Origin of the sequence: Microcoleus sp. PH2017_35_SFW_U_B (assembly GCF_020737865.1) — a bacterium.
In the GTDB taxonomy this organism is placed as follows: domain Bacteria; phylum Cyanobacteriota; class Cyanobacteriia; order Cyanobacteriales; family Microcoleaceae; genus Microcoleus.
On sequence record NZ_JAEQDE010000039.1, the window covers coordinates 54,898 to 147,795 of the forward strand.

Here is a 92,898-nt window from a genome sequence, read left to right on the forward strand (position 1 = left end):
TATTTTTATGGGAGGCTAGAAACCGGGTTTCTACGAAATTTTGTGTTTAGTGGCGAGAAATCTACGCAGAAACCCGGTTTCTGAGGACACAATTATTTTGCTCGAAAAGTCGCTCTTTTAGGCATTTATCGCAGGCGACACACCCTACGACTGGCATATCTTTGGGAATTTCGCTGTACCAGCGGCCAAATGTGCTAACGTAGCGATCGCAAATCCCCAAATTTCAACTATCGGGAGATAGATAACCGTGTTCGCTCAAGCACCTCCAACTCCCAATTACAAATGGTTTAGCTGCATTTCTAGCACTGTTTTCACCGCATTGTGCCTGTTGCCCCTTTCCAACGCTGCTGGATACGCCCAAACTCCCCAAAATAGACTCATCAAAATCGGCGTGGTGCAGCGGTTTGGCGCCAAACCCACCGATAAACTAACGCTGAAAGCTTTACCTGGCGATCGCTTAACATTAAGTTACAAAACTCCCCAAGGCATAGAAACTAAAACTACCGCCAGCATCCAGCTAGAAATAGCGAATAAACCTCTGGAAGCGCCATTAGTAGAAGAACGAGTTGTTCTGAGCTCCCACCGCAGTTTTGAGAGTGCAGAAGATAGCGCCAATCAGTGGCGCGCCAAGGGTATTGATGTGGAAATTGCTCAACCTTTGCGCTGGCAAGTTTGGGCAAAAAGAGATACTTATAATTCTCCTATAGTGCGGCGCTGGCTGTTGCAAAGTTTGCAAGCTCAAGGTAACAAAACTGCTTTTTTAGATACGAAAGTTTTTAAACAAATACCTCAAACGTTTTGGCTTTTAAATGGCTTTCGTTTCAACCGCAATGAGTTGGATGTCACGGCGGGAAAAAATGTAATTGAGGTATTTGAACAAACTACCCAAGAGGCGACAGCTATCGATCCAGAAAAAGCTATTCAACAAACTCGCCGTTACGGTGGCAGTTTGCACTTACAAAAAAATTCTTACGGTACTTATACTTTAGTCAATAATGTGCCGACGGAAACTTATTTGCGCGGTGTTGTTCCTCACGAAATAGGGGCTTTTTCGCCCTACGCTTCGATTGTCGCTCAAACTATTTTGGCGAGAACTTACGCGCTGAGAAATTTGCGCCGGTTTGCTGTGGATAATTACGAGTTGTGCGCTGATGTTAACTGTCAAGTTTATAAAGGTTTGACCGAAGTTTTCCCGCAGAGCGATCGCGCGATCGCCCAAACAGCAGGTTTAGTCCTAACTTACGAAAATCAGCTCGTAGACGCGCTCTATTCAGCGTCTAGCGGCGGCGTAACGGCGACTTTTGGCGATGTGTGGCACGGCCCGGAACGTCCATATTTGCGATCGATCGTCGATTCCCCCAAAAACCTCTGGGACTTGACAAAGCAGAGCTTGTCTGACGAAACCAACTTCCGCCGCTTTATGACTCTCAAAGCAGGCTTTAATGAGGAAAAAGAAGAAACCTTCCGCTGGCGCGAAGAAGTCTCACTGACATCAATTGGTGGATTTCTGCGGCAGTATCTTCAGAAGAAAAAGCACCCGCTAGCTAATTTTAAAACTCTCACCAAAGTTGAAGTGGTGGAAAGGTCGGCGGCTGGTCGAGTTTTGCAAATGAAGGTACAAACTGATTTGGGCCCCATCGATATTGACAAAGATGAGATTCGCAATGCTTTTTATCCGCCGATTAGCACGCTGTTTTATCTAGATCCAATTTACAATCCTGACAAAACTCTTAACGGCTATGCTTTTGTCGGAGGCGGTTTCGGACACGGCGTGGGAATGAGTCAAACTGGTTCTTACAATTTAGCTAATTTGGGCTGGAATGGCGATCGTATTCTGAGTTTTTATTTTCCCGGCGCTCAAGTTGTGCCCCTCAACGATTCCATTACATTTTGGCGGGAATAGCATCAGATTCGGCATAAGATTCGGCGGTTGAAACCGCGTCTAGACAAACAAAACCCGGATGGTGCGTGGGTTGAAGAGTGGCCGGTTAAAATTACGTTATCTTCTTTCTTCAGTCCGCGGAGGCGGACATCGTTTGTATAGACGCGGTTTCTAACCGTACGTCTGCTGCGGACATCGTTTGTATAGACACGGTTTCTAACCGTACGTCTGCTGCGGACATTTTTTGTATAGACGCGGTTTCTAACCGCACGTCGGATCTTTGTCGCCATCTTTCCATACAAAAACCCAGTTTCTTAACGTAATTAAGCTGAAACAGCTCAATTACGCAAACAAGAAACCGGGTTAATTAGCGCACCGCGCCTGTGAATCCTTTCTTAGTAGAGGGATTCTTCTTGGTGAGTTTCGATCGTACAATCAGACTTAGGATAAGCGACGCAGGTCAGAACAAATCCGGCCTCGATTTGGTCATCATCCAAGAAAGATTGGTCAGATTGGTCAATTTCGCCAGCAGTAATTTTGCCAGCGCAGGTGGAGCAAGCTCCAGCGCGGCAAGAATACGGGAGGTCGAGTCCTGCTTCTTCGGCAGCATCAAGAATGTAAGTATCGTCATCAACGTCAATGGTCTGGTTGATTCCTTCGGCTTCGCTGATGAGGGTAACTTTGTAAGTTGCCATGCACTAATCCTCTCAAAAATTCAACAATATTGATAAGTTTTCCTAATGCAAACTTCAAGGCTCTATCAGCTTTGAGGTGAGCTCTTAGGTTCGTTCCCTTTATGATAGTAGGGGAAAGAAGTAAGGTTGCAACACTTATTTACAAAAGATTTGAATGGGATTAGTTATAACTTTTTCTAATTTCATCTTGATTACTTATACCTATGTTGCGCTCAGCCTTGTGATACTGTTGCCGCAAGACTTACGCCAAATAACCCGGTTGCAGAAAAAAATCCTATTTTGAACCCGACAACCAAAAAATCCGATTTTTGCTATGGGGTGTGTCATCGACTTTCAGCCAGACTTGCTGGAATTTGTCCCCGCAGCCATGGACAGTTGACAGTTGACAGTTGACAGTTGACAGTTGACAGTTGACAGTTGACAGTTGGTAGGGGCGGTGCCCCGCCGTGCCCGCCCTCAGTGGACAGTTGCACAGTGGACAGTGGACAGTTGCACAGTGGACAGTTGCACACTACGGGAATCAAACCATTTATGCTTAAAGGGTATCGGCTCTATTCATGAGATTATTTATGTCCTCACCGATGTGGCGGTTGCGATATATCGCACCAGACTTGGGTGCTCAAAGCCCGCCTAAATCGCACCACAGCCTAAAATCTGCACGATGGAACTCTGGGCTCCTGCACTGCAAGTCTTTAACTATACTAAAATCTAAAATCTAAAATCTAAAATCCTATGACTCAAATCAATACTGGCATTGGTTTTAAAGTAAATTCTCCTATTCGCGTGGGGATTGTGGGTACTGGTTTTGCGGCTAAGTTGAGGGCCGAGACGTTGGTAGCTGACGCCCGATCGCACTTAGTAACAGTCGCGGGCCGCAACCCGGATAAAACCGCAGCATTTTGTCAAACATTCGGCGCCGAGGCTGAGGTTTCTTGGCGCAAGTTGGTAGAAAGAGATGATTTAGATTTGGTAATTGTCTGTACAGTGAACCGCGATCATGGGGCGATCGTCCTGGCGGCGTTGGAAAATGACAAGCACGTTGTGGTCGAATATCCTCTATCTTTAGATGTGTCTGAGGCCGAAAGGGCGATCGCCCTTGCCGCCCAAAAGCAAAAACTCCTCCACATCGAACACATCGAACTGTTAGGCGGTTTGCATCAAGCAATCAAAGAATCCTTACCATTAATCGGTAAAGTTTTTTATGCCCGCTACATTACTATTACCCCTCAGCGTACCGTACCGCAGCGCTGGACTTTTCAGCATTCCCTATTTGGCTTTCCCTTAATCGGGGCAATTTCTCGACTTCACCGATTTACTGATTTGTTCGGAGAAGTCGGAACCGTTAACTGTCAAACTCAATTTTGGGACACTCAGCCGGATTTCTACAAAGCTTGTTTGTGCAACGCACAGTTACGCTTTACCAATGGCGTTGTCGCTGAAGCTGTTTATGGAAAAGGAGAGACTTTTTGGCAGTCGGAAAACATTTTTACCATCTACGGAGAAGCAGGAACGCTGATTTTTACTCCCGAATCCGGTCAATTGATTCAGGGAGAAACTCGGCAGGCGATCGCAGTAGGAACGCGGCGCGGTTTGTTTGCTAAGGATACGGATATGGTGTTAGACTGTTTGTTAAACGGTACGCCGTTGTACGTCAAGAATACCAGTAGTTTGTACGCTTTGAAATTAGCGGATGCTGCGAGGCGTTCGAGCGAGACTAGGCAAAAATTGGCGATCGACAATTCATATAGCAGTTCGATCGAAATATGAGGTACGATTCGCTAATCGCTAATCGCTAATCGCTAATCGCTACTCAGATAAAAAGGTAATCGGCAATCACCGAAAAACTTGTGGTTCAAAACCTTTCCTCCCCATTAGCAATTAGCAATTGCCAGACATACCTTAATACTTCGGACAATTTTTTAAAGCCTCTGTAATCTTTACAGCACAAGCCTTGGCATTTTTAATCTTTTTTTCTTGCCTGAAGGCTAAACTTAAAGTTTGAAAAAATAGTCCAAGCAATAGCTAGTATGGGTTTTAAATATTCAATCGTGCCTAAAACTGTCCGAAGTATTGATATCTCATCTATCTAAAAAAGGCTATAGCGGTTCTCAAAAAAGTGAGGTATGCCCGATGCCCGATGCCCAATGCCCAATGCCCAATGCCCAATGCCGCATAGTACCTCATCAATCTAAAAAAGGCTATATATTTTTGCAATAAAATGGCAGTAACTACACATCAACTGATTCAGTGGAAACAGCAAGGGCGTCGAATTGTGGCGCTGACCGGTTATGATTATGCGATCGCCCAACTACTCGACCAAGCAGGCACTGACATCATCCTAGTCGGCGATTCCCTCGCCATGCCAATATTGGGCTACGAAACTACGCTACCGCTAACCCTCGATGAAATGCTGCACCACGCTAAAGCAGTCCGTCGCGCAGTCAAGCAAGCATTAGTTGTTGTGGATTTGCCGTTTTTGACTTACCAGGAAAGTCCCCAGCAAGCCATGCACTCGGCCGGGAGAGTTTTGAAAGAAACTGGCGCTCAAGCTGTAAAATTGGAGGGCGGATATCCAGCAATGGCGGCTACCGTTTTGCAGCTAACATCCGCCGGGATTCCGGTGATGGGTCACGTTGGTTTAACTCCCCAGTCGGTACACCAACTCGGTTACAAAAAACAAGGCAAAACAGCCGAATCTGCCGATCGCATCAAAGCCGAGTCGATCGCACTTCAAGAAGCCGGTGCCTTTGCGATCGTCCTAGAACACATTCCCCCAGACTTAGCTGCTCAAATTACCCAAAAATTAACTATTCCCACCATTGGTATCGGTGCGGGGGCACACTGCGACGGACAAGTTTTGGTTACTTCCGATTTGTTGGGACTTTCCGAAAAACAACCGCCTTTTGCGAAAGCTTACGTCAATTTGCGATCGACAATTACCCAAGCCGTCCAAGATTATTCCCTAGAAGTTAGAGAACGAAAATTTCCCGAATTGTAAACCATAAATCGAACTGACTCGCTCGCCAGCAGATTGAATACTACTTAGCGGGTTGTTGACTCGCCTTGTACGAGTTCGCACCCCTAGCAGCATCTGTTTTGCCGATCGCGATCGCCCGCAATTACCGCTAAAATTGGAAAATCTCAACTTCAATTATCCCTTGACCAAAAAAGCGGGTAACAAGCCCCGTCCTTCTAGGACGGCTTTAATTTTCTTTGAATCTTCCTAATTCTATCAGTAAAACCTAGTATAATACAATACGGTTTACTTAAGATGGTCATTGCGAGGAACGAAGCAATCTCCGTATCTATTTCTCATAGGGTTTTACCCCCATGGCGCTCTTAAGTAAACGGTATTGTAGTATAATAGAACAAAGTAAAGAACCGAAAACAATGAAAGCAAGGTATCAATACAGATTCTATCCAACCGACCAACAACGACAGAAATTGGCTCAATTGTTTGGTTGTGTTCGGGTAGTTTGGAATGATGCTCTTGCCCTTTCTAAACAGTCTGAAAAGAAACCCAAATCTGCCGAACTTCAAAAAGTAGTAATTACTCAGGCAAAACAGACTGAAAAAAGAGCTTGGTTAAGTGAAGTATCAAACATCCCGTTGCAACAATCTGTAGCGGATTTAGAAACGGCTTTCAAGAACTTTTTCAACTCCGGTAAAGGAAAGCGGAAAGGTCGTAAAATTGGCTATCCTAAATTCAAAAAGAGGACGAATAGTCAATCGGCAAGACTCACTCGCTATGGATTCTCGCTCAAAGGTGATGGTGTCTATCTAGCCAAGATTGGTATTGTCAAACCCGTTTGGTCACGAGAATTACCATCAGAACCTAGTTCTGTTACAGTCATCAAAGACTGTGCTAATCGGTATTTTCTGAGCTTTGTAGTAGAGATTCAACCAACTCAGATTGAGGCGAAAAATCCTAGTATTGGGATAGACTTAGGGGTTAAGACCTTTGCGGTGATGAGCAATGGCGAAAAAGCCCAAAGCCCTAGCTATAAAAAGCTAGACCGAAGAGTTCGCAAACTACAGCGTAAGTTAGCCCGTCAACCCAAAGATTCTAGGAGGAGAAATATAACTCGAATCAAAATCGCCAAGCTGCACAACCGAATTGCTGATACCCGTAAAGATTTTCTGCACAAATTATCAACCAAAATAGTCAACGAAAACCAAGTGATTGTTTTGGAAGATTTGAACGTGTCGGGAATGGTCAAGAATCGGAGGCTTTCCAGAGCGATTAGCTTGCAAGGGTGGAGGGAGTTTAGGACTCTCTGTGAGGCCAAGTCTGAGAAGTTTGGCAGGGAGTTTAAAGTAGTTAGTAGATGGGAACCGACTAGCCAAGTTTGTTCAGACTGTGGCTTCAAATGGGGCAAAATAGATTTATCTATTCGTTCAGTGCTTTGTCTGAGTTGTGGCACTGAGCAAGATAGAGACGAAAATGCTGCTAAAAATATAGAGCAAGTCGGGATGGGGAATCGCCACGACTCTAAATGGGCGCAGAGACAGAGTAAGACTACTCCGGTAGCATCAGTCGGTGAAGCGTCAAGAATCACCGTCCGCGACGGTCGGTGAGTATTTCAATCGATCTCAAATGTCAAATCTCCAATCAAAAATCAAAAATCTACAATCCAGATACCAAAATGTGATAAAAATCACTGACAGCAAGCATCACCTAAATGTAAAAAATGGTGGCGACCAACAACTAGCTTCAAAACGGGCAGCGAAGTGGCGGTTAAGCTAAAAAAATTGTAGTTCCGTTCAAAACAAATTGAAGTCATCGCTCGAACGTGTTAAGGAGGCTAATTGATGGTATATGCAGAAAATTGGTCGCAGCCGTCTATCTTGGAGCTAGCGCGATCGGGCAACTTTCAGGCCCTGAATTACTGGATTGACAGCTTGCTGCGACCCGAAGGGATTTATGCCCGCGTCGAACAGGCTCAAGCCGGCTGCGTCCAAATCCTAGTAGAATTCCAACGCGGATTTGCACCAGAGAATACATTACTGGGGAGCACTCTCCGCGAAGGCTTAGTTAAATTTATTTGTCACCAACTCTGGAGACTCAACTCGCCAGCAGTAGAAGGAGTGCGAATTCACGCGCGCTTGGCTGGGGAACCAGAGATTCTCTGGAAACAGTCAGTCCGAATAGTGACTCCGGCAAACCGCAACCAGCGGCGTTACCGTTCCCTATTAGTCGTCGATTGGGTTAAATTTAAAACATATCGTTCTCTGCTGCTAGTGGGCTCGGCACTGGCATCATTTATTTTAGGGTGTTGGCTGAGCTACCACGAGGCTGTAGCCCTACGGCTAATGTCTCCAGCCTCCCCTTACCAGCAAGCTGCGGTAATGTCGGGGCCGCCTCCCAAACGTCCGGATGCGGTGCAAGCGGCCTTAGAATTAGTACCTGTAGTGCAACAAAAGCAGGTTGCTAATCCCTACGACCCCACCGTAACGCTGATGTTCGGAGGAAATGTGAATCTATCGGATGCGATCGCCGCATCTGCTGGCAACGATTACCATTGGGCTTTTGCCAATATGGACGAGTACCGGCAAGCAGATGTATCGATGGTTAATCTAGAAAACCCCCTGACTCGCTCTACCTTGGGTTCTGGCAAAAAACAATTAAATTTTAAAGCCGATCCAGAATCGGTGAAAGTATTAACAGCAGGAGGAGTGGATATTGTCAATCTGGCAAACAGCCACGCTATGGATTACGAGGAACCGGGGCTGGTGGAAACTATAAATACTCTAAATAATGCTGGTATAGGGCATCTGGGAGCCGGTAGAGATATCAAAGAAGCAAGGCGTCCAGATATTATTGAGGTTAAGGGTCAGCGGATCGCGTACCTCGGTTATTACGATGCTGACCTTCATGCTGCCGACCAAGGTAAGGCTGGCACCAACCCCCGGCGTAACAATCGCGTGGCAGAGGATATTCGAGCTCTCAAAGGTCAGGTAGACTGGATTATTGTTAATTACCACTGGGGAGTCGAATTGGCAGATTATCCCGGGGACTGGCAGATAGATTTGGCTCGGTTCACGATCGATCAAGGTGCAGATTTGGTAGTGGGACACCACCCCCATGTCCTACAAGGTGCCGAAGTTTACAAGGGTCGCCCGATTGTTTACTCGTTGGGTAATTTTATATTCGGCGCGAATGCTCGCAGCGATTACGATACCGCAGTCCTGAAAGTATCGCTCAAAGACAGGAATATGAAGGTAGAATTTTTGCCTGTGGAGGTGAAAAAGTTTCAGCCGAAAGTGGTGAATGGAGCAGCGGGCGATCGCATCCTCAAACGCGTCGAACAAATTTCTAGTATATTCGATCGACCGATGCGCTCTTCTGTGGTTCTAGAGGCCCCAATCAACCCAGGATTGGCACCAAAAACTCCAAATTCGACCTTGCCAGGAGCACCAAAAAGCGGTACCTACGAGCCCGGGTCGGCTTCCCCAGTCCCCCTGACAGGAGAAACCAATCTGCCAGGCCCAGGACAACCCAAACCTACTCCGATTTTGCCCGCTGTACCGGCTTTGCCCAAACAGCCGGACAACTCCTCAGTTTTCCAGAACGGGGCAGGGCCTGCTAGGTCGTCGAACCCGCCTCCGAGTCAAGATTTGCCATCGCGCGTCTATCGCACTAAACCTGAAAATCCCAGCCGGGAACCAGATCCGTTTACCAAAGAACCATTCATCAAAGAACCGTTTATTTCGCCCCCATCTCCGAGTTCGGGAGGGGTACTCAGTCCCCAAAGCTATATTCCCCCAACTGGCGATGTATCTTTCAAAGTCGCACTCAAAGAGCAGCCGACAAACAGAGTCGTTCCCGGCAAAAGCAGCGATCGCGGCTCGCTGCGGCTCGCCCTGCCTCCTATAGCTGCGAACGTGGGGACGGCCAGTGGGAGTCCGAGTGAGGAGACAGGGGCAGCAAAAGGGTGTTCAACAGTTGACAGTTGACAGTTTGAGAGCGACCTCTACCCTTAAGTCCGAGGATTGGAGTAATGAATAGTCTGATTTTAATTTCTCCCGATCGGGCGGGCGGGCTTTCAACCAATTCTTTCTGGTAATGGGCGAAAATCAACTACCAGCGACCAATTAATAACGACCGATTTACTAACAACCAATGATCGACGACCTACTAACAATGACAAATGTGTTTGCGATCGCGCTGAAGCAAAAGCAGTACAAAACCTATATCCTCTCCGACGAAACCGCAAACTCTACCCTAGAAGTTGTGCCGGAACGGGGCGGTATTGCCACTAGCTGGCTGGTTGAAGGCAAAGAAATGTTTTACTTGGACGCGGAACGGTTCGCCAATCCCGATCGGACTGTACGCGGCGGGATTCCCATCTTGTTTCCCATCTGTGGCAATCTCCCCGACGACACTTACACCCACAAGGGAGTGGAGCGGCAGCTCAAACAGCACGGCTTTGCTCGCGACTTGCCTTGGACGGCGACGGAACAATTTACCGAGGGTTGCGCGGCTCTTACCCTAGTGCTCAAAAGCAGCGAGAAAACCCAGACTGTTTATCCCTTTGATTTCCAATTAGCTTTTACTTATCAAATTAAAGGCAATTCTTTGGAAATTGTGCAGGAATACACCAATCTTGGTGACGAACCAATGCCCTTTGCTAGCGGCTTGCATCCTTACTTTTTAGCACCCGACAAGACAAATCTGCGCTTTGAGATTCCCGGGATGCAGTACAGAGATCACCACACTCACCAGAAAGGTTATTTCACAGGGGTTTTTGACCCGACTCTCGACGAAATAGATGTTTCCTTTGACGAACTGACAGGTCTTGCTGCTACTGTAACTGACGAGGCCCGCGGCTTGCGGCTCACCGTCAGTTACAACTCCAGCTATGGGAAGTTGGTTTTCTGGACTTTGAAAGGCAAGGATTTTTACTGTTTGGAACCTTGGACGGCTCCTAGAAATGCCCTCAATACTGGCGAACACTTGATTTATTTGCAGCCGGGAGCGACTTGCGAGATGCTGGTTCGCATGACTGCAACTTTTTTTTGAAAAACACTTGCTATTTGAAATGATGGGTGCTACTATTAGAAATTGTGTGCGGTAACAATGTTTTCGCGGGTCGCTAGCTCAGCGGTAGAGCATTCGGCTTTTAACCGATTGGTCTCGGGTTCAAATCCCGGGCGACCCATTTTTTCAGGCACAAGGTAGAAACTAAAAGGCAGAATGAATTCTAGCTTTAACAAGGAATTCGGGGCAATCCCAGCGGGATTGCCCCGAATTTAGTTTTGGGCAATGTGGATTTTTTAAGCCTAAATTGAAATCTGGAAACATAATGCGCGATCGGCAACAAATTGTCTTAAGATTATCGTAAGAATTCAGCTTGTTCAAAATCCACTGTCCAGAAACACAAATAATTAGGAGGAATATCTATGGCGCTTGTACCTATGCGACTGCTGCTCGACCACGCGGCTGAAAATGGTTACGGCCTACCGGCTTACAACGTCAACAACATGGAGCAAATCCAAGCGATCATGCGCGCTGCTGACGAAACCAACAGCCCTGTGATCCTGCAAGCTTCTCGCGGCGCTCGTTCCTACGCTGGCGAAAATTTCCTGCGCCACTTGATTTTGGCAGCAGTTGAAACCTATCCTCACATCCCCATCTCCATGCACCAAGACCACGGCAATGCCCCCGGCACTTGCTATTCTGCCATGCGCCAAGGTTTCACCAGCGTAATGATGGACGGTTCTTTGGAAGCGGATGCTAAGACTCCCGCCAGCTACGAGTACAACGTTGAAGTTACTCGCGAAGTGGTGAAAGTTGCTCATTCGATCGGCGTTAGCGTTGAAGGCGAACTGGGTTGCTTGGGTTCTCTGGAAACAGGGATGGGCGAAGCAGAAGACGGCCACGGCTTTGAAGGCGCGCTTTCCCACGATCAATTGCTGACAGATCCTGAAGAAGCTGTTAATTTCGTCGAGCAAACCGGCGTTGATGCTCTCGCAGTGGCGATCGGCACTTCCCACGGCGCTTACAAATTCACCCGCAAACCGACTGGCGAAATTTTGGCAATCAGTCGCATCGAAGAAATTCACCGCCGCCTGCCAAATACTCACTTGGTAATGCACGGTTCATCTTCTGTACCCCAAGAATTGCTGGAAATCATCAACAGCAACGGCGGCACTATCCGCGAAACCTACGGCGTACCTGTCGAAGAAATTCAAAAAGGCATCAAGTGCGGCGTTCGCAAGATCAACATCGACACTGACAACCGTTTGGCGATTACCGCTGCGGTGCGCGAAGCTTTGTTTGCTAAGCCAGATGAATTCGATCCGCGCCACTTCTTGAAGCCGTCGATCAAGTATATGCAGAAGGTTTGTAGCGATCGCTACAACTCTTTCGGTTGCGCCGGTCACGGTACAAAGATCAAGCAAATGTCTTTGGACGATTTTGCAGCTAAGTATGCAAAGGGCGAATTGAGCTCTTCTGCTAAGAAGACTGTCGCTGTTTAATAATTTTAGGTTGAAGATTTTAGATTTATCTGAAGTCTAAAGTTTAGATTGCCGGGTAGCTGTGAAGTTGCCCGGTTTTTGTGTGTGGAGAGATGAGAAAGATAGATAAATCGCCCTTAAAGACTAATCCGGCGATAGACTTCAGACATCGGAAGTTCTATATTTAAGGTGTGCAGGACGATCGCCCTTTCAATCCCATCGTACACTTGCCATTGCCAGCGATCGCCCGACGGGCGATCGAGATTGTGATATTGTTCAATATATGGTTCAGCTTGACTGACCAGCAGATATTCACATTCACCTCGATCGTAGGCTTCGGTAGAGGGCGAAAGAACCTCGACAATCAGTAAAGGATTGAGAATTTCATCCGTGCGAGATCCATTGAATTCCGGTTCGCCATCAATTACCATAACATCGGGATAAGTTCCGTGATTGAAGCTAGGAATCCAAATTCGCAAGTCGCCGTTATAGGTTTGAAAATTGGTGTCTCGGAGAGCCACATTGAGAAAAGTCGTAGTGTCTACGGCAATACGGCTGTGAGCGGGGGAACCTCCGGGCATAGCAATAATCTCTCCGTTACAATATTCGTGACGTTCTTCGGCGGTTTCCTCCATCGCCCGGTATTCATCTGGAGTGCAGCGAGTTGTGGTATCTGAAGCAAGGTTTGGCGGATTGGTTGAAGCAATGACCACGATCGCACCTCCTAAATAATTAGACCTTAAATAATTATGACTTACAGCTAGATAATTGTCCTAACCCAGAGGCGATCGCTTTTTCGGGATTTTAAGAATCTGAGCGATCGCACAATCTCCTGACATCGCGTCATAAAAGTTTAGTTTCTTCGTGATTTGACTGCTGGCGCTGTGCAATCTGGATTAGCATCTCAATTTTGCAAAAAGCATTTTTTTTATTATAGTGCTGTCCCCGCTCGCGATTGGTAGCAGACGCGAGCGGGGACAGCACTATAAATGCAAAACAGAGATGCTACCATCTCGATTAACATCCTCAATGCCTCATTCACTGATGCATCATTGGGAAAAGCTTGCACAATATCTGGATCTAAAAGCACTAAGTTTGTCCCTGCACGATATCGCTCAACATACTTACCTCTAACACCTCCTTTCATCTGAGTAAAGTCATACTCAGCAAGTAATTCGTCTTCCATTTCGTTCTCAATATCCTTCTTCATAAAACTTCTGCTGCTAACCTATGACAGATAAGAAAGCTAGATAAATCGCCCTTAAAGACTAATCCGGCGGTAAATTTCAGCCATCGGCAGTTCTATATTTAAGCTGTGCAGGACGATCGCCCCTTCAACCCGATCGTACACTTGCCATTGCCAGCGATCGCCCGACGGGCGATCGAGATTGTGATATTGTTCAATATATGGTTCAGCTTGACTGACCAGCAGATATTCACAAGAGGGCGAAAGAACCTCGACAATCAGTAAAGGATTGAGAATTTCATCCGTGCGAGATCCATGGAATTCCGGTTCCCCATTGACAACCATCAAATCAGTGTAGGTTCCGCAGTTATATTCGGGAATCCAAACCCGCAAATCGCTGTTATACAAGCGAAAATCGGTGTCTCTGAGCAAAAATCCCAAGTGAATTAACAAGTTACAGGCGATCGCGCTGTGGACTTCTGAACCTCCGGGCATAGCAATAATCTCTCCGTTACAATATTCGTGACGTTCTTCGGCGGTTTCCTCCATGGCCCGGTATTCATCAGGAGTGAAGCTAGTCTTTGTTGCATCTGAAGCAAGGTTTGGCGGGTTGGTTTGAGCAATGACCACGATCGCACCTCCTAAATAATTAGACCTACAATAATTATGATTTACAGCAGCTAGATAATTGTCCTAACCTAGAGGCGTTTTTCTGATTCCATTCAAATTATATCAAGAACTCTCCAGGGAGCATCTCATTTTGGTAAAAAGCTTTTTTTCTAGTGCTGTCCAAGCTCGCGATCTATATAAAACTCGCGATTTCCCGACAGCAATACAAATCAAAAAATGAGATGCTCCCGCTCTCCATGCCTTTATCCGCTGCTGCTTCACAACCGCTAAATTCTAGCTTTCCTTTTACTTTTCACATTCAACTGCTTAGTGATTGATGTGTAATAATGCAAAGCAAACACCATATTGATTCCAAAGAATACCAAGGTTAAAACAAACACAAAAAAAGACGTAAACGACAGCCCGTAAATCATCGTAAACATCGCCAAAATGATTGAGCAAAAACCAAAACCGGAAGCAAAAGAACTTAAAACCAGTAACCGCACCTTAGACATAGTTTAATGTAAAAATTTTCAGTAAAATGCACTCTTGGCACCTCAAGATGAGTGCCAAATGATACTTATTACTATATAGCCAAATTACTCAGTTCCGCTAAGGGCAGAACGGCTATTTTCCTAAAAAGGTTTGAATTCTACGAAAAAATACAGCCCGCGCTCTTGCCAACTCCTCTCGCCCGATTTGATGCCAATCAAAGGAATGCCCCAGCCGAACCGAGAATTCTACCTCTCGCCGTACTGCCACCGCAAGCCCTATCCCGCTGATAGCAGAGTATTTGCTTCCAGAGCCACCCTTCCCCCGCTATTCCAAACATTGCCAGCATCCACAAACGGCGTCACCTGCAAAATACCTTTTTTGTCCCCGGTACGCAAAATCGGATACCGCAACTCGGCGGAAGCAAAAAGTCCGTTATCCGCAAGCATTGCATCCTGACGGTAGCCCCGCACTGTATCCGGGCCGCCCAAACCAAATTGTTCGATCGGCAAAAGCTCAGCGATTGCCAACTGCGCCTGGGAGCGCACAACCAGCAGCGTCTGGGGAGCCAACAACCGCACGTACTGCAATTGACCGCGCCACGTCAAAAATTGACCGTCAGGCTCCCTGTTGCTCGCGGTAGCGCCAAATGCTGAGACTCCCAGATTGAACTGCGATCGCGCCGCCAAGACATCCCTCTCTCCCCGCTGAGTAAAATCCTGAAACAGTCTCAGCGCCGAAACCCGAGTTCTACCGCGAGCATCCGCCCCGGGCGACAGTGGAAAACCGCAAGGGTTTGTGGGGGAATCAGGGCATCCGAAGTGATAAAACCTTTGCTGATGTAGAGTTGGCTCACCACAGAACGAGCTTCCAGCAGTGCACCCGAAGTGATAAAACCTTTGCTGATGTAGAGTTGGCTCACCACAGAACGAGCTTCCAGCAGTTCGGCGAAAGTCAGCGGGCGGCCTACAAAGTTTTTGAGTGCAGCATCTAATTCTTGTTTGCTAAAGACGGTACTGCCAACTACTTCACATCGATCGACCGTTATTGTACCGGAATATTCGGCAATTCTTCAGTCCGTCTCGGTACGGGGACGGGTGGCAAAAGCTGTTCTATCGGAGGTAGGGGCTTTCTTGGCGCGGGTTCTGGGAGGGGAGCCGGATTTGGCAGTACAGGATTGGGAATGGGAATTTCTTGTCGGTTGTCTCCTCGGTTGGGCAATTGGGCGAGAGTTTCAGGTTCCTGACTTGGCGCTGCTGCTGCAAATTCCGGGATGTCGGTTTCTGGCTCTTTACTGTATCTATCTAATTCTGAGCCTGAGTATAAATCGCCAGAAAGTCGATCGCGATCGTCTGCTGTTTCTGGATTAAGTTTTAATTGAGACTGTAAATTGTTATTAACAAAAGGCGATCGCCCGCCTGATTCACCAGCAACGATCGGATCGCCAACACTTTGAGCTGCTGACGATGCGAAGCAAATAGCTGTAATTGAACAACCAAGTGCTATTGCGCTAAAAAACTTGATTTTACAAAACCCTCTGGAATGTGGCAGGGGCATCATTGATTAATAATAATTGATAGTTATTTACACTTACGAGCAGGGGTTCCTGGCGCAATTACAAAGATTAAAGTAACTTTATCACTTTTGTTTAAGACTTAAGTCATTAAATTCAACATAAATATACTTGACAAAAAATATTTTTTGTGATTTGCTAAAAAATCCAGAAAAAAGCTCCGACTTACCCAAGCTAGCGCTGTAGGTAGGCGGAGCGTTCTATCAAAGTTATCAGTCGATTTTAGATTTTGGATTTTAGATTTTAGATTTTAGATTTACTCTCTCATGCAATTTGGGAGCTTGAACCTTAGTCTAAAATTTTGAACTCGACCCTAAACGAGGGTCGGGGGCTGGTACCCATTGTTGGGCGGGGTTATCTGAGAAATCGGTGAATTTTGATAGAAATTACTACATTTTATTGAGCTGCGATCGCAATTCTTCCAACTCCGCGTCAATCACCGGACTCGACTCCGAGCTACTAGGAGCCGCAGCAGTTTTACCCGCAGCCGGCAATTGACCTTGAGACACAGAACCTCCGCTCAGTTGAGCCTTCATCTGAGCTAACTCGTCGTCAACATCGCCACCACTTTCAAGCAAGCGGAACTGTTCCTCTAAATTGCTCCCGCCAGCCGCCAGCTCTGCGGAAGCTCCCGCGCGGGCTTCTATCTGCAAAACTTTTTCTTCCATGCGCTCGAAAGCTGCCATTGAACTGCCAGTATTCAAGGTGCCAATGGTATTGTTGAGCTGTTCCTGAGCCTTAGCAGCAGAAATCCTCGCCTTGAGCATATCCTTCTTCGTCTTGGCTTCGGAAATCTTGCTTTCCAAACCGATCAAGTTGCGTTTGAGGCTTTCCACTTGACCCGATTGCTGTTCCAGACTCGCTTTCAGCGTAGCAGCCGTTTCAGCGTGAGACTTTTTGCGTACTAGAGCTTCGCGGGCTAAAGTCTCGTCTCCTTTTTGCAGGGCGAGTTGAGCGCGCTGCTGCCACTGGTTAGACTGGGATTCAGCTTGATTGTACTGAGTCTGGGTGCGTTTTTGAGTGGCGATCGCGCTGGCAACGGCTTGACGCAACTGCACCAAGTCTTCCTGCATATCCGTAACGGATTGTTCTAAAATCTTTTCCGGGTCTTCAGCTTTGTTGACCATATCGTTAAGATTGGCTCTGACGACTCGGCTAATGCGGTCAAATAATCCCATAATGCTATTTTTCCTGGGTGAGGTGTACGAAGTAGGCCCAAAGCAGGCTTGATAGCGTTAGCCCGCGATGGTGAGACTCAGTTGGTCAGATTTTTAGTGCGATCGAGCATGAAGCAATTTTGCAAACATAGTAAATACAGTTTAAAGCGATCGAGTCAGTGGTGCAGCCAAGCTAATTGATGCACCTATCTATTGAGTTTAACTTCGATCCGGGAATTCCCCAATACGCTGATGGGCCATCTGTTGAGAAGTTTGGCCAATTATCCCAACTATTGTTGTGTTGAGTGGGGTTTAGGATGTGGGTGGCTCGCCCGACGGCAATTTTGGTGTATTCTTGCTCGGAAGCATTTGTGTTTTCATCGCCGCCAACTCGGCATCGACATCGCCGGCAGCTTCGAGAGAGAGAAACTTCTTTTCTAAATCGTTTGTTCCAAGTTCTGCGATGGCTTCGGAACGAGCTTCTAGCTGCATAACTTTCTCTTCCATTTTTTCAAAGGCGCTCAAAGCACTGCCGGTACTGAGATTTCCCATCATTTCTTGGAGCCTTTCTGACGCTTTGGCCGATCGAGCTCGGGCAATGTACATATCTTTTTTTGATTTTGCCTCAGAAATTTTACTTTCGAGCGATCGCATATTTTCTTTAAGTTGAGCAACCACAGCGTTTTGCTGTCCGAGACTGGCTTTCATCGCCGTTGCCGTTTCTTGATAGGATTTCTTGCGCGTCAGAGCTTCCCGCGCTAAATTTTCCTCGCCTTTTTGCAAAGCTAGCTGCGCCCGCTGGTACCATTCTGCGGCTGTGGACTCAGCTTGGGAACACTGGCGTTCGGTGCGTTTTTGAGCGGCAATCGCTCCTGCTACGGCTTGTCTGAGCTGGATTAAATCTTCCTGCATATCCATTACAGCTTGTTCCAGAATTTTTTCTGGATCTTCGGCTGCTCCGACCAAACTGTTAATATTGGCTCGAATCACTCGCCACAGGCGATCGAATAATCCCATTTTACCTATCTCCCGATTTATTAAATTTTCGATTTAGGATTTGAAATTAATACTATTTGCGATTTTCGATTGACCAGCCCAAAAATAGGTACAAGCCCCCAACGCGAGCGTCAGGGTCGATTCCCAAATTTTAGACTAAGAGTTCAATCTCCCAGATTCACTGCGCTGTCAGCAAATCTAAAATCTAAAATTTAAAATCTCAAATCGATTGACTGGTCAGCGTAAGGTTTGGATCGGGCGTCTACATTTGCATTCTGTGTGGGAACTTGTCTGACTTAAAAAACCAATTTTGTGTTAGACAAAACATTCATCATTGTCTAGCTTTGTCTAACAATTTAGTTAAAGTTTTTGAACCTTTACCAGAAATAATTGGTTGAAAGCCCGCCCGCCTGCTCGGGAGAAATTAAAATCAGACTATTCATTACTCCAATCCTCGGACTTAAGGGTAGAAGTCGCTCTCAAACTGTCAAACTGTCAAGCGGTCAACTGTCAACTGTTGAACGAGTTTACGGCTGATAGTATTGCGGCTTCATCCCTTTGGCTTGGAGTTCCTTTGCCAAACGTTCTGCTGAGGCAGCATCGTTCAAAGCCCCCATTTGAATTTTGACACCCTTTGAGAAGTTCCGCACGTAGGCATCGGGAACTGCGGTTCTGGCTTGTTGCAGCGCTTTTTCATTGGTGTAATCGGTGACAACGTAGTAAAAGCCGTCGCTAGCCCGTGTCGGTCTTCCTAGCGGGGCTGCTGCGGCCGGGGCTGCTGTGGCTGTCGGGGCTGCTGTGGCAGGGGATGCGGCGGCTGGCTGGGCTGGGGAGGGTGTGGGAGGCAGTGTCGGCAGTGTCGGGACTGTCTGGGTGGCGCTGGGGCTGGGACTGGGAAGCAAAGCGGTACTAATATTGTTGAGTCCTTGTTCCCTACCTCTGGCCGGGTTGCCGTCTTCTGTCGGAATTGGGACAGCGCCGATGGGGGCAGGAGGTGCTGGCGGATTGGGGGGGATTGATGCTTTGGGCGACGGGGAAGCAATGGGGCTGGTTGTGGGATTGACGTTGCTGAGAGTGTTCAAATCTAGCTCGACAAATTCTTTGGATGCCAGATTTGGAGCTTTCGGCAGTTCCTTGCTGCTGCTACTGCTATCTATGGTTGTAGCTGCCGGACTTTCGTTAGTAGAGGGGGTTGTGCGATCGAGAAAACGGTTCAGGCCTGCCATTTTAACCAGACTTGACGGGTGCATCACTGCATAACCCAAAGCTGTGCACGACAACAGAAACAGCAACATCGAACTCAGTCCCAAGGGAGTTAACAGACTCGCGGCCAAACTGCGTTCTTGGGCAGGCTCAGCTTTTGCTTCGTCCAAACTTTCGATCAGTTTTTCGCTGGATTCGAGATAATTGTTGGGTGCAAAGGTATTGCTAGATATTTTTGTCCCACCCACGGTAGTTGCTAGCGGGGAATCGCCCTGGACGCCGCCAAGGGATAGGGGCAGCGACAGCGGTTGCTGGGCTTCCTCCGCAGCCTGCGGTAGGTTTTGGCTTTTTTGTGGCTCGGTTGTGGCTGTTGGCTGGCCGCTGCGAACTGATGGCGACACCCACTGTTCGGCGCGCCGCCTGTGTCTTCTGTATGTTGTCAGTTCTGCTTCTAGGTTGACATCCAAACACCCGAGGACTGCTTGCAAAGCAGGTTTGATTGGGGTTGATGAGGATTGACTTGGGGATTCCACTGAAGAACGCTTACTCATTAGCAAAACTCCTACCGCCTCTGAATTGATTTTAATGTTTTGATTCTAAAGTTGACACTCTCAGCGCTCTTGGCGACTGAGATTCTTAAGAAATTTCGTTCTTAATATCCCTATTACTAGGGTTCTTGGGCGCAATCCTCTTGCCAAAAAATGGTGGGCTGCTATCCTTGCCTTTCAGCAAGCTCCTCAAGCGTTTAAGGGGCTTAGCCCTTGGTTCCGTGGAGTCCCCGCGTACCTTGAATATATGGTAGGCATTTGCTTCCCAGGTTTACACCTGTGTATTCATCCCAACAATAGAGTGTAACGGCAAAAGCCCTTTTTACACTGCTAAAAATTTTAAAAATCAAGAAAGATTCACGGCGGTTTGAACCGCCCGTGCCGCTTTCATGGAAGGTCTAAAGACTCGCTCGTTTTCCGCTTGCCGAACTTTTTTTATCAACAAGAAGCTTTAAAACTTGCTTATTCTAGGATTAGCTGCTTTTGGTGTCAAGGCAACTGCTGCCTTTGGGCCCGAAGTGTCGATCGCCATTTGCTCTGTTTTCATTTTCGTTTGACCATAAAGAATTGGTTTAAAGCCCCAAGCCCGATCGCCCTTGATAAATTAAAAGAAGACGATTCATTACTCTAATCCTCTTCCTTCCAGGTAGAGGTCGCTGTTAATTGTCAACTGTCCCTGGTCAACTGTCAACTGAAACCTTAATTCTTACTGTGTCCCGGAGGCTGCTTACCCGACTCTCAGCAGATTTTGGCATCGGAGCAACCGTTTATTTAGAAGATCTCATAGTCGTTCCGTATTTGTCCTTTTGCTTGATCCCTGACCCTTTATAAACTTTTAACCTGTCTTTTTCGCTACAAAATGAGGAAGGACTGAGGTGATTGTTTCTATATATAACAAGATTATAAATAAATCATTAAGGTTTATTATGCTTCGGGGATCGCTATAACCCAGACAGGATAAGGGCTGGGATGCTCTAAAACCTCCTAGCTCTACACAGGAGAATTAGAGATGAAACTGATTTCCGCCAACACTTTTATGAAAACCCCATTAATTTCTGCTTGTCGTCACTGCCGCCACTATACCCCTGAGGGGAGACGCGGAGGAATTTGTGCTCTGTTGACCGTGCCGGTGCAAAGTCAGTGGAAAGCTTGTTCTTTGGCAGTTTCGCCTTTTGGGGGATCTTGGGAAAACATCACAGAAATTGAACTGTGGCAAGAACAGACTGCGACTCCGCATGAGACCGCTGTTCCTGTTTCTGAACGCAACGCCTGCCAGTTAACAGGCACAACATTAACCGAAAAATCAGCAGCAGTCTCGGTTTAGTCCGTCGGCAACAGGACAGATTGTATCATTTTCGATTGGCGATTGGGAAATCACTGATAACTATTATCTATTATGATTTGGATCTGGCAAAGCAGTTTCATTCTTTTTGGCAATTGGTATCCATACTGATACTTTTGGACGATCGACTAAACTCGGGTCATTCAACTCACAGCAATCAATAATATCTGTAGCTTGAATGAGGGAATCCCAAAACTTATTTCTCGATCGAGCTACGGCAGCCAAGGATATTGACTAAAATCGGGTTCCCGTTTTTCCAAAAAGGCTTGTTTGCCTTCGGCGCCTTCCTGGGTCATATAATACAGCAAAGTGGCATTTCCAGCCAGTTCTTGGAGACCGGCTTGACCGTCACAGTCGGCATTAAAAGCGGATTTTAAACAGCGGATCGCGATCGGACTTTTTTCCAGAATTTCCTGGGCCCACTGCATCCCTTCAAGTTCGAGTTGTTCGACGGGTACGACGCAGTTGACTAAACCCATTTCTAGAGCTTGCTGGGCGCTGTACTGACGGCACAAAAACCAAATTTCTCGGGCTTTTTTCTGGCCGACAACTCTGGCGAGATAGCTGGCCCCGAAACCGCCGTCGAAACTGCCGACTTTGGGGCCAGTTTGCCCGAAAATAGCATTGTCAGCAGCGATCGTCAAGTCGCAAATTAAGTGTAAAACGTGACCGCCGCCGATCGCATATCCTGCAACTAAAGCAATCACAACTTTGGGCATCGATCGAATCAACTTCTGCAAGTCGAGCACGTTCAACCGGGGTATGCCACCTTCGTCTACATATCCCGCAGAACCTCGCACGCTTTGGTCGCCGCCGGCACAAAAGGCGTATTTGCCGTCTGTATGAGGCCCCGCACCGGTGAAGAGGACAACGCCGATTTTTGTGTCTTCACGGGCATCAGTAAAGGCATCGCACAATTCCTGCACGGTTTTGGGACGGAAAGCGTTCCGTTTGTGAGGTCGATTGATGGTAATTTTGGCGGTACCGCCACTTTTTTGATAGAGAATGTCTTCGTAGGTTTTGGCGGTTTGCCATTCAATTTGCATAATCAATCAGTCGATTTTAGATTTTAGATTTTAGATTTTAGATTTACTCGGCAGATGAATCACCGGAGTAGGAACTTTGGTCTAAATTTGGGGGAGCATCCACTCGCTCAACAGCGTCGGGGGCAAGGTACCCGTTGATGCGGGGTTAAGTTGAGATTTGAGAGCGAGCTGGGGCGATCGATGCAGGAATAATTCGCTTTTAGGATCGCGAATTAAATAATTTACACTCTTAAAAGTGGGATGGGCGTCCCGCCCGTCTATAAAGGACGGGCGGGACGCCCATCCCACAATAATTAAAATTGTAAGTTATTTAATTCTCATTCCTTAGATTTTAGACGGATTCGGTTCAATGGGATACGAAGGTCGATCGACTCTTGGGAAAAAAAATTAAGCGGGACTCGTGGCCCAAACCGACTTCCCCAAATCAACTGTGAAGCGCTCTTGTTGCCGGTTAAACAACCCGGTTTTTAATACAAGAGCGCGCAATTCCCGTCTCCCATCCCAACAGTCTCAAATTTTGACGCAGCAAATAATTTGCGTTGCATTATTTGCGCGTTAACAGAGACAGCAGGTGCTTTGCTGCTTTGGCAAATACCGGATCGCGGGACTCAAATTCGCTGGGAGCTAGTAAAGCTTTAACTTCGGCAAAGTCTTCTTGGTTGAGGGTTCCTTCTTTGGTAAATAAAGTGTCTACGACTGCAATGTGTCTGGAGTCGAGGCCGAGCCGATTGCCGATCGACTGTAAGTACATTTGCTCCCTCAAATCGATGTGTCCGTCTACCGCTGACATTTCGTAGCCGGAACCGATGAGCAACAGCTTTTCTGATTCTGAGAAGAAAGCTGTCAGGGTTAGCAGTTCCGTGGGGTTGAAGTAAACCTGCTGTTTGGAGACTCCTTTGACAAGGCGCTGAATTAGTTCTATCCGATGTGGATCGCCGCTGGCAAAGGCTTTGAGAGTCTTTTGCAGCCGTTCTTCTTCTTCAACTGCGATCGTCCTGTCGATAATCATCACTCCCCGCAGGATGGAAATCAGAGCAGTCACAAACACTACCAAAGGAGTGATATCTTGTTCGCGGAGCTTTTGGCGGCTAATCCGGGACAACAGCTCAACAACTTCAGTGCTAATCAGGGTGGTGTCCATAATTCAAAATTACTCTGGATGGGGCTGTAGTGTAACTTTATTTCTCGATCTTAAGTGTTTTCAGCTAGGTAAGTATGCCATGAATTCCGTAAAAAACTTGTTTTCTTAGCGATCGCACTTACTTCTCTCCACAGCAAGTGGATAAATAAGATTATATTAAGTGTTTTCAGATACTTAGGTATACCGTGAATTTGCCAACAGAGCCGTTGTGTAGTAGTGATTCTAATTATGCTATTCACCGACACTGGATGAGTAGGGCTGTGGAACTGGCACGAGCAGCCGGTGATGCGGGCGAAGTGCCAGTGGGTGCTGTCATTGTTGACGGTGCTGGCAAATTGATTGCCGAAGCGCAAAATCGGCGAGAGCGAGACTGCGATCCGACTGCTCATGCTGAAGTCTTGGCGCTGCGGGCGGCGGGCAAGGTTTTGCAAGACTGGCATCTCAATCAATGCACGCTTTACGTGACGCTGGAGCCGTGCCCGATGTGCGCTGGTGCGATCGTACAAGCTCGGATCGGTTTGCTGGTATACGGAGCAGATGACCCGAAAACTGGCACAATTCGGACGGTGGCTAATCTTCCAGATAGCGCGCCTTCGTGTCACCGCTTACAGGTGCTCGGCGGTATTATGGAGTCTGTTTGTCGAGATCAGTTGCTTGCTTGGTTTGAAGCCCGCCGGCAAATTTAACAGGTAAAGTTTTTTACTCTCCCATAGCCGATGTTTAGTCTAACTTGGCTCTTTAACTGAAATAATAGATCGGTAATTGCCCGATCGAGCTTTCTCGGCGGTTGACCCCGCCTAAAAACGGATACTTGCTTGCCGACACTCGTCGCGGTGAACTCCAGATTTTAGACCAAAGCTCCAATTCCCAGATTAATCTGTGGCATAAATCTAAAGTCTAAAATCTAAAATCCCTTGACGGCTGTGCGGTAGTGCTGTCGGCTGGGATCGTATTTTACCTGCTTACAGATTATCTGTTTTGGGTGCGATCGCTTGCGGAGGCAAAGGCCAATAGCAAAAGTGTCCCCATCGAAAGACTAAAGATTTGCCAAGCAACATATCTTTAGCTAGAACAGACGGGAATCCATCGCGCGAAACGGAGTACCGTTATCCCGCGATGGATGAAAGGCGAGCTTTGCGACGATTTCACCCCACCGGAATCTGACTCTTCGTCGCTCGGTGGCGGGCGGTTGGGTGGATGAGGAGATGAGCAAATCTTCACCCTTTTCTTTGTGCCTGTATTATCATAGGTATGCCGATTGTGATAAATAATATCGTGTTAAAAGCAGTCAAAGTCAGAATCTATCCAAGCGTTGAACAACAGAGCCATCTAGCGCAAGCTTTTGGTTGTGTCCGTTGGGTATGGAATCAGTCATTGGCTACCATGTCCCAAACCTACAAAGAGACTGGGAAAGGTATTTCTGCTTTCACGATGAAGAAACAGATTCCCGTCTGGAAAACTGAGTTTGAATGGCTCAAAGATTGTTATTCTCAATGCCTTCAGTCTTCGGTTTTGAATTTGTCTCAAGCGTTTATCAACTTCTTTGATGGTCGAGCAGCATACCCAACTTTCAAAAAACGTCACGGAAAACAATCGATTCAGTTCCCACAGAACGTTAAAGTTTTGGGAAATGACGAGATTAAATTTCCGGGTAATCTTGGAGTGGTTAAAGCTAAAATTCATCGCGAATTAGTGGGTAGTTTGAAGACGGTTACGGTGTCTAAGATGCCTGATGGTCGTTACTACGCATCATTGCTGATGGAGGATGGTATTGACAAGCCCGCTACAAACAAAGACGGCAAAGCCATTGGTATCGACCTCGGATTGCTTGACTTTGTTGTTACATCTGATGGCTCTAAATACCAAAATCCTCGACATCTGAGAAAACACGAGCGCAACCTGAAGCGCAAACAGCGTAAGTTATGTCGTAAACGGGACAAAACTACCAACAAGCGGCGCAAGGCTAAATTGGCTGTTGCCAAAGTCCACGCCAGAATCTCTAGAGTTCGAGAAGATTTCCGGCATAAACTATCCCGTAAGATAGTCGATAAAAACCAAGTCATTGTCGTAGAAAATCTGGCAGTAAAGAACATGGTAAAGAATCATAACCTTGCCTTATCCATCAGTGATGCTGGCTGGGGAATGTTCTGTACGATGCTCAAATACAAAGCAGAGGCAGAGGGCAAAGTCTACCTAGAAGTCGGTCGATTTTTTCCGTCATCGCACCTTTGTTCTGAGACTTTACTGTTGTTGCCGAAAATGGATCTGTCTGTTCGTGAATTTAATTGTCCCCACTGCTCTAAGCGGCACGATAGAGACATTAATGCGGCAGTCAATATCAGAAATGAGGGCTTACGGATATTGACGTTGGGAACCAGCGTTACTGCCCTTGGAGGCAATGTAAGACCAAAGCGGTATGGGCAAAAATCCACTGTCGCCGAGGCTGTTGCCATTGAATTGGGAAGCCCCCAGCATATCGGTACTCCGATTGCTGGCGGGTAGTTCACACTCTATATATCGATATAGCAGGGTAATTGCCATGCATCATACTGCCGCGATCGCCGTTGAGTTCAGTAAATCCTCTCTAGTGAAGCCAATGCCTGCCAAGGTAGCATCTAATACCTCTCGCGTTTCTCCTTGGTTAACCTCCTTGTTCTATCCGCTAGGTCACTATATTGTCCTACCGTTTTATTTTGGCAAGATTGAGATAACCGGACAGGAACACTTGCCGAAAGACGGGCCTGTAATCTTAGCCCCGACGCATCGTTCCCGGTGGGATGCGCTGATGATGCCCTATTCAACGGGACAGAAGGTGACTGGACGCGATTTGCGGTTCATGGTAACTGCTGATGAAGTCAAAGGAGTGCAAGGTTGGTTTATCAGACATTTGGGAGGCTTTCCTGTCGATATCCGGCATCCGGCAATTAGCAGTCTCCGTTACGGGGTGGAATTGCTCCTCGACAAGCAAATGTTGGTAATTTTTCCCGAAGGTGGAATTTTTCAAGATGGTGAAGTTCACCCTGCGAAGTCTGGATTGGCTCGTTTGGCCATGCAAGCGGAGTTGAACACACCGGGTTTGGGGGTGAAGATTGTACCGATGAGTATTCGCTATCGCCCGCGCATTCCTCGATGGCGTTCGAGGGTTAAAATTGCGATCGGTTCTCCGATTTCTGTGGCAGATTATGCTAATGGTGGTAGTGGTAAAAAAGAAGCAAAATTGTTGACGGCCCAACTCGAAATGGCTCTTAAAACTCTTGATGACAGTTGACAGTTGGCAGTTGGCAGTTGGCAGTTGGCAGTTGGCAGTTGACAGTTGATAGTTGATAGTTGGCAGTTGATAGTTGGCAGTTGGCAGTTGGTAGTTGGCAGTTGGTAGTTGATGGTTGACCGAAGGAAGAAGGAAGAATTAATTAATTGTGATATAATATTTTTTGGTGCTGTTGAGAGTTGCGGCACTTATTTTGCTTGGTTGTGTCTGTATTAAGAGTCAGCATTAATGGATTGTGGTTTGAACTTTAAGCCTGGTCAAATTGTTAGTTTGGAATGTGGAGATGCGTGCCTGCATTCAGAGGTAATTCAAGTGGTTGAAGCACGTCAAATTTGTTGGGTGCGCCCTTTGATGTTGGTTGGATTGGTTTCGGGGAAGGATTTCCCCCAAAGGTGGCCGGAAGAATACACTTTATCAGATTTGCGGGATGGTGCGGATTTGCTGTGGCCACTGAGTTTGTTTCGGGCGGCGCTGGATACGGAGGTGATTTCGCTGTTAACCCAGTTGCAGTCTCTGGACTCCGATCGCAAGGATAGCACGATCGCCTCTCGGCAACTTAGAGATTTTGTCGATCGAGTTTGGGCAGCTTTTCCGAGCGCTTTTCATTAAAAAGACGGGGCGATTGAAACCGCAAAAAGACACGGCGATTGAAACCGTAAAAAGACACGGCGGTTGAAACCGTAAAAAGACACGGCGGTTGAAACCGCAAAAATACCGGGCGGTTGAAACCGCGTCTATACAAACAAAACCTGCCTCCGCAGGTTGAAGAAAACACGGCGGTTGAAACCGCGTCGAGACAAACAAAACCTGCCTCCGCAGGTTTGAATAAGACACGGCGGTTGAAACCGCGTCGAGACAAACAAAACCTGCCTCCGCAGGTTGAAGAAGACTATTATTTTAGTTTAAAATACTTAAAACACCGCGTGCGAAAGTTCTGCCGGATTCAGATTATTATGAATAACTTCACCGTCGCGGAACCAGACAACCCGGCGAGTTTGTCGCGCAACTTCCGGTTCGTGAGTTACCATCACAACAGTCATGCCGGCTTCATTAAATTCTGTAAAAATATCCATTACTTCTTGAGTAGTTTTTGTATCCAATGCACCAGTCGGTTCATCTGCAAGCAACAACACGGGACGGTTAACAATTGCGCGGGCGATGGCTACGCGCTGCTGCTGTCCTCCTGATAGTTGATTTGGTTTGTTTTTCATGCGACTTTCTAGACCAACTTTGGTTAAAGCTTCCTCTGCGCGTTCGCGTCTTTCTGATGAGGGAATGCCTGCATAAACCATCGGTAACATGACATTTTCTAATGCTGTTAGTTGAGCCAATAGGTGAAATTGTTGGAACACAAACCCTAATTTTAAGTTGCGAATTCCGGCTAATTCTGATTCGGGCATTTGGGCGACATCTACGCCGTCTAGGTAGTAACTGCCGCTCGTAGGTCGATCGAGACAACCGATAATATTCATAGCTGTAGATTTGCCTGAACCGGATGCGCCCATAATTGAGCAATACTCTCCTTGCATTACCGTCAAGCTGATCCCGTTGAGGGCGCGCACTTCGAGGTCGCCGATGCCGTAGACTTTGGTTACGTCTTTGAGACCGAGGATGACGGGTTTTGAGGTGGTTTGCAGGTCGAGGTCTTGGTGGGTCTCGGTTTGTAGTTCAGGCATTTGTTTTTATGTGCGATCGACACAACTTACTACTAAGTTAACACTTCTGAGCGGTTTTCGGGGGTGGAAGGGCGATGTTTGGACGGTTGCGGGACTTACGCACGGGTAGTCAGAAACCGGGTTTTTTGACGAAAATAATTCGTTAGAGCGCGCAGAAACGATAAAAACCCGGTTGCTGTGGTGTTGGTGAGTAAGTCCTAAATTAAACAATTTGTGGCTTAAATGCGATCGGGATCGATGTTCAATTCGCGCATTTTTGCCGCTAAACGTTCTGCTCTTTGAACTGCTTTTTCGGCTCTTTGACGTTCTTGTTCAGCTCTTTGAGATTCTTGTTCGGCTCTTTGAATTGCTTCTTCGGCTCTTTGAGCTTCTTGTTCGGCACGCTGACGGTTTAATTCACCCTGCTCCTCCAATTCCGCATAAGAAAGAAACCTTTGTCCATCTGGCCGATAAATTTCTAGCCCATCCTCGCCCAACTCAAATCGTACTCCCAATCTAGGACTGATCCATCCCTCCATCGGCTCAATAACTTCTAAGTTTCCCTCAATTCTTTGCCAACCTTCCAACTCATTTCTTTCTGGATCGTAAAGGTAATATTCCTCAACTCCATGACGCTGGTAAAATGAAAGTTTTTTATTCATTTTAGTTTGGCGATCGTTGTGGGAGCGAATCTCAAATACGACTTGGGGAGCAATATTCTCTTCTAGAAATTGCATATAGGAAGGCCGCTCGCCCTTTGGTCTACCAAATATTACCATCGTATCCGGTGCTTGAGAAATGTCTGGTCTACCTTCAACTGGATACCAGAGTAAATCGGCGGCCACAAAAACGTTTGGGTCATTCTTAAACAGCGATTCGCAGCCTTCTTTGATTTTGACAATTAATTTGTATTGAATTGTGCTTTCTGCCATTGGTTGACCGTCGCTGGATGGATAAATGATTTCTGCGGTTGTGACTTGCATTGTGGTTGTCTCCGAGAACTATATAGGTTTAATTATACTAGATTGGGTGATATTTATTGAGTTACTGAGTCATCCGTTGTTGCGCGGCTGGTGACGGATATGCACCAACTTCTATCAAAACTTGTCGCTCTCTAATCCGCTCATTATGATTAAATTCTAAAATTCTTGCTGTCACTTCTCCAATATCTGTTCTTGGTTGAATTGCAGCTTCATCTAAGCGAAAATGTTCTCCCCAAAAATCTCTGCGCGGGTTGAAAAAACGCACTAATTCTCCAGTGCGCCAAACAATTGAGCCTAAATCGGTTCCTTTCTGGAGGTTGCAGAAAATACAAGCATAGGCGAGGTTATCGGCTGTTGTTTCTCCACCATGTTTGACGCTGATGATGTGGTCAACTTGACAGCCTGATGCTCTGTTTGTCTCTGCAATGAGGCAGTATTCGCAAATGCGATCGGCACGGAGAGCAACTAAACGCCTAAGTTCGACGCTAATGTAAGGACGAGGCATAAAAAACTTACTCTTTGACGACGTGTTTGTGAGCGACTGCTTTGATGAGAGTCAACAGATGTTCTATTACCAGAAAATTGTCTAATTCTGTTTTTTCATCGGTGCTCAAATCTTGGTTGTTGTGTGCGTAAATTAGGTCGGCGATATGCTCTTTTGCTTCTTCGGATAGTTGAAAGTTGACAATGCTTTCGGGAGTGGCACCAGCAGCAAAAAACTCAACTATTTCTGCATAAGCTTGGGGGATTTTAGTGGCTACGGTCATAACTTGTTTCTCCTTTTTTTGTTTATATCACAGCTTGTCTAGTTTTGCCAATTGTTTCTCGGCAAATTCGCGGACTTGTTCATATTGTTTGAGGAGAGGTAAGGTTTCTGGGTCATCTTTCCACCCCCGTGCTAATTCTTGGACTGCTGCATATCGCACCATGAAATTATCGTCAGATTGAGCGTGTTGTTTGATCCAAGGTAAGGTTTCCGGGTCATCTTTCCACCCCCGTGCTATTTCTTGGACTGCTGCACATCGCACATACGAATCATCGTCAGATTGAGCGCGTTGTTTGATCCAAGGTAAGGTTTCCGGGTCATCTTTCCACCCCCGTGCTATTTCTTGGACTGCTGCAAGTCGCACAATCGAATCATCGTCAGATTGAGCGCGTTGTTTGAGGATAGGTAAGGTTTCCGGGTCATCTTTCCACCCCCGTGCTAATTCTTGGACTGCTGCAAGTCGCACAGTAAAACTATCATCAGATTGAGCGCGTTGTTTGAGGATAGGTAAGGTTTCCGGGTCATCTTTCCACCCCCGTGCTAATTCTTGGACTGCTGCAAGTCGCACAGTCAAACTATCACCAGATTGAGCCCATTGTTTGAGGATAGGTAAGGTTTCCGGGTCATTTTTCCACCCCCGTGCTATTTCTTGGACTGCTGCTTGTTGCAGATTCCAATTATAGTTAGAGTGAGTCCATTGTTTGAGGATAGGTAAGGTTTCCAGGTCATCTTTCCAAGTAAAAGCGATCGCACTTACTGCTTTACTGCGAATTTTACTAACTAAATCTGCCTTTTCTCCATAAAAATCATAATAGTAATTGAGGTCGTACTTCGTTAACTCTTTCAATCGCTCCAGCAATTGACTATCAACAGCAGCAATCACCTTTCTATCCCTCACCTCATCCAAACACTTCGCCGCCAAAAACAGATTTGTAAACTTTTGCGCTTCCCCATCTTGCTCAATCAAAAATTGAATCAATTCCCCTGTCAACTTTCCCGCAATCAATCCCGCAATCAAACACAAAACTTCCTGCCAAGATTCATCATCCCAGTGCGGGCCAAAAACTTCTGCTTTCAACTCATCCAGCGATAGTTATAAAGCCTGAACCCTATTCACAACTTGCGATGCACAGAAATATTCCAAAAAAGTCCGGTGTATAAATCCGTAACTATCCGCACCCAAATAACATAAAATAAAGTTGCGAGTTCGCAGTTGATTAATGATTAACTTCGCCCGATTTCTCGGTTGGTCAAAATCTTTATTCTTCAGATATGCTGTCAGAATATCTTCCAAATCTCCCGCACTAATAATATTGCCAGCCAACCCTTCAGGTGCTGCTTGCATTTCCCAAGCAACTCGCCGCAGCATTTCTTGCTTGTCTTTAGCATCAATCGTTTTTGGATCGAGCCTGCTATCCTCTACTAAAGACCTTTCCACATCCCATTGATACAGCAATATCCGCGAAGCTTGATTGTAAAGTTCTGCCCTGTCTCTTGGCAATTCTTGACTGCGATTCAAAATTGCCATAATCGTTAACAATAACGGATTTCCGGCTAAATCTTGAATTGTTGATGAATACTCTAGCGCTCTTTTCATCCGATCGCAAATTCGCACTTTTTCCCTAGCATCAGCAAAAGTCAACTCATGCCAGCGGTGCACAAAATCCTGAATCTGTGCCGGATTCAAGTCTTGCAGGATAAAGTGATGAAACTGGGCATCTTGCAACCGTTGAGGTTTGTAACCAATAATCCGAGACGTGACAATCACTCGCACGCGCGGATACTCGTTGGTAAACCGATGAATCGCGGTAATTACATCTTCTCGTTTCCCCGAATCGAAAATTTCATCTAATCCGTCGAACATCACTACAGCGTCGCCGGCTTTAAGCTGTTCGTGCAATTGATGCTGATTCAAGTCACAAATAAAACCGGAATCTTTATGGCAAAATTCCAGGAAATTCTGGCAATGTTTTGATTCCACGTTGCGAATGTAAATCCGCAATTCTATTAGCAGCGGAATCGGGAGAGATGTTACGCTATTTAAAGGCGATCGCGCCCAGGTTAATGCTAAATATTGTAACAGAGTAGATTTGCCCGCACCCGGATCGCCTAAAATCACAATGTAGGGATAATTTGACTTGTCATTGATGACATCTACCACGGATACGATCGGCTGTGAAAAATAACCGCGTCGATATTTCTCTAAATTTTCAAGTGCGATCGCCTCTAATCGATCGCTATCTTCCAACCGCCGTTGATGTTCCTTGGGAATTTCGTAAGCTTGGGGCAGAAATGACTCGTAAATTAAGCGCACATCTTGGAAAATAAAGATTTGCCAAACTTTCAGCTTTTCGCGATAATCGTAGGTATTGCTATCGACGCTGCTTAAATCCAGATTGCTGTAACGTTCGCACAAAGCCTCTTGATATTGCCTCAAATCAAAATCGGGGATTATCCCAGCAATTTGTTGAGTGTTTTTCTGAATGCTATCCAGATTTTGGGCATTCAAGATATCCCGCAAGTCTTTTGAGTCAAAAAGAATTTCTTGAACTTCGGCGAGATACTGATTGGCGATGGTTTGCCACTTAAATCTGGCGGGTAAAGCAGCTAAATCTAGTTGAGTCCAGGTTTGTTCGAGAAGTTCTGCATCGAGGGATTCGCGATCGCTCTCAAAGGCCTTACCCAAAATTTCCTTAACTGACTTGTTGCCGATAAACTTTTTAACATCTTTAATATACAGCTTAATCTGTTCTGGGGAAAGTCCGCTGATTTTTAACTGCTGTTGCACTAACTCCAAAAACTTTTTCAGCGCTTTCCCCCCTGCGACTTGTCGCGGATCTTTTTCGCCAAATAAGACGTTTTTTAGGGAATCTTTAAAAAAATCTTTTACTAAATCCTTCGCGCCGTCTACTGCCAACTCTTCTAAGATGGGTTTGACGAGAATGCCGACTCCTTGCGTTACTCCCCACAGCAAAAGCCAATCAATCATAAAGCTAGCCCGACAAATAAATTTATCTCTATAATATAGCAATTTTCAGTGAGTCGTAAATTTTTGACTTCCCCCAACTCTCCCCGTGACTTCGAGGAGGTGGATAGTTTTATTATCAGGATAGGAAATATAAAACTACCAAAAGTATAGCTCAAAGGTCGGCTCGCGCTTGGGCTAATGTACGTTGTTATGCTCTTTGCACTCTTTCCTAATATTATAAAGAGCGCTTAAGCGCAACTACGTACCTAATTTGTTTGACTGCAATAAAACTGCCCTAGCGGCCACCCAAAAATAGTTACATTTTTATATATTTTTTGCCAGTTGCTTGTGCTATACTCTAATAATGGGAGTGTGAGTAATTTTAAATTTAATGCACATATTTCCATTATTAAATGATATCATGTCAACTGCAAAAAGTAAAGCAATCTCCCTCTAAAAAACGAAATTTTTTTTGAGATATCATTAAAAAAAGTAAAGCACAAAAACCGTAAAACTGAGATAGGCAACTAGCGACAATTATGACATACGATTACGACTTGTTTGTGATAGGTGCAGGCTCCGGCGGATTGGCGAGTTCCAAGCGGGCGGCATCCTACGGGGCGAAGGTGGCGATCGCCGAAAATGACTTAGTAGGCGGCACCTGCGTCATTCGCGGCTGTGTACCCAAAAAACTCATGGTGTACGCTTCAACATTTTCGCACCTGTACGAAGATGCGATCGGCTACGGTTGGAGCCCTGTAGAAACCAGCTTCAACTGGGAAAAACTCGTCACCACTGTAGACACAGAAGTGCGACGACTCAGCAAACTCCACATCAGCTTCCTCGAAAAAGCCGGAGTTGAATTAATCTCAGGATATGCCAAATTTATCGACCCCCACACTGTCGAAGTTGGTGACAAAAAATACACCGCTGCTAAAATCTTAATTGCTGTCGGCGGCGAAGCTCATAGAATCGATATTCCTGGCATCGAACACGCGATCACTTCCCGCGAAATCTTCTTGTTAAAAGAGCAGCCGAAACGGTTGGCAATTTTGGGCGGCGGCTACATCGGCGTTGAATTTGCTTGCATCATGAATGGCTTGGGAAGTGAAGTAACTCAAATCATCCGGCGCGATCGCATTTTGCACTACTTTGACGAAGAACTTCGCGCCAACGTCCAAGAAGGAATGGTTAAACACGGCATCAATTTCGTCACAGGAAGCTCGATCGAATGGATAGAGAAAACTCCTGAAGGCTTAAAGTTAAAATTGTGGGGAAAATCTGAAGAAACCTTGACAGTAGACGCAGTTTTGTGCGCTACCGGACGATCGCCCAATTTGGAAAAACTGGCTTTGGAGAATGCCGGAGTTGAAACCGAGAAAGGTGCGATCGCAGTTACCAAAGACAGCCGCACCAATCAACCGCACATTTTTGCTGTCGGAGATTGCACCAACCGGATTAATTTAACGCCAATTGCGATCGCCGAAGGACGCGCTTTTGCAGATACGGAATTTGGCAACAATCCGAGAGCAATTAGTTACGAAAATGTCGCATCAGCCGTATTTTCCCAGCCGGAAGCTGCTACAGTCGGCTTAACTGAAGAACAAGCCAAAGCTAAATTTCCCGACTCAATTAAGTGCTACACAGCCAAGTTTCGGCCGATGTTTCACGCTTTGACAGGTGCAGATGAAAAGACTTTTGTCAAGTTAGTTGTTGAAACTAATACTGACAAAGTTTTGGGCGTGCACATGGTTGGGAAAGACGCGGGCGAGATTATTCAAGGAATGGCGATCGCCGTTAATATGGGAGCTACCAAGAAAGATTTCGATTCGACGATCGGTATTCACCCCTCGACTGCTGAAGAGTTTGTGACTCTGCGATAAATAGGGTATTTCATAATTATGAAAAACGGGCAAGATGCCCGTTCCACAAGAGAGTTTATCTGTTGTGGCACAGGCATCTTGCCTGTTTTTTGTGGCACAGGCATCTTGCCTGTTAATTTTGTGGCACAGGCATCTTGCCTGTTACTGACCTTCTAAGCGGATTCATGCTCAAAATAATATTTTAAACAAATTGAACCTTTTTTGAACTTGTCCTGTCTAAACCCCTCAGATAACGAACAGGTGAGGGATACTTCACAGGTGTTAGGTGTGCCAGCCAATGTTTTAATCGATGATTGTTCCGACTCCGACTTAGTTGATAAATGCTTAAAGGGCGATCGCACTTGCTTTCGTCACCTTTACGGGCGCTACCAACACAAAGTCAGATCAACCCTTTACCAACTCTGCGGTTCATCACTTCTAGACGACTTAACCCAAGAAGTATTTCTGCGAGTCTGGAAAGGATTACCCAAACTCAAGCACCAGGAAAACTTTTCAACTTGGTTGTATCGCATCACTTGGAACGTGGCATCCGACCAAAGACAAGCATTTGCCAAACAGCATTCTTTTGACTCCCAGCTCAAAAATCAAGAAACAATGGATCGCGTTATTCCCAATAATAACACATCAGACTTGATGCAGTTGCACTATCAAGATTTAGTGCAGCGAGGACTGGAGCAATTGAGTTTTGAACACCGCAGTGTTTTGGTGCTGCACGACTTAGAAGATATCCCGCAAAAAGAAGTAGCCCAAATCCTGGGAATGCCAGCGGGAACTGTTAAATCTCGCGTGTTTTATGCCCGAAATGCCATGCGACAATTTTTGCAAAAACAGGGGGTAGACGAACTGTGAACGATGAAAATAGCGACAAAAGATTAGTGAATTTCTTGAAGCAAAATAGCCCAAAAGTTCCGGACGCTACCCCCGATCTTGAGCAAAGAGTTTTAGCAGCAATAGATAGGAATGACAGGGCGAGAGAGCTAAATGGTCTCGGCTATTTGCGATTTACAGAGTCTAGTAAAAGCTCAAAATTCCTCGGTTTTCCCAAGTGGGGTTTTCCGGCTGCAATCTTCGCTGGCCTGCTAGTTTTTGCTTCGGGCTATCGCGTCCTAGTTACCGCACAATTACAGGCGGATGAAGCGGCTCACTTGGAAGCATTTCTGGTCAATAATTGGGAGGGTGTATTGAACGATTCCCGCACGGCAACTATGAGCGATCGCCCACAAACAGATTTATTTGATTTCCCTGTTACTGCTGACACCGAACCGCTAACAAATTAACTAATCTTAAAGAGGTAATTTTTCATGTCAATGCGCCAATTTTCGGCTATGGCAGTTTTAATGTTAACCCTCGGTACTACAGCCGCTGCAACCGCCGCTCCCAGCCCCGCTCAACCGGAAACAATTGCCCAAAACCAGCGTCCCAATCGATCTGGTGGCAAAGAGAACGGGCTGTTTGACAAACTAAATTTAAGCGCCGATCAAAAGCAGAAAATGCAGGCTGTTCGCGATCGCTACAAAGACCAAGTTTCTCAGCGAATGCAAGCAATCCGCCAAGCCAGACAAGAATTGGAAACAATGATGTCGGGTACGACGGCAAATGTCGGCCAAATGCGCGACAAACACCGCCAAATCATGGGATTGAGGCAGCAGTTAGAAGAGGTACAATTTGAAAGTACATTAGCCATGCGAGAAGTGCTGACACCCGAACAGCGCAGCCAGTTCTCGCAAATGATGCAGCAGCGCAGGGAAGCTGCTAAAACCCGGAAACAAAACAGCCAAAAATCCCAATAATCTACACCGCTACCGACTGCACACCCTACTAAAAAATAAACTTGTCGGGTGTGCACTCGCCAGTTCGATAATTTAAGTTAAAATAATTAGTTGGTAAATCTCATCAAATTTTCTGGATGAATCTACAAAACGATTCTAGTTACATTTATTTACACGGATTTGCGTCAAGTCCAGATTCAACTAAGGCTAAATATTTCCGCGATCGCTTTTATTCCCTAGGAATTGACCTCAAAACTCCCGATCTCAATCACAAGGATTTTTCGCGCCTCACTCTCACGCGCCAATTAGACCAAATAGAAACAGAATTTCTGCAAGCCCAATCCTCCGAATCTGTAGAAAATGTAAAAAATTTAGGGGAAGTTACCATCATTGGGTCTAGTTTTGGCGGGCTGACAGCGGCTTGGCTGGCCCAGCGACAATTATCAATAAAACAAATAGTTTTGTTAGCACCGGCTTTTCAATTTCTCTCTCATTGGCTGCCACAGTTGGGACAGCAACAGTTAGAAAAGTGGCAGTCTGAGAAATATTTGCCAGTTTACCACTACGGCGAACAGCGCTATTTGCCGTTGAATTATGAATTTGTGACAGATATGGCTCAATACCCTGAAGAAAAATTAATGCGCTCAGTCCCGACGTTAATTCTGCACGGCAAGCATGATACGATCGTACCGATTCAAGCTAGCAGAAGTTTTTCAGAGCATCGTCCCTGGGTGAAACTAATCGAACTAGAGGACGATCATTCTTTGGGAAATGTCCTAGCGGAAATTTGGGAAGCAATGCAAAACTTTTGCAAATTCAAAAATTAAAATTTGACAATCCCCAAAAATGGATACAATCCTCCGACTTAAGTCGTGAAAAACAAAAATTTTAGACAACGTTTAAACTCCAAGATTCCTGTGTGGAGTAAATCTAAAATCTCAAGTCTAAAATCTCAAGTCTACTCACCAACTTGCAAGTTTCAAAAATCAAATGACTGAACAAGATAAATCGACTCGCACCTTAGCCGTTGACATTGGCGGAAGTGGCATCAAAGTTATGGTTTTGGACGCTGAAGGTGAACCCCAAACGGAACGCAGCCGTTTAGAAACGCCTCAACCGCCGAAGCCGGAACCGATACTGGAAACCATAGCCTCTTTGGCCAGCGGACAAGGCGAATTTGACCGAGTATCCGTCGGTTTTCCCGGCGTCGTGTCCCGCGGTATTATCAAAACCGCAGTCAATTTAGATCCATCTTGGATCGATTTTGACCTAGCAACTACTCTCAAAGATCGATTGGGAAAACCTGTGCGAGTGGCTAACGATGCTGACATTCAAGGATTGGGATCAATTGCTGGAACGGGAGTAGAATTAGTAATTACTCTCGGCACCGGTTTCGGTTCTGGTTTGTTTGTCGATGGTATCTTGGTACCCAATCTAGAATTAGGACATCACCCGTTTCGCAAAGGGGAAACTTACGAACAGCAATTAGGGCGAGCCGCCTTAGATACAGTCGGCCCCAAAAGATGGAACCGCCGTCTGGAAAGAGCCCTCGTCTTCCTGCAAAATCTCTTTAATTGCGATCGCCTTTACATCGGCGGCGGCAATACCAAAAAAATTGCTTTTGATTTACCGCCACAAGTTAAAATAGTACCGAATGTCAGCGGTTTGTTGGGCGGAATTGCTTTGTGGCGCGATTAAAATAGTCATTAGTCATTGGTCATTAGTCATTAGCTTATTAGTTATTGATGACAATCAAGGATTTATACGCTAGACATCATAAACTAATGACTAATTATCCTAATAGTGACCAACCAAATCGTAATTATAAAATCTACAATCTCAGACCAAAAATCATACCATGCTTCCCTTTATCCGCAAAGACTTAGCCGAACTTACCGCCTACACTCCCCATCCGGGCGGCGCTTCAGGAGAATCAGCGCACTCGGAAATTGTACTCGATCGCCTAGACACCAACGAATGCCCTTATGATTTGCCAGAGGAATTAAAACAAAAGCTAGCTTGGACTTACCAGCAGTTAATTGAGACAAATCGCTATCCCGACGGAGGGCACGCAGCACTCAAAGAAGCGATCGCCCAATACGTCAACGAAGGGTTAAATATCCCCCCCCTTGTTAAGGGGGATCTCCTAAACGTCCCCCCCCTTAACAAGGGGGGGCTAGGGGGGGTTCCAGAGCCAAAAACAGCTATTACAGCCGACAATATTTCAGTCGGCAACGGTTCCGACGAACTAATTCGATCGCTCTTAATCGCTACTTGCTTGGGCGGCGCAGGCTCAATTTTCGTCGCCAATCCCACCTTTTCCATGTACGGAATTACCGCCACCACCCTGGGGATTCCCGTTGTCAGTGCCCGGCGCCGAGAAGATAACTTTGCGATCGACATCAATGCAGCTAAAAGGGCGATAGACCAAAATCAAAATCCCCCCGTCCGCATCGTCTTTGTCGTCCATCCCAACTCCCCCACAGCCAATGCTTTAACAATCAATGAAATAGAATGGCTGTCAAGTTTGCCCGAAAATATCTTAGTAGTAATTGACGAAGCCTATTTTGAATTCAGCCAAAATACCTTAGCCGACAGATTGCACCAACATCCGAATTGGATAATTTTGCGAACATTTTCCAAAGCATTTCGCCTAGCGTCAATGAGAGTCGGATATGCGATCGCCCATCCCGAACTCACAGCCACCTTAGAAAAAATCCGCCTCCCCTACAACCTTCCCAGTTTCTCGCAAACAGCAGCAGAGTTTGCCCTCGCCCAGCGGCAGTTATTGCTAGCAGTAATTCCTGAAACTATCTCAGAAAGAGCCAAATTAATTGCAGCGCTAACTCAGCATCAAAAACTGCAAGTTTGGCCGAGTGCAGCTAACTTCCTTTACCTGCGGGTGAAAGCTGCTGAGGGCGAATCGGCAGAACAAAAACACCAACAAATCATGCAGCAGCTAAAAGCTCAAGGTACTTTAATTCGCCACACAGGCGGAGGTTTGCGAATTACCGTGGGTACTCCCGACGAAAATGTGCGAACTTGCGATCGCCTCGCTGCGATTTTGACTTATTAACAAATTGGTTCGATCGTTCGGACTTCAGTCCTCAGGAAACGAGAGAGAACTGAAGTCCGAACGATCGAACTTATCGGGATTATTTTGCCGGACAGGATATATGTAATTTTTAATTATCAATCTGTCGCGCCGCGCGAATGGTTTGGGGAAATACGCCTACTAAAAGTGCCAAAGCTCGATCGGGAATTTGTGCCACCGTTTCCAAATCAAAATATTGTTCAAACTGAGTTAAAATCATTTGTGCGCGTTCCGCAGCTACAGACTTTGCCGTTAACTGTTCCGTTAACCGCACCCAATGCCGCCTAATTCCGAAAGCTTTCTGTCTTTCTGCGGGAGATAGAGGGCAAACAAAACAAAAATCCCCCACAGGAATCGCCTGCTGCGAGTCAGCATCAAAAGCACCTCCAACGGCAGCACCAGGCCCGGCAAACTCCGCATGGAAGCCTTTAATCAAAATTAGACCGTTTCGGCGACGGCTATCTACCATCAACAGCTTGCCGCCGTTGATTTCTGCGAGAATGTCAGATGAGTGGGGGTGTTCAGTCAAATCTGTGCCAAGGTTTCGATGTCACAAGTCCCGATCGGCCCAAAGGCGGGATCGGACAATATAATTAGATTTATCAAGTTTTGGATGCTCTTGTTGTCGATCGAGATTATCCATTTGAACTTACAGATAATACTGTCACAAGGTGGTAGCTCCAGCGCTCTCAAATAATATCAAATGCAAGCCAAACAAATAGTAGATATCCTCAAAGCAGATCTCCCGACGCTTTTTGAGAAAGACATTTCCTACGACATCTACACAAAAGATGTTTTTTTTCAAGACCCTGTTAACAAATTTAAAGGAAAAATCAACTATCGCATTATCTTTTGGACTCTGCGATTTCACGGGCAGCTATTTTTCACCGAGATTTACTTCGACCTGCACGACGTAAGTCAGACAGCCCCTGATACTATTGTGGCAACTTGGACTGTTCGCGGGATACTGCGCGTACCCTGGAAAGCTCGGATCTTCTTCAACGGCTATTCTACATACAAGCTGGATCCAGAGGGCTTAATTTACCAACATATCGATACCTGGGACAGAGATCCCGGAGAGATTCTCCAGCAGTTTTTGGGCAAAGGCGAGGATGTCACCCCAAGATAAGCCAAAAAGGTCGATCGCTACGCCTCTAATTGCCAATTCACTCTCTCAATAGCGGAAAACGCATACATATAGCCATCATTGCGGTGTATTGCCCTACAGTATTTGTAACGAACTGGACTGACTTTTCCTGTGGCACACATCATTTCAAAAACTCCACTCGCTCTGACAATCAGCCTGCCTCTATGAGTACCCGCAAATTTTCCTGCGGGCAAAGTTGCTTGTACCATGTCCCCAGTTTTAAAACCAAAAAATTCCTTGCACCGTGGTAACTGTTCAGAGGGGTAACGAGATCGTGCGGATTCCAGCCATTTCAACCAGGTAGTTTAGACCTATTTCTTCAATTTTTCAGGTCTGATGGCACCTCAAACCCATCAACTTCGTACCCCCTCCTGAACAGCTACCATTTTTGCTTGTGGAACGGGCATCTTGCCCGTTCCAAAATTTGATTAAAATGACTTTTGCAAGAGGTATAATGGGGACTAAAGTCCTCTGATTGCGGACTAAAGTCCTCACTACAAACCTATCTTAACAAAGCAATCCGCGCCTTGCACCTTAGCGGACATTTTAAACTAATTATCCGAACCTAAAATCAAGCCCGATCGCGCCGGCAGCATCAATTCTAACTGCCGAGTTTCCCCTTCACCTTTCCAAACAAACTCACCTTTACCAAACAGCAATTTCTCGTGAGGAGATTTCAAAGTAGCTGCTTCAAAACTAACATTTGCCTCTTCAGTCGCTACATTGACAGCAACAACTATTTCCTCATCCCCCAAAATTCGGGCAAAAACGTAAACCGTTCCCTCAGCAAATATAATTTGGTAGTCTCCGGTGCGGAGGGCAGCGTATTTGTGCCGCAAAGCTATCAACTGCTTGTGGTAATCTAAAACCTCAAGTTCCCAGTGAGCTTCTAAGGGAAAACCGCGGCGAGAATCGGGATCGAGGGCACCCGGTAAACCAACTTCATCGCCGTAGTAAATGCTGGGAGCTCCAGGAAAAGTTAACAGCAGCAAATTAGCTAGTTCTACGCTAGCTTTATCGCCTCCAGCAATTGAGATCAACCGGGCTGTATCGTGACTCGCCAACAAATTAAGTTGAGTTAGCTGTATCGGCCACGGGTACAGTTCCAAAACGTGCTGGATTTTGTCGCCGTACTCTTGAGCAAACAGCGGCGGATATGGATGGTAAGAACGACCTTCAATTTGAGCTAAATCTACTCGGTCGCCCGCGGCAAAAGCAATAGTCGGCGCCGCAAACAGATAATTCATCACTCCGTCAAATTGACTGCCGTCTAGCCATTCTCTCGCATCTTCCCAAACTTCGCCGACAATGTAAGCTTCGGGATTAATTGCTTTGACTCGCTCTCGAAATTCTTGCCAAAATCCGGGAGTTTTAATTTCAAAAGGAACATCTAGCCGCCAGCCATCAATGCCGAATTTAATCCAGTATTCGGCAATTTCCATGATGTATTCTCGCACTTCTGGATTGTCGTGATTGAATTCCGGCAAGGCTCGATTGCCATCCCAACCTGCGTAATTAGCAGGAAAATTACCGTCGTAGGCAGATAGCGGCCAGCCTTCTATTTTAAACCAATCTACCCAAGGAGAATGGGGGCCGTTTTCGAGGATATCGTGAAAGAAGAAAAAGCCGCGGCTGGCGTGGTTGAATACGCCGTCGAGGACGATTTTGATGTTGCGAGCGTGGGCAGCGTCTAGAAGCTCTTTAAACGCTGGATTGCCACCCAACATCGGATCGACTTGATAGTAGTCGTGGGTGTGGTAGCGGTGATTGCAGGCCGACTGAAATATCGGGGTGAAATAAATTGCGTTAATGCCTAAGTCTTGCAGGTAGTCTAGCTGTTCCATCACGCCCCACAAGTCGCCGCCTTTGTAGCCTTGGAGGGTGGGGATTTCGTGCCATTCTTCCCAGATGAAGTTTTGCAGCAGGCGTTTGCGCGGCTGTTTGCTTTTAGCGAAGCGATCGGGGAATATTTGGTAGAATACCGCGTGTTTAACCCAGTCCGGCGTTTGGATTTGCATACAATTTTCCTGTCTTTTACGGCTTAGGCTACATTAGCAGATGTTTCTAGGAGATCTAGCTTTTGGTAGAGAATAGACGCTCGATCGAGTTTTGTCGATCGACCGATCGCAAAATATCACACAAATTTGCAGTCTATCTCACAAAATTGACAACTGATTCTAGCCCTAACCTGATTCTTTCATTAAACAGCCCTTATTTATTGATAGGTATTTCAACTCAAAACTGCCAACTTTTTTAAATATCCATGATTGATCGATGAGTATTTTAACTCACAACTCAAAACTCATAACACCAGTCCCGGACGCACTCCAACTCTCATAAACCTCGTTTTTTAAGTTTTGTTGAGGGTTTGAACGAAGTATTTGGATTAAACAACCCGGTTTCAGCGCCAGCGACTGAACTCCTAACTCAAAACTTCCTCGCTCCCCCCCTTGTCAAGAAGCCCTCACCATCCGACACTGGACTTGGAGAGTTCATAGATCCTAGGGAGAAAGTTCCTTGAAAAAAGTCTTAGCCATCATCCTCGGTGGCGGTGTCGGCACCCGCCTTTACCCCCTAACCAAACTGCGAGCCAAACCCGCAGTTCCCCTCGCAGGTAAATATCGCCTCATCGATATTCCTGTGAGCAACTGCATCAACTCGCAAATAGTCAAAATTTACGTCCTCACCCAATTCAACTCGGCATCCCTCAACCGGCACATCTCTCGCACTTACCAGTTTTCTGGCTTCACCGAGGGATTTGTCGAGGTACTCGCCGCCCAGCAAACTCAGGAAAACCCCAACTGGTTTCAAGGGACAGCGGATGCAGTTCGCCAATATCTTTCGCTGCTAGAACAGTGGGACGTTGACGAATACTTGATTCTGTCAGGCGACCACCTCTACCGCATGGACTACCAAAAGTTTGTGGATAGACACCGCGAAACCAATGCCGATATCACCCTCTCCGTTTTGCCGATGGACGAGAAGCGGGCCTCAGATTTTGGTTTGATGAAAATCGACGACAACGGCCGCATTATTTCTTTCAGCGAAAAGCCAAAAGGCGATGCGCTCAAACAAATGCAGGTGGATACTACTAAACTGGGACTGACAGCGCAGCAGGCTCAGGAAAGTCCTTACATTGCTTCGATGGGGATTTACGTCTTCAAAAAAGAAGTTCTGATTAAACTCCTGAAAGAATCTCCCAACCAAACTGATTTTGGTAAAGAGATTATTCCGAATTCTTCAAAAGACCACAACGTTCAAGCTTATTTGTTTGACGATTATTGGGAAGATATCGGAACGATTGAGGCTTTTTATGATGCTAACTTGGCGCTGACAAAACAGCCTAAGCCTCCTTTCAGTTTCTACGATGAAAATGCGCCGATTTATACTCGCCCGCGTTTCTTGCCGCCGACTAAGCTTTTAGATACTCACGTGACGGAATCAATTATTGCTGAAGGCTGCATTCTCAAACAGTGCCGCATTGACCATTCTGTGTTGGGAGTTCGAGCGCGCATTGAAGCTGGATGTACGATTCAAGATAGCCTGCTTATGGGTGCTGACTTCTACGAACCCGACGCGGAACGGCATTCGAGTTTAGACCACGGTGGCGTCGCCCTCGGTATCGGTGCAGATACTACAATTCGTCGCGCGATTGTGGACAAAAATGCCCGCATCGGCCGGAACGTTCAAATCATTAATAAAGACCGAGTGGAAGAAGCCAACCGCGAGAGCCAAGGTTTTTACATCCGCAGCGGCATTGTCGTAGTTCTGAAAAACGCCACGATTCCTGATGGAACTATCATTTAGTTATTAGTCATTAGTCATTAGTCGTCAGTCATTAGTTTTTTAAGTTAAAATCTGTTATCTGCCAGCCAGTGACTGATGATAAATAAATAAATTAGTGACAGATAACCAATGACCGATGACTGATGACTGATGAAGAAAATATTTTTTTTACTTCATTATTAATTGCAACTGTTGGTGCAAGGCTGTCGAAATATTTGGCTTCATTCAAACTCAGGCGCATTAATAAGGAACAGTCTCTGTTACGGTCTGCGGTGATACGCGTATGTTCGATCGCCTGCGTCTGGCGGATTGCTTCTGATTCTTGTATTTGCGATCGTAGCACGACTGACAAATGCGCTGCCCGTTTCTTAGCATCACACAACTTTCGGAACTATCTTTCCAATCGTCGCAGCAGCCGCAAGGCCAACTTAGCAAATAATTCATGATGTTATCACCCTCGTAACGTTAACAAGTTATTGAGCTACCATTTTATCTTAATTTTTTTCAAAGTGTGTGTTCTAGTTAACAGACAGCAGATAGATTCTGGTATATTTTGTGACTTAAAGCTATAGATGTGCTGTTAAAATAAAAAAGTATAGCACCAGTAGGGTAAGAAAAAAATATACAGAAGGGTTGTTGAATTAATGTACGCTTTATGGTAAAATATTCTCAAAATTAAGGCGGCAGATTGAACGGGAGTTGCTGATGAGAACCTGCTAGGATTTGCATTGAGCGAAAAGCTAAAGAAAGAAAAGTTCGTAGGCGTAAGCCGGGGCGTAGCCATCGCACGGCGCACCGTAAAAAAAAGATCGATCGTCAGTGGCAGTCAACCCAACGGGCGATCGCGCCCACAACCGCAGCAGCTTTCCCGGGTTCGCCTCAGCTATCGCAGCCACACCAAAATCGCGAAGACGTAGCACTCCTCAAAATCTCCAACAGCAGCGGGGTGCGGAAATTGCGATGTCCCGCAAGCAACAACCGAACTCGATCGAGTCCAAAACTTTGATAACCTATAATTTGAAGAAGGAAGAAGGAAGAAGGAAGAAGGAAGAAGGAAGAAGGAAGAAGGAAGAGGTGCAACGCGAGAACGTCCTCACCGTCAGGCGTGGTTGCTATAACTCGCCATCCTGCTAATTTGGGATTTATTCTTTCTAACAACTAACAACTAACAACTAACAACTAACAACTAATAACTAATAAAGAGAGGATTACTTAATGGCTGCAACAGATTTTAAAGACTATTACGCTATTTTGGGACTCAACAAAACCGCCAGCGCTGATGAAATAAAAAAAACTTTTCGCAAACTAGCCCGGAAATATCACCCGGATATGAATCCGGGGAACAAAGAAGCCGAAGCTCGTTTTAAAGAAGTAAACGAAGCTTACGAAGTGCTTTCAGATCCAGAAAAACGCAAAAAATACGACCAATACGGCCAATACTGGAAGCAAGCGGCGGCAACTCCCAGCGGATGGCCGGGCGGGGGCGCTACGAATGTAGACTTTGGTGGCGTTGACTTCAGCCAGTACGGCAGTTTTGACGAATTTATTAATGCCTTGCTGGGGCGCGCAGCTAGCAGTGGAGGTAGTAGTAGCAGCCGCAGCAGCAAGTGGAATTACAGCAGCCAGCGCACCGGCACCGGCGGGCCTACTGGTTTTGGCGGATTTGAAGATTTCGCTGGCTACGAGAACCGCAGCGCCGGAGGTACTCGCGACACTGAGGTGACAATTTCGCTGACTCTGGGGGAAGCATTTCGGGGAACTTCCAAGCGAGTTGCTACTGGTGAGGTTTCGATTCCTGCGGGAGTGAAAACCGGCAGCAAAATTCGAGTGAAAGGCAAAGGTCAAATTGACCCGTACACGAAGCAGCAGGGAGATTTGTACCTGAAGTTAGAAGTTTTACCTCACGCTTTCTTTCAGTTTGAGGGAGAGAATTTGATCTGCGAAGTGCCGATAACTCCCGATGAAGCGGTTTTGGGAGCTTCTATTGAACTGCCGGCGCCTGAAGGTATGATAACTGTAAAATTTCCGGCGGGAATGCGATCCGGTCAGTCTTTGCGGTTGCGGGGGAAGGGATGGCCGAAACCGAAGAAAGACGAACGCACGGATTTGTTGGTCAAAGTTGCGATCGTCCCACCGAAAGAACTAACCGCTGTAGAACGCGAATGCTACGAAAAAATCAAGGCTAATCGCACTTTTAATCCCCGCAGCACTTTAAACCAGATGGGGCTTTAATCTTCAATATCAAAAGCAACTACTGGTGCGATCGGCTAATACCGTTTAGAAAAAAGGTTGCTACAAAAAAATGTTGGGTTTGTTTAGTTCACCCAATCGGTAAGGTGCGTCGCTATTAGATTGTAGGTGAAATGCCAGAGATTTAAGAATGGCGGCGCACTCTACGAATTGACTTGTGACACCTAGCTTACACCTAACTTTATATTATACCTTTAAAAAAAGCTGGCGACAAGAAAATTGTTGGGCGGAATGAACGTCCGGGCTGTTTAGTCCACCCAATGTGTAAGGATCGGGAATTAAATAATTTACACCTATTTGTGGGATGGGCGTCCCGCCCGTCCAGATAGGACGGGCGGGACGCCCATCCCACAAGAACAATAAAAATTGTAAGTTATTTAATTCTCATTCCTAAGGTGGGTTGCTATTAGATTGTAGTTGAAATGCCAGAGATTGAAGAATGGAGCCACACCCGCTCACTTACCAGAAAGAATTGGTTGAAAACCCGCCCGCCTTTGAGGCAGAAATTAAAATCAGACTATTCATTACTCCAATCCTCCGACTTCTAGGTAAAGATCGCTCTCTGGGAGTCAACTATCAACTGTTGAAGGCATTGCATGATTTTGAAAAAATGGCATTACTCATCAGTAGCTCTTAGCTGACTTGGTTGGCGACCTTGCTTGATGTTAATGCTAATTTTTTTAGCTCCTTTCTTCTCCAAGTCTTTGATGTAGCCGTTGGTATTATTAGAAGCTTCATCCTTGCTTTCGTAAGGACCAAAGTAATAGGTGCGTTTGGGTGAATCTGTGTCAACTTCTACCCACCACTCGCGACCTCTACTGCCGCCAATCGGTTGAGTGAGTATCCAGAAAGCAGCGACGTACATACTGAATATATAAAGTCCAAACATAGTAGGTGTCCCCGCAGTCAAGTAGTTTTTACTGTCCTTAAGTTAGCAGGACAAATAGCTCGATCGACTCGTCCTCAGTGCTGATTTAACGGTCGTAATTGTTGAGAGTCAATGCTGGCTAACATCAGCATTTTGGTGGAGAAGAGGCTGAGTTTTAATGACATCTACCAAAAAATCCGCAAAGCAAGAACTAGAATCAAACGATGCTTAATTTTATTGTTGAGGCTTGAGTTATACCAACCACGCCCGACGATGAGGAAGTTTTTAATTGCTGAAATCGTTGCGGAAGATTTCGCCTTGCTTCTTCCGATTTCTATTTCTCTTTTTAGATAATTGAAAAGTCACACAGAACGGATATCTGTACAGTTTTGTTGGTAGCGCGGACTTCAGTCCGCTCTCTGGCTGCGGACTGAAGTCCGCACTACAAACCGTTTTTGTTCGTAGCGCGGACTTCAGTCCGCTCTTTGGCTGCGGACTGAAGTCCGCACTACGAACCTTTTTTGTTATGGTATCGACATATGATATGACGAACTATTGACGCGGAAAAACCGAGATGTTTAACTGATACTTCTCACGATAGAGGGAGTATTTCAGTCAAAAAACCCGGTTTCGGCAGTCTGAACTATCAAAATTATTAAGCAGCAATACCCTCTGAGAATTCACTTTCGCAGATGGTGAGATCGGAAGGATGACACCGTTTGATGCGGATGCTAAGTCTTTTGGCTCCCTCGCTTTCCAAGTCTTCGATGTAGCCTGGAGTGTGGCTGGAGGCTTCTTTGTCGGTGTCGAAGGGGCCAAAATAGTAGGTACAGTAGGGAAAATCTGTGATGATTTCTACCCACCATTTATCCGGGCTGCGGCGGCTGGGCCCGGCAAACACGGACAAGACTGCGAGGTAGAGACCAAATAAATAAAATCCAAGCATTTTTCCTCTTTATGGGTTATTTATTTTGTAATAGGACTTGCGTCCTTGCGACTCTTATTTACCGGGTTCTCCCATCTTTGCGATCGCCCCACCAGAGAATTTTGTCTCTCAAACCCGGTTTCTGTCTCCAAGACACTCTAAGTTTATCAAGACTATTTGGGCGATCGCCTCAACCTGAGTGCTGATTTTGAGCAGATATCTAGAATCTCCGTGAATAAGCTACTTTGCACAGGTACGTAGTTGCGCTTCAGCGCTCTTTCATATAAACAGCGCCGAAGTGTAACAACGTACTTAACAATTAGTCCGCATATTATGCGTTGTATAAGTTCTGTTGCACTTAAATTTAAGCTTGATGGCGCGCTATGAATTCTCGCTCAAAATAATTTAAGTCAGCAGTTGCTGACATATTAAATCCGCGACAGATTAGTTCTGGAAATACGCCGGAATACAGAGAGACTTTAGGCTAGCAACGCCATAGCTGAAAAACTGTGGCTAAAATAGCAAAACCCGCCGGGGCGGGTAGTTTTGTTAAGCTATAAAATTTTTCCCACTAATCTGATTGGTCGGCTAAGCTCAGCACGCTGAGGCTTAGCGCTTGCCTTTGGGGAACTGTTCGATGCCAGCCCAGCCGTAAAAAACCAGCTCGTCGTTTTGAACTCGACAGCGGTCTACTCGCAGTTGAGTGCCCTCTAAAGCAAATTTGTCTAAGTCTAGCAAGTTATTTACGTGGGCAATTATAGCTTGAGCCAAGTCTACTGCTTGCCCGTCACCGCCGTAAGTAACGCTGACAAATTGGATTTTGCGCCGGTCTTCTACTTGCAATTGAGCTGTAATATCTATTTTGACTGGTTCGCTGTCCTGGCCGATCGTAATCTCGGACTGAAGCCGAATTGATTTGTCTGTTCCGAAGCTGACTTCAGTGTTTTGAAAGTACAGAGATTGCTCTTGGTATTTCAGCTTTTGGAGTTTTTCAACTACAAAAGGTGTATTGAATGAGGTGGTTAAATCCGATCGGCTTAAGACTACTCGCATATTTGCCTGGGTAGGCTGCCGCAATTTGACTTGACCTGCAAAAATCGCCCCAAAATCAATGGAGAGTGCTTGCAAGTAGAGTTCCATCACTTCTATACGCAGGCCGTTATACATCAACATACCTTTGCCAACGAAGTCGAAACCGTCGATGCTTCCCTGCAAGAGTTTGGCTACAGGTTCGACTCGGATGTTGGCTTCTGCCTTTTCAGAACGTTTGAATAAGGCTGCGATCGCAGCTCCTGCTACTTTGCTGACAAGGCGATCGCCACTTTGACCTTGAAAGGATGTACCGCTAAACAAAGCTGCTACCATTTATTCGTTTGCTGATCTACAGTCGCTATTATAGCCTCTCATTAAGAAATGTTAAAATAGCTTGTGCTTATTCACTTTATAAGCAGAAGTTGTTTTTTGTCTGCCTTGAAAGTAACATTTTGGAAATTTAAGGACTCAGGGGCGTGCCTTGGAGACAAGCGCGATCGAGCAAAGCTCCATCCCAGACGGTATGTTCGATCGCAGCACAGAGCAAATTAGCCCCCGTCAGGTTAGCACCGCGCAGTACGGCTCCATTCAGGATAGCTTCTTCTAAATCAGCTCCCGACAAGTCTGCGCCGGACAAATTGGCATTGCTCAAATCTGCCTGCTGCAAGATGGCGCGAGCCAAATTAGCACCCCGCAAATCGGCTCCCCGCAAATCGACACCGCTCAAGTCCAAATTGCCGATCGAGGCCGCCGTCAAAAAAGCACCCCCAAAACTTGCATCGCGGACTAAAGCATTAGCAAAAGAAGCACCGCGCAAGTCAGCATTCCGAAAATCAGCCCCGCGCAAGTCAGCACCGCTCAAGTCTGCGCCGCGGAGGTTTGCTCGCAGCACCGCCCGCTGCAAGTTAGCACCGGTGAGATTAGCTCCTGTTAAGTTGGCTTGAGATAAGTCGGCACCTGCGAGATCGGCTCCCGCTAAGTTTGCGCCGGCTAAATCTATGCCGGCCAATATATGAATTTTGCCTTGGCGTATGGCTTCGAGGTCATGAGTCATTAGTTTTTAGTCATAAGTCATAAGTCAGTTGGCAGTTGGCAGTTGGCAGTTGTCAGTTGGCAGTTGTCAATTACTAGGGTACACACCGTAAACAGAAAATTAGGTTGCGGAATTCGTACTAAATCCGTAGTCCTGACGCACCATACAATAACTGTCCACTGTCCACTGTCAACTGTCCACTGAATTACCCAACTTATTTTACAATGCCGGAGTTGCCGCGATCGTGCGATCGCCCAAATCCTCCAACCAGATATTAGGCAGTTGGCTGGGGCGGGTGGGTAACTCCATCAAACCCATATCTGCGAGTCTGACGACATTCCCGAGAGTTTCCACCAAAGCCGGATCGAAGCGAGTCCCGCTCAGTTGCCGGCACTTTTCTAAGGCTGCTGTCAAACTCAAAGCAGGACGATCGCCCCGCGGTTGAGTCAAGTCTTGGAAACAAGCGACCAAACCCAAAATCCGCGAAGCAACGGGTATCCCTTCACCTCGCAAACCCTCGGGCCTGCCGCTGCCGTCCCAATTTTCGAGTTTGTGCTTGACAATTTCGGCGACTGGTGCTAATTCCGGCATTGCTTGGAGGAGTTGGGAACCGATGAAACTGCGATCGCGCCAAAATGATAGAGTTCCTTGGTCGAATTTATCGGAAGTGCGATCGAACACCTCATTCGGCGCCGAAACCAAGCCGACTCGAAACAGCAATCCCGCCAGCCGCAGCCTTCGCAGTTGCAAAGCCGGCAAATCCAACAATTGACCCAAAGTTTCCGACAAAGCCGCCACCTGCAAAGAAGCTGTGGGATTTGAGGTGTCGCGTTCGTCTACGCGCTGGGCCATCCGCAGAAAAGCTTGCAGTTTGTTGGCGTTCAAATTGCGGCTGACGCGCAAAGCTTGACCTTCCAATTCCCACAAATCGCGAGTTTGGCGGTTAATTGCCACCATTTGCTGCTGAGAACTTTGCAGGTAAGTAACGATGCGGGATACTACGCCACTAATGTCTGCCAAGGGCGGGCCTTTGGTAGCAAGAATTTCGTGATGAATTTCTAGCAAACTGTCGGCTAGGGAGGGATTATAATGTCGTGTTTGTTCTATAAAAATTTCTGCTGACGCCGACACCAACGACTGGTCAAACGACCACAAACCGTAGAATTTTCGCTCTGTATCGACTTCTGGCTTGCCCTCTGGCAAGTATTCCTGGGCCGTAAGTTCGCGACAAAGCACCATTGCTTTGTATGTGGGGGCCAGGATGATTAAATTCCATTCTTGGATAATGGGGTCGATCTCATCAAGTTCTATTAAAGATACATTTTCTAATTGACCGGTTTTGTGGGTAGCGAAACCGCTGTCGGCTACTGCACCGATGACAACTTGTCGAGAAGCCTTAGCAATATCGAAGTAGCGATCGGCTTCTTGCAAATACCATTTTCCCTGCTGAAACGTCACCAAAACCAGCGGTTTGAGTGCGAGATCGTCCCCGCTGCTGGTTTGCAAGATGTGGTCTTCTAGGGCGTGACACAGGGCTACTAGGGTGTTTTTGAAGTATACCCCGTAGCTAGAAGGCAGTTTTCCGTCGGGAAGTGTAGCTTGTAGTCTGGCGAGAGTTGATTCTGGATTCATAAAAATTAATACGGGATGCGGGAAACTCAACGGCTTTAGCCTTGAGAGGGAAGCGACGCGGGGGACTTCAGTCCCCGTCAATCCTAATATGCGTAACTGTAGCCATCTTTTTTGTGAACTATTTTGCAGTATTTATGGCTAATTCCTTGCACCAATTCTGATGCTGAGATGTTGAACGAACCTGTCGTTCTAACTGCAACCCGACCAACATATTCACCTATTTTCTTGCCACTGATGACGATTGCTTTTACGATGTCACCAGTTTGAAAGCCTTTAACAAACTTGTTTCGAGGAACGTACCGAGATGGAAAGCCAAATTTGTCTGTGCGACACATTTGACGGGTTCCGTGTCCAGTTGCCTTGATTAGCAGTGGCTTATTTGTTAATAATTCTAGCGCTTCAACTTGACCGACACAAGCAGCATCAAGCCAATGAGTTTTAGGTAGTTGCAGCCGACTACGATTGAACTTGGTCAGTCCACCTGAGCCAGTTAAAACAGGCAACCCCGTTTCTTTTAAGCGACCAAATAACGTCCATCGAGTCGAATTTACCGCAGCAGCATCCTTTAGGGGGCGCTTGGATTGTGTAAGAATTCGACTCAGAATGTCAGGTTTCTTTGCTAAGAATTGTTCAATGTTCTGAGTACCTTTCTTCTGGTTGCATTTCTGACAAGCAAGGCAAAGATTAGAAATTCGATTGCTTCCGCCTTGAGATTTGGGATGAATATGCTCAACTTGCAATGGTACATTTTCGGCGTCGCAGTAAGCACATTTTCGGTTCCATTTGTTAAGCAAATATTGCCTAACTTCGTAACCCTGTAGTTCGCCTTGGTGGTATTCAATAGCTGAAATTTCAGGATTTTCTAATTGTTGCAAGTCAAATCTGACCAGCTCTTGAACAATTAAACCGATAGGTGCAAGCCTGCGTAATTTTTCAACCCAAGTCAGGGTGGTTTCTACCCGGTGCTGCAAGGATGGTGCCAACCAACCTTTTTTGCGGGTACGGTTTAAAAACCTTGCTTGGCGGTAACGAGTATGACGGTTTCGCCTTCCTCGACGCAGTGAACGACGGGACTCAAGACTTGCTTTGATAGTTTGACCGCGATGAGTTAATTCAGCACCAAAAATTACTTTTTCACCTTGCAATAATGCAATGCCTGTAGTTTTGGAACCTGGATCTAATTTGAGAGTAATTGATTCAATGGTTGCTGTTACTGCCTTTTTGAGGATAATGGTACACGGGAATCTTCTGAAGATAGCCGCTTTACCAGCCGTCAGCAACTTACGAGCCATTGACGACTTGCAAGGTGTGAGTGGTTTTTTGTTTGTGTCAACTACGAAAATAAAATTGGACATTGTTGTGTCCCTCCACTTGCGTGTAATGTTCGCTTCGACCTGGTTATAAAGGCTTGTTAAGTTTGCAGCACTAACGAGAGTGACTTTAAGTTTGTTTGACTGCAAACGATAGAGCGGAAAACTAGCGTCGCATTCTCCGGTATCATGACCTAAATAACGTCTCCTTGTAACAGGGGTCTGGTCAGCACAGCTTGCAATTTCTTACAAGCTCAGTCTCTTTAGAGCTGAGTTACTGACTGCAAAAGGCGGTGCCGGCTCTTAACATATTGTAACGTGCGATCGACCTTCTCGAAAATACTTTTGACAAAAATCCGATTTTTTGATGACTTCCGGCTCCACAACCTACAAAAACGGCGATGTGATGGCGATCGATCCGGCTCTTTCAATTTATATCGAACTCAACCGCACCGACAGCGATTTCTTGCTCTTCAAAAAAAACGACCTTGCTTATATTAGGGTATGAAAATGAATCACTTGAAAATTCAGCTATATTGACTGACTGGCTTGTTTCATTTTTTCACATTGAGTCTTTCATGCCGTTGCAGCAGCAACGCCGCATTCGCTAATATAAACTTTTTTGCTTGTGGTTGTTCTACCAGACAGGATATCAGAATATTTATTAATATGTTCTTCATTACAATATAAATACAGGACTTGTGCGAAAAATGGAAAACCCAGCCCTTAAAATTGCAGCGTTCTGGGTGCAACGACAAAGTTTTCTCATTAATTCACAAGTCCTATCTCAGTTTTTCTTCGTCTCAATAAACTTTTTATTATTTACCTTTGGACTCAGAAACATCTGCAATCAAATCATCTTTATCAACTTTTGGAACAAAATCAGGCCGTTCTTTGGATTCCCAACCCGGGGGGCGCTTGGAATTATACCACGCAATGGAGCCGATACTAACCGCAGCGACAAATCCAACACCAAGAACTGCGATCGGAATCATTAGGTTGTTCTCTACCATTTGGTTCAAATCCTTATTTACTGTACTTCTCTAGTATTTTATGTGCTATTGGCGATCGTGCAATATATCCGAAGACTGAAAATTTGAGCGAATTGCAGCCATAATACTTAGAGATTGAAATTAAAAATCCCCTTTATGCCGCTGTTGTCGATCGCACTTCTGTTAGCCGCCAGTTTTGCTCTGGGTGCTTTGCCGCTTACTCGCTGGGCGGTGCGGCTGCTGGGCGGTAAAGATTTGAGGCGGTTGGGCACGGGGAATGTGGGGGTGTCGGCTGCTTTTATTCACGGGGGGAAGTTGGCGGGAATTGCTGCGGTGTTGGCGGAAATTGCCAGGGGTATTCTGCCGGTTTTGGCGGGGAGATTTTGGTTTCCTGATTCACCTGCGATCGCGATCGCCCTGTTAATTCCTCTGGTTGCGGCCAGATATGCGATCGCCCGAGGTGGAGGCGTGACTAACGCGGTTTGGGGTCTTTTGGTATTTTCGCCGCCGGTGGCTGTCTCTTCTGGCATTTGGGGGCTACTGGTGTGGGGTTTGGCACGGCGGTTGTGGCAAAAGGGCGATCGGGCGAGACTCTTTGCTTCCCGCTGCGGCTGTCTGTGCACGCCTATCTGGGTTTGGGTGTGGCATCAATCTTTGCCGGAATTCTTAGCAGCAGCAGGATTGGGAGTTTTATTAGCTGCAATTAATCTCAGTCAGGGTGATGATATGGCTTTATCTAAATCGGAACAATTGTTTTCTCTCGATGACTCGTTAGATGCTAAAATTTGCGGCGATAAAGCTGCGAGATTGTCTCAACTAAAACGCGCTAATTTTAATGTTCCTTCTGGCTGGATATTATTGAATGAATCGGGCATCGGGCATCGGGCATCGGGCATCGGGCATCGGGCATCGGGCATCGGGCATTCAGAAAACAGTGAAAATTTGTCAATCCCTAATTCTTTAATCGAAAATCTAAAATCGCAAATCGAAAATCGCATGATTGTGCGCTCTTCGGCGGCGGGAGAAGATGGCGATATTAGTTCGGCGGCTGGGCAATATGAAACTATCGGGCCTGTTTCCACTGAAGCAGAATTAATCGCTGGCATTCACCGCTGCCGTCAGTCTTATTGGACTTCCGAAGCTGTGGCTTACCGCCAGCAGCGACAACTCCCGGATACTCAAATGGCTGTCTTGATTCAGCCTTATATTGAGGGAAAAATTGCGGGAGTTATGTTCAGCCGCAATCCTTTAGATGGCGGTTCCCAGATAATTATTGAAGCTTTGCCGGGAGGTGCTGAATCTGTTGTCGGCGGACAAGTTACTCCGTTACATTTGGAAGTTGATTTTACCCAGCCTGAAATTTTACAACAAACTTTAAACGAACTCGAAATTAATTCAATTGTTAACCCAAAACTTCTAGCTGAATTAGTCAAACAAGCGCAAGCTATCGAAGCTTTTTTTCACGGCATCCCGCAGGATATTGAGTGGAGTTGGGACGGGGAAAAAGTTTGGATTTTGCAAAGCCGCCCGATTACTAATTTGCAGCCGTTTTGGACTCGAACTATTGCCGCAGAAGTGATTCCTGGTGCAATTCGCCCGCTAACTTGGTCGATTAATCGGCCGCTGACTTGTGGGGTTTGGGGAGAGATTTTTCGGGTGGTTTTGGCCGATCGCGCTGCTAATCTAAATTTCAAGGAAACGGCGACTTTGCTGGGTTCCCACGCCTATTTTAACGCGACTTTGTTGGGCGAAATCTTTCGGATGATGGGATTGCCGGAGCAGGGTTTGGAGTTTTTGCTCAGAGGGCAGAAGATGGGTAAGCCACCTTTGGGGAAGATTTTGCCCTCTTTACCCGGTTTGTGGCGTCTGGTGCAGCGGGAGCGGGCGCTGAATGCAGATTTTGCGGGCGATCGCACTTCTATTTTTTTACCAGCAATCGAAAGTCTGGAGAAGTCAGAGAAGGAAGAAGGAAGAAGGAAGAGGGAAGAAGGAAGAGGGAAGAATGAAGAAGGAATATTAATTCCCAATGCCCAATTCCCAATGCCCAATGCCCAATTCCCAATGCCCAATGCCCCATGCCCCATGCCCCATGCCCAATTCCCCATGCCCAATTACCAAGATTTAAGTGAGTTGTTGGATAAATCTGAGCAAATTCAGAAGTGGCTGAAGCCGATTACTTACTACAATATCTTGGGGCCGATCGGGCTGGCAATTCGCAAAGCAATTTTTCGCGTTGATGATGATTGGCTTGTTAATGATACTGCTCCTGAAATCGCTTCGGTGCGAGCTTTGCAAGAGTTGGCTGAGAAATTGCGAGAAGTTGCTATTTACCAGTCAGGCGAGAATGTTTCAGCCGCACAATTAGCACAGATATTTACTGAAAGTCTGGCTTTGCAAGCAGACTTTGAACAGTGGCTGGATATTTACGGATATTTGAGCGAAGTGGGAACTGATATCGCTGTTCCTACTTGGCGAGAACAGCCGGAAACTTACCGCAAATTGCTGGTAACTATGGCTCAAAAATCTGCTGTTGCTAATTCAGCAGCAACTGGAAAATTAAGCTTGACTTTTGCTCAGAAGTGGCGCTTAAATAAATGTCAGGAACGAGCTATAGTTAAAAGCCAAATTAGTGAAATTTACGCGCGATTGTTGGCTCATCTCCGCTGGACTTTTTTGGCAATTGAAGCTTGCGGATTGGAAATGCAGGTGTTTCAGGAACCAGGAGATATTTTTTATCTGGAATTTGGGGAGATTCAGCAGTGGATTCGCAGCGGTGCGAGTGTTTCTTTTCAGGAGACGATTAGCCTGAGGCGCGATCGCCTGTTAGCCGATCGCGATCGCCCGATTCCCCCTGTAGTCTACGGCAATCTGCTGCCGAATTCTCAGAAAAGGTCGATCGACTCCTCAACATCTGCAACTGGTATCATGCAGGGAATCCCGGCAAGTATCGGCTGCGTCGAAGGTTTTGTGAAGATTTGCCGGAGTGTCACTACAGAATTAGGCGAAAATGCGATCGCCGTAGTGCCTTACACCGATGCCGGTTGGGCGCCGCTGCTGTTAGGAGCAAAGGCAATTGTAGCCGAAGTTGGCGGCCAGTTGTCTCACGGAGCAATTATCGCCCGCGAGTACAAAATTCCCGCAGTCATGAATATTGCTGAAGCTACAACTCGCCTGCGAGACGGTCAAAAAGTGCGAGTAGATGGATATCTCGGCACTGTGGAACTGCTGGAATAGTCAGGACTAAGGATGGCGAATTAAATAATTTACACAAGGGGTGTATCTCAGTTTTGCATTTACAGTGCTGTCCCCGCACAGCAAAGCTTGTACAAGCTTTGCTGTGCGGGGACGCTCGCACTACAATAAACAATGCTTCTTGCAAAACTGAGATGCACCCTTACACAAGCTTGTGGGATGGGCGTCCCGCCCGTCCTTTATAGACGGGCGGGACGCCCATCCCACAATAATTAAAATTGTAAGTTATTTAATTCTCATTCCTAAGACCAAAAAATAGCTTGACGCACTACTGATAGCGGTAAGGTACGCAGTGATTTTTTCATACATTTGCAAAATCAGAGATGCACCCAATTCAGAAAATCGAAAATGGAAAATTTTCCATTTTCCATCAACTCGCCACTTTCCTAAACTAAGAAATTCTGGACAACATAGTTCCCCACATTTCTACCCGCGCTCAAACCGTCTACGTTAGCACTCATGAAATGGATGCCTCCGTAAATGCGACTCATCCCCGATTCGTCGGCCGCTTGGGCAAAGTTGTCAAAGGTTCGCAGACTGTTGACAGACTTGTCTCCCTTATCTGCAAAGCCAAAATCCGAACCAAATACAGAGTTCAAAACTGGTTCCGCTGCACCGCTAAAGGTACTGTGGCCCGATGTGTACTCAGGAAAGGGCGGAGTTATCAGCAGCGGTGTCCACAGAGGATCGGCTGTTGTGTTGGGATTGTTGTCTGTGTCAGCTTGGCGAATAGCTGTCACGGGCCGCCAGAAATCGTACTTATATTTAGCATCCCACGAGTTAATAGCTGCATCGGCCTGGGCAATATTTAGCAGGGCGAACAAGCGGGCGCTATCTTCCAACGATGTACCGCTGAGGGCCGATGCTTCTGAGGCGATTTGGTTCCAGTGGCCGGGGGGAGTAAAAGTACCTCCGCCGTTGGCCCAGAATTTGGCGATCGCAGTTTGATCGGGCGTGCGCGTCAGACTGTCAATTTTGCCGATTTCTTTAGTCTCGTTCAACTCCTCTGCGTACTTGGCGCTATCGAGGGCGGGCGGGCCTGACGGACGAAACTGCGAACCGCTAGTCATCGCAAAGGGAGTCACATCCGGCCACTGAGGCAGCAGCGATGCTGCCAGGGCGGGAGGAGTCGGCTGCCAATTGCCTGCGTCAGTTTTCGGTGTGTAGGGTACTACTTTGTTAGCGCCGTCTGTACTGCGCCAACTGATAATTTTCTCAGCAACCTGTTCTCCGATCGCGATTCCGTCTTGTTTCGATTTCCCATCGGGAATTTTTGCTAAAGACGATGCGTATGCTGCATCAAATTTGATGCTTTGTGCAGGGTACAGGCTAAGCAGAGTGCGGTAGGTAGCCGCCGCAGCCGCAGCTTCTTCTGATGCCCCCGCTGGTGCATCTATGTTGACGCGGTAAGGGCTGTATTTTTTGGTAATCGAGTTAACAGCGTCGTAAATGGCCGCGTGAACCATTGCCATGTTGCGGGAGGCTACCGGAGGCGGGGTGCCGGCTGTCCGGATGGCGTCTAGCATCATTCCGTTCGACTCTCTGATGCAGTTTCCCGAAAGGTGAGTTGCGAAGTTGTCGGGGGTGACGGTGCTGCTATTGACTCCCTGCAATACTGCTAAATATTCACCTGTGAGTTTGTCTTGAATTACCGTGCTGTTGCTGTTAGCGTCTGTGCCTTGTTGGATGTTTAAGTCGTTAAATGTGAGACCATTGAGCAACCGAATTTTGTCCTTGCCCTTCTCGAAGTCAGTGATGTAGTCTGCTGTGGCTACCGTTGGGCCGCCGTTGCTTTTGCCGATCGCAAATATGTCATTGCCTTCACCACCGCTGATGGTATCGCTACCTACGCACCCGTAGAGAGTGTCGTTGCCTGAGTCGCCAAATATCAGGTCGTTGCCTTTGCCGCCCCAGATCATATCGTCGTCTAGGCCGCCAGCAATTGTATCGTTACCAGAGTCGCCACAAATTTTGTCTTTACCTCGATCGCCTAGGAGCAAGTCGTCTCCGCTCTTGGCATAAATTATATCGTTACCATCCAAGCCGTTAAGTGTGTCTGGGCCTGAAGTTCCTTCGAGAAAGTCGAATTTAGGACTGCTGGTAAGAGATGCCATTGTTTTTATTTAATAATTTTCATCAAATAGCCAACCTTCATAGCCATCGATCGATGCTATGAGTGTTTGCTCGTAGTTTAGATTATTAGGCCTTTTCTTAAGTAAGTAAATCCCCTGAGTGAAACTTCATTGAATCTTTAATGTTTCACTCATTTTGATAAAGTTTCCGATTAATTTTTTATTTAAACTACATTGTTTTTGCTAAAACTTTACCATCCGACTGGTTTTATTAATTTTTCAACATATATACACCGTGGTTAGCATCAACGAGTAACATTATGTATATACTTGCCTAGGTATATACTTAAGTATGCTATATATGTAATTATTTGTTAAGCACTTCTCAAGGCTGCGATCGGGTCGAGTTTGGCCGCCTGACGCGCCGGGATCACGCCGAAGAAGAGACCGACGCCACCGGACACGCTAACAGCAAGGGCGATCGCCACAGGCGAAATACCAGCTTGCAGAGGCGTAAAATTACCTACAAGCAAGATACCTCCAACTCCTACGCAAGTCCCAACGATGCCTCCAGCGGCAGATAAAATTACAGCTTCGATAATGAATTGAAACAAGATATCGTGTTGGGAAGCCCCGATCGCCTTTCTGAGCCCAATTTCCTGAGTGCGCTCGCTGACAGAAACCAGCATAATGTTCATAATCCCAATGCCGCCGACTAACAAAGAAATGCTGGCCACAGCAGTTAACATAAGTGTCAGGGCCCCGGAAATCGAGCCCATTGTCGCCATTAAATCTTTCTGATTTCGGACAGTAAAGTCATCTTCTGTGGTAATCTTGTGCCGCAATCTCAGCAAGTTTTCCACCTGAAATTGAGCGGCATCCATTTTCGACTCATCTTGAATCGAAATAAACAGCGAAGTGACAGCTAAACCGTAGGGAGACTTGCGCCCGACAATGCGGTTGGCCATTGTGGCGATCGGCACAACGGCTGAGTTATCATAATTCGTACCAAAAGATGTCCCTTTCTCCGCAAATACTCCAATTACTTTCATGCTGACATTTTTGACTCGCACTTGTTCGCCGAGGGGATTGGTATTAGCAAACAGTTTTTCGGCCAATTCTGAACCAAGAATCACAACTTGATTGTTTTGCCTAACATCGAGTTCCGTCAAAAATCGTCCTTTAGCCATTTCAAAGTTTCTGACAGTCAGAAATTCGGGAATTGTGCCAAAAATCAGAGACGAGACATTTTTGTTACCGTAGCGAACGAGTTCTGAACTGTTGAGTTCGGCAGATACACCTTGCACCGACGGGACTTGAGATGCGATCGCCTTACCATCTTCTACTATCAGTGTTTGAGGTGCATTTCTAATCGAACTTCGGCTAGCATTAGGAACTCCAGCTCTCACAATCAACACATTTGTACCGAGTGATTTAACTTGTCCGCCCACAAAATTTTGAGCACCCTCTCCAATCCCAATCATCGCAATTACCGAAGCATTTCCGACAATCATCCCAATCATCGTCAAGCTGCTGCGAGTTTTGTTTGCTAGCAGTGTTTGACCGGCCATTTTAAAACTTTCAATAAAATTCATAATAGTTTGGTAATTGGTAATTGGTTATTGGTAATTGGTAATTGGTAATTGGTAATTGGTAATTGGTAATTGGTAATTGGTAATTGGTAATTGGTAATTGGTAATTGGTAATTGGTAATTGGTACAACTGTCAACTGTCAACTGTCAACTGTCAACTGTCAACTGTCAACTGTCAACTGATTAAGCACTTCTGAGTGCCACAATCGGGTCTAACTTAGCAGCTTGTTTTGCCGGTACGATGCCAAAAAATAAGCCTATGCTACCAGAAACACCAACCGCAAGGGCGATCGCCACTGGAGAAACACTAGCTTGCAGAGGACTAAAAGCAGACACCAAAAACACACCACCGATACCGAATCCAGTACCGATCGCACCACCAGCAGCCGACAAAATCACAGCCTCAATCATAAACTGAATCAGAATATCCTGAGGAGAAGCACCGATCGCCTTTCGCAGTCCAATTTCCTTAGTACGTTCAGTCACAGAAACCAGCATAATGTTCATAATCCCGATACCGCCCACAAACAGCGAAATTGCCGCCACAAAAGCCAACATCAGAGTCAAAGCACCAGTAATGCTGCCCAAAGTCTTCATTAAATCCTTCTGATTTCGGACAGTAAAATCATCTTCCTTAGTAATATTGTGACGCAAGCGCAGCAGATTTTCAATTTGAAATTGCGCCGCCCGCATCAACTTTTCATCTTTCACAGAAACCGAAATAAATGTTACCTTAGTACCGTAGGGAGACGAGCGACCGACAATGCGGTTAGCCATCGTTGTCAGCGGCAAATAAACATTCATATCTTGATTGTCACCAAAACTCGATCCCTTAGCCTGCATCACTCCAATCACTTGAAAAGTTGCGTTTTTGATGCGAACATATTGACCGACAGGCTGAGTATTGCCAAACAATTGTTCAGCAGCTTCTGAACCTAAAGCAACTACATTTTCTTGTCTTTCTAAATCTAGCTTGTTTAAAAAACGACCTTGAGCAACATCAAAGCTTCTCACCGGCAGAAACTCAGGAGTAGTTCCGACAATCGAAGACGAAACGTTTTTATTGCGGTAAGTAACGATTTGACTGTCATTGAGAGTTGGTGCAACTGCTTCGACAGAAGGAACTTGAGAGGCGATCGCCTCTGCATCATCCAAAACCAAAGTCTGAGGAGGAATCACCGGGCGACTTTGGGCATCAGGACTTCCGGGAATGATAAACAGCAAATTTGAACCCAGAGAGTTAACCTGTCCCGCAATATAGGTTTGAGCTCCTTCGCCAATACCAATCATCGAAATTACGGAAGCATTACCGATGATAATTCCTAACATCGTCAAGCTGCTGCGTAACTTGTTTGCCGTCAAAGTTGTGACAGCCATTTTGACGCTTTCAATAATATCCATGAGTCTATTGTTAGATTGTAGATTTTGGATTTTAGATTGTTTGCGGAATCAAGTTAACTCTTAGGTATGTAGTTGCGCTTCAGCGCTCTTTACAGATATATGAAAGAGCGCTCAAGGGGAACAACGTACCTTTATTTAAAAAAAGTTAAAAAAAAGTTAACTCTTAGGTATGTAGTTGCGCTTCAGCGCTCTTTATAAGATTAGGAAAGAGCGCTCAAGGGGAACAACGTACCTTTATTTAAAAAAAAGTTAACTCTTAGGTATGTAGTTGCACTTCAGCGCTCTTTATAAGATTAGGAAAGAGCGCTTAAGCGCAACAACGTACCTTTGTTGCCCAACTTCCTCTACTTCTGAGTCTTAATAATATCCTCCAACTTTTTACCAGCAGGAAGTTCAGTAAAAACCCGATCGCCCGCCTTAGCACCCTCTAAAATCTGAATCTTGTTACCAATAGTCGATCCCACCGTCACAGGCTTAAACTTCGGCTGCTGTTTCTCATCGGGAACCAGCACACCGGTTTGACCTTTATTGGTCACAATCGCCACAGTCGGAACAACCAAAGCATTGCTCAGTTTTTGACCGACAAATCTCAAATCTACATTCATCCCCGACTGCAAGAAATCCTTGCCAGTGTCAATGGCGACGCGCACTTGAAACAGCGTTACATCCCGTTCTTTCACAGCTTCGGGCGCAATCAATTTAACCTTGCCTTTAAACACTTTATCGGGATAAGCATCGGCGACTATTTCCACCACTTGACCAGGTTTAATTTGACTGATATCTGCTTCTGGGACTTTCGCCAAAACTTCCACATCTCTAGCGAGAGCCACGATCGATGTTGAAGTTGCCGAAGTCGCTTCCGAAGCCGAAGTTGCTGGGGTTACAAAAGCTCCTTGGATGGCATACCGTTGGGTAATAACTCCCGCAAAAGGAGCGCGAACTTTTGTATCTTCTAACTGCACTTCTTGAAAGCGGACTTGAGCTTCAGCTTCAGCTAAATCAGCTTTAGCCGAAGCTATTTCTTCCGGGCGAGCGCCGTTTTCTTGGGCGGCTAATTGACTTTTGGCTTCAGCAACTGCTGCTTCGGCTTTGGCGATTTCTTCTGGACGGTTGCCGTTTTCTGTTTGTGCTAATTTACTTCTAGCTTCAGCAACTTCTGCCTCGGCTTTGGTAATTTCTTCCGATCGCGTGCCGTTTTGCAACTGCTTCAATGCTTGCTGCTCGACTTCCACAGCAGCTTGGAGTTGCTGAATTTGCGACTCCCGACTTTCTTGCAGTTGTTGCAAGCGTTTTTGGGCTTCTGTTACCTTAGCTTTGGCAGTGCGATTTTCCTTAATCAGTTCATCCAGTTTATCTTGAGCAAGAGCACCTTCTTGGACTAACGGGCGGTTGCGTTCCACCCGCTGAGCTGCTAGTTCGGCTTGAGCTTTACTCGATTCAATTTGCGTTTGTGCTTGGGCAATTTCTTGTTTGACACTGCCAGTTTGAGCGTCTGCTAAACGGGCTTGAGCTTGGGCTAAACGAGCTCGCCCTTGGCTGACTTCTTCCACGCGGCTGCCGGCTTTGAGTTGCTGTAAGCGGGCTTGAGTTTGCTCCAAGCGAGCTCTGGCTCCTGCAACTTCTTCGACGCGGCTGCCGGCTTGGAGTTGCGCCAGACTAGCCTGGGCTTGCTCTAAACGCGCGCGGGCGCTGGCGATGTCTTCCGATCGATTTCCGGCTTCAATTTTCGCGAGTTTCGCTCGAATGCTGGCTTCGCGGGCTTTAGCTTGAGCGAGTTGAGCTTCCACATCGCGGCTTTCCATGCGGGCCACGATTTGTCCTGCTTCGACGCGATCGCCCTGTTCGACAAATAACTCTGCGATCCGACCGGAGCCTTTAGGGCTGAGATTCACGCGCTGTACGGGTTGTACCGTCCCGCTAGACGTGATCCGCACCGTCAGGTTTTCCGCTTCCACCGGCACTGTCATCGCTGCGATCGCATCTACTTTCGGCTGCGATCGACTTTTTGATATATATATGGTAGTCGGTACAGCTAGCAACCCGGCTGCAACCAAACCGATCGCCCACCGCGGCATCTTCCGCGCGGTTTTCTTCGGGGATTGCTTTTGGGCGGTTTTTTTATCTGCAATTTTAGTCTCTGGGGCCTTGGTGTCTACAATTTGAGTATCTTCCACCTTGACCTGAGCAGCTTCCTTTTTGGGGCTAACGATCATACCGACTCACCTAATTAAATCTCAGGATTACCTTAAAGGTAAAATTTTTTCTGATGCGCGGCATCGTCTTTCAGACTCATCCGATCGGGTGATTTAAAAAAAGTTCCCCAACCAGCACCTGTAAACAATTATAGCTAATCTTTGCAACTTATTAAATAATGTTAAGTTTTTTCAGTCTCAAGAGGCGAGCTCAAACTTCGATCGCACTCAACTGACTTTCTGCGGAGGCGGGATCTGCCGCGTGGGCGATCGGCTTCCAGTAAGTCGTGGGTTGTCTTGTAGGGCGATCGCACAGTGCGCGCCCGGTAACTACACAGTATGAAGACGCTGACATCTCATAAACCCGTTTGTCGATCGTACCCTGTCCAAGTCGTGAATATCTATGTGCCCTGTGCGCGCAACAGGTTAAAATATTTTGCAAATCCGTTGAAAATGGAAAAGCTTCAACATGAATCGTCCTCAAAGCGTTACAGTTCTGGCAATCTTACAGTTAATTAGTGGCATCTTCAGTCTGCTTGACGGCTTGTTCATCTTACTATTTGCAGGCGTTTTAGGCGGTCTCGGCGCAGTTGGATTCGGCGCAAAAGTTGGCACTGTCATCGGCGGCTTCATTGCAATTTTTGCTGGAATCGCGATAATTATCGGAATTATTTCCCTAGTCTTAGCATGGGGTTTGCTTCAACTAAAAAAATGGGCTTGGACTGGAACATTAATTATCCATGTTATCGCCGTCGTCACGCAAATTGCCAAAATGTTGGGTAGCGCAGGTGCAGCAGTTAATTTTCTATCTCTGGGTTTTGCCATTGCTAGCATTTACTACCTGCTACAGCCGGATGTTAAACAAGCATTTTCTGTAGAACTTCCCTTCTAATTAACGGTACTGAATTCTCGGGTCAAAAAAAGCATAGGAAATATCAACCGCCAGATTGATCAGCACAAAAGTCACAGCCACAAAGATTACTCCTCCTTGCACAATTGGGTAATCCCGCGTCAGAATCCCGCTGTAAATCCAGGAACCAATTCCCGGCCACGAGAAAATTGTTTCAGTCAAAATCGCGCCACCCAAAAGCGTGCCGAACTGCAAACCTATAGTTGTGACGATCGGCAAAAACGCATTTTTCAAAGCGTGTCTCAAAACCACCCAAAATTCCGGCAAACCCTTAGCCCGCGCCGTGCGGATGTAATCTTGTGCCAGCACTTCCAGCATCGCAGCACGAGTAATCCGAGCGATTATCGCCAAGGGGATTGTTCCTAAAGTTAAGGCTGGGAGGATTAAATGGGCGATCGCATCCCGCAAAGCCACCAAATCCCACCTCAGCAAAGCATCCAAAACATAAATACCCGTAATTGGCTTAAAACCAAACCCCAAATCTACACTAATTCGCCCGCTAGGAGGCAGCCATTTCAGATAAACAGCAAACAAATAAATCAACATCAATCCCAACCAATAGACTGGTAAAGATACGCCAATCAAAGAACCGCTCATCGTCAGATTGTCCAGCCAGCTATTTTTCCGAACAGCCGCCAAAATTCCCGCCGGAATTCCGATTATAAGTGCCACCAACATCGCCGCCACCGACAGTTCCAAAGTAGCAGGCCAGCGACTTCTGATTTCATCAACAATCGGAATACCGCTAATAATACTATGTCCTAAATCGAATCGAATCAAACTACTTAAAAAAGCCAAATATTGCCAAGGTAAAGGCTGATTCAAGCCCAATCTAGCCTTCAATATTTCCACCTGTTCGGGAGTTCCCCGTTCTCCCAAAAGCACAGTCGCCGGATCTCCCGGTATCAGGTGCAAAAAAGCAAATACCAGCAGCGTGATTCCGAACAGAACTGGTAATATTCCCAGCAAACGTTTAACAATATATTTAGCCATTTTTATAAGTAGTAATTCGCAACTGATGATATCGTGTTTTGCGAAATTTTTCTCTGCCTTATTTTCTTCAACCGGCGTCCGGCTTGTTTTGTTTGTGTAGACGCGGTTTCAACCGTACGTCTGAATCTATGCAGCATTTTTCAAGACTTACTCACATCCTCAAAAGACTCCGAACCCAAAGGACTCGGAATCCAACCTTTAATATTCTTGCGTTTCCCTAAAAGTGGCTGCGAATGTACGATCGGCAAACGCACCGCCTCCCCATGCAAAATCTCGCTAACTTCCGCATAAATTTTCCCTCTAGCTGCTTTATCCCCACTCGCCCTCCCCCGATCCAAAAGTTCCAAAACCTTCGGATTTTTCCAATTTCCCAAATCCGCCGTCGAACCAGGCCCGAAGTGAGGATAATAAAAATTGTCAGGATCGCCATAATCCCCAGTCCAACCCATCATAAAAGCTTGAAAGCCCGGAGGTTTTAGCCGATCGGCCAAATAAGCAGACCAATCCTTTGTCAGCAACTTTACCCGAATCCCGATCGCGCTTAAATCCGCAGCAAAAGCCTCAGCGATCGGCTTCGGCGTGGGAAAATAGGGACGGCTGACGGGCATATACCACAAATCCAAATCAAAACCGTTTGGATAACCGGCCTTCGCCAGCATTGCTTTAGCTTGCTGCGGGTTAAATTCGTAATCTTTAACTTTGTCAGACTCCGCCCAATTCAGCGACGGCGGGATAAATTGTGAATCATATTTGCCAAGTTCTCCCCAGAAAGCCTTGACGATGGCTTGCTTGTTGATTGTTTGGGCGATCGCCCGTCTTACCTCCGGTTTCGCCAAAGGCGCGTAACCCGGATTTAAGGCTAAATAACCCACATTAAAAGAAGGCCGCAAAACAGTTTCCAAATTAGCATCCGCTTGCACTTCTTTCAATTGATCCGGCGTTAAATCAACAGTAAAATCAAGTTGACCGGCCCTCAATTGAGCCAATCTAGCCGCCGGATCGTCAACAAAACGAATTACCAACTGATTGACTTTCGGCGTTCCAGCTTTCCAATAATTCGGATTTTTCTCTAAAATAATGCGATCGCCCGAGATCCATTCCTTAAACACAAAAGGCCCAGTACCCACCGCCAGCGACCCCGGAGTGCCGTATTTAGCACCCGCTTTCTTCACCGCCGCCGGACTCGCAATCCCAAAATAACCCGACCCAATCGCCGAAGGAAAAGCCGCAAAAGGTCGATTTAACACAAACCTAATCGTAGACTTATCAACAACGATCACATCCTTGACCAGGGAATCTTTATCGCCCTTAAACCCAGCAAAAAAGTTCTTCCAAATCTGATAAGTTTTGCCCGAATCTCGATACCCGTGAGGATTTTTGGCATCCCACCAGCGATCGACATTAAACTTAACAGCATCCGCGTCAAAATCCGTCCCGTCGTGAAACTTCACCCCGGATCGCAACTTAAAAGTCCAAGTTTTGCCATCTGTAGAGCTCGACCATTCAGTAGCGAGACTGGGTGCGAGTTCCACAGTACCCGGTTTAGAATCAGTCAAGCGATTGTAGATTTGGTCGATCGCAATCACCGAATTACCATCAGTAACATTTCCCGGTTCCAGATTCACCGGCGGCCCGCCAGCACCGTAGACTAAAGCCCCTGGTGGAACAGCCGCAGGAGTTGTCGCAGTTGGAGAATTATTGCTAATATTTGCAGGAGTGCCGCAATTTGAGACAATTACAGCCATCCCAAAAACTAGAGCTAATAAAACTAAACGCCAGGATTTTAACAACCTCATCTCAATAGCTCCTGTTTAATAAAAAATACTACTCATCTAAATAAAATTATAATTTCCTCTTTCTCTCTCCTCTGCGCCCTCTGCGTTCTCTGCGGTTAATTATATCTTTAAATTAAATTTAATTTACCAAACAAAATAGAACACACTATACCTCTTGCACTCCTAAGCTTTCCAATCAAGAAATGTATCTGCGTTAATCTGTGTTGATCTGCCTTGCATCTGCGGTTGATTTATCAATCAAATATTTATGCAATTGCTCGTCTACTGATTACCCATTACCAATTACCATTACCATTACAAGACAGACCTCATTCTCGATCGCACCACCGCCTACAACTCATAACTCTCCTCACCCATACTCCCCAATTCTGGGCTACCGAGAAACTCTTCATCCTCCAATTCCTCAATCCCCGACGCCGCCATCAAACCGCGCTGAATGCGATCGCTAGTTTCCTCAAACAAAACAAATAGCGGATGAACAGCCTCAGCCTCATCGCTAAAAATATGTCTGTAGCGGTACGGCATCACCCACTCGTAAGTTTTATCCAACCAAACCTGACACTGCCGCCAGCGGCCCAACAAATCCGAAAAATCTTCACCAGGGCGGTGAATAAAAACCAAAATTTCCACCCCAATTTTAACTTTCCACTCTGGATCGCACATCAAAATCGCCAAATCGCAGGGCAAACAAGCCGCCTGTCCCGGAGAGATGCTAGTCCCCCCCCTACCCGCATAGGAAACCCCCTCCCGCAAGCGCACAATTGGCAAAGGAATGGTAATTAAGCTTTCGTTAGCGCGGCGGATACTCGGAATCATCTCCATGTACAGCCGATATTTTTTCAGCAGGGCGATCGCTGCCGAAAATTCGCTGTACTGTGCTAGTAAAGCCTCGTAATGTGATTGTTTTACAGACATTTTAAATCAATTAATTAGTCATTAGTCATTAGTCGTTGGTCATTGGTCATTAGTCATTGGTCATTAGTCATTGGTCATTAGTCATTGGTCAATTGTCGTTGGTAATTGGCAATTTGTAATTGGCAATTTGTAATTGGTAATTGGCAATTGGTTATTCATTACTTGGCAACAATTGGTCATTGGTTATTCAAAGATTAGCCAAGGCCATATCACTGACTGAACATTATTAACAACTCAAACAAAGCTAATGACAACTCTTAAATAACAAATAACAACTGTCAACTGCCAACTGACAAGAGTCAACTGTCAACGGACAACTGACAACTGTCAACTGACAACTAACAACTGTCAACTGTCAACTGTCAACTGTCAATTGTCTACAGCTTCTGAAACACTGAGAACATCGGCAGATACATCGACAGCAAAATCGAACCTACGATACCACCGACCACAACAATCATCAGAGGTTCTAGCATACTGGTAAGTCCCTTGACTGCTTCTTCGACTTCGGTTTCGTAAAAAGCGCCAACTTTCATCAGCATCTTGTCAAGTTCCCCAGTCTCCTCGCCAATTGCCATCATTTGAATTGCCAAGGAGGGAAAAACAGCTTGTTCTTGCAAAGCAATACTGATCATGCCACCGCTTTGAATTTCCTGCCTTGCATATTCGATCGCATTTGAGATCGCCTGATTTCCCGCCACATCTCGCACAATTTCCAAAGAGCTAAGAATCGGCACACCCGATCGCGTCAGCGAGCCAAAGATGACGCAAAACCTCGCCACCGCCGATTTTTCAATCAAATCTCCAAAAATTGGCAACTTCATCGCAATTCTATCGATTTGGAGGTGACCTACTGGAGTTTTGTAGTACATATCAAAGGCAAATTTTAGCGCTATAATTACCCCAATAACTGTCAGTTGTTGGATCGGAGGCCAAGCCGTACAAAATGCGCTAATCCCCAACATAAACACCGTAAAAGCAGGCAAGTCTGCACCAATATCCTTAAAGATTTTTGCGAAAGTTGGTAGCAAAAAAATCGTCATTGCGAAAAAAATCACAATCGCGATGAAAAACACAGTCTTCGGATAAGACATCGCAGATTTAATTTCAGCCTCCGTCTTGTGATTTTTTTCCATCATCACCGCCAGACGGTCGAGGGTTTCATCTAGCACACCGCCGACCTCTCCCGCCGCCACCATACTGATAAACAGTTGGTCAAAAACATCAGGAAACTTAGCCATCGCCTCTGCCAAGTTTATCCCCTCTTGCACGTCAGCATTCATGCTCCTGAGTGCTCGTTTCAACTTAGCATTAGAGCACTGTTCGTGCAGCACGGAAAGGCATCTCACGATCGCCACCCCGGCATTAAACATAGCCGCAAACTGACGAGCAAAAATCGCCATATCCTTAACAGTAAGACTGCTAAGGCTATACTCAAATTGCTCCTGAATCCTACTGAGATCGAAGCCTGTTTTTGGTTTTGGATTAATAACATTTGTAGCCATAGATTGCCTCTGGAAAATTATTAAAAGTCATTAGTCATTGGCAATCAGTCATTAGTCATTAGTGATTGGTCATTTCTGCGGACTGCTGACCAATAACTGATTGCTTCGCCCCAAAACAGGTACAAGTCCCCAACACTCATGAGAGTCGATCCCCCAATTTTAGATCGTAATTCAAGCTCCCAGATTCACTGCGCTGCAATTAAATCTAAAATCTAAAATCTAAAATCTAAAATGGACTGACTGACTCAATTAATGAGCCCCTACCTTGCCTGTACCAACAGGTGCCGGGCCGATCAAGCGTTCGAGTTCGTCAGCCTTAGAAGCCTTGGCCATTGCCGATTCCCAAGTGATTTTACCGCCCTTGTAAAGTTCAGCGAGGGCCATTTCCATCGTCCTCATGCCCAATTTTGCCCCCATTTGGATTTGGGAGTAAATCATAGGAGTTTTGCCCTCCCGGATCAAGTTAGCCATAGCTGGAGTATTCACCATGATTTCCATAGCGCAGCAGCGGCCGCCCCCAACTTTCACAACCAAATTTTGGCTGCAAATTCCGACTAAAGAGTTAGACACTTGGGCGCGAACCTGGGGTTGTTGAATGGGCGGGAATACGTCCAAAATCCGATCGATCGTAGCAGCAGCCGAATTAGTGTGCAGCGTTCCCATCACCATGTGACCCGTTTCTGCCGCCGAAATTGCCAGACCGATCGTTTCCAAGTCCCGCATTTCTCCCACCAGAATCACATCAGGATCTTCCCGCAGGGCTGCTTTCAGCGCATTAGCAAAGCTCTTAGTATCTTCCCCCTTTTGACGCTGGTGAAACAAACTCTTGACATTCGGAAACACATATTCGATCGGGTCTTCAACCGTCAGAATGTGTTCAGCCCGCGTCCGGTTGACCAGATCCAACAAAGCCGCCATCGTAGTAGTTTTCCCGGAACCCGTTTGTCCCGTCACCAACAGCATACCCCTGGGTCTTTCCGTCAGATCCCGCAAAATCTGCGGCACGCCCAAAGCATCTGCGTTAGGAATCTTAGAAGCCAGAGCCCGCATACAAGCAGCCCAAGCACCCCGCTCCCGGTACACATTCACCCGGAACCGAGCCAATCCCTTCACCCCGTAAGCGCAGTCGAGTTCCCACTCCATTTCCAACTGCTTGCGCTGCATATTGTTGAGCATTTGGAAGATCAGAATCTGCACTTCCTCAGCAGACAGAATGTCGCCGTATTGCGACTGAGGAGTTAGTTTCCCGCTGACGCGGAAGAAGATAGGCGCGCCTGCTTGGATGTGTATGTCCGAACCCCCTTGCTCTACCAGGGACTCCAATACGTCTTCAATCATCAGACCCATAGATACCTCTTCTCAATCTAGTTGATAGTTATTGACCAATTTAGCTCAGATACAGTTGACAGTTGACAGTTGACAGTTGACAGTTGTTTTTCTACTGACTAATCACTAATGACTAATGACGGATGACGGATGACTAATGACTAATGACGAATGACGGATGACGGATGAATCAATCCAAAAAGCGCGGCGTCAAGCAGTACGGACAATCCAGCATCTCCGGCTTCAATTCCGCCCGACAAGTTTTGCAGGTAAGTCCCTGCTTGCGTTTGGCTTTCAGTTCCGCCTCCAACCCGGAGTCAGTAAAGGTCACCCGCTCGACTTCCTCAAAGGTAGTCGCCCCTTCCCGCACCAACTGCAAGCTGTAAGCCAACAACGTTTTCATCCCTTCTTCTACCGCTGCTTCCTTAAGTTGCTCTGTGGGAGCCCCTTGAGTGATCAGAGTTTGCAGCCGCTCAGTATTTTTCAGGAACTCGTAAACGCCTACCCGTCCTTTGTAGCCTAGGCCGCTGCACTTCCGACAAAGTTGATCGCGTTCTGCGAGTCCTTTCCTTTCCTCCACCGGTATGGTGTTGGCTTTGTTAATAGTCAGATCGATTTCTTGAGAAGCCGACAGACCGTAGCGACCGAGTTCGGCCGCAGTAGGCTGGTAAGGAATGCAGCATTTGTCGCAAACGCGCCGCATCAGACGCTGAGCCAACACGCCCAACAGAGCGGCTGAAACCATGAACGGTTCTACGCCCATTTCGTCCAAACGCGCGATCGCCCCAGCCGCGTCATTAGTGTGCAGCGTAGTCAGCACTAAGTGTCCCGTCAAAGCAGCTTCGAGAGCAGTTTTTGCCGTTTCCCTGTCCCGCGTTTCCCCCACCAAAATCACGTCAGGATCTTGCCGCAAAAACGCCCGCAGCAGGTTGGAAAAAGTCAAGTCTTTTTCCCGAATTACTTGACATTGGGTAATTCCCGGCAAAGCATATTCGATCGGGTCTTCCGCCGTACTGATATTAACCCCCGGATCGTTGCGTTCCGCCAGAATCGAGTACAGAGAAGTTGACTTACCCGAACCCGTAGGCCCCGTCACCAAAATCAGTCCGAACGGACGGCTAGCAGTCTCTCGCACCAAAGCCAGAGTTTCTTGATCCGAGATCAACAAACCCAAACCCAACTGAGTGCTGGAACTGTCCAAAATCCGCAGCACGATTTTTTCGCCGTACCGGGAAGGCAAGCTATTTACCCGGAAATCTACCGTGCGTCCCTCAAACACCCGGCGGATACGACCATCTTGAGCTTGTCGGCGTTCGGCAATGTCCAAGTTGGCAATAATCTTGAAACGAGCCGTAATCGATTGCACTACCTGTTTCGGAAACCGGAAATACTCTTGCAGCACCCCATCTTTCCGCATCCGTATCCGCATAAACTCTTCTTGAGGTTCTACGTGGATGTCCGACACCTTTTCCGACAAAGCTTTAGCCAAAATGATATTGACAGCCTTAATTACCGGAGCAGCCTCAGCATCGTCTATGGTGTTAGCTAGGTCTTCTTGGTCAGCACTCTCCTCTTCTAATGAGAGTTCGCCAAAATCTCCCTCCCCTAACTCCAGCTTTCTCTGCTTATCGGCTTCTGCTATTTTGGCGGCTACCTTAACTTGGTCGTCTTGATATGCCGAAGTGATGTCCTGGTAGTCGTCTGGCGTAATCACCCGTCGCTGCAAAGCCAAGCCGTGAGGCTGTAAAATCCGCCGCAAATCTTCTATGGCGTTGAGGTTGTCGGGATCTACCATTGCCACTAAAACAGCCTGAGGCTCGGTTTCAGTCTTCGCTACTGGTAAAAAGCGACCTTGGTGACAAATGTCGATCGAAATTTTCAACCCATCGAGCATAATTCCGAGTTGCTCGTTCGACATTTCGCTCATCTCCGGGTCATACGCTTCAACCCCGTAGACAATCTTCCGTTCAAACATCTGCTGCTTCTTGTAAAGCCGCAGCAATTCAGGAGGTAACGGCTGCCCGGTAAGTGCTTCTAATACCTCCGTCAACCGCTTACCCGACTTCCGGCTTTCAAGTTGAGCTTGTTTCACTTGGTCGCCGTTGACGTAACCCGACTGAATCATCTTGTTGAGAGCCGGAGGCAAAACGCTGATAGCAACTATCGATGTGCGAGGAGACCCCTGGGATGTGTTAGTCATAAAAAACACTCATTCTTGTGGGAAACTCAGTCACAGAAAGTGCTGAGAGGAAAACCAACGCGGGGTTAAAACCCCCGTATCTTTTGCTTGTGGATGAGCTATCATATTTGTGCTCTATCCCTATATGTCAAGTGTAAGCTCGTAGTCTCCTCTCATTTTCGTCCACAAATTGATGAGACGTTGGAGGGATTGGTCGATGCTTGCAATCAAATTTTGTTTGTTGAGTGCTAAGTTGCTTACTGACCCGATCGACCTGCGAGATACTCTCGTTATAGCCTCATGGCACATCACTTGGGGATTGATCCTGAGGTCTGTCGCCTTTCCACGATCATTGTATATTCGCAAATTGTTTGGTCAAATTACAGCGCCCGTGGTAGCGCGGTTCTCTGTACTACCTTAAAGATCGGCTGTGCGAGCTTTGATGATGATAGCTTTGACGAAAGCCATCGATCGGTCTAGTGAGATATATTTTGATTAATTATCTGCGATCGGGTTGCGGGCGATCGCCCGATCGCAGATTTCGATCGCCCAGATTTTGAGCAGCTCTAGTTTTTTCCCTGCCAATATTCATCTAATTCTCTCTGGTGTCCTAACCTTTGTGAGGAAAGGTTGACAGTTCATCAATTTTGCCTATTGGCAAATTAGAGATCAATCGTATCTACCGAGTGGCCGGTACCCAATACCAGCTAATGTTTCTCATTTTACTCCCCAATAATCGAGGACACCTCCCTGTTTTTAAACGCACTCAATTGTAAAATACAAGCCTCTATCTGCGAATAAAACAGCCATATAAATTAACTTTAATTAACTGTGTTTTGCCGCAAATATTGAAGTATCAGCCATCAACAGCTCAATTATTTTCAGGAAATCTAACTGCTTAATATCCTTCTAAACTTGCTATCAATGCGAGGGTGTTATTCCCAAATTGCGATACAAGAAACGTTGTGTTAGCGCTAACTACGGTCTTACTAGAACTAGAGATCGAGATGTCATTTCCATAAAATATTGCAAGCTTTGAGAGATTCCTGCACAGAGACCGGAGCTTTCCTATGAATCAGATAGTGCCATACACAGTAAATTATAGTTCTGTACATTTACCGTGTTAAGTGTATCTGCTAGAATTGATAGGGTTCTGTCGCGCAGCTTTTATGATTGACGAGGAAAAACAGCAAGATCTAGATCCTAACTCAACTGGGGAAACCCCAGAGGGTTCACCAATGGCAAGCGAAACTCCGCCGGCACCAGCAAACTCTAACGAAGCAGCCGATTGGGAACTCGAACTTGCTCAAGCTTATCAAAGCGCCGAGGGCGATCGCAAGGGAGCAAACGCATCCGGAGATCCTGTCACCGGCAATTCCACCAACAGCCCGACAGCAGACGCGGCTGAATCATGGAAGAGGGAACTCGCTTCGATAAGAGATGAAAAAGAGGCTTTAAAAACTCAGTTGCAAGCCACATCAGCTCAACTAGAAGACCTAAAAAATCAAAATCTCCGCCTAGCAGCAGATTTTGAAAACTTCCGCAGGCGCACCCAAAAGGAAAAAGAAGAGTTAGATTTACAGGCAAGGTGTCTCACGATCAAGCCCCTGTTGCCGGTAATCGACAATTTCGAGCGCGCTCGATCGCACATTAAGCCGCAAAACGACGGCGAAATGAACATTCACAAAAGCTACCAAAGCGTTTACAAGCAAATGGTAGATGGTCTCAAGCAAATTGGGGTTTCTCCGATGCGCCCTGAAGGCGAACAGTTTGACCCCAACCTCCACGAAGCTCTCCTCAGCGAGCCCACAGACGAACACGAGGAAGGAACAATCATCCAAGAACTAGAACGCGGCTACATTCTGGGCGATCGTGTCTTGCGCCACGCCAAAGTGAAAGTTGCAGCGCCTGGGATATCTGTGGTAGCCTCAGATGAAAATCCCGATAGTTCGGAAAGTTAATCGGACAAAAGCTACTGCATTCCTCGCCCTGCACGGACCCCCGAAGAGAATTCGGGGGCACGAAGGTGGCAAACTCACCAACTTCTTAATTCAGGACTAAAAGCAGGTCAGCGCTTTCTCAACAAATTCTGAACAATGTTTTAATGAGTCTGCGATCTTGCATTAAAATATCAAGTTTGTTTCCTACAAATCCAGTCAGTGATGCTTGTTAAAACAAGCTTAGTCGTTTTTTATACCCCAACTTGTAGTTGGAAGTTTCCAAACATCCCACAAAGTTTTATGAGGCGCTATGGGAAAAATTATTGGAATTGACTTAGGCACGACCAACAGTTGCGTAGCTGTATTGGAGGGCGGTAAACCCGTCGTGATCGCCAATTCCGAGGGCGGCCGCACAACTCCGAGCATCGTAGGATTTGGCAAGGCGGGCGATCGCTTAGTCGGTCAACTAGCCAAGCGGCAAGCTGTAACTAATGCTGTAAATACTGTTTACAGCATCAAACGATTTATCGGGCGCAGGTGGGACGACACGGAAGAAGAACGATCCCGCACTCCCTATACCTGCATCAAAGGCAAAGACGACACCGTTAACGTCCAAATTCGGAACAAAGTTCACACCCCCCAAGAAATCTCGGCAATGGTACTCCAAAAGCTCAAGCAAGATGCTGAAGCTTATTTGGGACAAACTGTTACCCAAGCCGTGATTACTGTGCCGGCATACTTTACAGACGCCCAGCGCCAAGCGACTAAAGACGCCGGTACGATCGCGGGTTTAGAAGTCCTGCGGATCGTCAACGAACCGACGGCGGCCGCCCTTTCCTACGGGCTCGACAAGCAAAATATCGAACAGAAAATCTTGGTCTTTGACCTCGGCGGCGGTACTTTCGACGTTTCGATCCTGCAATTGGGAGACGGAATTTTTGAAGTCAACGCCACCGCAGGTAACAACCATCTCGGAGGAGATGACTTTGATAACTGCATAGTTCAGTGGCTGGTAGAAGTTTTCCGAACTCAAGAAGGTAGCGACCTCTCAACAGACAAAATGGCATTGCAGCGCCTCCGAGAAGCTGCGGAAAAGGCGAAAATTGAACTCTCTCTCTCGCAATCCACATCCATTAATTTGCCGTTCATCTCCTCTGATGCTAAAGGGCCGAAGCATTTGGAAATGGATCTCTCGAAGGCTCAGTTTGAAAAACTGGTGGGTCATTTGGTGCAGGCGACGATCGATCCGGTGACTCAAGCCCTCAAAGACGCAAGTCTTACCCCGAAAGATATAGACAGGATTATTTTAGTCGGAGGCTCAACCCGAATTCCGGCAGTTCAAGAGGCAATTAGTAAGTATTTTGGGGGCGCGTCTCCCGATAAATCGGTGAATCCCGACGAAGCTGTAGCCGTAGGTGCGGCAATTCAAGCCGGGGTGTTGGGCGGTGAAGTCAAAGATTTGCTGTTGCTAGACGTGACGCCGCTTTCCCTGGGACTCGAAACTTTGGGCGGTGTGTTTACCAAAGTAATCGATCGCAATACAACCATCCCCACCAGTCGATCGCAAATGTACAGCACGGCTGCTGACGGACAAACCTCCGTAGAAATTCACGTCCTCCAAGGCGAGCGCGCATTGGTAAAAGACAACAAAAGTCTCGGCAAATTCCTGCTCAAAGGCATTCCCGCAGCCCCCCGCGGCGTACCTCAAATCGAAGTTACCTTTGAAATCGATGCCAACGGCATTCTCAAAGTTGCCGCTGAAGACAAGGGAACCGGCAAAGAACAAAGCATCCAAATTTCCAATACAGGAGGCTTGAGCGAAACCGAAGTCGAGCGGATGCGGCAAGAAGCCGAACTTTACGCCGACGAGGACATCAAGCGCGCTCAAGTAGTCGAACTCAAAAATCAAGCCGACACCCTGGTCTATAATTGTGGTGTCACTTTGAAAACCAACGCGCAATTGCTCAGCGACGACCTCAAAGTCGCAGCCGAATCAGCAGCAACAGCTTTGAAGGCCGCGATGGCTAACCCCGACATCAATGTTGAGGAACTCACCGAGCAAATCGAAGCTTTCAAGCAACTGCTATACTCCCTCGGGACAGCAGTCTACGAGCAAGCCCGCAGCGGGGTAGCCCACTCCTCGCCAGAGGTTGAAAGCGAGATGATGTCAGAACTAGAAGAGGTTGCAGCTACCGACGACAGCCTTTTCCTGACAGAAGAGCTGCTGGTGGCGCCCCAAGCTCCGCCACAAGCTCCGCCACAACCGGAACCCAAACCGGAACCAAAACCGGAACGACAGTCCAAGCGACAGCCGGAACCACAACCGGAACCAAAACCGGAACGACAGTCCAAGCGACAGCCGGAACCACAACCGGAACCAAAACCGAAGGTTCCCGAACCTGAAGTTGATGATATGAATCCTTTCCTTTAGAACTGAAAAGCTAAAAATTAAAAATTAACAATTAACAATGAGAATTTTTAATTTTTAATTGGTAATTTCAGGAAAGGTCGCCCGTTTATTTTTCGTACACTTTTTGTTATTTACCTCCAGGCAAGCAGCTTTATGGCCGGTGATTACTATGAAATATTAGGCGTTTCTCGCAGTGCAGACAAAGAGGAAATTAAGCGTGCTTACCGCCGCCTAGCTCGCAAGTACCATCCAGATGTCAACAAAGAATCTGGAGCTGAGGAGCGGTTTAAAGAAATTAACCGTGCCTACGAGGTACTATCGGAACCGGAAACCCGCGCCCGTTTCGATCGCTTTGGCGAACAAGGTGTCAGTGGTGCAGGCGCGCCTGGGTTCCAAGACTTCGGCGACAGCTTTGCTGACATCTTTGAAAGCTTCTTTCAGGGTTTTCAAGGAGGGGCGGGCGCCCAACAGCAAGGTCGCAGACGCAGTGGCCCCGTGCGCGGAGATGATTTGCGCCTCGACTTGCGGCTAGAGTTTCGCGAAGCTGTGTTTGGTGGGGAAAAAGAACTCCGCATCAAGCACCTAGAAACCTGCGAAACTTGTACCGGAACTGGCGCCAAGCCGGGAACCAGACCTCAAACCTGTTCGACTTGTACCGGCAGCGGTCAAGTCCGACGCGCTACCCGCACGCCTTTCGGCAGCTTTACTCAAGTTTCTGTTTGCCCCACCTGCAACGGCACCGGGCAAGTAATTGAGGACAAGTGCGAAACTTGTGGCGGCCGCGGTCAGAAAGAAGTGATGAAAAAGCTGAAAATCACTATTCCAGCCGGGGTAGATAACGGTACTCGTTTGCGCGTTTCCAATGAAGGGGATGCTGGCAAGTTGGGCGGGCCGCCGGGGGATCTTTACGTGTTTTTGGCTGTGAATGAAGACCCGTTATTTAAGCGGGACGGCATTAACGTTAATTCGGAAGTGAAGATTAGTTATTTGCAAGCAATTTTGGGCTGCCGATTGGAAGTGGAAACTGTAGATGGGCCGACGGAATTGTTGATTCCTACGGGAACTCAGGCGAATACTGTTCTGACTCTGGAGAAAAAAGGAGTGCCTAAGTTGGGCAATCCAGTCAGTCGCGGCGACCATTTGATTGCGGTGTCTATTGATATTCCGACTAAGGTGACGGCTGAGGAACGGGAGTTGCTGATGCAGCTTGCTAAGCTGAAGGGCGATCGTACTGGTAAAGGCGGCTTGGAAGGATTTCTGGGCAATTTGTTTCAGAAATAAGCAATTTTTTGACACCCATGGGTGTCAAATTTTCCTGTTTGATGATTCCGTGGCAATTTTTTAAATTCTCTATCAAAAAAATGAGACCAATTGGTCTCATTTTGCCCAGGTAGAATAATTGTTCGGCAATTTGTTTAATTCTCTGTCAAAAAAATGAGACCAATTGGTCTCATTTTGTACAGGTAGAATAATTGTTGGGCAATTTGTGGGAATAGTCCTCAAAAAAATGACACCAATTGGTGTCAAAAATCGGTCGTAGAATAATTGTTGGGCAATTTGTGTTGGTGTCAAAAATCGGTCGTAGAATAATTGTTGGGCAATTTGTGGGAATAGTCCTCAAAAAAATGACACCAATTGGTGTCAAAAATCGGCGGTAGAATAATTATTCGTCAATTTGTTCACGATAAAATAAGGCTTTCAAGAATTGAGATGGGAAATTTGAGAATCTAAAACGCATTATGAATTCAACATCCACAATTGAAAATCCCAAATCCCCAGATGCCAAAATCGATCTGCGGGGGACTCCGTGTCCTCTGAATTTTGTCCGCACTAAATTGCGCTTGGAACAAATGCCACCTGGTGCTGTTTTGGAAGTGTGGCTGGATGCTGGGGAGCCGATCGAACAAGTGCCTGATAGTCTGAAAATGGAAGGCTATCAAATTCTCGAAACGCAATTTATGGCGGATGAGTCGGAGTCTGGCTTTTTTGCCATGAAAGTGCAGCGCCCAGAACTCCAGGAAGCCGGATGAGCCTGAATTTGTCCTCTCTCGTCGGTACAGTCGTGGCTGTTCAGGCTAACTTCTACCGAGTCAGGCTAGATCCAGCAGCCGGGATTCACGAGAATATAGCCCTGGCGGATGCTCCCACTCTCCTGTGCACTCGCCGCACTCGACTCAAAAAAATTGGTCAACAGGTGATGGTGGGCGATCGCGTGGTGGTAGACGAACCGGACTGGACTGACCGCCGGGGTGCAATTTCAGAAGTCTTCCCCCGCCGCACAGAACTCAACCGCCCGCCTGTCGCTAATGCCGATCGCATTCTCCTCGTTTTTGCCCTCGCCGAACCCGATTTAGACCCCGCCTCATTAACTCGGTTTTTAGTCAAGGCAGAATCTACAGGTTTAGAGGTGAGTTTGTGCCTGAACAAATGCGATTTGGTGAGAGCCGAGGAGTTGGAACAGTGGCGCGATCGGCTTTCACGTTGGGGCTACGAACCAATGTTTATTAGCGTTCGCAGCGGTTTAGGAGTGCAGGAAGTTGCCACAAATTTTCAAAATAAAGTTTATGTCGAAAAAGTAACTTCCCAGAATTTATCGGACAAAATAGATGGTTCTCTGTTGCCTTCTGAGGAGAACCCCCTACTAGCAAATTCGGCTCATCCGTTAGCTCCGTTAAATTCCGTACAAAATCCCTTGCCGAACTTTCTCCACAGCCACACCCAAGACAAAATAACGATAATTTGTGGCCCTTCTGGCGTCGGCAAGTCCAGCTTGATCAACCAACTGGTTCCGGCGCTGAACCTGCGAGTGAACGCTGTTTCTGGCAAACTCGGCCGCGGGCGCCACACAACTCGCCACGTCGAACTATTTGAACTTCCCGACGGCGGATTGCTGGCGGATACTCCGGGCTTTAATCAGCCGGCTCTCGAATCCGATCCGTCGGAGTTAGCTGAATATTTCCCAGAAGCTCGTCAGAGGCTGGCTTTGGGTAGCTGCCAGTTTAGCGACTGTTCGCACCGCGATGAGCCTAACTGTGTGGTGCGGGGAGATTGGGAGCGCTACCAGTATTATTTGAATTTTATGGAAGAGGCGATCGTCCGCCAACAAGCTCTGCAAAACTCCAGCAGCGCCGAATCCAGTTTGAAGCAGCAAACCAAGTCCGACGGTACACAGCAGTATGAACCGAAACTGCAAACTAAAAAATATCGCCGCACGAACCGCCGCCTGCAACACCAGTCGCTGCAAGATATGTGTCAAGAAGATTTAGAGGATTTCTGAGGAAGTAGTCGCCGCCGATCGCCCGCGAGGAGTCTGACAATATTACCAAGACTTACTCAGCAACGGGATTCGATCGAGTAAGATACTTCTTTGCCACCCGAGGCCTTGGACTGCAAGACCCGGTTTCTTTAGTGGCGAGTGCGTAAGTCCTGAGTACATTAATCGCTAAAATTAAATGGCCTTAGATTTGTAAAAAAAAGTAGAACAGAAGCAAAAGTTAGCGGGTAATGCAGGAGCAAAAATATTGTGAATATTCAAGAACTGTTTCAAAAAGGCGGCCCCGCCATGTGGCCCCTGTTGGTGTTATCGATTCTATCTGTAAGTACAATTATCGAGCGCTTGTGGTTCTGGGCAAGCCTCTTGAGCAAAGAGAAGCAGATAGTTAACCGGATTCTCGACGCGGCGCGGAGCGATTGGGGGGCGGCTAACGAGATTGCCAGACAAGCCAACCGACAGCCGATCGGGCGATTTCTTTCTGCACCCCTGCGCCTGTACAATCCCGAACCAGATTTATTTCGACTCGCCCTCGAAGCAGCCGCCGATGAAGAGTTGGCTTCGATGCGCCGCGGGGACAAAATCTTAGAAGCGACGATCGCTCTCGCCCCTTTGCTGGGCTTGCTGGGAACAGTTTTGGGCTTGATTAACTCCCTCAGTTCCATCCGTCTGGGCGACATCGGTACGGCGGCAACCACTGGCGTGACTTTGGGGATTAGCGAGGCGCTGATCACGACTGCGAGTGGGATGGTAGTAGCAATTTTTACCTTGGCGTTTTATCGGATATTTCAAGCTTTTTTGTTCAACCAAGCCAAAATATTTCGCAAAGCTGGAAATGAAATGGAATTGCTCTACAGACAATATTGGCCGACTGCTAATGCTAAAGGTCGATCGCCCGGTACAGATCACAACAATTCTTCCTTTGGTTCCGATGGTTTGAACAGGCGTTCTCTCAATTCTCAAGAATCATCGGGAGAACGTCTCAGGGAGCCGAAATTGAAAGGTTCCGATCCGGCTGAAGATTCACCTTCTAATAATTAGAACAAAGAACAACTGATGAAGATTCACTTAGATACTCCTGCTGAAGAGGCTCGGATTGAACTGGTGCCTTTAATTGACGTGATCTTTTGCATTCTGACGTTTTTTTTGGTGGCGGCTTTGCAACTGACTCGCCAGCAAGCGATTAATGTCGATTTGCCGAAGGCGAAGACTGGACAAACGCAGATGCGAGAGATGCTGATTGTCAGCATTGACGATTTCGGGCAAACTTATATCGACCAATTGCCTGTTAATTACCAGCAGCTCGATCGAGTTTTAAAGAGTTTCCACAGCACAAATCCTGCCGGCTTGACGGTGTTGTACGCTCCTCAAAATGCTAAATACGCCAAAGTTGTGGAGGTTTTAGACAAATTGCGAGAGGTAGGGGGCGATCGAGTAGCTCTAGCAACTCTTCCTAGTTCGGCTCCCTCTGCCCAGCCGAATAATCCGTCGCTTCCCAATTCGGGGATTCCTGCGGCACCTTCGGGCAATTACCCTCAACCCCTGCCGTCTCCCGTAGCTCCTGGGCAACAACAGCTCAATCCGAATCGGTTTCAATCTCCTCTTCCGGCTCCGGGGCAGCAGCAGTTCAATCCCAATCAGTTTCAATCTCCTCTTCCAGCACCGGGACAGCAGCCGAGCAACTCTGGGGGAAATCTGGGAATTCCTCCCGTTTCGCCCGCACCCATTGCCCCCAATTCCAGGCCCGGAGCTGCTACTCCACCGCCGAATGTCCCTCCCTCAAATTAGTAAGAACGCTTCCAAGTTTGGAAGCAGTGTGCGGGATTTAACAGATGTAGCCGATTTAACGAATACAAGGAAGAAGGTAAGGGAGAAGAGAGAAATATAGATTCTCCCAGTCTCCCCATCTCCCCTCACCCGATCTCCTGACAGGTGTAGGTTTTCCCCTGGCAAAACCCAGCAAATCTAGACAGTGCAAAAGTTTTGGGCTTTTGCCTCTTAAAATCTCAAACTCTTATGGGATAAGGCTTTTACCAAAAAACCTACACCCGTCAGCACCCGCTCTCCCCCTCAGCCAGAGAGAATTTCCGCGCGAGTTGGTATAAATCGCTGCAATTATTTTGGTTCATACTGAGCCTTTTTTCTCTTGACAAGTAGATAGAGTGGTATAAGTCTGCGGAAGGAACTTTTGCGGACATCTTGCCATCTCTATGGTTAAGTTATTTCTTAGGAAAGATGGTAATTTTGTCAAATTATTGTTACCTTTTGTAATATACTAAAGCGAGATAGGCTTGCGGGACATCCTGAAACCAAGAGCCGATCGCTGAAGCAACTTACAGAAACAACTTACAAATCTGGTTAATCCAGGTTTCACTGTCAAGTCACTTTTACTTACTACAGGAGTCAAAGTCATGAGCCAACCAGCAGAATTGTCTTTGGAGCAGCAATTTAGCCTGTGTTCCTTCAAAACACAGGTAAGTGACATGAGCCGCGAGCAAGCTCAGGAGTTTTTGGTCAAGCTTTACGAGCAAATGATGTTGCGCGAAACCATGTACCGCCATTTTCTCAAACACCATTGGGGTCTAGAACCCAATCCAGGCGTTGAGTAGCCTAGAGTCGCAGTCGGCGACCTCCGTCTCTTACTCTCTTCCCTCAGGCGGAAAGGAGTTGGGGGTGATGGGGCGTCACTCAAAGGTATAAAGCAGAATATCCTCAGAGCTCGACACTGATATACGGATGAATTTATCAGGTTAGAGGCATTTGGTAGAAACAATTTTTAGCAACCTATCGAGAACTCATCCTCGGGTCTAGACAAACTCGCACTTTATTGTCTTTTGATTCTACTAAAAGTTGGGATCAAGTCTCCGTAATAGTCCGATCGACGATCGCAGCACAGAGCAACAAGAATTTATCGCTCCGCCTCTCAAAAATTATAAATTTTTCGACAATATATATATTTTTTATACAATAAATTAAAGTCATAAATTCGCAGATTGGGTAGAATAAATTAATAATATCTAATTTCCAGAAATGCAAATTGTTTGATATAGTTTTTCTCAAAAATATCAGGTATGTCTGGCAATTGGTAATGGGAAAAAAGGTAATGGGTAATTGGTAAGCGATATGTATTACAAGCTTTCTGAGGTTTCTCTCCGGTAAAGATGGTCTTCGTGCGTGCGTTCTCCCAGGCGATCGCAGCAGAATTTGATATACCTCATCGGCTCTCCTGGACTTTTGGTGAAAAAGTGGGGGGTAGAGGGATAGCTTCATCAAAAGATTGAATTGAAAGACTTATAGGGCAATGGATTGAGAATTGATCGGGCTGGCTTATAACCTCAAAATCAGGAGAGCCACCTCATCTTTATGAGAACCGCTATATCGCGAGCTTCACACTTCACCGAAGAACGAGCGAGAAGCCCCTGGCTTTAGACATGGGGAGGAACGTGGCTGCGACTTGAGTCGCCTACATCTTTTTCAACAATCAATCTTTTTACTGTAGTTTAGACTAAAAAATGATTGCAGCCAAAAGTAGCCGCCTTTGAATATCCGGCAAGCTGTTACTCAAAAACTCAAGAGGGAGAAGATTAAATAACTAATCTTGAAGACTTTTTACGTCGAGAAACCCGTTTTTTCACAGTGGGATAGCACGGTGCCTTGGTCCGTACCCTTCCTTTTTCCCAACCAGGGGATTTTCCCCTCTGTTTAGGCATTTTTGCGGGAGTACCAATGTCAACTAAAAGCGACAACATTGATTGAGCAACACGTCCAGGGGTTAAATTAATCGTAGCAGATTGCCAAGGTAATACATTCTCAACCACTAAATCCCTAGCTAGCCAGAGTTGCCAACTCATCAACGGCATTAAATCACTCCAACGCTCGGATTGTTCGGGAGTTCTCAGGTTAGGCAATGTCCAGTGTAGTCGTTGCTTGGCAAACCTATACCAATGATCTACTCCAAAACGTCGTAAATATTTGAACCAGACTGTTTCTAGAGGGAGAGTTCGTTCTCCCACCCAAGCCAACCATAAGGGTGGAAATGGCTGACCATTTGACATGAGCTTCATTCTTGCGACGAGGATTAAATTGACTCTCTGTCCAGGCGCACGATAAAAATGTAAGTCTAGCCATTGAGTGACTCGGACTTGTCCCAAATCTGGATGTTCGTCAATTTCAATCACAGTATCCGCTTGGAGCCATGTGGTTGGGTCGTTGAGTCTCATTTTCTGCCCGTGCTTGCGTGGTCTGCCGCGACCACTATATGCTGGTGGTTCTGACCACTCTTCAGGCATTCTTTCGGACTCTCATTAAACAATCAGCTTGAATATCTGCTTGCGCCAGTACCCAATTTGCATTGCCATATTCTCGATCTAAAACTGCTAAGACTGGATTGATGCTCTGTTCACAAACAAGTTTGAGTTGGGAAGCTGCTTTTTCTATTGGTGAAGACCAACTACTAATTCGTTCATGTAGTAGGGGTAATGCCCAACTTCCTTCTGCTTCGGGTATCCACGCAATTGTACTGTACCCCTGTCCAATAATTACGCCTTTGTGATATTCATGGGTTCTGTCTTGTAATGTTTTGGCATCTGGTCTGCCCCATGCAGTATGATCGATTGCCACTAAAACGTGTTCCGTTGAGGGTGCTTCCTTCTGTAATTGCTCCAGATACAGCAGCATCAGTTTTTTCCGGTCTGGTCTACAGTCTTGCAATGCCTCGTAGACGCTTGGCCATTGACGATGGAATAATGGATTGAGCGAAAATTCCGCCAAACAGGCTGCATTCGGGCGTGGTCATCACTGCATCCATCAGCTCGAATGTTGCATCCTTGCCTCGTACTAATAACTCGTATGCTTCTTGACGAAAGTCCTTTAATCGTTCACTGTTCATTTAAGGAGTGGATAGGTTTTTATTTTTCACCCTCATTCTCTCCTTAACGGTGGCTCTAGTTCTTCTTGGGCCACCGTTCTCATCTTTAGTTAGTCTAAACTACAGTTTTTATAGTCGCCTAAAAAATGGTTTTTCTTGGCAGAATCGAAGCTTAAATAAGATGATCATGCTAATCTAATAGTTAGGAGGATATAAAAATGTTTGGATGCCAACAAAATCTAATTAGTCCCAACAATGACTTAAAAGCAATCCTAGAATTCCTTTGTAGTGAATCATCAAAACTGACTAATTGCGGAATCTATTATGCTCGTCAAATGTACTTTAAAACAGGTAAAATACCGGGGAGAGCAGATTTACATAAAGTCCTAGGTACGGAAAACCGCAATTTGCACTATAAAGCCTTTTATTCGGATACCGCGCAACAGATTTTAACTACTGTTGCCGAGTCTTTCAAGTCATATATTGGACTATTAAAAGGCATTAAAGAAGGGACAGTAACTCAAAGACCAAGGCTGCCTAATTATCGACAAGGTGGTCTAGCTTTAGTGACGTATACATGGCGCTCCGTGAAGCTAAAAGATGGGAAGAATGAGATTCCCGCTAGGTACAAAAGTTAAAGCTTGGTTTGGACTAGATGCTTTTTATCTGCCAATGCCTACAAACTTAAACCACAAGGCAATTCGAGAATATCGAATCCTACCTAGAAACGGCTGCTTTTACTTGGAATTAATCTACAAAACGGAGGATGTCCAAGCAGATGTAGATCCATCTAAAGTTTTGATGATAGACCACGGAATGAACAACTGGCTAACCTGTGTTAGCAATGTTGGAACTAGCTTTATCGTTGATGGGTTGCATCTGAAATCAATCAATCAAGGGTATAACAAGCGTGTTGCATTTTTGATGTCAGGAAAAGCCAATGGCTATTGGTCAAAACGACTTGAGCAATTAACAGAAAATCGCAATCGAACAATGCGGGATGCTGTCAACAAAGCAGCTCGCAAAGTAATTAATCATTGTTTGGCCAACAATCTTGGTACTGTGATATTTGGGTGGAATACTGGCATGAAGAATGCTATTAATCTTGGGTCTAAAACAAATCAGAATTTTGTGCAAATTCCGACTGGCAGACTCAAGAATAGAATTGCTCAACTGTGCGAAAAATATGGGATTAAATTTGTAGAAACGGAAGAGTCGTATACTTCCAAGGCTTCATTTGTAGACCTTGACGTGCTACCTAAATTCTGCGAAAAACTTTCGTGGGTGGCAACCAAGCGGTAAGCGAGTTAAGCATGGATTGTATCGTACTCTTGAAGGTTTTTTGATTAATGCAGATTGCAATGGTGCAGCGAATATCGGTCGAAAAGTAGCGGCAACTTTGGGGATAAGTCTCAAGGAAGTCAGTAGAGGTGCTTTGTTAACGCCTTTGAAAGTCCCTTTGTGGTCTTAATCAAGAATCCCCCCGATTCATCGGTGGGGAGTATCAATAAAGCTTTTAATCTCCTGTAAAGTTAGATTTGCACTGCTAGCCCTCTCAAGTTGCAGCGGATGGCTTTGAGCAAGAATTGAGCAAGTCGGACATCAAAAGGCGATCTCCGACAAGCAAAACCTTTAATTTTCTACTCAAGTTCTAGAGCACGCAACTTGTAACTGTGACGTACCCCACACTGATGCTATGCATACAGTGCGGGCTTCCCGTTTCATCCGCCGTTGCCTCTACTATCCGAAGATAGTGTTGGTCTTAGTCTTACACCGCGATCGCGAGGTTTTAGTCAATGCTTGAATCAATCAACACATTGCTACTGACTCTTTCACTATCCCGTGATAGTGACCGGGCAGACTCCCTGCACCCCAAGGAGTTTAAGTTTTACTCGCACAACACACCGTGGATTTATGGCAATTGCCAACCAGCTAGGCGTATTTCTTCCCCGATCTCTGGTCTTGCTGTGGCAAGCGTTTGACCGCTACTCTAGCCTGTCTTTTCGAGCAGTCGGGCGGGTCAACGACGATTAACAATATAGCATGAAAACAAGTCTATGAGAGCATTTCAAGGTTTTGAACAATCCAGGAGGTTAACTGGCTGTTTCCTCCATCTCCCTTCTCTGTTGGGCAACGCCCAATTCGTTCAGGGAGCGTCGTCAACAGCCCTGCTCTCATCCCGACGCTCATCTTTCAGATAGAGCGCGGGGCTTCCCGCGAGGTAGCTAAAAAGAGTTATTCCGACTGACGTTCCAGAGTTGCCTCCATCGTACTCGTCAAGTAATGACCAGACATGATGCCACTAGATTGGTAGTAGCGATTTTCATCAACGCGGTGGAGGGTATCAAAACCCGTCCGCCGCTGGCGTTCATCTCCGAGTACCCAGTAACGTTGGACGATCGACTGGGGAGCAATCCAACCTTCGCCCTCGACTCGGCCGAGTTCGCTGTGTTGGAGTACAAAAGTATACTGCCGCTCATCGTTGTTGAGGTGTCCTCGGTACTGCAAAATAATCTCTTCGCGATCGCCTCCTGGAAACACGAGCTTCGTCACCATACTGAACCAATCTGTTCGGTTCCAGCTCACTAAAGTTTTGCCTTTTACCGTAATTGGCACGCCATTGCGCTCAATCCAACTTCCTTCGAGCGTCCATTGGCCAGATTCCATTAAAAACGTGTGAGCCACAGTGCTGTTCCTATGCTTTTCCTGCTGGCTACAATGCTGGTGCAACAACGCACAGCCGTTGTCCCTCAGACTCTATGCTATCATGCCCAACTGTGCCAACAAGAGTTAATTTCTCCTAACAGAACCGGCGCGCAAGCACCAGTAACTTGAGGCAGATTGCCGGGAATACCCCGAACCCGCCAGGCGGCTAAAACCGCGAAAGCGATCGCCTCTTTAAAATCTACACTCAAGCCTGCCTCAGAAGTAGTCAACACTTGCACTGGATGCAATTGTGCTTGCAATCGGCGTTTTAAGTAGAGATTGTGGCTGCCGCCCCCGCACAATAAAACTCGATCGGGCATCTGCGGCAAAAAAGTTTGGTAACTGTGAACGATCGAAGCAACAGTCAGTTCCGTCAAAGTAGCCAGCACATCAGCAGGACTGAGGTTGTAACCTTGAGCCTCGACCAAACAACGGTTAAAATAGTCTACACCAAATAACTCTCGCCCTGTAGATTTGGGCGGTGCTTGGATGAAAAAATCTTGCTGTAGCCAATTCTCTACTAAAGCTTGACAGGGAGTGCCACTTGCCGCCCAAGCTCCACCTTCGTCACAAGTTTTTGTTCCGTCACAGAAGTGCTGCACTGCCAAGTCTAACAGCGAATTTGCCGGCCCGGTATCCCAACCCAAGATACCCTCGCCCAGAGGAGAAACCGCAGACTTGTCAGCCAATTCTTTATCTCTCCTGGCAGGAAGATAAGTAAAATTGCCAATTCCGCCGAGATTTTGGATGCAGAGGTTGCGGTTGGGTTCGGCAAGCAGGCAGGCATCAACTATTGGGACTAAGGGTGCTCCTTGACCTCCTGCTGCAATGTCTGCCGATCGAAAATTGCTCACAGTTGTAATGCCTGTCAATTGCGCGATGAGCGCGCCCCGCCCGAGTTGCAAGCTGTAACCCATGTCTGAGCCGGGGCTAGGTGCAGCAGAAAAACTACTGTTTTCCATATTCCCTGGGGGTCGGTGGTAGACAGTTTGACCGTGAGAGCCGATTAATTCCGCTTTATCATATTCTGTTTGAATTGTCAAGGCGGCATTGGCAAATTCTTGGGCGATCGCATCATCTAATTGAGCGAACTCAGCCATAGATAACGCGGAACCACTGCAAACTGAGAGAATTTGCGATCGCAAAGTAGCAGGATAAGGGAAAGTCTTGCCGGCAACCAACTGCACTTTTAAGTCTGCTTGGGAACCGACCACATCCACTAAAGCAGCATCAATGCCATCCACCGACGTGCCACTCATCAAACCGATAACGCGAACCATTCGATTTTAAATTTTAGATTTGAGATTTTTTGATTCGGAGATTGGGAGATTTTTAGGTATGCGAAGGCACGAGGATATTATTTGAGGTCGATCGTCACGATCACCACAGTAATATTGTCCCGTCCCCCTTTATCCTTGGCGGCTTCAATCAAAGCAGTTGCAGCGCCCTCGCAAGCGCGAATCGACTTCAGAGGCGAAGCAATCAAAGGATCGGAAAGTTCCTCAGTCAAGCCGTCGCTGCACAGCAGCAAGCGATCCCCGGGCTTTACGTCCACCGGCAGAATATCTATCTCGTGCAAATCGTCGCGGCCCAAACACTGGGACAAAACGTGACGCCAAGGATGACTGCGAGCCTGATCCGGAGTCAGGGCCTTTCTTTTGACAGCCTGAGCCACCCAAGTCTGGTCTTCAGTAATCTGATCCAAATGAGATCCGTGCAGCCGATACAAGCGAGAGTCCCCGATATTAGCGCACCAAGGTCTGCCCTCATCCCTAAAGATCAGAACCACAGCCGTAGTCCCCATATCAGCACGCTCGGGATGTTCGAGCTGATCGGTCAAAATTGCTTGATTGGCAATTAACAAAGCCTTGGACAACAACAGGGGAGAATCTTCAGGCCCTTCCCAATGTTCGAGCAAATAAGATTGAATCGCCCCAGTCGCAATCCGACTGGCTTCTTGACCTCCCGCGTGTCCTCCCATGCCGTCGGCCACTATGAAAAATCGCCCGTCAGGGTCTATGTGGTACGAATCCTGATTTACGGAACGAACCAGCCCTGTATCTGTCTTACCTGCGAAAGAGCGTTTCATAGATTGGTGCTTGGACTCATCGAACTTCAAAGCTTGATTTAATGGGTGCAATTTTTGATTACAAAACTTAAAATTCCGAACGGTACTGAAATTTCTGCCGATCGCTAGTCTTGGAAAAATTGCACTTCATTAGCCTTACATTGTAGATCGTCTGATGCTAATTCCGTCTGAAAATTTTCGTAAATCAAGCTGCATTCAGCAACACCTGGGCAAAAAAAGGGATTTCTAGCTTCAAAATAAGACATTTGGCTGGGGAGAAATCTATGCAGCAACCGGGGTTTTAGTGTCCCTAGCAAGTAATAGCTGTCAAGTTGAGAAACTTGTTGTCAGCCTGCGAAAACTTAACAGTGAACTACCCCGCCCTACTTCCTACGCGCCCTGAGCGCTTCGGTCGTTGAGGGCGGAGCTTCCAACTTCGACGGGTAGTGCCTTAGAAACGGATGACTTACGCCTTCGGGACTTTGGACTTACCTTCCCGACCTTGGCAGTAGCGCTAGTTCCTAACGCTAAAATACGGAGTCCTTCATCTCGAATATTGACCGCTGCGTTGACATCCCGGTCATGCTTTGTTTCACAGCTTTGACACTGCCATGACCGCACATTCAACGGCAAATTACCAACTCGATTGAGACAGACTGAGCAAGTCTTTGAGGATGGGAAAAAACGGTCTACTTCGACGTAGCACTTCCCCTGCTTCGTAAAACTTACCCAAACTTAACTAAAGCCATCTTTAGCTACAATGAAAGAGTTCACTTCCTGCGCTATTGAGTGGTCGGCCATCCCAAGGTA

85 protein-coding genes, 1 tRNA gene and 1 pseudogene are annotated in these 92,898 nt (G+C 46.6%); 40 read left to right on the plus strand and 47 right to left on the minus strand.

The window, feature by feature from the left end:
- Positions 1-247 precede the first annotated feature (247 nt).
- Complete coding sequence (locus JGK36_RS10840) at positions 248-1,903, plus strand: SpoIID/LytB domain-containing protein (RefSeq protein WP_293196870.1); 1,656 nt, start codon at positions 248-250, stop codon at positions 1,901-1,903.
- A gap of 374 nt (positions 1,904-2,277) precedes the next feature.
- Here the strand turns inward: JGK36_RS10840 and JGK36_RS10845 are convergent, their stop codons facing one another.
- Positions 2,278-2,577 (minus strand): ferredoxin, encoded by a 300-nt coding sequence (locus JGK36_RS10845; protein ID WP_293129326.1) that lies wholly within the window; start codon positions 2,575-2,577, stop codon positions 2,278-2,280.
- Positions 2,578-3,309: 732 nt separating this feature from the next.
- On the opposite strand from JGK36_RS10845, the gene JGK36_RS10850 reads away from it, so the two are divergent.
- The 8 genes from JGK36_RS10850 (at position 3,310) to fba (ending at position 12,060) form a co-directional block, all read left to right on the plus strand.
- Positions 3,310-4,344: a Gfo/Idh/MocA family oxidoreductase gene (locus JGK36_RS10850; RefSeq protein WP_293190467.1), complete on the plus strand. Its 1,035-nt coding sequence runs from the start codon at positions 3,310-3,312 to the stop codon at positions 4,342-4,344.
- 451 nt (positions 4,345-4,795) lie between these two features.
- On the plus strand, positions 4,796-5,575 hold the full coding sequence (gene panB, locus JGK36_RS10855; protein ID WP_293190468.1) for a 3-methyl-2-oxobutanoate hydroxymethyltransferase: 780 nt from the start codon (positions 4,796-4,798) through the stop codon (positions 5,573-5,575).
- Positions 5,576-5,630: 55 nt separating this feature from the next.
- Positions 5,631-5,804, plus strand: a complete 174-nt coding sequence (locus JGK36_RS10860) for a hypothetical protein (RefSeq protein ID WP_293177207.1) — start codon at positions 5,631-5,633, stop codon at positions 5,802-5,804.
- A 163-nt stretch (positions 5,805-5,967) separates the two neighbouring features.
- On the plus strand, positions 5,968-7,155 hold the full coding sequence (locus JGK36_RS10865; protein ID WP_293177205.1) for a transposase: 1,188 nt from the start codon (positions 5,968-5,970) through the stop codon (positions 7,153-7,155).
- Between the two features lie 234 nt (positions 7,156-7,389).
- On the plus strand, positions 7,390-9,534 hold the full coding sequence (locus JGK36_RS10870) for a CapA family protein (protein ID WP_293196871.1): 2,145 nt from the start codon (positions 7,390-7,392) through the stop codon (positions 9,532-9,534).
- Between the two features lie 166 nt (positions 9,535-9,700).
- Positions 9,701-10,600: an aldose epimerase gene (locus tag JGK36_RS10875; protein WP_293177201.1), complete on the plus strand. Its 900-nt coding sequence runs from the start codon at positions 9,701-9,703 to the stop codon at positions 10,598-10,600.
- Between the two features lie 67 nt (positions 10,601-10,667).
- Positions 10,668-10,739: transfer RNA gene (locus JGK36_RS10880), tRNA-Lys, on the plus strand.
- A gap of 241 nt (positions 10,740-10,980) precedes the next feature.
- The gene (gene fba / locus JGK36_RS10885) at positions 10,981-12,060 is read left to right on the plus strand and encodes a class II fructose-bisphosphate aldolase (RefSeq protein ID WP_293196872.1); all 1,080 of its coding nucleotides are present in this window, start codon (positions 10,981-10,983) and stop codon (positions 12,058-12,060) included.
- Between the two features lie 116 nt (positions 12,061-12,176).
- On the opposite strand, the gene JGK36_RS10890 is transcribed toward fba, so the two are convergent.
- The 9 genes from JGK36_RS10890 to JGK36_RS10930 all read right to left on the minus strand — a co-directional run bounded on the left by JGK36_RS10890 (position 12,177) and on the right by JGK36_RS10930 (position 19,806).
- Positions 12,177-12,752 carry a Uma2 family endonuclease gene (locus tag JGK36_RS10890; RefSeq protein ID WP_293200917.1) on the minus strand — a complete coding sequence of 192 codons (576 nt, stop codon included), beginning with the start codon at positions 12,750-12,752 and terminating at the stop codon, positions 12,177-12,179.
- Positions 12,753-12,970: 218 nt separating this feature from the next.
- On the minus strand, positions 12,971-13,225 hold the full coding sequence (locus JGK36_RS10895) for a hypothetical protein (RefSeq protein WP_293200919.1): 255 nt from the start codon (positions 13,223-13,225) through the stop codon (positions 12,971-12,973).
- 75 nt (positions 13,226-13,300) lie between these two features.
- Positions 13,301-13,855: a Uma2 family endonuclease gene (locus JGK36_RS10900; protein WP_293200921.1), complete on the minus strand. Its 555-nt coding sequence runs from the start codon at positions 13,853-13,855 to the stop codon at positions 13,301-13,303.
- Positions 13,856-14,604: 749 nt separating this feature from the next.
- Positions 14,605-15,105, minus strand: a complete 501-nt coding sequence (locus tag JGK36_RS10905) for a ShlB/FhaC/HecB family hemolysin secretion/activation protein (protein ID WP_325315284.1) — start codon at positions 15,103-15,105, stop codon at positions 14,605-14,607.
- Complete coding sequence (locus tag JGK36_RS10910) at positions 15,057-15,395, minus strand: POTRA domain-containing protein (protein WP_366025764.1); 339 nt, start codon at positions 15,393-15,395, stop codon at positions 15,057-15,059. The genes JGK36_RS10905 and JGK36_RS10910 overlap by 49 nt, the downstream gene beginning before the upstream one ends.
- Positions 15,371-15,886 carry a hypothetical protein gene (locus JGK36_RS10915; RefSeq protein ID WP_293177190.1) on the minus strand — a complete coding sequence of 172 codons (516 nt, stop codon included), beginning with the start codon at positions 15,884-15,886 and terminating at the stop codon, positions 15,371-15,373. The genes JGK36_RS10910 and JGK36_RS10915 overlap by 25 nt, the downstream gene beginning before the upstream one ends.
- 402 nt (positions 15,887-16,288) lie before the next feature.
- On the minus strand, positions 16,289-17,077 hold the full coding sequence (locus JGK36_RS10920) for a PspA/IM30 family protein (protein ID WP_293177188.1): 789 nt from the start codon (positions 17,075-17,077) through the stop codon (positions 16,289-16,291).
- Between the two features lie 291 nt (positions 17,078-17,368).
- A complete protein-coding gene (locus JGK36_RS10925; protein ID WP_293177186.1) occupies positions 17,369-18,073 on the minus strand; it encodes a PspA/IM30 family protein in 705 nt (234 codons plus the stop codon).
- Between the two features lie 506 nt (positions 18,074-18,579).
- Positions 18,580-19,806: an SPOR domain-containing protein gene (locus JGK36_RS10930; RefSeq protein WP_293177184.1), complete on the minus strand. Its 1,227-nt coding sequence runs from the start codon at positions 19,804-19,806 to the stop codon at positions 18,580-18,582.
- Positions 19,807-20,812: 1,006 nt separating this feature from the next.
- Between JGK36_RS10930 and JGK36_RS10935 the strand changes: the two genes are divergently transcribed.
- Positions 20,813-21,127: a hypothetical protein gene (locus JGK36_RS10935; RefSeq protein WP_293177182.1), complete on the plus strand. Its 315-nt coding sequence runs from the start codon at positions 20,813-20,815 to the stop codon at positions 21,125-21,127.
- A 63-nt stretch (positions 21,128-21,190) separates the two neighbouring features.
- On the opposite strand, the gene JGK36_RS10940 is transcribed toward JGK36_RS10935, so the two are convergent.
- The 3 genes from JGK36_RS10940 to JGK36_RS10950 form a co-directional block, all read right to left on the minus strand.
- Complete coding sequence (locus JGK36_RS10940; RefSeq protein WP_293177180.1) at positions 21,191-21,370, minus strand: hypothetical protein; 180 nt, start codon at positions 21,368-21,370, stop codon at positions 21,191-21,193.
- Positions 21,358-22,191 (minus strand): 1,4-dihydroxy-2-naphthoyl-CoA synthase, encoded by an 834-nt coding sequence (gene menB / locus JGK36_RS10945; protein WP_293177178.1) that lies wholly within the window; start codon positions 22,189-22,191, stop codon positions 21,358-21,360. Before menB ends, JGK36_RS10940 begins: the two co-directional genes overlap by 13 nt.
- Positions 22,192-22,735: 544 nt before the next feature.
- Entirely contained in the window at positions 22,736-23,332 is a 597-nt protein-coding gene (locus JGK36_RS10950; protein WP_293177176.1) for a TerB family tellurite resistance protein, read from the minus strand.
- 248 nt (positions 23,333-23,580) lie between these two features.
- On the opposite strand from JGK36_RS10950, the gene JGK36_RS10955 reads away from it, so the two are divergent.
- From JGK36_RS10955 to JGK36_RS10970, 4 genes are all read left to right on the plus strand, one after another.
- The gene (locus JGK36_RS10955; protein WP_293177342.1) at positions 23,581-24,018 is read left to right on the plus strand and encodes a nucleoside deaminase; all 438 of its coding nucleotides are present in this window, start codon (positions 23,581-23,583) and stop codon (positions 24,016-24,018) included.
- A gap of 589 nt (positions 24,019-24,607) precedes the next feature.
- Positions 24,608-25,834 (plus strand): RNA-guided endonuclease TnpB family protein, encoded by a 1,227-nt coding sequence (locus JGK36_RS10960; protein WP_293177174.1) that lies wholly within the window; start codon positions 24,608-24,610, stop codon positions 25,832-25,834.
- Between the two features lie 37 nt (positions 25,835-25,871).
- Positions 25,872-26,600 carry a 1-acyl-sn-glycerol-3-phosphate acyltransferase gene (locus JGK36_RS10965; protein WP_293177172.1) on the plus strand — a complete coding sequence of 243 codons (729 nt, stop codon included), beginning with the start codon at positions 25,872-25,874 and terminating at the stop codon, positions 26,598-26,600.
- Positions 26,601-26,828: 228 nt separating this feature from the next.
- On the plus strand, positions 26,829-27,209 hold the full coding sequence (locus JGK36_RS10970; RefSeq protein ID WP_293177170.1) for a hypothetical protein: 381 nt from the start codon (positions 26,829-26,831) through the stop codon (positions 27,207-27,209).
- A 302-nt stretch (positions 27,210-27,511) separates the two neighbouring features.
- Here JGK36_RS10970 and JGK36_RS10975 read toward each other — a convergent pair whose 3' ends face one another.
- The 6 genes from JGK36_RS10975 to JGK36_RS11000 all read right to left on the minus strand — a co-directional run bounded on the left by JGK36_RS10975 (position 27,512) and on the right by JGK36_RS11000 (position 32,993).
- Entirely contained in the window at positions 27,512-28,276 is a 765-nt protein-coding gene (locus tag JGK36_RS10975) for an ABC transporter ATP-binding protein (RefSeq protein WP_293177168.1), read from the minus strand.
- A 218-nt stretch (positions 28,277-28,494) separates the two neighbouring features.
- Complete coding sequence (locus JGK36_RS10980) at positions 28,495-29,238, minus strand: Uma2 family endonuclease (protein WP_293196877.1); 744 nt, start codon at positions 29,236-29,238, stop codon at positions 28,495-28,497.
- A gap of 61 nt (positions 29,239-29,299) precedes the next feature.
- The gene (locus tag JGK36_RS10985; RefSeq protein ID WP_293177164.1) at positions 29,300-29,743 is read right to left on the minus strand and encodes an HNH endonuclease signature motif containing protein; all 444 of its coding nucleotides are present in this window, start codon (positions 29,741-29,743) and stop codon (positions 29,300-29,302) included.
- Between the two features lie 7 nt (positions 29,744-29,750).
- The gene (locus JGK36_RS10990) at positions 29,751-30,005 is read right to left on the minus strand and encodes a hypothetical protein (protein WP_293177162.1); all 255 of its coding nucleotides are present in this window, start codon (positions 30,003-30,005) and stop codon (positions 29,751-29,753) included.
- Between the two features lie 27 nt (positions 30,006-30,032).
- A complete protein-coding gene (locus tag JGK36_RS10995; protein ID WP_293196878.1) occupies positions 30,033-31,082 on the minus strand; it encodes a HEAT repeat domain-containing protein in 1,050 nt (349 codons plus the stop codon).
- Positions 31,083-31,097: 15 nt separating this feature from the next.
- On the minus strand, positions 31,098-32,993 hold the full coding sequence (locus JGK36_RS11000) for an NACHT domain-containing NTPase (RefSeq protein WP_293196879.1): 1,896 nt from the start codon (positions 32,991-32,993) through the stop codon (positions 31,098-31,100).
- A 518-nt stretch (positions 32,994-33,511) separates the two neighbouring features.
- Here JGK36_RS11000 and gor point away from each other — a divergent pair.
- The 7 genes from gor (at position 33,512) to JGK36_RS11035 (ending at position 39,700) form a co-directional block, all read left to right on the plus strand.
- Positions 33,512-34,855, plus strand: coding sequence for a glutathione-disulfide reductase (gene gor, locus JGK36_RS11005; RefSeq protein WP_293177158.1), 1,344 nt, complete (start codon positions 33,512-33,514; stop codon positions 34,853-34,855).
- 258 nt (positions 34,856-35,113) lie between these two features.
- Positions 35,114-35,704: a sigma-70 family RNA polymerase sigma factor gene (locus JGK36_RS11010; RefSeq protein WP_293177339.1), complete on the plus strand. Its 591-nt coding sequence runs from the start codon at positions 35,114-35,116 to the stop codon at positions 35,702-35,704.
- A complete protein-coding gene (locus JGK36_RS11015) occupies positions 35,701-36,132 on the plus strand; it encodes a hypothetical protein (RefSeq protein WP_293196880.1) in 432 nt (143 codons plus the stop codon). The genes JGK36_RS11010 and JGK36_RS11015 overlap by 4 nt, the downstream gene beginning before the upstream one ends.
- Before the next feature lie 48 nt (positions 36,133-36,180).
- Positions 36,181-36,645: a Spy/CpxP family protein refolding chaperone gene (locus tag JGK36_RS11020; protein ID WP_293177154.1), complete on the plus strand. Its 465-nt coding sequence runs from the start codon at positions 36,181-36,183 to the stop codon at positions 36,643-36,645.
- 116 nt (positions 36,646-36,761) lie between these two features.
- Positions 36,762-37,451: a YqiA/YcfP family alpha/beta fold hydrolase gene (locus JGK36_RS11025; protein WP_293177152.1), complete on the plus strand. Its 690-nt coding sequence runs from the start codon at positions 36,762-36,764 to the stop codon at positions 37,449-37,451.
- A 163-nt stretch (positions 37,452-37,614) separates the two neighbouring features.
- Entirely contained in the window at positions 37,615-38,322 is a 708-nt protein-coding gene (locus JGK36_RS11030) for an ROK family protein (RefSeq protein WP_293177150.1), read from the plus strand.
- 160 nt (positions 38,323-38,482) lie between these two features.
- Positions 38,483-39,700: a histidinol-phosphate transaminase gene (locus JGK36_RS11035; protein ID WP_293177148.1), complete on the plus strand. Its 1,218-nt coding sequence runs from the start codon at positions 38,483-38,485 to the stop codon at positions 39,698-39,700.
- Positions 39,701-39,809: 109 nt separating this feature from the next.
- Here JGK36_RS11035 and JGK36_RS11040 read toward each other — a convergent pair whose 3' ends face one another.
- Positions 39,810-40,247, minus strand: coding sequence for a hypothetical protein (locus JGK36_RS11040; RefSeq protein WP_293177146.1), 438 nt, complete (start codon positions 40,245-40,247; stop codon positions 39,810-39,812).
- 174 nt (positions 40,248-40,421) lie between these two features.
- Between JGK36_RS11040 and JGK36_RS11045 the strand changes: the two genes are divergently transcribed.
- A complete protein-coding gene (locus tag JGK36_RS11045) occupies positions 40,422-40,847 on the plus strand; it encodes a DUF2358 domain-containing protein (RefSeq protein WP_293177144.1) in 426 nt (141 codons plus the stop codon).
- Between the two features lie 17 nt (positions 40,848-40,864).
- On the opposite strand, the gene JGK36_RS11050 is transcribed toward JGK36_RS11045, so the two are convergent.
- Complete coding sequence (locus JGK36_RS11050) at positions 40,865-41,074, minus strand: hypothetical protein (protein WP_293177142.1); 210 nt, start codon at positions 41,072-41,074, stop codon at positions 40,865-40,867.
- Between the two features lie 342 nt (positions 41,075-41,416).
- The gene (locus JGK36_RS11055) at positions 41,417-42,883 is read right to left on the minus strand and encodes a glycoside hydrolase family 13 protein (protein WP_293177140.1); all 1,467 of its coding nucleotides are present in this window, start codon (positions 42,881-42,883) and stop codon (positions 41,417-41,419) included.
- A gap of 499 nt (positions 42,884-43,382) precedes the next feature.
- Here JGK36_RS11055 and JGK36_RS11060 point away from each other — a divergent pair, with 499 nt between their 5' ends.
- The 5 genes from JGK36_RS11060 (at position 43,383) to JGK36_RS11080 (ending at position 47,538) form a co-directional block, all read left to right on the plus strand.
- Positions 43,383-44,672, plus strand: a complete 1,290-nt coding sequence (locus tag JGK36_RS11060) for a glucose-1-phosphate adenylyltransferase (RefSeq protein ID WP_293177138.1) — start codon at positions 43,383-43,385, stop codon at positions 44,670-44,672.
- A 122-nt stretch (positions 44,673-44,794) separates the two neighbouring features.
- Positions 44,795-45,097: a hypothetical protein gene (locus JGK36_RS11065; RefSeq protein ID WP_293190556.1), complete on the plus strand. Its 303-nt coding sequence runs from the start codon at positions 44,795-44,797 to the stop codon at positions 45,095-45,097.
- Positions 45,098-45,470: 373 nt separating this feature from the next.
- Positions 45,471-45,785 (plus strand): hypothetical protein, encoded by a 315-nt coding sequence (locus JGK36_RS11070; protein ID WP_293177136.1) that lies wholly within the window; start codon positions 45,471-45,473, stop codon positions 45,783-45,785.
- 81 nt (positions 45,786-45,866) lie between these two features.
- Entirely contained in the window at positions 45,867-46,883 is a 1,017-nt protein-coding gene (locus JGK36_RS11075; protein WP_293177134.1) for a J domain-containing protein, read from the plus strand.
- 457 nt (positions 46,884-47,340) lie between these two features.
- Positions 47,341-47,538, plus strand: coding sequence for a hypothetical protein (locus JGK36_RS11080; RefSeq protein ID WP_293177132.1), 198 nt, complete (start codon positions 47,341-47,343; stop codon positions 47,536-47,538).
- Here the strand turns inward: JGK36_RS11080 and JGK36_RS11085 are convergent.
- The 6 genes from JGK36_RS11085 to iscB all read right to left on the minus strand — a co-directional run bounded on the left by JGK36_RS11085 (position 47,518) and on the right by iscB (position 53,746).
- The gene (locus JGK36_RS11085) at positions 47,518-47,790 is read right to left on the minus strand and encodes a DUF1816 domain-containing protein (RefSeq protein ID WP_293177130.1); all 273 of its coding nucleotides are present in this window, start codon (positions 47,788-47,790) and stop codon (positions 47,518-47,520) included. The genes JGK36_RS11080 and JGK36_RS11085 overlap by 21 nt on opposite strands.
- A gap of 634 nt (positions 47,791-48,424) precedes the next feature.
- Positions 48,425-48,715 carry a DUF1816 domain-containing protein gene (locus tag JGK36_RS11090; protein ID WP_293177128.1) on the minus strand — a complete coding sequence of 97 codons (291 nt, stop codon included), beginning with the start codon at positions 48,713-48,715 and terminating at the stop codon, positions 48,425-48,427.
- A 588-nt stretch (positions 48,716-49,303) separates the two neighbouring features.
- Positions 49,304-50,059 carry a DUF2993 domain-containing protein gene (locus JGK36_RS11095; RefSeq protein WP_293177126.1) on the minus strand — a complete coding sequence of 252 codons (756 nt, stop codon included), beginning with the start codon at positions 50,057-50,059 and terminating at the stop codon, positions 49,304-49,306.
- A 127-nt stretch (positions 50,060-50,186) separates the two neighbouring features.
- Positions 50,187-50,780 carry a pentapeptide repeat-containing protein gene (locus JGK36_RS11100; protein WP_293177124.1) on the minus strand — a complete coding sequence of 198 codons (594 nt, stop codon included), beginning with the start codon at positions 50,778-50,780 and terminating at the stop codon, positions 50,187-50,189.
- Between the two features lie 198 nt (positions 50,781-50,978).
- On the minus strand, positions 50,979-52,391 hold the full coding sequence (locus tag JGK36_RS11105) for an HD domain-containing phosphohydrolase (RefSeq protein ID WP_293177122.1): 1,413 nt from the start codon (positions 52,389-52,391) through the stop codon (positions 50,979-50,981).
- A gap of 83 nt (positions 52,392-52,474) precedes the next feature.
- Positions 52,475-53,746 carry an RNA-guided endonuclease IscB gene (gene iscB / locus JGK36_RS11110; protein WP_293177120.1) on the minus strand — a complete coding sequence of 424 codons (1,272 nt, stop codon included), beginning with the start codon at positions 53,744-53,746 and terminating at the stop codon, positions 52,475-52,477.
- A gap of 322 nt (positions 53,747-54,068) precedes the next feature.
- On the opposite strand from iscB, the gene JGK36_RS11115 reads away from it, so the two are divergent.
- Positions 54,069-54,209: a hypothetical protein gene (locus JGK36_RS11115; protein ID WP_293177118.1), complete on the plus strand. Its 141-nt coding sequence runs from the start codon at positions 54,069-54,071 to the stop codon at positions 54,207-54,209.
- Positions 54,210-54,519: 310 nt separating this feature from the next.
- On the opposite strand, the gene JGK36_RS11120 is transcribed toward JGK36_RS11115, so the two are convergent.
- Positions 54,520-54,714 (minus strand): hypothetical protein, encoded by a 195-nt coding sequence (locus JGK36_RS11120; protein WP_293146752.1) that lies wholly within the window; start codon positions 54,712-54,714, stop codon positions 54,520-54,522.
- A gap of 114 nt (positions 54,715-54,828) precedes the next feature.
- Between JGK36_RS11120 and JGK36_RS11125 the strand changes: the two genes are divergently transcribed.
- Positions 54,829-57,927 (plus strand): glycerol-3-phosphate acyltransferase, encoded by a 3,099-nt coding sequence (locus JGK36_RS11125; protein ID WP_293196881.1) that lies wholly within the window; start codon positions 54,829-54,831, stop codon positions 57,925-57,927.
- 404 nt (positions 57,928-58,331) lie between these two features.
- Here the strand turns inward: JGK36_RS11125 and JGK36_RS11130 are convergent, their stop codons facing one another.
- From JGK36_RS11130 to JGK36_RS11155, 6 genes are all read right to left on the minus strand, one after another.
- Complete coding sequence (locus tag JGK36_RS11130) at positions 58,332-60,059, minus strand: phosphatase PAP2 family protein (RefSeq protein WP_293196882.1); 1,728 nt, start codon at positions 60,057-60,059, stop codon at positions 58,332-58,334.
- A 332-nt stretch (positions 60,060-60,391) separates the two neighbouring features.
- Positions 60,392-61,612 (minus strand): ABC transporter permease, encoded by a 1,221-nt coding sequence (locus JGK36_RS11135; protein ID WP_293190560.1) that lies wholly within the window; start codon positions 61,610-61,612, stop codon positions 60,392-60,394.
- 24 nt (positions 61,613-61,636) lie between these two features.
- The gene (locus JGK36_RS33840; protein WP_332983016.1) at positions 61,637-61,717 is read right to left on the minus strand and encodes a hypothetical protein; all 81 of its coding nucleotides are present in this window, start codon (positions 61,715-61,717) and stop codon (positions 61,637-61,639) included.
- Between the two features lie 75 nt (positions 61,718-61,792).
- Complete coding sequence (locus JGK36_RS11145) at positions 61,793-63,010, minus strand: ABC transporter permease (RefSeq protein ID WP_293196884.1); 1,218 nt, start codon at positions 63,008-63,010, stop codon at positions 61,793-61,795.
- 344 nt (positions 63,011-63,354) lie between these two features.
- On the minus strand, positions 63,355-65,223 hold the full coding sequence (locus JGK36_RS11150) for an efflux RND transporter periplasmic adaptor subunit (RefSeq protein ID WP_293196885.1): 1,869 nt from the start codon (positions 65,221-65,223) through the stop codon (positions 63,355-63,357).
- Between the two features lie 190 nt (positions 65,224-65,413).
- Positions 65,414-65,557, minus strand: coding sequence for a hypothetical protein (locus tag JGK36_RS11155; RefSeq protein ID WP_293177108.1), 144 nt, complete (start codon positions 65,555-65,557; stop codon positions 65,414-65,416).
- A gap of 114 nt (positions 65,558-65,671) precedes the next feature.
- Between JGK36_RS11155 and JGK36_RS11160 the strand changes: the two genes are divergently transcribed.
- Complete coding sequence (locus JGK36_RS11160) at positions 65,672-66,094, plus strand: hypothetical protein (protein WP_293177106.1); 423 nt, start codon at positions 65,672-65,674, stop codon at positions 66,092-66,094.
- Here JGK36_RS11160 and JGK36_RS11165 read toward each other — a convergent pair whose 3' ends face one another.
- The 6 genes from JGK36_RS11165 to JGK36_RS11190 all read right to left on the minus strand — a co-directional run bounded on the left by JGK36_RS11165 (position 66,095) and on the right by JGK36_RS11190 (position 74,847).
- A complete protein-coding gene (locus JGK36_RS11165; protein ID WP_293177104.1) occupies positions 66,095-67,105 on the minus strand; it encodes an ABC transporter permease in 1,011 nt (336 codons plus the stop codon). It abuts the gene before it with no gap.
- Between the two features lie 140 nt (positions 67,106-67,245).
- On the minus strand, positions 67,246-68,901 hold the full coding sequence (locus tag JGK36_RS11170) for an ABC transporter substrate-binding protein (protein WP_293196886.1): 1,656 nt from the start codon (positions 68,899-68,901) through the stop codon (positions 67,246-67,248).
- A gap of 330 nt (positions 68,902-69,231) precedes the next feature.
- The gene (locus tag JGK36_RS11175) at positions 69,232-69,816 is read right to left on the minus strand and encodes a hypothetical protein (RefSeq protein ID WP_293200925.1); all 585 of its coding nucleotides are present in this window, start codon (positions 69,814-69,816) and stop codon (positions 69,232-69,234) included.
- 377 nt (positions 69,817-70,193) lie between these two features.
- Positions 70,194-71,321 (minus strand): type II secretion system F family protein, encoded by a 1,128-nt coding sequence (locus JGK36_RS11180; RefSeq protein WP_293177098.1) that lies wholly within the window; start codon positions 71,319-71,321, stop codon positions 70,194-70,196.
- 249 nt (positions 71,322-71,570) lie between these two features.
- Entirely contained in the window at positions 71,571-72,668 is a 1,098-nt protein-coding gene (locus JGK36_RS11185; protein WP_293177096.1) for a type IV pilus twitching motility protein PilT, read from the minus strand.
- Positions 72,669-72,837: 169 nt separating this feature from the next.
- Complete coding sequence (locus tag JGK36_RS11190; RefSeq protein WP_293177094.1) at positions 72,838-74,847, minus strand: GspE/PulE family protein; 2,010 nt, start codon at positions 74,845-74,847, stop codon at positions 72,838-72,840.
- A 1,148-nt stretch (positions 74,848-75,995) separates the two neighbouring features.
- Between JGK36_RS11190 and grpE the strand changes: the two genes are divergently transcribed.
- From grpE to JGK36_RS11230, 8 genes are all read left to right on the plus strand, one after another.
- Positions 75,996-76,787 carry a nucleotide exchange factor GrpE gene (gene grpE, locus JGK36_RS11195; protein ID WP_293177092.1) on the plus strand — a complete coding sequence of 264 codons (792 nt, stop codon included), beginning with the start codon at positions 75,996-75,998 and terminating at the stop codon, positions 76,785-76,787.
- A gap of 289 nt (positions 76,788-77,076) precedes the next feature.
- Positions 77,077-79,197: a molecular chaperone DnaK gene (dnaK, locus tag JGK36_RS11200; protein ID WP_293177090.1), complete on the plus strand. Its 2,121-nt coding sequence runs from the start codon at positions 77,077-77,079 to the stop codon at positions 79,195-79,197.
- 132 nt (positions 79,198-79,329) lie between these two features.
- Complete coding sequence (gene dnaJ / locus JGK36_RS11205) at positions 79,330-80,457, plus strand: molecular chaperone DnaJ (protein ID WP_293177088.1); 1,128 nt, start codon at positions 79,330-79,332, stop codon at positions 80,455-80,457.
- A 458-nt stretch (positions 80,458-80,915) separates the two neighbouring features.
- A complete protein-coding gene (locus tag JGK36_RS11210) occupies positions 80,916-81,206 on the plus strand; it encodes a sulfurtransferase TusA family protein (protein WP_293177084.1) in 291 nt (96 codons plus the stop codon).
- Entirely contained in the window at positions 81,203-82,453 is a 1,251-nt protein-coding gene (rsgA, locus tag JGK36_RS11215) for a ribosome small subunit-dependent GTPase A (RefSeq protein WP_293177082.1), read from the plus strand. The genes JGK36_RS11210 and rsgA overlap by 4 nt, the downstream gene beginning before the upstream one ends.
- Before the next feature lie 246 nt (positions 82,454-82,699).
- A complete protein-coding gene (locus tag JGK36_RS11220; RefSeq protein ID WP_293177080.1) occupies positions 82,700-83,488 on the plus strand; it encodes a MotA/TolQ/ExbB proton channel family protein in 789 nt (262 codons plus the stop codon).
- Between the two features lie 15 nt (positions 83,489-83,503).
- The gene (locus JGK36_RS11225) at positions 83,504-84,235 is read left to right on the plus strand and encodes a biopolymer transporter ExbD (RefSeq protein ID WP_293177078.1); all 732 of its coding nucleotides are present in this window, start codon (positions 83,504-83,506) and stop codon (positions 84,233-84,235) included.
- A 623-nt stretch (positions 84,236-84,858) separates the two neighbouring features.
- A complete protein-coding gene (locus JGK36_RS11230; RefSeq protein WP_006635253.1) occupies positions 84,859-85,056 on the plus strand; it encodes an NblA/ycf18 family protein in 198 nt (65 codons plus the stop codon).
- 975 nt (positions 85,057-86,031) lie between these two features.
- Here JGK36_RS11230 and JGK36_RS11235 read toward each other — a convergent pair.
- Positions 86,032-86,736: a hypothetical protein gene (locus tag JGK36_RS11235; RefSeq protein WP_293177074.1), complete on the minus strand. Its 705-nt coding sequence runs from the start codon at positions 86,734-86,736 to the stop codon at positions 86,032-86,034.
- Positions 86,729-87,124 (minus strand): hypothetical protein, encoded by a 396-nt coding sequence (locus JGK36_RS11240; protein WP_293177072.1) that lies wholly within the window; start codon positions 87,122-87,124, stop codon positions 86,729-86,731. Before JGK36_RS11240 ends, JGK36_RS11235 begins: the two co-directional genes overlap by 8 nt.
- 408 nt (positions 87,125-87,532) lie before the next feature.
- Here JGK36_RS11240 and JGK36_RS11245 point away from each other — a divergent pair, with 408 nt between their 5' ends.
- Together JGK36_RS11245 and JGK36_RS11250 are read left to right on the plus strand one after the other, a co-directional pair.
- Positions 87,533-87,952, plus strand: coding sequence for a hypothetical protein (locus JGK36_RS11245; protein ID WP_293177070.1), 420 nt, complete (start codon positions 87,533-87,535; stop codon positions 87,950-87,952).
- The gene (locus JGK36_RS11250; RefSeq protein ID WP_293177068.1) at positions 87,924-88,616 is read left to right on the plus strand and encodes a transposase; all 693 of its coding nucleotides are present in this window, start codon (positions 87,924-87,926) and stop codon (positions 88,614-88,616) included. Before JGK36_RS11245 ends, JGK36_RS11250 begins: the two co-directional genes overlap by 29 nt.
- A 933-nt stretch (positions 88,617-89,549) precedes the next feature.
- Here JGK36_RS11250 and JGK36_RS11255 read toward each other — a convergent pair.
- The 4 genes and pseudogenes from JGK36_RS11255 to JGK36_RS11270 form a co-directional block, all read right to left on the minus strand.
- A complete protein-coding gene (locus tag JGK36_RS11255; RefSeq protein WP_293177066.1) occupies positions 89,550-89,999 on the minus strand; it encodes a hypothetical protein in 450 nt (149 codons plus the stop codon).
- Positions 90,000-90,079: 80 nt separating this feature from the next.
- Positions 90,080-91,300: an anhydro-N-acetylmuramic acid kinase gene (locus JGK36_RS11260; protein WP_293190568.1), complete on the minus strand. Its 1,221-nt coding sequence runs from the start codon at positions 91,298-91,300 to the stop codon at positions 90,080-90,082.
- 77 nt (positions 91,301-91,377) lie between these two features.
- Entirely contained in the window at positions 91,378-92,109 is a 732-nt protein-coding gene (locus JGK36_RS11265) for a PP2C family serine/threonine-protein phosphatase (protein ID WP_293177062.1), read from the minus strand.
- A 369-nt stretch (positions 92,110-92,478) separates the two neighbouring features.
- Positions 92,479-92,802 (minus strand): annotated as a pseudogene (locus tag JGK36_RS11270) (zinc ribbon domain-containing protein); the annotation flags it as partial.
- Between the last annotated feature and the right edge of the window lie 96 nt (positions 92,803-92,898).

Coding starts and splice junctions, on each gene's coding strand:
- menB (WP_293177178.1), bottom strand. CDS start 22,191: ATGCAAATTGAATGGCAAACCGCCAAAACCTACGAAGACATTCTCTAT.
- JGK36_RS10980 (WP_293196877.1), bottom strand. CDS start 29,238: ATGCAAGTCACAACCGCAGAAATCATTTATCCATCCAGCGACGGTCAA.
- JGK36_RS11170 (WP_293196886.1), bottom strand. CDS start 68,901: ATGAGGTTGTTAAAATCCTGGCGTTTAGTTTTATTAGCTCTAGTTTTT.
- JGK36_RS10985 (WP_293177164.1), bottom strand. CDS start 29,743: ATGCCTCGTCCTTACATTAGCGTCGAACTTAGGCGTTTAGTTGCTCTC.
- JGK36_RS11050 (WP_293177142.1), bottom strand. CDS start 41,074: ATGGTACAAGCAACTTTGCCCGCAGGAAAATTTGCGGGTACTCATAGA.
- JGK36_RS10850 (WP_293190467.1), top strand. CDS start 3,310: ATGACTCAAATCAATACTGGCATTGGTTTTAAAGTAAATTCTCCTATT.
- JGK36_RS11210 (WP_293177084.1), top strand. CDS start 80,916: ATGAATTCAACATCCACAATTGAAAATCCCAAATCCCCAGATGCCAAA.
- JGK36_RS11250 (WP_293177068.1), top strand. CDS start 87,924: ATGAGATTCCCGCTAGGTACAAAAGTTAAAGCTTGGTTTGGACTAGAT.
- JGK36_RS10990 (WP_293177162.1), bottom strand. CDS start 30,005: ATGACCGTAGCCACTAAAATCCCCCAAGCTTATGCAGAAATAGTTGAG.
- JGK36_RS11190 (WP_293177094.1), bottom strand. CDS start 74,847: ATGACTAACACATCCCAGGGGTCTCCTCGCACATCGATAGTTGCTATC.
- JGK36_RS11085 (WP_293177130.1), bottom strand. CDS start 47,790: ATGTTTGGACTTTATATATTCAGTATGTACGTCGCTGCTTTCTGGATA.
- JGK36_RS11045 (WP_293177144.1), top strand. CDS start 40,422: ATGCAAGCCAAACAAATAGTAGATATCCTCAAAGCAGATCTCCCGACG.
- JGK36_RS11065 (WP_293190556.1), top strand. CDS start 44,795: ATGACTGATGAAGAAAATATTTTTTTTACTTCATTATTAATTGCAACT.
- JGK36_RS11160 (WP_293177106.1), top strand. CDS start 65,672: ATGAATCGTCCTCAAAGCGTTACAGTTCTGGCAATCTTACAGTTAATT.
- JGK36_RS11095 (WP_293177126.1), bottom strand. CDS start 50,059: ATGGTAGCAGCTTTGTTTAGCGGTACATCCTTTCAAGGTCAAAGTGGC.
- JGK36_RS11240 (WP_293177072.1), bottom strand. CDS start 87,124: ATGCTGCTGTATCTGGAGCAATTACAGAAGGAAGCACCCTCAACGGAA.
- JGK36_RS11075 (WP_293177134.1), top strand. CDS start 45,867: ATGGCTGCAACAGATTTTAAAGACTATTACGCTATTTTGGGACTCAAC.
- JGK36_RS10975 (WP_293177168.1), bottom strand. CDS start 28,276: ATGCCTGAACTACAAACCGAGACCCACCAAGACCTCGACCTGCAAACC.
- dnaJ (WP_293177088.1), top strand. CDS start 79,330: ATGGCCGGTGATTACTATGAAATATTAGGCGTTTCTCGCAGTGCAGAC.
- JGK36_RS11180 (WP_293177098.1), bottom strand. CDS start 71,321: ATGGCTACAAATGTTATTAATCCAAAACCAAAAACAGGCTTCGATCTC.
- gor (WP_293177158.1), top strand. CDS start 33,512: ATGACATACGATTACGACTTGTTTGTGATAGGTGCAGGCTCCGGCGGA.
- JGK36_RS11120 (WP_293146752.1), bottom strand. CDS start 54,714: ATGGTAGAGAACAACCTAATGATTCCGATCGCAGTTCTTGGTGTTGGA.
- JGK36_RS11145 (WP_293196884.1), bottom strand. CDS start 63,010: ATGGATATTATTGAAAGCGTCAAAATGGCTGTCACAACTTTGACGGCA.
- JGK36_RS11165 (WP_293177104.1), bottom strand. CDS start 67,105: ATGGCTAAATATATTGTTAAACGTTTGCTGGGAATATTACCAGTTCTG.
- JGK36_RS10870 (WP_293196871.1), top strand. CDS start 7,390: ATGGTATATGCAGAAAATTGGTCGCAGCCGTCTATCTTGGAGCTAGCG.
- JGK36_RS10965 (WP_293177172.1), top strand. CDS start 25,872: ATGCATCATACTGCCGCGATCGCCGTTGAGTTCAGTAAATCCTCTCTA.
- JGK36_RS11235 (WP_293177074.1), bottom strand. CDS start 86,736: ATGCCTGAAGAGTGGTCAGAACCACCAGCATATAGTGGTCGCGGCAGA.
- JGK36_RS11265 (WP_293177062.1), bottom strand. CDS start 92,109: ATGAAACGCTCTTTCGCAGGTAAGACAGATACAGGGCTGGTTCGTTCC.
- JGK36_RS11115 (WP_293177118.1), top strand. CDS start 54,069: ATGACTTCCGGCTCCACAACCTACAAAAACGGCGATGTGATGGCGATC.
- JGK36_RS11130 (WP_293196882.1), bottom strand. CDS start 60,059: ATGGCATCTCTTACCAGCAGTCCTAAATTCGACTTTCTCGAAGGAACT.
- JGK36_RS11100 (WP_293177124.1), bottom strand. CDS start 50,780: ATGACTCATGACCTCGAAGCCATACGCCAAGGCAAAATTCATATATTG.
- JGK36_RS11055 (WP_293177140.1), bottom strand. CDS start 42,883: ATGCAAATCCAAACGCCGGACTGGGTTAAACACGCGGTATTCTACCAA.
- JGK36_RS11185 (WP_293177096.1), bottom strand. CDS start 72,668: ATGGGTCTGATGATTGAAGACGTATTGGAGTCCCTGGTAGAGCAAGGG.
- JGK36_RS10950 (WP_293177176.1), bottom strand. CDS start 23,332: ATGGACACCACCCTGATTAGCACTGAAGTTGTTGAGCTGTTGTCCCGG.
- JGK36_RS11000 (WP_293196879.1), bottom strand. CDS start 32,993: ATGATTGATTGGCTTTTGCTGTGGGGAGTAACGCAAGGAGTCGGCATT.
- JGK36_RS10920 (WP_293177188.1), bottom strand. CDS start 17,077: ATGGGATTATTTGACCGCATTAGCCGAGTCGTCAGAGCCAATCTTAAC.
- dnaK (WP_293177090.1), top strand. CDS start 77,077: ATGGGAAAAATTATTGGAATTGACTTAGGCACGACCAACAGTTGCGTA.
- JGK36_RS10925 (WP_293177186.1), bottom strand. CDS start 18,073: ATGGGATTATTCGATCGCCTGTGGCGAGTGATTCGAGCCAATATTAAC.
- JGK36_RS11135 (WP_293190560.1), bottom strand. CDS start 61,612: ATGAATTTTATTGAAAGTTTTAAAATGGCCGGTCAAACACTGCTAGCA.
- JGK36_RS10970 (WP_293177170.1), top strand. CDS start 26,829: ATGGATTGTGGTTTGAACTTTAAGCCTGGTCAAATTGTTAGTTTGGAA.
- panB (WP_293190468.1), top strand. CDS start 4,796: ATGGCAGTAACTACACATCAACTGATTCAGTGGAAACAGCAAGGGCGT.
- JGK36_RS10865 (WP_293177205.1), top strand. CDS start 5,968: ATGAAAGCAAGGTATCAATACAGATTCTATCCAACCGACCAACAACGA.
- JGK36_RS11225 (WP_293177078.1), top strand. CDS start 83,504: ATGAAGATTCACTTAGATACTCCTGCTGAAGAGGCTCGGATTGAACTG.
- JGK36_RS10955 (WP_293177342.1), top strand. CDS start 23,581: ATGAGTAGGGCTGTGGAACTGGCACGAGCAGCCGGTGATGCGGGCGAA.
- JGK36_RS10930 (WP_293177184.1), bottom strand. CDS start 19,806: ATGAGTAAGCGTTCTTCAGTGGAATCCCCAAGTCAATCCTCATCAACC.
- JGK36_RS11150 (WP_293196885.1), bottom strand. CDS start 65,223: ATGATCGTTAGCCCCAAAAAGGAAGCTGCTCAGGTCAAGGTGGAAGAT.
- JGK36_RS11230 (WP_006635253.1), top strand. CDS start 84,859: ATGAGCCAACCAGCAGAATTGTCTTTGGAGCAGCAATTTAGCCTGTGT.
- JGK36_RS11260 (WP_293190568.1), bottom strand. CDS start 91,300: ATGGTTCGCGTTATCGGTTTGATGAGTGGCACGTCGGTGGATGGCATT.
- JGK36_RS10845 (WP_293129326.1), bottom strand. CDS start 2,577: ATGGCAACTTACAAAGTTACCCTCATCAGCGAAGCCGAAGGAATCAAC.
- JGK36_RS11020 (WP_293177154.1), top strand. CDS start 36,181: ATGGCAGTTTTAATGTTAACCCTCGGTACTACAGCCGCTGCAACCGCC.
- JGK36_RS11025 (WP_293177152.1), top strand. CDS start 36,762: ATGAATCTACAAAACGATTCTAGTTACATTTATTTACACGGATTTGCG.
- JGK36_RS10895 (WP_293200919.1), bottom strand. CDS start 13,225: ATGGAAGACGAATTACTTGCTGAGTATGACTTTACTCAGATGAAAGGA.
- rsgA (WP_293177082.1), top strand. CDS start 81,203: ATGAGCCTGAATTTGTCCTCTCTCGTCGGTACAGTCGTGGCTGTTCAG.
- JGK36_RS11080 (WP_293177132.1), top strand. CDS start 47,341: ATGGAGCCACACCCGCTCACTTACCAGAAAGAATTGGTTGAAAACCCG.
- JGK36_RS11035 (WP_293177148.1), top strand. CDS start 38,483: ATGCTTCCCTTTATCCGCAAAGACTTAGCCGAACTTACCGCCTACACT.
- JGK36_RS11175 (WP_293200925.1), bottom strand. CDS start 69,816: ATGTCTGTAAAACAATCACATTACGAGGCTTTACTAGCACAGTACAGC.
- fba (WP_293196872.1), top strand. CDS start 10,981: ATGGCGCTTGTACCTATGCGACTGCTGCTCGACCACGCGGCTGAAAAT.
- JGK36_RS11155 (WP_293177108.1), bottom strand. CDS start 65,557: ATGTCAGCGTCTTCATACTGTGTAGTTACCGGGCGCGCACTGTGCGAT.
- JGK36_RS11245 (WP_293177070.1), top strand. CDS start 87,533: ATGTTTGGATGCCAACAAAATCTAATTAGTCCCAACAATGACTTAAAA.
- JGK36_RS11030 (WP_293177150.1), top strand. CDS start 37,615: ATGACTGAACAAGATAAATCGACTCGCACCTTAGCCGTTGACATTGGC.
- grpE (WP_293177092.1), top strand. CDS start 75,996: ATGATTGACGAGGAAAAACAGCAAGATCTAGATCCTAACTCAACTGGG.
- JGK36_RS10875 (WP_293177201.1), top strand. CDS start 9,701: ATGATCGACGACCTACTAACAATGACAAATGTGTTTGCGATCGCGCTG.
- iscB (WP_293177120.1), bottom strand. CDS start 53,746: ATGTCCAATTTTATTTTCGTAGTTGACACAAACAAAAAACCACTCACA.
- JGK36_RS10935 (WP_293177182.1), top strand. CDS start 20,813: ATGAAACTGATTTCCGCCAACACTTTTATGAAAACCCCATTAATTTCT.
- JGK36_RS10915 (WP_293177190.1), bottom strand. CDS start 15,886: ATGATGCCCCTGCCACATTCCAGAGGGTTTTGTAAAATCAAGTTTTTT.
- JGK36_RS11090 (WP_293177128.1), bottom strand. CDS start 48,715: ATGCTTGGATTTTATTTATTTGGTCTCTACCTCGCAGTCTTGTCCGTG.
- JGK36_RS11105 (WP_293177122.1), bottom strand. CDS start 52,391: ATGAATCCAGAATCAACTCTCGCCAGACTACAAGCTACACTTCCCGAC.